Below are 111,083 nucleotides of genomic sequence, written 5' to 3'. Positions count from 1 at the left end.
ATCGCCACTTGCCCGCTGGCGTGGCTGATGAAGGCGAGACCGAAGACCATGGCCCAGCCGTAGGCCGTCGCGGGCATGAGATGGCCTTCGACGAAGAAGCCGAACGGAAACAGGCAGACGGCGGCCGACGCCGTGCTCCACAGCATGATGCGAACCGTATCGAAGCGCGTGCGCAGCCTGCCGATGGCGAGGATATAAAGCGCATAGGCGACCGCAGCGAGAACGGCGCCGCCATCGCCGCGCAGATCGCCCTGGCCGAGTGCGGCCGGACCGCCCTTGAGAATGACGACACCGGCGATCGCCAGCACCAGCCCGACCACGAATACGCGCGTGACGGCGGCACCCATGAAGAGCACGCCGATGATGGTGACGAAGACCGGCGCGAGGTTGGCCAGCAGCGTCGCATTGGCGACGGATGTGATCGTGATCGACAGGTGCCAGGTGATGAGGTCGACGGCCAGAATGACGCCGGGCAGGATGAGCAGGCCGCGATCCGCCCAGGTCTCGGGCTTCGGACCAGTCGCACCGCCCTTGATCAGCGAGAAGATGTAGATCGGGAAGAAAGCCAGCGCCACGCGCCAGAAGCCGGTTGCCATCGGCCCCACTTCCGACAGCCGCACGAAGATCGGCGAACCGCCGATCGCGGCACCGCCGAGGATCAATGCGGCAAGCGCGAAGCGATGCGAAGGAGCGGACTGCGGGAGGGCGGAGGATACTTGCGACATGGCGTACCGTGCTTGCGGCGTCGGGTGCGATCGAGCGGCGCCATCATGCAGCGCAAGTAGCAGAAGCGGTGGCCTGAGAATAGCCCGGGAACGACAGGCTCGGTCGATATCGGCGCCGGCGTCGCTCGCGCTACGCCAGCACCAGCATAAAGGGTCAGCCGGAGATGATCGTCGAGAATTCCGGATTGCCGCGGATCGTGTTGCTCACCGTGCAGATCTCGTCTTCGGCGGCGTGGGCGATCTTCTGGCGGGTTTCCTCGTCGATGTCGCCCTTGATGGAGAAGACGATGTTGAAGGTCTTCACCCGCGACAGGCCTTCGGTGGCCTTCTCGCCGGTGACGTCGGCCTTGAGCTCGGTGATGCGATCGAGAACGCCGAGCTGGCTTGCCGCCATGCGGGCGCTCAGGACCAGGCAGGCCGAGAGGGAGGAATAGAGAAGGTCCAGCGGGTTGAAACCCGGCTGCGACGGGCTGGTGACGATGTCGATCTCACCGCCGGTGGCGGAGGTGACATGCGGGAAGCCGGTGCGGCCGAGAACGGCGCTGGCGCCAACGGGACGAGTGCGAACCTTTAGGTCTGCCATGAGTTATTCCTCGGAGGTGATTCGTGCCTGTAGATAGGAGCTTCGATTGGCCGGCGCAACGCGCTTTTCGCCGCTGATGCAATCGCAATCCACAAAGGCGCGACGTGCTGCAACCAAGGAAGGAAATCGGCATGAAATACCGATTCGGCACACCCTGAGAGACGAAAGGTCAAGCTGAGTTAGACATCCCTATTTCTAGGGATAGCCCGGCATCCGCCTCGCAATGCAATATGATGTCGCACTAAAACAGAAATGACTATCGGAGTGATCCATGCGAGAACTTGAGACAGTTGCTGTTGCACCCAACGTCGTCTTCGAAAGCGCGCCGTTCGGTTACGTCCGCAAGGTCTATGTCGATGACGAAGCCTGTTGGGGCCTGTTCGACCAGGATGGCGATGTGATCTTCGTCGGCGATGCGCCGATCGACTGCCATTCCTATGCAGCCAAGGAGCATATCCGCGTTCAGGTCGTTCACTGATCCGCCTTCCACGGCGCCCGTCCCCAAGAACGAGCGCCGAGAAGGAATGCGGTGGGCTTCAGCGATAGGACGGCGTTGATGGCGTCATGGCCACCTGTTCGCCGGAGAAGATGACGAAGGCGAACAACAGGACGCCGATGAATGTGATGATCGAGGCGATTGCCACGACGGGTTCCATCGCCATGTTGCCGAGCAACATCAGATAGAGGCTAGGAACCATGAGCGTGACGCCCGCGGTATAGATGCCGTACTGGATCATCGCGATGCGGCGTTCGGCCTTGCGCGGGTTAAGCGCGTAATAGCCCCCGAAGAGCGCCATCGTCACCCAACCCAATAGATTACAGTGTGCATGAGCGCCGATCACGCTGTGATCCTGCGAGATTGCCATGTTCAGCCCCATTCCGATACCAAGGATCAGGAACAGAATGGCCGTCTTGAAATATAGATGCGAGATGCGTGGCATGTGAATCTCCCCTCTTTTCGGCAAGGGTAATATTACCACTGCAGATGCGAGTTGAGAACGACGCCCTTATCAGTAGGTTGCGACATGCGCGGCGAGACAACTTGCGTCGTTTCTCAGAGAAATCGGGTGTGTCACGAATTTCCGCCCAGATTGCCGGATATCGTCATGAATACTTCATTAAAGCCTGTGGAATAGCATGGCGCGTGCGAATGAGTTGCGGAGAAGTGAGATGCGGGAGATCTACAGGCCGTTTGTCACCAGTGACGATCCCGATCGGGATGTGCGCTGCCAGGATGCGATGCAGTTCGCGTTCGAGGATCTGACACGCGCCTGTGTCGCTTCCGGCTGGAGCGAGCGCGAAAGCATGGAGGCGATCATCAGCCTCGCGGAAGAGCGCCTGCGCGTGCTAGGCGCCAATGACGACGCCAAACAGCTTCTCGATGTTCTGAAAAAGATGATCCAGCAGCCGGCGGCCTGAGGGCTTTCGCCACATCCCCAGTTGTAAGGCCCAATTGTCAGGCGGATTTCGCCAGCGGCACGTCGACGCTGTCGGCCAGGATTTGCGCCTGGGCGACCGACAGGTTATGCGACGCCATCAGGAGCAGGCATAGCGCCACGGCGCGCGGCACATCCTGCTCTCCCGTCGCCCAGCGGCGGCTGGTGATCTGATCGACTCCAAAGAGATTTTCCACTCCAGCAGTGGTCAATCCCAGGACCGCCAGAGCGGCTCTGTATTCCAAAGCTTTCATGTTTGCTGTTCCCGGCGCGCTTTATGCGCACTTATCTTTCGGAGTGGCCCACTTTAGTTTCGGTTTATTTTGAAGGGTCTCCGCAAGCGACATTTTCCAGTCTGAAAACGACAGTCACAGCAGTGTCACGGCGCCAGAGTCTTTCTGGACAAACTCTAGTGAACCGACGGCTCGTCCGCATCATCGAGGAATGTGCGGATGCCATCGCGCTCGACCGTGGCCAGAAACTCGTCGAAAGCATCGCGATCGGTCTCGAAGCCCTCTTCCCACTCGATCAGGTCGTCGTCTTGCGTCACGACTTCCATCTTCCAGTCGCCATTGGTGCCGGCGGGGCGGAAAATGTCGACCAGAACGGTCACGCCATCATCGGTAAACTCGCCGGCGAGTTCGGAATGCTCGAGCTTTGGTTCTTTCGTCTTGGCCATGTCACTCTCTGCTGGTCCTGCGTGATGGACCGCTGTAGCAGCCCTGTCGTTTGCCGCCAAATCAAAAAGATGGATTGAGCCGAGCGCGGCAACGATCGCCGCCGAGGGATGCGGCCGCGCCGCGCCTGAGCCGTTTCTTTATCGTTGCTTGGATTTTTACATGCCGCCCAGCGGACTGAAATCAATATCAGCGGCGAGAAACTCGCTAAAATCCGTCAGATCCAATAGGCACTTTGTTAACCAGCGCAGCTATACTTTGGCACCCATAGGATGCGTAATATCACATCCAACAAATCAATATAAATCTAAAGTTTCATTTCTGAGTTTCTCATGACGTCTATTGTCACGAATATATCCGCGAATAACGCGCTGCAGACGCTCCGTTCGATAAACTCGAACCTCGGCGAGACCCAGAAGCAAGTATCAACGGGACTGCGCGTCGGCAAAGCTGCCGACAACGCGGCCTATTGGTCAATCGCCACGACGATGCGCTCGGACAACAAGTCCATTTCGGCGGTTCAGGACGCGCTGGGGCTGAGCGGCGCCATTCTCGACACGACCTACGAGGCAATTGCCTCCTCGATCGATGTGATGTCGGAGATGAAGGCGAAGCTGGTCACGGCTTTCGAAAATGGCGTCGACAAGACGAAGGTCAACGAAGAGATCATGCAGCTGAAGGGTCAGTTGACCACGACGCTCGGCGCGGCATCGTTCAACGGCCAGAACTGGCTCTCGTGGAACAGCGGCGTCGATTCCGCCGACAAGCAGATCGTCACCTCCTTCATTCGAAACAATGACGGCACCGTCAAGCTCGGCACGCTGAGCTATGCGATCAATACGCCGCCACCCCAGACCGACACCAACGTTCAATACTTCGTCGACAATGGCGGATCCGGCGAATACGGGATCCTGTCGACCGAAGCTTTCGCCATACAGGCAGGGTCGGCCAAGAACTACGTGGTCCTCAAGGGCGCCACCGCGCCCTCGACAGCGACCGACCTCGCGATCGACAATTCGACGACCTCGGCGGAACTCGACGACATGCTCTCGACGCTCGAAGGCATGACCAAGCAGATGACGAAGGTCGCCTCCGATATCGGTTCGCTCAGCCGGACCGTGGATCAGCAGAGCGACTTCGCCTCGAAGCTCAGCGATTCGATCGACAGTGGTATAGGCCGCCTCGTGGATGCCGATATGGAAGAACAATCCTCCAGGCTCTCGGCGCTGCAGACACAGCAGCAGCTGGCCATTCAGTCACTCTCGATCGCCAACTCCTCGCCGCGCAACATCCTCAGCCTGTTCCAAGGCTAAAAGGCCACGCCGCAGCCTGTTTGAACTTGCAACGGCACTCGCTCACACGCGGGTGTCGTTCGACGCGTTTCGTACGTCTGGCATGGGCTGAGGCAGAGATTTAATTCAAAGGAAAAGAGTGGTGCCCAGACGCGGATTTGAACCACGGACACGCGGATTTTCAATCCGCTGCTCTACCAACTGAGCTATCTGGGCATTCCTGCTTCAGCACACCTCTCGTTTCCGAGAGCTGCGGGGGCTTGGTTTTCCCCGGAAGCGAGCGGGGTTATAACATCTTGTTCGGCCATGGCAAGCGCCAAATGAGAGTTTTTTGACAGGCCTGTGAATTTTCCGAATTATTGAACAAATTGAACGGCTTCCCGAGCGGAAAACACGATCAGTTCTCGTCGGGGTACTCAGCCTTCGTCTCATCCTCGGCAACGGGGATGGCGTATGAGCCGGTCAGCCAGCGCGAAAGATCGACTTCGCGGCAACGGTTCGAGCAGAAAGGATAGTGCTCGCGCTGCGAGGGCGTGCCGCACTCCGGGCACGGGTGCGCCTTGCGCAGCGGTTCGATCTTGGCGCTCTGTCTGGTTTCATCGGGCATGGTCATTCCTTCGGGTTTTCGGCCCGCCGGCTTCAAGCCTCGGGCCACCGGCTGTGGACGTCGAAGCCCTCGCCGGTCAGAAGCAAAATGGTCTCGTATAGCGGCAGGCCGACGACGTTGGTGTAGGAGCCGACCATCTTCTGCACGAAGGTGCCGGCGAGCCCCTGGATGCCGTAGGCACCCGCCTTGCCGCGCCACTGGCCTGAGGCCAGGTAGTTTTCGACCTCGAAACCGGACAAACGCTTGAAGCGCACCTTGGTTTCCACGATCTTCTGGCGGATCTTGCGATCGGGCGTCACCAGGCAGACGCCGGTATAGACCCAATGGCTGCGGCCGGAGAGCAGGTAGAGCGAGGCCGAGGCCTCGTCGGCGAACTCGGCCTTGCCGAGAATGCGGCGGCCGACGGCGACGACGGTATCGGCGGCCAGGATGTAGCTGCCCTTCCAGGTCATGTCGCCCTTGATGGCGGCGAGCGCTGCTTCGGCCTTTTCCGTCGACAGGCGGCGCGCCAGCGAGCGCGGGTGCTCCGACTTCTTCGGCGTCTCGTCGATATCCATCGGCATCAGGCGCGAGGGCTCGATCCCTGCCTGGTTGAGCAGGTCAACACGGCGGGGGGAACCCGAAGCCAGAATGAGCTTGTATTTGAGCGCCATGGAACCTCGACTACCGGGCAGACGGAAGCGAAAGCCCTAGGGCTTTCGGATCAAGCTTACTTGAAGCGGTAGGTGATACGGCCCTTGGTCAGGTCGTATGGCGTCATTTCCACAAGAACCTTGTCGCCGGCGAGAACGCGGATACGGTTCTTGCGCATGCGGCCAGCGGTGTGGGCGATGATCTCGTGCTCGTTTTCGAGCTTCACGCGGAACGTCGCATTCGGCAAAAGTTCCGTGACGATACCCGGGAACTCGAGGACTTCTTCTTTAGGCATATAGGTGTTTTCTTCCTGTCGGTTGAGATGGCGGCATTGGCCAAGATTGGGGCCGCCTCAAAATTTGGGCGGAAACTACACAATCAACGGGGGTTTGTGAACCAAATTGATCGCGTTTCCTTTATTTGTTTCATGCGGACTGCGCGGCGATACCACTTCGGTCTAATAGACGGTTCTGGATAAGCTCGGCGAGATGATTGCGCACCTCGCGATAGCTCTCCAGAATCTGCTCCCGCGTGCCCTGCGCGACTGTTGGGTCCATGGTCGGCCAGTAGACCACCTCGACGGCGCTCGCGCGCGTCAGTTCGAGCGCTGCGTGGTGGGCTTGCGGCGAGAGCGTAATGATCACATCGAAATAATCGTCTTCGAGATCTTCCAGCGTGTGCGGCAGATGCCGACCGAGCGACAGTCCGATCTCATCGAGCACCACATCGACGAAGGGATCGCGTTCGCCGGCGCGCACGCCGGCAGATCTTATATAGGTATTTGACGGCAGCAAACTACGGGCAATCGCTTCTGCGATCGGCGAGCGGATGGCGTTCATGCCGCACATGAACAAGATCGCGCCCGGCCTGATGCTTGCGCTTGTCGGTTCAAGCTCGCTCATCCCGGTCATCCGCGCCAGTAGAGAACGCAGACCAGCGTGAACAGGCGGCGCGCGGTGTCGAAATCCACCTCGATCTTGCCGTCCAATCGGTTCTGCAGCGTCTGCGAACCTTCGTTATGGATGCCGCGCCGCCCCATGTCGATTGCCTCGATGCGGCTTGGAGAGGCGGAACGGATCGCCTCGTAATAGCTCTCGCAGATCATGAAGTAATCCTTCACGATGCGGCGGAACGGGGTGAGCGACAGGATGTGCGTGGCGACCGCCTCGCCACCTTCGGTCGTGATGGCAAAGACCAGCTTGGTATCAACAAGCGAGATATTCAGCCGGTACGGGCCGCCGGCGTGGCCGACGGGCGTAAATGTGTTCTCCTCGATGAGATCGAAGATGGCGACGGCGCGCTCGTGCTCGACATCGGGCGTCGATCGGCCGATGGTGTCGTCCAGGACGACGTCGCAAAGCCGGAAGTCGCCCGCAGCCATCACTTACCGTTCCAGGTTGAGGCGGATCGCAACCGACCGCGCGTGGGCGTCGAGGCCTTCCGATACGGCAAGCGCAATGGCGGCCGGACCCAGCGTGCGCAGCTGTTCGGAACCGAGGCGCAGGATCGAAGTGCGCTTGACGAAGTCAAGCACCGAGAGGCCGGACGAGAACCGCGCGGAGCGGGCGGTCGGCAGCACGTGGTTGGAACCGCCGACATAATCGCCGATCACTTCAGGCGTATGCGCGCCGATGAAGATGGCGCCGGCATTGCGGATCTTGTCGACCAGCGCATCCGGATCGGCGACGGCGATTTCCAGATGCTCGGCGGCGATGCGGTTTGCAAGCGGGATGGCGTCGCTGATCTCTTTGACGAGGATGACGGCGCCGAAATCGCGCCAGCTGGCGGCAGCCGTTTCGGCGCGGTTCAGCGTCTTCAGCTGGCGTTCGACGGCGGCTTCAACCGCCTTGCCGAAGGCCGCGTCGTCGGTGATCAGGATCGATTGCGCGCTGACATCATGCTCTGCCTGGGCGAGAAGATCGGCTGCGATCCAATCCGGATTATTGTCCTTGTCGGCGATGACGAGGACTTCAGAGGGGCCGGCGATCATGTCGATGCCGACAGTGCCGAAGACGTGGCGCTTGGCGGCGGCGACATAGGCGTTGCCGGGGCCGGTGATCTTGTCGACCGGCGCGATGCTATCGGTGCCATAGGCGAGCGCCGCCACGGCCTGGGCTCCGCCGATGCGATAGATCTCGGTCACGCCGGCAAGCTTCGCTGCGGCGAGCACGGCGGGGTTGACCTTGCCGCCCGTTGCGGGGACGACGATGACAACGCGATCGACACCGGCAACCTTGGCCGGAATGGCGTTCATCAGCACCGAGCTTGGATAGCTCGCCGTGCCGCCCGGAACGTAAAGCCCGACTGCCTCGATCGCCGTCCAGCGCGAGCCGAGCGTCACGCCCATGGCATCTTCGTAGATATCGTCCTTGGGAAGCTGGCGGGCGTGGTGGGATTCGATGCGGACGGCTGCGACCTTGAGCGCGCCCAGCACTTCGGCGGGCACGGCCTCTACGGCCGCGTCGATTTCCGCTTCGGTGACGCGCATCGGCGTCTCGGCGAAGTCGATGCCCTCGAACTTCCGCGAATACTCGGCGAGCGCCGCATCGCCACGGGCGCGGACATCATCAATGATGGCGCGAACGGTGGTGTTTACGTCCTCGGACATTTCGCGCTTGGTCGTCAGAAACGCCGCGAAACGCTGCCCGAAATCGTCCGATGCCTGATCCAACCAGATTGCCACGCGTCAATTCCTCTCGGTATGCTTCGATAAATGCGTATTCAGGCGCCGGGATGGCGCGGCTTGGAAGCGGTTTCCCATGCGCCGCCGATATCCGCAAGCTGAACCTCGATGCATTCGACATCGAGCGCGATGGTGGCGCCGGCGGCGAGATCGATCTGGATGGTGCCCTCGGGCCCTTCGCCTTTCTGTTCGAAGCGAATGGCGAGCAGCGACAGGACATCCTCACGGTTCTTCTGATTGATGCCGACGGAGCGGACAGAGAGCACACGCTTGAAGACGATGGCGGCGCGGCGGCGCTCGAAGCCCTTGCGCTTGGCGCCGGCTTCTTCCCAGACGAAACGATTGGCGGCGATGGAAAACTGCTGGTCGCGCGGCGACCAGGAAAGATCGGCGACCTTGAAGACGCTATCCTGCGTATGCGCGGAGACGACGGCAAGGTCTTCGCTATCCAGCGCAACAAGCTTCAGGTCGGTCATTCAGGCAGCACCCCTTTGTCTCCGATATCGCCGGGATGGCGATATCCGGCGCCGCAGAATGGCGTTGCCGTCGGACAAGGGACATAAGGCGCTAAGGCCCATTGCGCAACGGGGACAAAGGGCGAATGACCGCCCTTTGTCCCGTTACGTCTACAGTTGCGCTTATTCGCTGACGCGTTCGACGATCGCGCCGCAGCGTGTGAGCTTTTCTTCCAGGCGCTCGAAGCCGCGATCGAGGTGATAGACGCGCGACACCATGGTCTCGCCTTCGGCCGCAAGGCCGGCGATGACGAGCGACACGGAAGCGCGCAGATCGGTCGCCATGACCGGCGCGCCCTTCAGACGCGGCACGCCCTCGATCTTCGCCGTCTGGCCCGAGAGCGAGATCTTGGCGCCAAGGCGGGCAAGTTCCTGCACGTGCATGAAGCGGTTTTCGAAGATGGTCTCGGTAACATGCGACACGCCGGTGGAGCGGGTCATCAGCGCCATGAACTGCGCCTGCAGGTCGGTCGGGAAGCCCGGGAAGGGATCGGTGACGATATCGACCGGGCGGATGCCGGCGCCATTGCGGCGGACGCGCATGCCGTTGTTGGTGGCCGAGATTTCAGCACCAGCGCGGCGAAGCGTCTCGAGCGCGGTGTCGAGCAGCGCCACATCGGTGTTTTCAAGCACGACATCGCCGCCGGCCATGGCAACGGCCATGGCGTAGGTGCCGGTCTCGATGCGATCCGGCAGAACGCGGTGGCGCGCGCCCGAGAGCGAGGTGACGCCTTCGATGGTGATGGTTGACGTGCCGGCGCCGGAGATCTTGGCGCCCATGGCGATCAGGCAGTTGGCGAGGTCGACGACCTCAGGCTCGCGGGCGGCATTGCCGATGACGGTGGTGCCGCGGGCAAGCGTGGCGGCCATCATCATGACGTGGGTCGCGCCGACGGAGACCTTCGGGAAGGTGTACTTGGCGCCGATCAGGCCGCCCTTGGGGGCGGTGGCGTTGACATAGCCGCTGTCGATATCGAGCGTCGCGCCAAGCGCCGTCAGGCCGTCGAGGAAGAGATCGACCGGGCGCGTGCCGATGGCGCAACCGCCGGGCAGCGAAACGCGGCACTGGCCTTCACGCGCCAAAAGCGGGCCGATGACCCAGAAGGAAGCGCGCATCTTAGAGACCAACTCGTAGGGAGCGGTCGTGTCGACAATGGTGCGGCAGGTGAAGTGGATCGTGCGCGAGTAGCTGTCTTCCTGGCGCTCGCGGCGGCCATTGACCGAAACGTCGACGCCATGATTGCCGAGGATGCGCAGCAACTGTTCGACATCGGCCAGGTGCGGCACATTTTCGAGCGTCAGCGTATCGCTGGTCAAAAGCGAGGCGATCATCAGCGGCAGGGCGGCATTCTTGGCGCCGGAAATGGGAATGATGCCGTTAAGCTCATTACCGCCGACAATTCTGATACGATCCATAAGCGCTTACGGGCCACGCCCGCCTTTCTGAAACTCTGTCTTTTAAAAGGATGCGGGTCTTTAGACGAAATCCGCGAAGGCTTCAATTCGAAGCGGACGGAACATTACGATTCGTCCATTTTTGCGGCAGGCAGTCCATTTGTCTCGTCGGCCTGGCCGGAACGGCGCGCACGCGTCTGCTGTTTGCGGCGGGAAAGATTTTCCCGCAATTTTTCCGCGGCCCGATCGCGGCGCAATTTGGCCTGCTGTTCGATCGCGTCTTTGCGGCCCTTGCGGGCATTTTCAGTGTCTTCGGTCATGTTTCATGGCTTACCCGAATTCGCGGCAATCCAAAAGTGGCGACGTGAAACTGACATAAGTTTGAAATTGCGTCTTGCGCTCGTCCCGAAGCTGTGGCAATAGCCGCCCCGTTCACGCAACGCAGCCGCTTCGGTTGCCAGCGTCTGGTCCTCGCTGCCGTAGCTCAGTGGTAGAGCACACCCTTGGTAAGGGTGAGGTCGGTGGTTCAATCCCACTCGGCAGCACCAGTTTTCTCCCCGGTAAATAAACAATCCTGCATCACACGTCTGATCGACGAATGCTTATGCCTGTTCAGCAAAAAGGGCCGAACAAGCCGGCCCCTTTTTGATTACGGATGTCCACCCACCTTAGTTGTCGTATTCTCGGCAAGCATCGCTGATGGAGGCGCCGCTTTCGCCGCCGCGGGTGTCGACGCCCGAGTTGGCGCGAGGCATGGATGGGCAGTCGAGCGTCTTTGGCTGAGCCGTGATCGACTGAGTGGTCGTCGGGTCGACTGGCGTGACTGTTACCGGGTGGGTGCCGTTGTCGCTGCTCGTGTAATCGCTGGAAAATGTTCCGGCGCTTGAGCCGGTCGAGCCGCCATTGGTGGGGCCGATCGAATCTGGGTTGGACTGCGCGAAAGCGGATGTGGCCAACCCCGCGGCGAAAATGGCCGCTGTGATGACAGACGTTCGCATGGGAATTTCCTCTTCCTCGTCGGTTTTCACTATCGGGTTACGTGTGGACAACCCGTCCGCGATGCGTTTGTTCCGCGATTTGCGGCAATCGTGAATTGTGGTCGCGCGTCCCACTGCGACATTCGGCTCGGATATCCCGGTTTGCGAAAGAGCGGCCGACTGGTTAAGACGTGGCGATAACGGCTTCGCCGGCCGAGACCATGAGTGAGCCGGGCGAGCCCGCAGGAGACGACCATGAGCACCGACGACAACGACCAGCAGAACGGCAAGGGCACGAAGGCGATCATTCTGATCGCCATGGTTCTGGCTGCCATCACCGCCGTTTTCGGCGCGCTCGCCGTCTATAAAGCCGTATTCGTCTACACCATCGCGCCATAAAAGCTTGCCGTCTGCCGGGATGACCCGGACATGAACACGCCTCTCAGCTCACATTCATGCTGCGCTTATTATTCGTATTGAACAAATTCTCGATACGAACGTTTCGTCAACGCTGTTATGAATGGAGACTAGCATGAAGAAGCTTATTATCGCTGCCGCCGTGGCCATCGCATCGCTCAGCGCAACCGCAATGCCATCCCTTGCCGATAGCGTGACGGTGAGAATCGGTCAGCCCGGCTATCACGGCTACCACGATCGCTACAACCACCGCCCCTATTACGGCCATTCCAACCGCCACCATCCCGTGCGCTATGATTGCCGCATGAAGACCGTGAAGTACCACAGCCACGGCCGGATCGTGACCAAGACCACCCGCGTCTGCAGCTAAACGCCCACGTTTGGTGATTGTTTCAAGCACTCGGTCGCATGGCCGGGTGCTTGTCTTTACATACGTCTTTGGTTCGTTACGCCGAACGCGTATGTCTTTTCCCATTTGCGGGTTTGTGAATTATCGCTAAAATGCTCTCGCACACTGCTTTGCGGGAGGAGCAGGCAGAACGCTGCAGAGTATCTGGCGTGAGCAATGGAGGAGTGCGCAGATGGCAAGCGAAAAGTGGAATGATCCTATTCAGGTCGGCTTCGAAACCACCGGTGCGCGGACGATATCCGGCCCGTTCGACGCGCTGACATGCCTGACCGAGCTCTGGCCCAACGTTCGCGGCCTGCGCTACCTGAAGGCCCGCAGCACATGCCGAGCCGCGCTTGACGGTCGCAAGAGCGTGGAAGAAGCTCGCGCGGAGTTCGTCGCGGCGGCAGAGGAAGCAAGGCTGCACGTCCACTAGAAGTACCGACGCGGGCCAGAACAGTCCACAAGTGGTTCGAAATAAAGCAGAGTTGATTTTTGCTTAACCCTTGCCGGAGCTTGTCGGGGGTAGCCGGACGAAGCCGGTTGTCTTGGGCGCGCAACGCTCACTAGAACACTGGCAGCCATCATGATGATGGTCAGAGGCTCGTCACCCTCTGTGCCAAAAGCGCAGGCGGGCCTCGTATATTCCTCTCAAAACAATCAGTTACACAAAGCAACCGAGCGCCGCCGTGACGCGATCGTTAAAGACCGCGCATCAACGCGGCGCGCCTACGGCAGGCTGGTTAATTGAGCGTTAGCTGATATCAGCATCCGGTATCGGCGCTTGCCACTTCCACATAGCCCACGCCGATGATCGTGCCGTCATTGGCGCGAATGAAGGATGGAACGTAGTGCGCGCCCGAGGGTACGCAGGCGGTCGCATCGCCATACTGGGCGAGCACGACGTCATCGCGCTGAAGCGCCGAATAGTTGCTGTCGATCTCGAGCGAAGCGGCGGCCGGCAATGCAAATGCGCCAGTCATCAGCGCTAAGGCGGGCATCCCAAGTCGAAGAAAGCGCGTCATGCCATTCTCCCATGTTTGATTATCCCAGTAACGGAACAGCCGTTAGTTTAGTTCCGCGAAACCGCCGCCACTTTCAAATGCGTTAACGTTTTTCTACTTCCATCCTACAGTATTGACCGAAACAGCGCACCGGCGACAAAAGGAGAGCATCAGCGGCGCAGCATCCGGCTCTGCACGTTGCCCTGTCCCACGACGTCCTCGGCGATCATCATCGCGCGAACGATGTCACCCGCACTGTGCGCAAAGCCCTCGAGCACGGCGTATTGGCCGAGCATGGTGACGGTGATCTCGGTGCAATCGAGGTCCGGATCTGCGCTCAGTGCGCTTTCGACTGCAGCCCGCATAGACGACTGGCTGTGGCCTCGTTCACACTGATCCTCGTGCCCCGTCAAAATCTGGAACAGTTGTACCATCTTCGCCTCCAAGCGAATTGTTCTGCTGCTTAACGCTGCAGCGCCGCATTTCGTTGCAGTGCGGGCGCTATCGTTGGAGTATTTTCGAGAAGAAAATCCAAATACCTCTTGGCGCTTCAAGCGAAGCGAGCCATATCAACAGCATAGACATGTGGGGTGATCGCGATGAAGCGCGTGATATCGGCCGTTGCGGCGACATTCGTTATGGCTGGTCTTCTGGCTGGCTGCACCACCAGCGAGACGGCGGAGGTGAAGCCCGTGCCCGGAAGCATCACCTATGGCGGGCAGCCGCGCACGAAGCTGACCAAGTCCCCACCGGGCAGCGTCGTCCATAATTCGTTCTATGATTCGACCGGAACGAAGCAGCTGGAAACCTATATCCTGCAGCCCGACAGGACGTTGAAGCTGACCCGGCGCGAGGCCATCCCCGACTTCCCGATGTAAGCACGGCTAAAGCGCAAGCGGCGGTTCGGCCGGCCGCAGGAACCGGTCGATCGCGGCGGGTTCCACCGCTTCGATCGTTGAAGGCATCCATTTCGGCTTGCGGTCCTTGTCGATAACGGCGGCTCGGATGCCCTCGTAGAAGTCGGGGCTTTGCAGGATGCCCAGGCAGGCGCTGAACTCGCGGCGCAGGCACTCGCCGAGGCTGCGGCTCTGCTTGCCCTCATGCAGCAGGCGCAGCGTCAACGCCAGGCTGGTTGGCGAGCGCAGCTGGATGGCGCGCAGTGTTTCTGCAGCGAAATCCGATGGCTCCGCTTTCAACGCCGCGATGATGTCGCCGACCGTGCCGAAGCGGAAGGTGCGTTCGATCAGGCTGCTATTGAGCCTCAGCGGCCCCTTGCCCGGATCGGTCGACAGGTTCTTCAGGACGACGTCGACATCGCGCGAGCTTGCGCCACGTGACAGGCCGGCCAGCGTGTCGACAAGCTCCGGCAGCTGGAACGACGCGACCTGGACGTCGGCGAGCCCGGCATGGATCACGTCGGCCGCGCCGACCTCAAGGCCAGTCAGCCCCATCCAGACGCCGACTTCGCCGAGGGCATGCGGCAGCAGCCATGTGGCGCCGACATCGGGGAAATAGCCGATCCCCGTCTCGGGCATGGCAAAGCGGGTGCGTTCGGTGACCACGCGGTGGCGGCCATGCGAGGAGAGACCGACGCCGCCGCCCATGGTGATGCCGTCCATCAGCGCGACATAGGGCTTTGGATAGGCGGCGATGCGGTGATTGAGGTGGAACTCCTGGCGCCAGAAATCTTCCGCCAGCGATGTACCGGCGTGGCCGCTCTCGTGCAGCGCGCGGATATCGCCGCCGGCGCAGAAGCCACGCTCGCCCTCGCCCATGATGATCACGGTCGCCACATCGGCATCGGCCGCGAATTCGCTGAGCGCCGCGTCGATCGAGCGGACCATGTCGAGGGTCAGGCTGTTCAGCGCTCTCGGCCTGTTGAGGCGGATGATGCCGGCGGAACCCTGTCGCTCGGCAATAACCTCGCGCTGATCGACTTTGTCGTGCATCCGGGCCTCCTTGCGGCGTGAGCCGCGATCGATGCGGCCGCGCCAAATTGCGATTCCAACTTCATGCCATCAGCGAATTGCGCTGCTTGTACACAAACTTATCGCGCTCGGCCGGATAGTCGATGGTTCGCATGCGAGGAAGATGCTCACGACCTCGTTCGGTCGCAAGACTGCAACAGTTTCGGCGCTTAGAGCCTTTCCTGGTTAGATTGAAGCATTCTGTTGGCTCAAACGGAGTCGGATGGTCGTCCGGCAGGCGCGCGTCGTAGCCAACGCATACGGCCAAGCCGGCCGGACGATCAGGCGGCCCGTTTCAGCCAACCCCGCTGGTTTGCTTTGCAAACCGGCTAGGGCCGGGCATCTTTCCGCCAGGATCAAAGGCGATTGGCTCGACCGTACCTGGGGTATGCCCTTCGCCAATCGCCTTTGCCCTGACGAAAACCTGCTCCGGCAGAATGCTTCAAGCTAACCAGGAAAGGCTCTAGAAGGAGGCGGCGGCGAGCACGCGGTGCAGGCCCTGCAGGTCCTCGACGTTGCGGTTCATGAGAGACAGTTCCCAATCGAGCGCGCTGCGGACGATCGTCTCGAGCGAATCGTATCGCGGGGTCCAGCCGAGCACGCGGTTCGCCAGGGTGGCATCGGCGACGACGCTTGCGGAATCGCCCGGGCGTCGTGGGGCCATGTGGATCTTGAAGGCGTGGCCGTGCAGCCGTGTGACCATGTTCAGCACGTCGAGCACCGAATAACCGGCGCCGTAGCCGCAATTGGCAACCAGCGAGCCGCGCTCGCTGCGCAGGTGCTGCAGGGCTCTGAGGTGCGCCTCGGCCAGATCGCTCACGTGGATGTAGTCGCGAACGCCGGTGCCGTCATGCGTCGGATAATCGAGGCCATAGACGCTGACGCTGTCGCGGCGGCCGAGGGCGGCCTCGCAGGCGACCTTGATCAGATGCGTCGCGCCCGAAGTGGACTGCCCGGCGCGGCCGAGCGGGTCGGCGCCTGCCACGTTGAAATAGCGGAGAGCCACATAGTTGAAATCATAGGCGGCGGCGGCATCGCGCAGCATGAACTCGGTCATCAGCTTCGATTGGCCGTAGGGGTTTTCCGGGTTCAGCGATGCGTCTTCCTTGACCGGGTCCGACGTCTTCTGCGGACCATAGACGGCGGCGGTGGAGGAGAAGACGAAGTGGCGGATGCCGGCGCTGACCGCGGCACTCATCAGCGCGCGGGTCTTGCCGGAGTTGTTGTCGTAATAGGACAGTGGGTCGGCAACCGAGGCCGGCACGACGGCGGAGCCGGCGAAATGGATGATCGCCTCGATGTCGTTTTCGATGAAGATGGTCTTGAGCAATTCGGTATCGGCGACGTCGCCGAGATAGAAGCGCGCTTCCGGCGCCACGGCCCAGCGGAAGCCCGTGGAGAGGCGATCGAGCACGACAACCTGCTCGCCCGCATCCAGCAATGTCCAGACCATATGACTGCCGATATAGCCGGCGCCACCCGTCACCAGAATTGCCATGTCCCGCACTCCCGTTTCATCTCACGGGGGCATCTGACCCGGCTTTCCTTTCCGAAATTCGAATAAACGGCCCCGGCGGGGCGTGTGCCGGGGCGAAGTTTGCCGGTGTGGTTAGGGGCTGATTTGCGGGTTTGCTAGAATTTTATCGATGTGGCCATTTCGGCCCCATTGAGGGTTCAAACACCCGGTTAGACCGTATGTTCGCGGGGTGAGTGTGGCCCGCCCCCGCGGTAAGCTGAATTCGGGGGTTGCTCTGGATTGGCCGGAGCCTTGCCCCATGCTTAGCGAGGGCGAACCATGAAAGAAGATAGCGTATTCTTCATTGGCCTGGATACATCCAAGTCGAAGATTTCAGTTGCGGTTGCCGATGGAGCGCGCAACGGCGAGGTGCGGTTTTTTGGCGACATCTCCTCGGAACCGGCGTCTGTGACGTCGATGGTCAACAGACTTTCAAAGCGTGGAGGGAAGCTTCACTTTTGCTACGAAGCAGGTCCGACCGGTTACGGCCTTTACCGTCAGATTATCGAACTGGGACACGACTGCGTGGTGGTGGCACCATCGCTCGTGCCCAGGCGTGCGGGCGACCGGGTGAAGACAAACCGCCGGGATGCCGTAAGCCTGGCGCGGCTGCACCGGGCGGGCGAACTGACCTCGGTCTGGGTTCCGGACGAAGGTCATGAGGCGATCCGCGACCTGGTACGAGCCCGCGAAGCTGCCAACGACGCGCTGAAACAGGCGCGTCAGCAACTTCAATCTTTCTTGTTGCGTCACGGCCGCATCTATACCGGACGCAAGCCATGGACGCGCGCCCATGTACGGTGGCTGGCGTGCCAGGGATTTGATCACCCCGCCCACCAAATCCTGTTGGCAGAATATTGCCAGGCCATCGAGGATGCCGGCGTGCGTCTGGACAGGCTAACGAAGTTGGTGGCGGAGACCGCAGCTTCCTGGTCGATGGCGCCGGTTGTGGCCGCCTATCAAGCGATGCGCGGCGTCGCGTTCATGACGGCGGTCACCTTTGTCGTCGAAATCGGCGACGTCAGGCGCTTTGATAATCCCCGTCAGTTGATGGCATATCTTGGCCTCGTGCCGTCGGAGAGCTCGACGGGCGAACGGGTCAAGCGTGGTGGGATTACCAAGGCGGGTAACACAAGGGCTCGAAGAGTTCTCATTGAAGGGGCTTGGACATATCGCTTCCCTGCACGGGTAAGCCCGACGATCCAGGCACGGCTGGAGGGACTGCCAAGGACAGTTCGCGAGATTGCCTGGAAAGGCCAAATACGGCTTTGCGCGCGCTATCGAAAACTAATCGCGGCAGGCAAGCCGAAGGTCGTCGCGGTCACCGCCATTGCGCGAGAAATGGCCGCGTTCCTGTGGGCGATTGGGCAGGAGGTCGCTCCTGCAACAAAGGTTTAAAGCGCCGACCGTCGGCGGAAAATTATCGAGAAACTCAATCATCTGTCTGATGTGCAAAGTTGGAGGCAGGGCTCCGGTGGGGAACCCTCGCGGACTCTATGTGGCGGATACATCCATGCCCGAGATTAGACAGAGGCAGCCCCAGACGAACACACGGAAATGCGGTACCCAACCCGCGTATAAGAGTATGCCAGCCGTCGTCTAAATGCCCTGTCTCCTGCTTTGTGCATCAGCTTTACGCATGACCTCCTCGTCAAAGGCGAAAGAAAAAACGCGCCTAACGAGCTTGCAAATGAACATAAGAGAGTCCGGCCCGGGGAGCCAGGAAGCCCTGTTCGACGGCGAGCGCGATCAGCCGTTCGGTAAGGTCTCCGAGCGTGCCTGAGGCGATTGCGATCGGCTCCATGCGCCTGACGACATCCGGCTCGGTGACGCCGGCCGTATGCCAGGTGCCGCCGCCGGTGAAGAAATTGTGGAGCAGCGGCTGGAAGCGGTCCATGGCATTGGCGAAGCGGGCGTCGCTGGTGCGCTTCTCCTCGAACTCATCCCAGAGCGCGCGGAACTCGACTGCCTGATCGGCGGGAAGCAGGGCGAAGATGCGGTCTGCGGCGCGCAGTTCGCGCTCGGCCTGGCTGGTGCGGGCAACCGCGTCATAGGCGAAGGTGTCGCCGGCATCGATCTCGACGATGTCGTGGATCAGCAGCATCTTCAAGACGCGCAGCAGGTCGATCGGCTCGCTCGAATGTTCGGCAAGCACCGCCGCCATCAGCGCAATCTGCCAGGTGTGCTCGGCGTCGGTCTCGACACGTGAGCGATCGAGCAGCGACGTGCGGCGCAGGATCGTCTTCAGCTTCTCGACCTCGAGAATGAAGGCCAACTGCTCCATAAGGCGGCGATTGCCGAGAAAGCCTTCCAGATGGTCGGCGGTGATCTTTTCGGACATGCGGTTGCTCCCGGTTCAGAGCTTCAGGATATAGTCGCAGAGCCTGTCGGCCGCGGTCTGGATCTGGGCGGGATCGCGCAGGAAGCAGGCGCGCATGAAGAGCTCGCCGCCGGGACCGAAGGCAGTTCCAGGCGCCAGGCCGACGCCGGTCTTGTCGACGATATCGATCGCGGCCTTGCGGCTGTCCGTGACGCCGTCGATCTTCAGGAAGGCATAGAGCGCGCCATCGGGCTTCAGCGTCTGAACCCGGTTGGTCGCAATCAGCGCGTCGCAGAGGATGTCGCGCGAGCGCCTTGCCTTGTCGATATTGGCCTGCACGAAAGCATCGCCCTCGTTCAAGGCCGCGACCGCGCCACGCTGCATGAACTGGGCGACACCAGATGTCGAATACTGGATCAGGTTCTCAAGCACCTGCCCGGTCTCCGGCGGCGCCACGATCCAGCCGACGCGCCAGCCGGTCATCGACCAGTTCTTCGAGAAGGAATTGACGAACATGACCTTGTCGCCCGCTTCCATGACATCCAGGAACGAGGCGGCGCGGTCGCCGGCGAAATAGTAGCGGGCATAGATTTCGTCCGCCATGATCCAGAGACCATGCTTGCGGGCAAGGCCGAGGATGGCGGCCAGATCCTCACGTGTCGCGGTCCAGCCGGTCGGGTTCGAGGGCGTGTTGATGAAGAGCGCCTTGGTCTTCGGCGTGATCGCGGCAGCAATACGGTCGAGGTCGACGGCCCACTTGCCGCCTTCGAAGTCGAGCTGCACGCCGACGGAACGGGCGCCGGCAATTTCGAGCGCGGCGGCGATATTCGGCCAGGCGGGCGTCAGATAGACCAACTCGTCGCCGGGCGAGGTCATCGCCTGCACGGCGATCTGGATCGCCTGCATGCCGGAGCCGGTGACGAAGAAATGCTCGACGGGTAGGTTTATGCCGAAGTGGCGGGCGTAATAATCGGAGAGCGCCTGGCGCAGTTCGGGAATGCCGCGCTGATAGGTGTAGAAGGTCTCGCCGGCCGAAAGCGCCGTCATCGCCGCCTGATTGACGAAATCGGGGGTGGGAAGATCGCCTTCACCGACCCAAAGCGGCAAGAGGCCATCGCGGCCACGGGCATAATTGACGACTTCGACGATCCCGCTTTCAGGCGCCTGGATGGCGCGCGGGCTGAGGCTATTGACGATCGACATGCATCACTCCGGTTTTCGCCTACATAAAACAAATGCGCGAGCGAATCCCATGACAATCGGTGATGGCCGATCGATTTCCGTGATGGGTGAGCCCTGCCTCATCCGGCAGGGCTCTTAAGCCATCAGACCGTCGGGCGCTTGGCCAGCAGGTCGCGGATTTCGGTGAGGAGGGCGACGTCGGCCGGCGGCGGCGGCGCTTCTTCCGGAGCAACCTTCTTCTGGCGCTCGACCTGCTTCTGCAGCGTGTTCACGCCCTTGACCATCAGGAAGATGATCCAAGCAAGAATCAGGAAGTTGATCAGAACGGTGATGAAGCTGCCGTAAGCGAGCACGGCGCCCTGTGCGCGGGCAGCGGCCAGCGTCGGCGCGTTGACGTTGGACGAGAGGCCGATGAAGTAGTTGGAGAAATCGAAGCCGCCGAAGATGGCGCCGACGATCGGCATGATGACGTCGTCGACCAAGGATTTGACGATGCCGCCGAACGCACCGCCGATGATGACACCGACGGCAAGGTCCATGACGTTGCCGCGGGCAATAAACGCTTTGAACTCGTTGAGCATGCGATCTGTCTCCCTCTGATGCAGTTTGATTGCAGGCTGTTGTTTTTATTAGCTACATCTTCGTTGCGATTATTCAATTACAAATTACGAATTATTCAAATGCTCCACCCGTCTTTGACTTAAGACCTAGACGGCGGGAATTTTCAAAGGCCCCGATTTGCCGTAGGCTTCGAGCTCCGGGAGGACCGGCGCATGGGACGCCGGCGGAGGAGAAATGCTGCCAGGCTGGGTCATACTCGCATCGGCGTTCGGCTATCTGTTACTGCTGTTTGCCGTGGCAAGCCATGGCGACCGGCAGCGCAGACGCTTCGGCGCGCCCGACAGCGGGCGGCCTGTGGTCTATGCGCTGAGCCTTGCGATCTACTGCACGTCCTGGACCTATTTCGGCGGCGTCGGCCTTGCCTCGCAGCGCGGGCTGGAATTCACCGGCATCTATATCGGCCCGATCCTGGTCTTCACGCTGGGCATGCCGGTGCTGCGGCGGATCATCGATCTCGCCAAGACGGAGAAGCTCACCTCCGTCGCCGACTTCATTTCGGCGCGCTACGGCAAGAACTCGGCGGTGGGCACGATCGTGGCGCTGATCTCGCTGGTCGGCGCCATCCCCTATATCGCGCTGCAGCTGAAATCGGTGTCGAGCACTGTGACGGCGATGCTCAATCCGTCGGATTACGGCATCGGGAGCGGCAATCTCTATTTCCTCGACCTGCCGCTTCTGGTGACGCTGGTGCTTGCCTGCTTCGCCATCATGTTCGGCACCCGCCACACGGATGCGACCGAGCATCAGGATGGGCTGATCCTCGCGGTGGCGATGGAATCGGTGGTGAAGCTGTTTGCGTTTCTGACGGCAGGCGTCTGCGTCGTCTGGTTCCTGTTCGACGGGCCGGCCGATCTGTGGCGGAAGGCGTCGGAGAACGAGCTGGTGCTGTCGGCGCTGCATTACCAGACGCCGATCAGCCGCTGGCTGACGCTGACCGTGCTTTCGGCCTTCGCGATCGTCATGCTGCCGCGGCAGTTTCATGTGACCGTGGTCGAGAACCGGACGGCGAAGGAGCTGCGGCTGGCGGGGTTCCTGTTCCCGCTCTACCTCATCGCCATCAATCTCTTCGTGCTGCCGATGGCGATTGCCGGCCTGCTGACCTTCGGCGGCAGCGGCAATGCCGATCTCTACATGCTGTCGCTGCCGATCGTCGGGCAGATGCCCGTGATGTCGCTGATCACCTTCATCGGCGGTTTTTCGGCGGCGACTGCGATGGTGATCGTCGCCTCGGTGGCGCTGTCGATCATGGTCTCCAACGATATCGTCATGCCGATCTTCCTGCGTCGACGGCTTGCCGGGCGCGGCGGCCAGCGCGACGATTTCGCCAAGACGCTGCTCAACATCCGCCGCAGCGCCATCTTCGCCGTGCTGTTGCTTGGCTATGCCTATTACCGCTCGACGGATAGCACCACGGGCCTGGCCTCGATCGGCCTGCTATCGTTCGCCGCCATCGCGCAGATGGTGCCGTCGCTGCTTGGCGGACTGATCTGGCGGCGGGCGAATGCGCGCGGTGCGATCCTCGGCCTCTCTTCCGGCTTCGTGATCTGGATCTACCTGCTGTTTCTGCCCTCGCTTGGCGGGCCGGATTATTCGGCGGTGGCGAGCGCCGTCTTGGGCTTCGTGTTTCCAGGGGTCACCGTCTTTACCGACAATGCTGACCCGCTGGTCAACGCCACAGTGATGAGCCTGCTCGTCAACACCGGTTTCTTCGTGATCGGCTCGATGACGCGCAATGCGCGGCCGCTCGAGCGCATCCAGGCCGGCATCTTCGTCAAGCGGCAGTCGCGCTCGCAATTTGCCACGCGCGGCTGGAAAACGCGGATCAGCGTCGGCGACCTGAAGGCGACGATCTCGCGCTATCTCGGCGACGAGCGGATGGAGCGATCGTTCCAGACCTACCAGCAGAACTCCGGCCGCAAGCTGGAGGACGACCAGCCGGCCGACATGGCACTCATCCATTTCACCGAGCAGCTGCTCGGCAGCGCCATCGGCTCGTCTTCGGCGCGGCTGGTGCTATCGCTCATCCTGCAGAAGGTGGAGGATGCCTCGGCCGACACCGCCTGGCTGCTCGACCAGGCGAGCGAGGCGCTGCAATATAACCAGGACATGCTGCAGACGGCGCTATCGCAGATGGACCAGGGCATCGCCGTGTTCGACAGCTCGAACCACCTGACGATCTGGAACCGGCGCTTCCGGCAGCTGCTGGATCTGCCCGAAACATCGGGACAGGTCGGGTTTCCGCTTGCCGATATCGTCGCCATTCTCAGCCAGCGCGGCGATATTCCGGTTTCCGAGGTCAGCCAGACGGTCCGGCACTTTCTCACGCTGGACAAGCCCTTCGCGCTGGTGCTCGGGCGCGGGGAACGCATCATTGAGGTGCGATCCAACGCCATGCCGGACAAGGGGATCGTCGCGACCTTTACCGATATCACCCAGCGCGTGGCCGCCGACCAGGCGCTGAAGCAGGCCAACGAGACGCTCGAGCAGCGCGTGGCGGAGCGCACGGCCGAGCTTACCCGCGTCAACCACGAACTCGGCGAAGCGCGCGCCTCGGCCGACGAGGCAAATCTTGGCAAGACGCGCTTCTTCGCCGCCGCAGGACACGACATCCTGCAGCCGCTCAACGCCGCCAGGCTCTATTCATCGGCGCTGGTCGAGCGGATGGGGCAATCGGAGAGCAGCGCCATCGTGCGCAACATCGATTCGGCGCTGGAATCGGTGGAAAGCATTTTGGGCGCCGTGCTCGATATCTCGCGGCTCGACACCGGAGCGATGCGCCCTCGCCTCGCCTCGGTTCCGCTTGCCGATCTGCTGGAGCGCATCCAGACTGACTTCGCGCCGATCGCGCGCGAGAAGAGGCTGAAGCTGGTGGTGATGCCGACATCTCTGCGCGTGCGGTCCGACCCCAATCTGCTGCGCCGGCTGGTGCAGAACCTGGTGTCGAACGCGATCAAATATACGCTGACGGGCAAGGTGCTGGTGGGTGCGCGCCGGCGCGGCAACCAGGTGGTCATCCAGGTGATGGATTCGGGCATCGGCATTCCGCCGTCGAAATTCCGCACCGTGTTCAAGGAGTTCGCGCGGCTGGACGAAGGCGCCAAGACCGCATCGGGCCTTGGGCTCGGGCTATCGATCGTCGATCGCATCGCGCGCGTGCTCAGCCACCCGGTGGAGCTGCATTCGACGCATGGCAAGGGCACCGATTTCCGCATCGTCATGCCGCGCGATATCTCGCCGGTGGCCGAAGCGCCGATGACGACTGCGCCCGCCGAGCGCTCGGCGCAAAACCTCAAGGGGCTGAAGGTGCTCTGCATCGACAACGAGCCGCATATCCTCGAGGGCATGCAGCTGCTGCTGAGCGGATGGGGTTGCGCGGTGCAATTGGCGGATTCTCTTGCCGGTGTCGCGGCGCTCGATGCGCGGGAGGGTGCGCCCGATCTCGTCATCGCCGATTACCATCTGGGGGACGGGACCGGCGTGGCCGCGATCCTCTCCGTCCGCGAGCGCTTCGCCACCTATGTTCCCGGCCTCGTCATCACCGCCGACCGGACGCTGGAGGTGCGCGCCGATACCGAGCGGCACGGGATCGGCATCCAGCACAAGCCGGTGCGCCCGGCCGCGCTGCGCGCTTATATCACCCAGATATCGGCGCAGAAGCGGGCAGCGGCGGCCGAGTAGGCGCGCCTGTCAGAACGTTCGTGACGAGGTTGCGCACGCGCTCGATCGAGGGTTGGTCGCCAAAGAGGATGCGGTAGATGATGGGGGCGACGACGCCATCCATGACCGCATCGATATCGGGAAACGCCTCGCCACGGGCATGTGCGCGCTGCGCGATCAACGCGATCTGTTCGCGGGTGAACGCATCGCACTTGCAGGCGTTGGCATTGTCCTGGGCGGCCAACACGTCGCGCATCATGTCGCGGCCGATGCCCGAGGACATCTCCTCGCAATATTGCTCCGTCCATGCCTCCAAATCGCCTCGTGCGCTGCCGGTGTCGATCGGCAGCATGTCCGGGCGAAGGCGCTCGACGGCGACATCGGCGAGCAATTCCTGCAGCTCGCCCCAGCGGCGGTAGATCGTCGACGGCGTGACGCCTGCCTCGGCCGCAATCAGGGGAATGGTGACGTCGGCGCGGTCCATCGTCTTCAGAAGCGCCCGGACGGCATTGTGGACGGAGGCCTGAACGCGGGCGCTGCGACCACCGGGGCGGAGATTGTCTTTTGCTGGCATTGGTTATCCGACCTTCGGCCTCCCGAGCGCGCCATGGTTCAAAAACTTTGAGCGATCCATTAACGCAAATTATTTGCTTTTAGCGCGCACCCGCCCCACATCGGACTAACGCAACGACTTAGCTTTAAGGAGCTTATATATGCCCGCGCCCGGCAAATCCATAGAGACGAAGTCAAACCCCATTCGTTTTCACGCGGTGACGCTCGCCACCTTCTTCGGTGCCTCGGCCGCGCCTACGCCGCTTTACCGGATCTACCAGGAGAACTTCGCCGTTTCTCCCGTGCTGATCACGGTCATCTTCGCGGTCTATGCCTTCGCGCTGCTGCTGGCCTTGTTGATCGCCGGCTCGATCTCCGACCATCTCGGCCGCAAGCCGGTGATCTTTTCAGCGCTGGTGCTCGAGATCATCGCCATGGCGCTGTTTGCCGCCGCCAGCGGACCGGCCTGGCTGATCGCGGCGCGGATCATGCAGGGACTGGCGACCGGGATCGCCGGCGCTTCGATCGGCGCGGCACTCGTCGATGTCGACAAGGCCAAGGGGCAGCTGGTGAATTCGATCGCGCCGCTATCCGGCATGGCGATCGGCGCTTTCGGAACCAGCGCGCTGATCCAATATGGGCCGTTTCCGCTACATCTGGTCTACGCGATCCTGCTCGTCGCCTTTGTCATCCAGGCCGGCGCGATCTGGGCAACCGGCAAGACGGCATCCACCCGCCCGGGTGTCTGGGCTTCGCTGAAGCCGCGCGTTGCCATCCCGCCGCAGGTCAGGCGGCCGCTGGCGCTCGTCACGCCGATCAACATCGCCAACTGGACGCTTGGAGGCTTCTATCTCTCGCTCGTGCCGTCTCTGGTGGTGAGCACGACCGGCAGCCATGCGCCGCTGACGGGCGGCTCGGTGGTGACGGCGCTGATGGTGTCGGGGGCGGTCGCCGTCTATCTGAGGCGCGCCAGATCGGCCAACGGCAACCTCGCCTTCGGCACGATGGCGACAACGCTCGGCGTACTCACCGTGGTTGCGGGCGTGCACCTTGCCAGCGTCCCGCTGCTGCTTCTCGGGACGTTGCTGACCGGTGTCGGCTTCGGCACGAATTTCCTGGGCGCGATGGGCACGATCATGCCGCTTGCCAAGCCGGACGAGCGCGCCGAACTGCTATCGGCCTTCTACATCCAGAGCTATCTGGCCTTCAGCCTGCCCGCCATTCTCGCCGGGTTCCTGGCGAAGTCGCTTGGCTACCAGCTGACCACGGATATCTATGCGACAGCGATCATTCTGGTCACCTGGATCGGCTTTCTCGGCCTGCGGGCGGATCGCGCGAAGGCGCAGCGGATCGCCGCCTGAACCAGAAAGGCGGGCAACAAAAAAGGCCGGGCGAACCCGGCCTTTCGTTCGTCCCGGCGAACCGGAGACGATGTATTCGAAAACTTAAGCAGCCTGCAGACGGTCTGCGGACATCTTGCCCGAACGCTTGTCGGCAACGAGCTCGTAAGACAGCTTCTGGCCGTCCTTGAGTTCGCGCATGCCGGCGCGCTCAACAGCAGAGATGTGAACGAAAACGTCGGCAGAACCGTCGTCCGGCTGAATGAAGCCGTAGCCCTTGGTTGCGTTGAACCACTTAACAGTACCTGTGCTCATGACGATATCCTTTTATAAATCGTACATAGATGGTGCACACCGAACAAAGCCAGCATGCGATGGAAACCGATTTTGGAGGAAGTTCGCGAGCAACAGCACGAGCGGCCGTAACAAAGTTCATCTAGCAAGATCGATGCGAGGCTTTTACGTGGTAATTGTGTCTCTGGCAAGGCAACTTTAGCGACCAGAGATGCCCGGATCGATGAATTCATCGATGAATTCTGGGGGCGACCGGGCGGGCTTAAAAGCCAGCCCGATCATACGCATGGAAAGGCCGGTCAGGCCGCAGCTTTTGCGCCGGCATAAGGGTCGAATCGGCCGTAGAACGTCTCACCCTTGGCCGCCATGTCCTTCAGCAGCGCGGTCGGCGCGAAGTGCTGTCCGTAAGAGGCGGCTAACCTCTCGCAGAGCGCCACGAAATTCTTCGGCCCCATGCCGTCGATGTAGGAGAGCACGCCGCCGGTATAGGGCGCGAAGCCGAAGCCGAGGATGGAGCCGACATCGGCCTCACGCGGATCGGTGACGATGCCTTCTTCAATGGTGCGCGCGGCCTCGAGCGCGATGGTGACGAGGAAGCGCTGTTTCAGCACCTCGACATCGATCTCGTCGGCCTTCTTCTGCGGATAGAAGGTCTTCAGCTCCGGCCACAGCGACTTCTTGGCGGGCTTTGCGGGATAATCGTAGAAGCCCTTGCCGTTCTTGCGGCCGCGGCGATCGAGTTCGTCGACCATCTTGTTGATCAGCGCAAGGTGCCTCGGGTCGACGGCTGCTTCGCCGAGATCGGCGACGGTCGCCTTCAGGATCTTCTGGCTGAGATCGATCGCCACCTCGTCGTTGAGCGACAGCGGGCCAACCGGCATGCCGGCCATCTTGGCGGCGTTTTCGATCATCGCCGGCGGCACGCCTTCAATCAGCATGTCATAGGCTTCGTGGATGTAGCGGAAGACGCAGCGGTTGACGAAGAAGCCGCGCGTGTCGTTGACCACGATCGGCGTCTTCTTGATGGCGGCGACGTAGTCCAGTGCTACGGCCAGCGCCTTGTCGCCGGTCTCTTTGCCGAGGATGACTTCGGTCAGCATCATCTTTTCGACCGGCGAGAAGAAATGCACGCCGATGAAATCGACCGGTCGCTTCGAGTTTTTCGCGAGGCCCGAGATCGGCAAGGTCGAGGTGTTGGAGGCGAAGATCGCACCTTCGGGCAGCACGGCTTCGACAGCCTCGATCACGGCCTTCTTGACGTCGCGATCCTCGAAGACGGCCTCGATAACGAGATTGACGTCGGCGAGATCGGCATAATCGGCAGACGGCGTGATGCGGGCGAGAAGCGCCGCGCCCTCATCCTGCGTCAGGCGGCCCTTACCGACTGAGTCCTTCACCAGGCCCTCGGAGACGGACTTGCCCTTGGTCGCGGCTTCCATGTCGCGATCGATGAGGGTGACGGGAATGCCGGCGGCGGCGGTCACGTAGGCGATCGACGCCCCCATGAAACCGGCGCCGACGACACCCACCTTCTTCAGCTCCGTCTTTGCGATGCCGGCGGGGCGGCGGGCCCCTTTGCCAAGCTCCTGCATGGAGATGAAGAGGGAACGGATCATCGAGAATGCTTCGGTGGTCTGCAGCACCTGAGTGAAATAACGCTGCTCGATCTTCAGTGCCGTATCGAAGGGAACCTGCAGGCCCTCGTAGACGGATTTCAGGATCGCGAGCGCGCCGGGATAGTTGCCCGCCGTTTCGCGACGCAGGATCGCCGGTGCGGCCGGCCAGAGCTGGGCCGCCGCCGGCGTCCAGATGCCGCCGCCGGGGGCCTTGAAGCCCTTTTCATCCCAGGGAGCGATCGGTTTCAGGCCGTCCTTGATCATCTGCTTGGCAGCGGGGATCAGCTGATCCGGCTCGACCACCTGATGGATCAGGTTCATCGCCTTGGCGCGCGAAGCCGTCAGCGACTGGCCCGTCGTCATCATCTGCAGAGCCGACTGGGCATCCGCCAGACGCGCGACGCGCTGCGTGCCGCCGGCGCCCGGGAAGATGCCGACCTTGACCTCGGGCAGCGCGATCTTGACCGACTTGGCATTGGAGGCGACGCGGCCGTGGCAGGCAAGCGACATCTCCAGCGCGCCGCCCATGCAGGTACCGTTGATGGCCGAGACCCAAGGCTTGCCACAGGTTTCCAGCTTGCGAAACAGGCCGGTCATGCGGCCGACGAGATCGAAGAGTTTTTGCGCGGCGGTCGACGGATCCTTGACCTTCTCCTCGTTGTAGAAGGTGAACATCGCCTTGATCATCGAGAGATCAGCGCCGCCGGAGAAGCTCGACTTGCCCGAGGTGATGACCACGCCCTTGACGGCGCTGTCTGCCACCGTCTGGTCGATGATCGCATTCAGTTCGTCCATCACCTCGGAGGTGAAGACGTTCATCGACTTGCCGGGCATGTCCCAGGTGACGAGGGCAATGCCATCGGCGTCGGTCTCGACGGTGAAATTGGTGTAGGTGGTCATGATGGGATTCCTCTTCCCGTGGAATTCTCTGTTGTGCCAGACCGCCCCCTCACCCGGCCTGCGCTACGCTCGGCCACCCTCTCCCCGAGGGGAGAGGAGGATCGGCCACGTTGCGGCTCACTCCCTTCTCCCCCACGGGGAGAAGGTGCCGGCAGGCGGATGAGGGGGCTACACCCTCTCGATCACAGTCGCAGTGCCCATGCCGGCGCCGATGCAGAGCGTCACCAGCGCGGTGTTGAGATCGCGGCGTTCCAGCTCGTCCAGCACAGTGCCGAGGATCATCGCGCCGGTGGCGCCGAGCGGGTGGCCCATGGCAATCGCGCCGCCGTTGACGTTGATCTTGTCGTGGTTAATGTCGAAGGCCTGCATGTAGCGCAGCACGACGGCGGCGAAGGCTTCGTTGAGTTCGAAGAGATCGATATCGGCGAGCGTCATGCCTGATCGCTTCAAGAGCTTTTCGGTGACGTCAACCGGGCCGGTCAGCATCAGCGCCGGGTCGGAGCCGATGTTGGCGAAGGCCTTGATGCGGCCGCGCGGCTTCAGCCCCATGCTCTCGCCACCGGCCTTGGAGCCGAGCAGCACGGCGGCAGCGCCATCGACGATGCCGGACGAATTGCCGGCATGGTGGACATAGTTGATCCGCTCGATCTCCGGATGCGCCTGGATGCCGACGGCCTCGAAGCCGCCCATCTCGCCGGGCATCTGGAAGGACGGGTTCAGCGATGCCAGCGCCTGCATGTCGGTGCCGGGGCGCATGTGCTCGTCGCGGTCGAGGATCACAAGACCGTTCTGGTCCTTCACCGGGATGACGGAGTTCTTGAAGTAGCCCTTATCCCAGGAATTGGCGGCGCGCTTCTGGCTTTCGACGGCATAGGCGTCGACGTCGTCGCGGCTAAAGCCGTATTTGGTGGCGATGAGATCGGCCGAGACGCCCTGCGGCATGAAATAAGCAGGGAAGTTGACCGACGGATCCATGAACCATGCGCCGCCGGACATGCCGAGACCGACGCGCGACATGCTCTCGACACCGCCGGCGATGACGATGTCATCGGCGCCTTGCGCGATCTTGGCGGCGGCGAAATTGACGGCGTCGAGGCCGGACGCGCAGAAACGGGAGATCTGCATGCCCGGCGCCTTGATGGAATAGCCCGCCTCGAAGGCCGCACCGCGCGGGATGACCGCGCCGGCTTCCATGACGGGATCGACGCAGCCCATGATGATGTCATCGACCGTTTCGGTGTTCAGCCCGTTGCGGTCGCGCAGCGCTTCCAGCGTTTTCGCCGCCAGGCGCACCGACGGCACCTCGTGCAGCGAGCCATCCTTCTTGCCGCGGCCGCGCGGCGTGCGGACGTGATCGTAAATGAAAACTTCGGTCATCCTGTCTCGTCTCCCTGGCGGCTGTTAGGCCGTGAATTGTGTGTCCTCTTCTCCCCAACGGGGAGAAGTGCCGGAGCGTCAGCGAGGCGATGAGGGGGGTCTCCGGCGAAGCCGGAGCCAGAAACAAGTCGCGCCTGCGGCGCGCCCCCTCATCCGGCCCTACGGGCCACCTTCTCCCCGTTGGGGCGAAGGGAACCTCAAAACGCCTCGGCGCTCAATGCCATCATCGTTTCCGCGCCGGTTTCGATGCGCGCCTTGCGCAGCGTCGTTTCCGGCATGATCCGCTCCATGAAGAAGCGGGCGGTGATCAGCTTGTTGCGCAGGAAAGCCTCGCGATCGGTCTCTCCCGCGGCCAGTCCGTCATTGGCGGCCTTGGCCATCTTCGCCCACATATAGCCGAGAATGACGAGGCCGAAGAGATGCATGTAGTCGGTCGAGCCGGCGCCGGCATTGTCGGGCTTTGCCATCGCATGCTGCATGAACCACATGGTCGACGCCTGCACGTCGTTCAAGCCCTTCTTCAGGTTCTTGGTGAAGAAGGACATCTGCTCGTCGCTGCGGTTTTCCTCGCAGAAATCGCCGATCTCCTTGAACAGCGCCATGACCGCCCGGCCACCGTTCTGGCCGAGCTTGCGGCCGACGAGGTCGAGCGCCTGGATGCCGTTGGCGCCTTCGTAGATCATGGCGATACGGGCATCGCGGACATACTGGCTCATGCCCTGCTCTTCGATATAGCCGTGGCCGCCGAAGACCTGCTGGGCCATGACGGCATGGTCGAAGCCCTTGTCGGTCATCACACCCTTCAGGATCGGGGTGACGAGGCCGAGGATATCGTCGGCCGTCTGCCGTTCCTTCTCATCCGTCGCACGGTGGGCGATGTCGGATTTCAGCGCGGTCCAGAGCAGGAAGGCGCGACCGGCTTCGTTGAACGAGCGGATGGTCATCAGCGCGCGGCGGACATCGGGATGAACGATGATCGGATCTGCCTTCTTGTCCGGCGCTTTCGCGCCAGAGAGAGCCCGACCCTGAATGCGTTCGCGGGCATATTCGGCGGCGTTCTGATAGGCGATCTCGGCGATCGCCAGCCCCTGCAGGCCGACGCTGAGGCGAGCCTCGTTCATCATCACGAACATGGCCGCGAGGCCCTTGTTCTCGGCGCCGATCAGGAAGCCGGTCGCCTCGTCGTAGTTCATCACGCAGGTGGCATTGCCGTGGATGCCCATCTTGTGCTCGAGCGCGCCGCAGGAAACGCCGTTGCGCTCTCCGGCCGCGCCATCAGCGCCGACCATGAACTTGGGCACGATGAAGAGCGAGATGCCCTTGGTGCCCTCGGGCGCGCCTTCGATGCGGGCGAGAACGAGGTGGACGATGTTGCCGGACATGTCGTGTTCGCCGGCGGAAATGAAGATCTTCTGGCCGGAAATCTTGTAGCTGCCATCGGCCTGCGGGACAGCCTTGGTGCGCAGCAGACCGAGATCGGTGCCGCAATGGGGCTCGGTCAGGTTCATGGTGCCGGACCATTCGCCGGAGACCATCTTCGGCAGATAAGTCTTTTTCTGCTCGTCGGAGCCATGAACGATGATGGCGGCGATGGCGCCCTGGGTCAGGCCCGGATACATCATCAGCGACATGTTGGCGGCAGACGTGTATTCGCCAACGGCGGCGTGCAGCGTGTAGGGCAGTCCCTGACCGCCGAATTCCTCCGGCACGGCAAGCCCCGTCCAGCCGCCCTCGCAATAAGCGTCATAGGCCTGCTTGAAACCCTTCGGCGTCGAAACCGAGCCGTCTTCCTTGCGCGTGCAGCCTTCCTGGTCGCCGGAATAGTTGAGCGGGAAAAGCACCTCCTCGGCGACCTTGGCGGATTCGCCCAAGATCGCCTCGATCATGTCAGGGGTGGCGTCGGCGAAGCCCGGCAGGTTGTTGTAGCGCTCCAGACCCAGCACATCGTTCAGCACGAAAAGCGTGTCGTTTACCGGGGCCTTATAGACTGGCATCGTTCGAATTCCTCCAATTCGTCAGCCGGGCGGACCGGCCTGTGCATGTGTCTTACAAAATATTGACGTTTGCGTAAACGTCAAATTTTATTGCATCGCAAATTTGTGAGCCAAGAGGGCCGCGTACGAGGCCTGCGCGCCACGGGAACCGCTGCAGGAACACACTGTAAGGGTGCTATCTTTCGCACACAGCTGTGTGTACATGTCTAAAATCTGATCCAAACGGATGCCGTATGACCTCCACAGCCGCCTTCTTCCGCTCCAGCCTGATCATGCTTGCCGTGGGTGTCCTCATCCTGTTCGGCATCGTCGGCTCGTCGCTCTGGCTTGTCCAGGCGAACCGCGAATATTCCGACGAGACGGCATCGCTGCGCCGCGTGCGCAGCGCCATCGTCGGCGTTCTGACAACCGTGCAGGACGCGGAAACCGGCCAGCGCGGCTATCTGCTGGCGAACGATATCGCCTATCTCGCGCCCTATACATCCGCGCTGGAAAACCTGCCGAAGCGCCGACAAGTCCTGCTCGACAACGTCAAATCGCTGCCGAGCTACGCGATGCAGCTCGATGCGCTGAACGCGGCGATCGACGGAAAGATGAACGAGCTCGCCAAGACGGTCGCGTTGACGCGCGAGGGCAAGACGGGCGAAGCGGTGGCGATCGTTCGCGACGATGCCGGCCTCGTCTACATGGACAAGATCCGCGCGATCATCGGCGACTTCCTCGATCAGACCGACAACCGCCTGCGGGTTCTGGTGGAAAAGCAGCTTTCAGCGGCCAGCACGCTGCAATTGGTGACGATTGGCGGCGCGCTGGCGATCCTCGTTGTGCTGGGCGGGGCGATCCTGATCATCGTGCAGCACGTGCGCGACCTTTCGCTCGCCACCAAGGAGGTCGAGGTGCTCAATGTCGGGCTTGAGGCGCGCGTCAACGAGCGCACCGAAGACCTGATGCGCGCCAACCAGGAAATCCAGCGCTTCGCCTATATCGTTACCCATGATCTGAGGGCGCCACTGGTCAACATCATGGGCTTCCTGAGCGAGCTCGACACGGCGATGAAGTCGGTCTCGACCTACGTGCTCGCGGACAACAAGACGCTGAGCGAGCAGGATATCCAGGATGCGCGGCTGGCGGTCGAGGAAGACTTGCCGGAAGCGCTCGGCTTCATCCGCTCGTCGACCCGCAAGATGGACGCGCTGATTAACGCGATCCTGAAGATCTCCCGCGACGGACGCCGCAAGCTGCAGCCTGAGAGAATCGACCTGAAGGCGATGATCGACACCGTTGCCGCCAACGTTCACCACCAGCTCGTGGAGACGGGCGGGACGACAGAAACCCGCGTTCGCATCGGCGCCATCGTCAACGACCGCTTCTCGCTCGACCAGATCTTCGGCAACCTCTTCGACAATGCGGTGAAGTATCAAATGCCGGGACGGCCGCTTAAAATCGATGTCGACGCCTATCCCGACGGGCCCGGGCGTGTCAGGATTGACGTCAAGGACAATGGCCGCGGCATCGCCAGCAACGATCTCGAACGGGTTTTCGAGCTGTTTCGCCGGGCCGGCGAGCAGGATCAGCGCGGCGAAGGCATCGGCCTTGCCCATGTGCGTTCGTTAATCCGAAATTTGGGCGGAGACATTACGGTCCAATCCGAACTGGGACAGGGCAGTACGTTCATTCTGACGCTACCCGCGGACCTCACCAAAATCGTACGGAGTATGGAACTATGAAAGCGACCGGTCAGGAAGTCACGATCGTGATGATCGAGGATGACGAGGGCCATGCCCGTCTCATCGAAAAGAACGTGCGCCGCGCCGGCGTCAACAACGAGATCGTGCCGTTCACGCTCGGCAAGGGCGCGCTCGACTATATTCTCGGGCCGGATCGCGACGGGCTGGTCAGCAAGGATCGCTATCTGCTGATCCTGCTCGATCTCAACCTGCCTGATATGTCCGGTCTCGACATTCTGGAAAAGATCAAGACCAACGAACACACGCGCCGCATGCCCGTCGTCGTCCTGACCACGACCGACGACGAGCGCGAGATCCAGAAGTGCTACGATCTGGGCGCCAACGTCTATATTACCAAGCCGGTGGACTATGACGGCTTCTCCACGGCGATCCGCAATCTCGGCCTGTTCTTCTCCGTCATCCAAGTCCCCTAACGAGTAGCCAAAATCTGTGCGCATCCTTTATGTCGATGATGATCCGGCCCTAGCCCGCCTCGCAACGCGGGTGCTTGCGCGCAGTGATTTCACGGTTGTCCATGCTCCGTCCATCGAGATCGGACTTGAGCTTTTCGCGGCCGAGACCTTCGAGGCCGTGGTTCTCGACCATTATTTCGAGAACCAGACGGGCCTGAATTTTCTCGAGGCGATCGCCGAGATCGGCAAGCCTACGCCGGTGCTATACGTCACCGGATCGAGCGACGCCGACGTCGCCATCCGGGCGCTGAAGGGCGGGGCTGCGGATTACGTCGTGAAGACGGCGACGGACGATTTCTTCCCGCTTCTGATCAGCGCGCTCAACCAGGCGATGGAAAACTCACGACTGCGCAGCGAGAAAGAGGAGGCCGACCGGCAGCTCGTCGTCGCCAAGGAACGCGCCGAACTGCTGCTTGCGGAGATGAACCACCGCATTGCCAACAGCCTGTCGCTGGTTTCGGCGATGATCCGCATGCAGATGCAGATCGCCGGCAGCGAAGAGACGAAGACAGCGCTCAACGAGACACAGAACCGCATCACGGCGATCGCCGGCGTGCATCGCAGCCTCTACACCTCGGAGATCATCGGCGAGGTCGAGCTCGACGTCTATCTCGGGCCGCTGCTGGCCGAACTGCATGGCAGCAGCACGATCGCGCGCGGCATCACGCTGAAATCGCAGCTGTGTCGGATATCAACCACCGCCGACAAGGCGGTTGCGCTGGGTGTCATCCTGATCGAGCTCGTCACCAACGCGACGAAATACGCCTATACGGCTGGCACCGGCGAGGTGCGCGTCGTGCTTGAAGCCACCGACGATGGCTTCGCGGTGCTTTCGGTCGAGGACGACGGGATCGGCTATGACCGCAACGTCGGCCCGAAGGGAACAGGCCTCGGGACACGGCTGATCAACGCCATGGGCACGACGCTCGGCGCCGAGATCAGCTACGGACGCGACGGTAAGGCTGCAGGCACCTATGTCGCCGTGCGCTGGCAGCAGTAAGACATTCCACTCCTGAAACAGTCTGCGGCCTGCCGTCCGAGCGGCACGCCGCAGGTATCATTTGCTTCCTGCCGAAGACGCGCTAAACTTCGTTGGCTAACCGACGAAAAAGCTTAGGAGGAGCGATTTCATGAGACGGATGTGGCCCGAAGAGTTCAACTTCGTTCTGGACAACGCAGAAGAAGTAACACTCGATCTTCCCGCGATAGAACATGAGGACGGCTCGCGCAGCGAGGCAATCAGCCGGCAGGCGTTGAAAGTCCGCATTCCGATGGAGGATTACGAGCGCATCTGGCCGCTGGCGGAAGCGCGCTACCGGCTCGACGGCCGAAACCTCGGCAAAGCGGTGACGCTGATCACCACCAATCCGCATTATCACGCCTGGCACCCTGCCGATGGCGGCACGGTCGACAACGTCACCGAGGGCGGACGCCACTTCACCACCAAATATGTCGTCGTGCACTTCCTGCTCGACGATGTGAGGGAAACGGCGGCGGCCTGAGCCGCCACCCTTCCCACTCGCGGCGATCAGGCCGCGTCCAGAGCCTGGGTCAGATCGGCAATGAGATCGTCTGGATGCTCAATGCCGATCGACAGGCGGATGGTGGAATCCAGAACGCCGATCCTTTGACGCACATCGGCCGGAACGCCGGAGTGCGTCATCGTCGCCGGATGGCTGGCGAGCGATTCCGTACCACCTAGGCTCACAGCGAGCTTGAAGATCTGCAGCGCGTTGAGGAACTTGAACGAGGCCGGCTGACCGCCTTCGATATCGAAGGAGAAGGTCGATCCGGCACCAGTGCACTGCGCGGCAAAGGTGCGGCCGAGCGGCGATGAAGGCTCGTGGTACGGAAGATAGTGGATCTTCTTCACCTTCGGATGCGCGCGCAGGAAGTCGGCCACCGCGAGCGCGTTGTTGTTGGCGCGCTCCATGCGGATCTGCAGCGTCTCCAGCGAGCGGCCTAGCATCCAGCAGGAATGCGGATCGAGCTGCGTGCCGATCGCGCCTCTCAGCGCCTTGACCTGCTTCATCACTGCCTTGCTGCCCAACGCCGCGCCTGCGATCAGGTCAGAGTGCCCGCCCACATATTTGGTCAGCGAATAGAGCGAGATGTCGGCGCCATGCTCGATCGGGCGCTGGAAGACGGGACCGAGCAGCGTGTTGTCGCAGGCGACGATCGGCGTGTGGCCCTGCTTCCTACCGATCTCATCGGCAATCCGGCGCATCATCGCGACATCGACGAGGCTGTTGGTCGGGTTGGCCGGGGTTTCCACGAGGATCATCGACACCCGGCCTTTGGCCATCGCCTGTTCGGCGGCGGTGCGCACAGAGCTCTCGTCGACACCGTCCGCAAAACCGACGGCCGCGACGCCGAGATTGAGGAAGGTCTTGGCAAGCAGGGTTTCCGTGCCGCCATAAAGCGGCTGCGAGTGCAGGACCGCATCACCGGGACGCACGAAGGCGAGCAGCGTCGTAGCGATGGCCGACATGCCCGACGAGAACAGCGCGCAGCTTTCCGTGCGTTCGTAGACGGCGAGGCGATCCTCGACGATCTCGCTATTGGGGTGATTGAAGCGCGAATAGACGAGGCCGGCGCCCTGCCCTGCCGGCGGCTCGCGGCGGCCGGAGACATAATCGAAGAAATCGCGGCCATCCTCGGCGGACTTGAACACGAAGGTCGAGGTCAGGAACACCGGCGGCTTGACCGCGCCCTCCGACAGTTCGGGATCGTAGCCATAGTTCAGCATCTGCGTTTCCGGATGCAGGGCGTGATTGCCGATATGGGTCTTGGAGGGATGCGGCGCGGTCATGGTCGTCTCCTGCTTCAAAGATGGATTGATGACGGCAAATTATATCGAAAGGCGCTTGGTGTTATTGCTATTTGGAGCGCGGCTGCGATGTTGGAAGCAACATCATGCGAGAGCGGGGGAGATTTCGTGCAGAAAGTTGCGGATGAGATGGACCGGCGGATTCTGAAGGAGCTGGCCGGCGACGCGCGGCTTGCCAACAACGAACTCGCCGAGCGCGTCGGCCTCTCCGCTTCCGCCTGCCTGCGTCGCCTGCGGCGGCTGGAGGAGGCCGAGATCATCCAGGGATACACCGCGCTGATCGATCCCGCCGTCAACGGCTGGACGATGACGGCGCTCGCTTCGATCCGCCTCAGCCGGCAGCACGAGGACGAGATCCAGATGTTCGAGAATGCCGTGCGGGAGTGGGACGAGGTGCTGGAATGTCATCTCGTCACCGGATCACGCGACTATGTGCTGAAGGTGATGAGCTCCGGTCTCGACGATTACGAGCGCTTCATCAAGGAGAAGATCGCTCGGCTGAAATGCGTCGACACGATCGAGACGAGCTTCGTGATGAACACAATCAAGGCGCGCCGGATCTAGCGTTTCGCGTCCTCCTGTCCGTCGGCAGGCGCCTCGCTTCAACGGCGGTATCCGCTTGCACCCGCTTGTACATTAGAAGGCCGATTTCGGCACGAAATGCGCCTCGACAGCCACAAAAGTTAAAAAATCGCCACACCGGTTAACGGGTTGTTTACCACGTTCCGTGAAAGGTGACGTTTGAGCATTGGTGTCCTGCATTCCTTCTTTCAAGTCTCGCGTTTTATGGGATGCGCGCCACACGTACAGCTTGAGGAAAGCCTAATTAATTATCCTCTCATGGACGATGCTCTCTGATCCGCATTCGTTGCGGCTCTGACGGAAAAGCCAATGATCGGCCCTGACGAGGGTGCGAACAGATAAGCGAGCAAGAAGATGAACGGATCGCGATCACATTCTCCCCGGCCTTCCGACAGGGCGTCGCTTGACGCGCTGAACCGCACGATCGAGGGATTGGAAGCACGGATCGAAGGCCTGATCGGCAGCGGGGTGCGCGAGCAGCGCAATCGCCAGCCGGCGCCCGAACGCGAACCCGCCCCCGCCACTTACACACCGCGAGCGCCCTACGCCGCCGCCGAGCCGCGTCCTGATCCGCTCGCCGAGATCCGCCAGCGCCAGCGCATGCTCGACGCAAGCCGCGAGCGCGCCGCCCGCGAGACCACCCCTTACGCACCCCGCGAGCAGGCGACGGCCTATGCGGCCCAGCCGGCTCCGGCACACACGCCAGCGCCGCAGCCGCGCGCGGCCGTTCAGCAGCCGCAGGCGCGTGGGCCCGAAGACACGATGACGGAAATCGCCCAGGCGCTCGTCAGCCTGCGGCAGGATCTGAAGCGCGACATCTCCGAGAGCGTCGCCCGCGAAATGGACGCACTGCGCGGCGAACTGCGCGAGATCAAGGCAACCGCCGCCGATCGTCCCTTCGCCGAAGACATTCATGCCGACATGAGCCGGCTTGCCGACAGCATCAACCATCTCGCGGCTCGCTCCGAAACGTCCGAGGCCCATGGTCTGCGCGGTGAGTTCGAAGATCTGCGCTCGCTGATGGACGGGCTGGCGCGCGAGGATTCGCTGCGCCACATGGACCAGCGCTGGGACGGCTTCGAAAACCAGCTGCACGCGCTCGACACATCCGGCCTGCAGGAAGAGCTGGTGGCGCTTGCCTACCGCCTCGACGATATCAAGCGCCATATCGGCGGCATGGGTGAAAGCCCGGCCGTCAAGGCGCTCGAAGACAAGCTCATCTCCATCGCAACGGCGATGGAGCAGTTTGGCAGCATGATCCAGCCGCATGATCGGGCAATGTCCGAGCAGTTCGCGTCGATGGACAGCCGTCTCGACGAAATCAGCCGCGCGATCGCCGCGACGGGCCGCGCCGCGACATCGGGCGACCCGGCTGCCATGCACCGCCTCGAGGGACGGTTGAGCGGCCTTGCCGACCAGATCGAGCTGATGGGCCAGAGCGTGGCAAGCCGCGCCAACCCGGCCGACGGTCTCGCCGAACGTCTGGAAGCGCTAACGGCTCGCGTCGAGGAAGTCGCCAATGCCGAGGCCACGTCGCGCCTCGACGAGCGGCTCGAACATCTGGCCTTCCTGCTCGAAAAGAGCCAGCGGGCCACACCGCAGCCGGAACTGACCGGCGCGCTCGCCGATATCTCGCGCAAGATCGACGCGCTCGAGAATGGCGCCGTCAATGACGCGCTGGCGCAGCGCCTCGATTATCTCGCTCGCCGCATCGACGAGATGGAATTCCAGCCGCAGCAGGCAATCCACACCCCGGTCGACGACGCAGCCTTCTTGCGCATCGAGGACCGACTGAGCGATATCGCCGCCCGTCTCGACGAGAGCTCGGCGGCACCGGCGACCGACGCCAACGCGCTGCGCAATCTGGAAGACCAGATCGCCAATCTTTCCGCGCTGATGAGCGAGCCGCGCCCGAGCACCGAGATCGCCATCGATTTCGACCGCCGCATGGGCGCGATCGAAGATTACATGGCGACCAGCGACGAATATATCGTCGAAGCCGCCCGCCAGGCCGCCGAAGCGGTCGTCGAGGCCTATTCGCGCAACGGCGCCCTGCAGGGCGGTGGTGCCGGCGTCGACATGTCGGCGCTCAATGCGCTTGCTGCCGATCTCCGCCATCTCGAGGATCTGAGCCGCAGCGGCGAGGAGCGCACGCACAAGACCTTCCAGGCGCTGCACGAGACGCTGGTGCATATCGCCGACCGGCTCGACGACATGGAAAGCCGCACGGCCCGTCCGCCGGCACGGATGCCGGCCGCCGATGTCGATTTCAACGTCGATCCTTACGCGATGGCTGATGCCGGCGCCGAGGAAGCCGAGAAGCCCGCCGTGTTCGGCACGCGCGTACCGGAAGCCGTGCGCAAGGCCGAGCCTGCGCCTGAGCCGGCCGCACCGGCAATCGCCGCATCCGAGACCAGCGCCATTGCCATCGAGGCCGCCAGCAAGCGTGCCGCGGCCGCCGCAAAGGGAAGCCTGCTCGTCAGCCTCGGCAAGCGCCTGCTGCCGTCGAAGAAGGCCAAGACCGGCGAACGCGCCGTCATCGACCCGTCGCCCTCGATCGATCCTGTCGACGTGATGCCGCCGGAAGCCGCCAACGAGCCCTTGGAGCCGGGCTCCGGTGCGCCTGATGTCAAGAAGATCCTGGAACGCGTCCGCGCCAGCCAGAATGCCGCCCGCACCAATCCGAAGCCGGCAAGCGATACGGATCGCGCCGACTATATCGCGGCTGCCCGCCGCGCGGCACAGGCCGCGGCTCTCGAAGTCGATCCCAGCGGCAAGGCCGGATCGGTGAAGGGCGAGAAGAAGGCGAAGATCAAGGACCCGGCCAAGGACTCAGGCAAGGGCAGCGCATTCTCGCGCTTCCGCCGTCCGATCCTGCTTGCCGTCGGCGCCGTGCTTTTGGCGATCATGGCGTTTCCGTTGGCCCGCACGCTGACCTCGGGCGCGCCCGCGCCGACCGCCGAGGTGGCCACGATCACCGACGGGCAGAACGCAACGCTGCCCGCAGACAGCGAGACCGCGCCCGACACGTCCGCACCGGTAGCGGCTGCGCCTGAGGCACCCGCTGTCGCGACGCCGGCCCCGCCCGTGGCGGCCAATGTCGCACCAGCGCCAACCGAGCCGGCAGCTCCTGAGCGGCTGACCGAAGCCGCACCGCTTGGCGGCAACGGCGCGCTCGCACCTTCGGGCGCACCGCAGGATACGTCCGCCTTCACCGCCAACAACGCGGCTCCGGCGGCAACCGAGACGGCTCCGGCCGCAGCCGAGATCGCCGTTCCCGACACGATCCAGCCGAAGTCGCTTGCGGATGCCGCGAAGTCCGGCGATGCGTTGGCGCTGTTTGAAATCGGCGCGCGCTACAGCGATGGCCGTGCCGGCGTGACCGCCGACCCGAACCAGGCGCTCAACTGGTACCAGATGGCCGCCGACAAGGGCTTCGCGCCGGCGCAGTACCGCCTCGGCAGCATGTATGAGAAGGGCACCGGCGTTGCCCGCGACGCCAACAAGGCCAAGCAGTTCTACGAGCAGGCCGCGAACCAGGGCAACGCGAACGCGATGCACAATCTCGCCGTGCTCTACGCCTCCGGCGCGCTGGGCCAGCAGGATTATTCGGCCGCCGCCAACTGGTTCACCAAGGCCGCCAATCTCGGCATCACCGACAGCCAGTTCAACCTGGCAATCCTGTGCGCCCGTGGCAACGGCGTGCCGCAGGACCTGACCGAATCCTACAAGTGGTTCGCGATCGCGGCCAAGGGCGGCGACAAGGACGCTTCGCAGAAGCGCGACGAAGTCGCCAATGCCATGAAGCCGGATCAGCTGGAAAAGGCCCGCGCCAAGGCGGATCTCTGGAAGGCCGAGCCGCTCGACAACAAGTCGAACGGCATCGAGGTTCCGGATGAATGGGCCGGCACCGCCACCAAGACCTCCAGCGTCGACATGAAGCGGGCGATCCGCAACATCCAGGCGATCCTGAACAATAACGGTTTCGACGCCGGCCAGCCGGATGGCGAACTGGGCACCAAGACGGTTGCCGCGATCAAGAGCTTCCAGAAGTCGATCGGCCAGGAGCCGAGCGGCAAGATCAACGACGCGACGGTCAAGGCGCTGCTGGAACGCAACAAGGCTCCATCGACCAAGGCTTGATCGAGCGAAGTCTCACACAAAATCCCCCGCAAACCCACGTTTGCGGGGGATTTTTGTTTGATGCGTGCCAGCGCCCTCGCCCGAAGCGCGGTCAGTCCGGCATGATCAGCGAGCGGTGCGCGGCAACGCCGGCCATGACGCCCGCAGCCGACGCCATGGTCGCATTGGCCATCGCGACGGCGGCATCGCCGGCGGCGTAGACGCCCTTGACCGTGGTCTGCTGAAAATTGTCGACACAGATGAAGGGGCCGGTGGGACCGGCCTCCAGCGCGCAGCCGAGCTGTTCGGCAAGCGGGCTCGTCAGATGCGTCTTCGGCGCGACGAACAGGCCGCCGAGCGGAATGACACGGCCATCCTTGAGACGAACGGCTTCCAGTTCCGTGCCCTCTCCCAGCAATTCGACGACCGGGCTGCGGACAATCACGACGCCGCGGGCATCGAGCAAGGCCGCCTGCTCGGGATCGGGCTCCCATTGCCCTTGTGTGAAATAGGTGGTCGGACCCCAATCCGGAATCATCTGCGCCTGATGCACCGACATCGGATTGCCGGCGAGCACGCCGAGCGGCCGGTCGGCGACTTCGTAGCCATGGCAATAGGGGCAATGGATCACCGTCTTGCCCCAGCGCTGCTGCAGCCCCTCGATATCGGGCAGCTCGTCGCGGACACCGGTGGCGAGTACGATGCGGGTGGCGCGTTGCGTGGTGCCGTCGGCGAGCGTGAGGGCAAAGAGGTCGCCTTCCCTGCCGATCTCGGTTGCTTCGCCCTGCAGCTGCGTCACCGTCTTGTAAAGGCCGAGCTGGCGGGATGCCTCGGCGATGATCGCCGCCGGCGCCTTGCCGTCTTGGCCGAGGAAGCCGTGAGAGGCTTCCGCGAAACGGTTGCGCGGCTTGCGCCCATCGATCACCAGCACCTTTCGGCGCGCGCGGGCAAGCTGCATGGCCGCGGACTGGCCGGCGAAGCTGCCGCCGACAATAATCACATCGTAAGTCATGACGTTCTCCTATCTCTCGCATCTTCATATGTTACATGAAAGCCTGCCGTCAAGACACGTAACCTATCTTGTTACAGATGAGCTCTGGCGCTAGATTGCTTGCAACAGGAGTAAGCGAATGAGACGCGACAGCCGCCTTTCGCGCATGTTGCACGTGCTGATCCATATGGACCGGCACTACAAGCGCGCGACATCGGAAACGATATCGAAAATGCTCGGCACCAATGCCGTGGTCGTGAGGCGCACCATGGCGGGGCTGCGCGACTTTGGCTATGTCCGCTCGGAACAAGGGCATGGCGGCGGCTGGGAATTGGCGCGCGGACTCGACCAGATCACGCTCCTCGACATCTACGAGGCGATCGGCAAGCCACCGCTCTTTGCGATCGGCCCTTCGGTTGATCAACCGGAGTGCCTCGTGGAACAGGCCGTCGATGCGAAGCTCGGCGACGCGCTGAAGGAGGCCGAAGCGCTTCTCCTCGAACGCTTCCGCACGGTCACCATCGCCGACATCGCGGCCGATTTCGACCGGCGCATGCCTGAAGGGCGATGCAACATCCACGGCGACATTCACGCGGAACAATCGGCATCCAGTTGAATTTACGTGAAAGGCGCGGATCTTTTGCCGAAGCTGGCCGACAGCACTTGATCCGTTGCCGACCGATCATTTAAGCCTTGGCTACGCCGGGGAGGCGTTCGCGCAGGGATTGTCGCATCATGGAAATATTCACATCCGCCGGCTTGCTGGCGCTTCTGCAGGTCATCATCATCGATCTGGTTCTGGCCGGCGACAATGCCGTCGTCATCGGTCTGGCGGCCGCGGGCCTTGCCCCCGATCAGCGCAAGAAGGCCATTCTGGTCGGCATTCTGGCCGCCACCGTGCTGCGCATCGCGCTCGCCAGCGTCACCGTGCAATTGCTCGAGATCATCGGCCTGCTGCTGGCAGGTGGTATCCTGCTGCTTTGGGTCTGCTGGAAGATGTGGCGGGAAATCCGCGCAAATAATGCCCAGGCCGGCGAAGGCGAGCATGCCGAAGGCTCACAGGTTCCTCGCAAGACCTTTTTCCAGGCGGCCACGCAGATCGTCATCGCCGACGTGTCGATGTCGCTCGACAACGTGCTTGCCGTGGCGGGTGCTGCTCGCGAGCATCCGACCGTGCTCGTCATCGGCCTGATTCTCTCGATCGCGATGATGGGTATCGCCGCGAACTTCATCGCGCGCCTGCTCAACCGCTATCACTGGATCGCCTATATCGGCCTGGCGATCATCGTCTATGTCGCCCTGCACATGATCTATCGCGGCGGCCTGGAAGTCTGGCCGCATGTCGCGGCGGCAACTGCCGGCTGACCTCGAATGGACGGCCCCGTCAGGGGCCGTTGACCAGCTTCAGGATGAGCGCCTGCACATTGCCGCCGTCGCTCATCTCCACCCGGTCGAAATCGCGACCGCGCTGGCGCTGCCTGCCGGATATCTCGCCGAGGCGCTCGGTGAGATTGGCGCGGATCTTGCGGCAATCGGGATCATCCGGCGCGGAAAAGCCAAGGCTCAGCGTCTCGATCTCATGCACCATGTCGATGATGGTGTCGCCATGCACCCGCTCATGCTTGCGGATCGCCTCGATGAAGCTGTTCCAGCTGGCTTGCACCGAAGGCGAGAGCTTGGCGGACGGTTTGGGCAGCGTGTAGATGATCGTCAGCTTCGGCTTGGCAACCGTGAGAATACAGGCATTATCCGGCTGCCGCTCGTATTTGCGTGTCCATGTCAGCTTGAACGTGGTGTGGGCAATCACTCGTGACTGGCCGCCGACCTCGGGGCCGCGCTCGCCGATCGAGCCGTAGAGTTCAGCGCCCGTCGTGCCTGATATCGCGTAGTTGCGCACCTCTTCGGTCGGCTTCCACTGCGCGAGCGCCATAACAGGCATCGACGCGATCAGCGCACCCAGCGTCAACATTCGAATGGCTGATCCCACATCGTTCCCCGTGCTTTGTTCCGCGCGGCCAATCTAGGGAGCTGTCACTTGCCGTTCAATCAGGCCAGCGGGTGTTCGGCCGCTTCCGCGCACGAGTGTGCCGCGATTGTCACAAAACCTGAAAAAAGCCTGATTAATCAGAATTCTTCGCGTATTGAGGAGACGCGGTGTCGCTGATCGAAAGCCTATCGCAACGATTTCAAGCTACGGTGTCTCCTATTCGCCTAAAGTATGGGGCGCATAAAACGTGGGGAACGCAACGGCCCGTCGGGTCGTCCGCAAATCGGGGTCGGCTGTGACAATCTATCTGCCCATCGCAGAATTGTCGGTGAACATTTTCATCATCCTCGGCATGGGTGCGGCCGTCGGCTTCCTGTCCGGCATGTTCGGCGTGGGCGGCGGCTTTCTGATCACGCCGCTTCTCATCTTCTACAACATCCCGCCCGTCGTCGCTGTCGCCACCGGCGCCAACCAGGTCGTCGCCTCGTCGATCTCGGGCGCGCTGACCCACTTCAGGCGCGGGACGCTGGATGTGAAGCTTGGTTCGGTGCTTCTGGCGGGCGGCCTCGCGGGGGCCACCGTCGGCATCTGGGTGTTTTCGCTGCTGCGCCGGCTCGGCCAGCTCGATCTGATCATCTCCCTGATGTACGTGCTTTTCCTCGGCACGGTCGGCGGGCTGATGCTGCTTGAAAGCGTCAACGCGATGCGCCGGGCATCGAAGAACATTCCGGCCGCACCACGCCGGCCGGGGCACCACCACTGGGTTCACCGCCTGCCGCTGAAGATGCGGTTCAAGAAATCGAAGATCTTCCTCAGCGTCATCCCGATCGTGGCACTCGGCTTCGGCATCGGCATCCTGACGTCTGTCATGGGCGTCGGCGGTGGCTTCATCATGGTGCCGGCGATGATCTATCTGCTGCGCATTCCGACCAACGTCGTCGTCGGGACGTCGCTGTTCCAGATCATCTTCGTGACCGCCTATACGACTGTTGTGCAGGCCGCAACCAACTTCTCGGTCGACATCGTGCTGGCCTTCATCCTGATGATCGCGGGCGTCATCGGCGCGCAATATGGCGTTCGCGTCGGGCAGAAGCTGCGCGGCGAGCAGTTGCGCGCGCTGCTTGGGCTGCTCGTTCTCGCCGTCGGCCTTCGCCTTGCCGTGGCGCTGGTGGTCACGCCGAGCGATATCTATTCGGTCGTGATGGGTGCAAACTGATGCGTCACCTGCTCAGGACCCTGCTCGTCTCCTTCATGCTGCTGCCGACGGCGGCCGGCGCGCAGACGCTGCTGCCCGGCCAGGCGCCGCAGCCCGTTGCCGAGGGGCTGGAGATCGGAACCTCCACCAGCGAGATCGCGATCACCTCCGACTTTCACGGCGCGGATCTGACGATCTTCGGGGCCGTGACCAACACCGACAGCCTGCTGCTCGCGATCGGCCAATATGATGTGGTTGTGGTGCTGGAAGGCCCGCGCGACAATGCCACCGTGCGCAAGAAGGAGCGTGTGTTCGGGATTTGGGTCAACACGCATTCGATGACCTTCGAGACTGTGCCGCATTCCTATTCGATGTCGAGCTCGCGCATGCTCGACGATGTGACGACACCGCTTGATCTCACCGATCGCGGCATCGGCATCGACCATATTCCGCTGACGCCGATGGGCTTTCTCGGCAATGCCAGCAATGTCGGCGAGTTCCGTGACGCCTATCGCCGGCTGCAGGAGCGCAGCGGCCTTTATGTCCGCGATCCGAGCGGCGTGCGGTTCGTCAGCTCCAACCTGTTCAAGGCCAGCCTGCGGCTGCCCGCCAACATTCCGAACGGCGTGCATACGGTTCGCGCCTATCTGTTCAAAAGCGGCAAGTTTGTCACCGAGAAATCCGCCCCCTTGCGGGTGATCAAGACCGGCATAGAGCAAACGATCACCGATGCGGCGCACGAGCAGCCGATCATCTACGGCCTGTTTGCCGTGTTCCTGGCCGTCGTGACCGGCTGGGGCGCCAGCGTGGTGTTCCGCAAGGAGTGATCGATCGCCACCTCGGCCGGATGGCCCTGCCCCGGTCTCGCCACGAGATGATCACGGCATCGTCATTGTCTAAAAACCGACCATTAACGTTTACCAGTTAGTAATCTCTCCGACGTCGAGAGGTTTAGTCATGCGTATCCGTGCTCTCCTTGCCGTCGTGGTTCTGGCTGTTCTTGCCGGCTGCGCGACTGCTCCCAAACAGACCCGAAACATCTGCGCGGTGTTCGACCAGCGCGACGGGATGTTCACCAGCTGGCAACGCTCGGCGGAGAAGGCCGAGAAGAAATATGGCGTGCCGGTGCCGATCCTGATGGCGACGATGTATACGGAATCGGGCTTCCAGCCGAATGCGCGGCCGCCCCGCACCAAGCTGTTCGGCTTCATTCCGTGGAAGCGGCAATCGACGGCCTATGGCTATTCGCAGGCGCTTAACGGCACTTGGGACCACTACCAATCGGCAACCGGAAACTGGAGCGCGCGGCGCACCAACTTCTCCGACGCGATCGATTTCATCGGCTGGTATCACTGGCAGAACAGCCAGACGACGGGCATTCAGCTCAACGACGCCTACAGCCTCTACCTCGCCTATTATTCCGGTCCGAAGGGCTATATGCGCGGCGACTGGCGCTCGAATGCGCAGCTGCAGAAAACGGCGCAGCGGTTTGCGGGCATGGCCGCGACCTATCAGCGGCAGCTGCAGGGTGGCTGCAGCTGACTTGAACGACGACGGGCCGGCGGTATCGCCGCCAGCCCGGTCTAGCATTCATGATGAGATCAGGCGGCCTTCGCCGGCTTGTCGATCGGGTGCTGGGCGCGGAAGCCGACAGCCAGGCGGTTCCAGACATTGATGGCGCCGATCGCAACCGTGATGTTCATCATCTCGGCTTCGCTGAAATGCGCCTTGAGTGCTTCATAGTCGGCATCGGGCGCGCCCGTCTGGGCGACCTTGGTGACAGCATCGACCCAGCCGAGCAACGCGCGTTCGCGTTCGTCATAGACCGGCGATTCATGCCAGACGCACATGAGGTTGATCCACTGCTCGCTCAGGCCGTCATGGCGGGCTTCCTTGACGTGCATGTCGACGCAATAGGCGCAGCCATTGATCTGCGACGCGCGCAGCTTGATCAGGTGGATGAAGCGGCGCTCGAGGCCGGACTTCTGGACGTAATCCTCAAGCGCGAGCACGGCCTTGTAGGCATCAGGTGCGGCCTTGGCGAAATTGAAACGCGGTTGCATGGCACTTTCTCCTTTGATGGCTCAGCGAGCCGTTCGACGTTCATGCAGTTCCAGGAACGCGCAGCTTCTGGCTGCGATCGTCCCGTCGTCGATCTCCGCCAGTTCGGCGCCGAGATCGGCAATGGTGGTCTTGGCAAGCTCGGCGCGATAGACGCGCTCGGCCTTCAGCATCGCCGCCGAGATGTTGCACGGCTTCAAAAAGAAACGATCCGGCGCCGGGTTCGGCCCGCGCTGGCGGATCTCGTTGCAGCGAAAGGCGGGCGCAGGTCCCTCGACAGCCAGCACGATGTCGAGCAGCGTGATCTTTTCAGCGGGCCTTGCGAGGCGATAGCCACCTTTCGGGCCGGGCACGGTGTGAAGGATGCCGGCGCCCGACAGCGCCTGCAGATGCTTCAGAAGATAGCTCGTCGAGACCCCGTGAAACTCCGCGAGCGCTGCGGCCGAAAGCACCCCACCCTCGGACAGGCCCGAGAGCATTGCCACGCTGTGAATGGCCTGTTCGACACCGTCTCCGAGTTTCACGCGTTCAACTCCTCAATTCATGGATAAAATATATCCATGATTATGCCGACTGTCAATCTTCTTTCCGAGGCGCCGCAATTGCGCCCGATGCGGTAGACTTTCGGCTTATTCAGCAAAGGCTTGTGAAGCGATTGGGATCAGCTAAGGTTGCAGTGTCAAAACACTCCAAAAGGGAACATCGATGAAAAAGACGATCTTGCTGACGGCCGCGGCGCTTCTGACCACGGCGCATCTTGCCTCCGCCGAAGACACCATCCGGATCGCCACCGAGGGCGCCTACCCTCCCTTCAACTACGTGGAATCGGACGGCAGCCTGAAGGGGCTCGATGTCGATATGGCCAAGGCGCTGTGCGAGGAAATGAAGGCCAAGTGCACGATCGTCGCCCAGGATTGGGACGGCATCATTCCCGGTCTGCTGGCCAAGAAATACGACGCGATCATCGCCTCTATGAGCATCACCGAGGAGCGCAAGCAGCAGATCGACTTCACCAACAAATACTACACGACGCCGCTTGCCGTCGCCGTGCCCAAGGACAGCCCGATCAAGGGCGTTACTGTCGAGGACATGAAGGGCAAGGTGGTCGGCGCGCAGGCATCGACGACGCAGGCCAATTATACCAGCGACGTCTACGCCAAGGGCGGCGCCGAGGCGAAGCTCTATCCGACGCAGGACGAGGCCGTCGCCGACCTACAGAACGGCCGCACCGACGCCGTGGTCTCCGACAAGTTCGTGGTCGTCGACTGGCTGAACAAGGCCGGCAAGGATTGCTGCAAGCTGCTCGGCGATATCCCGGGAAGCGAGACGCAAGCCGGCATCGGCATCCGCAAGGGCGAGACGGAGCTGAAGGAGCGCTTCAACAAGGCGATCGACGCGCTCGTTGCCAACGGCACCTACCAGAAGATCACCAAGCAGTATTTCCCCTTCGACATCTATTGATCGCTTTGTGATTAAAGTGCGGAGCCGTATCGACTTCGCACTTTTCGCTGGCGCGGTTTGAACTACATTCAGGCGGTGGACCAGATCGATAGCGAGCGCCTGATATCCCTGCCTGCCCCCTTTACCCGCTGGTTCGCGGAGAAGGGCTGGCAGCCGCGCAGGCATCAGCTGGAGCTTCTCGCCCGCGCCGAGGCCGGCGAAAGCACATTGTTGATTGCGCCCACCGGGGCCGGCAAGACGCTCGCCGGCTTTCTGCCATCGCTCACCGATCTCACCCGTCGCGGCAAGATACCGCCCGGCTCTGCCTTCACCGGCATTCACACGCTCTACGTCTCGCCGCTGAAGGCGCTCGCGGTCGATATTGAGCGCAATCTGATGAAGCCGGTGCTGGAGATGGGACTGCCCGTCACCGTCGAGAACCGTACGGGCGACACCCCCGTTTCGAAGCGGCAGCGCCAGAAGCTCAGCCCGCCCGATATCCTCTTGACGACGCCGGAGCAGGTGGCGCTTTTGCTTGCCAATGCCGAGGCCGAACGCTTCTTCAAGGACCTCAGATACATCATCTTCGACGAACTGCATTCGCTGGTCACCTCGAAGCGCGGGCATATGCTGTCGCTGGGGCTGGCGCGGCTGCGGCGGCTTGCGCCGAAGCTGCAGACGATCGGGCTTTCGGCGACCGTTGCCGAGCCACTGGAGCTGCAGAAGTGGCTGGTGGCGCAGCCGGAAGGTGGGGAGCGCCATGCGGGCATCGTCACGGTGGAAGGCGGGGCCAAGCCCGATATCTCGATCCTTTCCACGGAAGAGCGCATTCCCTGGTCCGGTCATTCGGCGAAATATGCGATCCCCGATGTCTACAAGCAGCTGCTCGAGCACCAGACGACGCTGCTCTTCGTCAATACCCGCAGCCAGGCGGAGATGCTGTTTCAGGAGCTCTGGACCGCCAACGACGACAATCTGCCGATCGCGCTGCATCATGGCTCGCTCGATGTCGGGCAGCGCCGCAAGGTGGAGGCGGCGATGGCGGCGAACCGGCTGCGCGCCGTGGTCGCCACCTCGACGCTCGACCTCGGCATCGACTGGGGCGATGTCGATCTCGTCATCCATGTCGGCGCGCCAAAGGGCGCCTCGCGGCTGGCGCAGCGCATCGGCCGCGCCAACCACCGGATGGACGAGCCCTCCAAGGCGATCCTCGTTCCCGCCAATCGCTTCGAGGTGATGGAGTGCCAGGCGGCACTCGACGCCAACTATATCGGCGCGCAGGACACGCCGCCTATTGGGCGCGGCGCGCTTGATGTGCTCGCCCAGCATGTGCTCGGCATGGCCTGCGCCGAGCCGTTCGACATGCTGGAGCTCTATGACGAGATCATCAGCGCCTCGCCCTATGCGGATCTTTCCTGGGAGACCTTCGAGCGGATCGTCGATTTCGTCGCCACCGGCGGCTACGCGCTGCGCACCTATGAGCGCTATGCCCGTATCCGCAAGACGAAGGAGGGGCGCTGGCGCGTTTCCAATCCGCAGGTGGCGCAGCAATACCGGCTGAACCTCGGCACCATCGTCGAGAGCCCGATGCTGAACCTGAAGATGGTGAAGCGCGGCGAAGGCGGCCGTATCGGGCGCGGCGGGGCGACGCTCGGCAAGATGGAGGAGTATTTCTTCGAGCAGCTTTCGCCCGGCGACACCTTCATCTTCTCCGGCAAGGTGCTGCGCTTCGAGGGTATCCGCGAGAACGAGGCGCTGGCGAGCCAGGCCTATTCCAACGATCCGAAAATTCCATCCTACGCCGGCGGCAAGTTTCCGCTCTCCACCTATCTCGCCGATCAGGTGCGCTCGATGCTCGACGATCCCGACCGCTGGCACCGGCTGCCGGATCAGGTGCGCGACTGGCTGGCGATCCAGCAGGAGAAGTCGATCCTGCCGAAGCGCGACGAGCTGCTGATCGAGACCTTCCCGCGCGGCAGCCGCTGCTACATGGTGGCCTATCCCTTCGAGGGGCGGCTGGCGCATCAGACGCTCGGCATGCTTTTGACCCGCCGGCTGGAACGATCAGGCGCCAAACCGCTCGGCTTCGTCGCCACGGACTATTCGCTCGGCATATGGGGGCTGGAGGACATGGGCCGGATGATCTCGACCGGCAGGCTCAGCCTCTCCGACCTCTTCGACGAGGACATGCTGGGAGACGATCTCGAAAGCTGGCTCGACGAATCCTTCCTTTTGAAGCGCACCTTCCGCAATTGCGCCGTGATTGCAGGCTTGATCGAGCGCCGGCACCCGGGCAAGGAAAAGAGCGGCCGGCAGGTGACGGTGTCCGCCGATCTGATCTACGACGTGCTCAGGACCCATGAGCCCGACCACATCCTGCTGCAGGCGACGCGGCAGGATGCGGCGACCGGGCTTTTGGACATCGGCCGTCTTGGCGATATGCTGAAGCGAATCAAGGGGCACATTACCCACCGCCCGCTGGAGCACATCTCGCCGCTCGCCGTGCCTGTGATGCTGGAGATCGGCAAGGAGCATGTGCATGGCGAGGCGCAGGATGTTCTGCTGGCGGAAGCCGCGGACGATCTGATTGCCGAGGCTTTGGAGTAAAGTCCCCTCCCCACAAGGGGGAGGGACTTACCCGTCGCACCGCCGAGGTCACGGTAATGGCAGAGCGGCGCCACACGTTTTCTCTCCCCTTGTGGGAGAGATGCCCGGCAGGGCAGAGAGGGCCTTTTGGCCGTCCTCCCCGCCTAGATACTGGAAAGAAACGAACTGATGAACCGGCTGGCGCTGGCGCGGGAACTGAACGGGATTGCGGCGATGCCGGGCGTGGAAACGTCCGTGCATGGGGTCGCGGCCGTGTGCGATCCGCTTGGCGGGCTCTATCTTCCTGATACCGGCGTTCTCGTCGTTTCCGACCTGCATCTTGAGAAAGGTGCCGCCTTTGCCCGGCGCGGCATGATGCTGCCGCCTTATGACACGCTGGCGACGCTGACGGTGCTCTCCGCCGTCATTACCCGCTACGATCCGAAGCTGGTGATCTCCCTCGGCGACAATTTTCACGATCGCATCGGCTCGGCGCATATGCCGGAGACATTCCGCACGCTGATTTCGGATATGGCGCGCGGGCGCGAGTGGATCTGGATCAACGGCAACCATGACCCTGACGGCACCGTCGATCTGCCCGGTGCCTGCGCCGATGAGTTGACTTACGGCGGACTCACCTTCCGACACGAGCCGAAGGACGGGTTGCAGAGCGGCGAGATCGCGGGGCACCTGCATCCTTCCGCCACCGTGCGCCGGCGCGAGAAATCCATACGCCGGCCGTGTTTTGCCACCGATGGCGCAAGGCTGCTGATGCCGGCTTTCGGCGTGATGAGCGGGGGGCTCGATCTACGCCACAAGGCGATGAAGGGACTGTTCGACCAGCCGTCGCTGATCGCGCACCTGCTCGGGCGCGACCGGATCTATTCGGTCCGGTTCGGCAATCTGCTTGGCTAGCGCTTAGAGCGCGACGTAGCGGTCGGCGCGGTGGTTGATCGTCAGGAAGAGATTGAGCACCACGGCGCCGAGCACGGAATAGAACACGACCGACGGCGTGGTGACGAAGAAGGCGGCCGCCAGCACGCAGAGATCGACGGCCATCTGCACGAGACCGGCGCGGATGCCGAAGCGCTCCTGCATGTAGATGCCGAGAATGCCGACGCCGCCGAGGCTGGCGCGGTGGCGATAGAGCGCCAATAGGCCGAAGCCGAGGAGAAGGCCGCCCAGAAGGGCTGCCCAGGCCGGATGGATCGTCGCGATGCTCATCACATTCGGCTGCAGGCTGGTCAGCAGCGCGGTCAGGCCGATGGCGATGAAGGTCTTGATGGTGAAGGACACACCGAGGCGCTTCCACGAGAGATAGAAGAACGGCAGGTTGAGCAGGAAGAAGGCGAGGCCGAAATTGATCCCGAAGGCATAGTGCACGAGGAAGGCGATGCCCGCCGTGCTGCCGGTGAGCAAGCCGGCGCTTGCCAGCACATAAAGGCCAAGGGCGGCGACGAGGCTGCCGGAGAAAATGCCCTGCACGTCTTCGACGGGGGTGTGGCGCGTGGCGCTCGTGTTCCAGAAGCCAAGGGCATTGATGAGCTGAGTCATGTCGCTAATCTCCAACGGCAGACGAGTTCAAGAACGCCCGGACAGGTCCCAGGCGGCAGGGGATGTGAATGATTGGTCGCCGGGCGGCATTCGCGCTCTTCGGCTTCTGAGCGGAATTATCCGGTTCATTCGCCACGTTTTCAAGCGAAATACGTAAGCAATGCTGACCTATTCAAACTTCGCAAGATTAGTTCCGTCAGGCGGTCTTGCGTGCAAGGAACAGAATGCCGGGAATGATATTGGCGCCATCTTTGCGAATGGTGGTGCGGCTCATCGCGATCACCTCGAAGCCGTGGCGGTCGCAGAGCGAGCGGATGTAGCCTTCCGAGTGGGCGTAGCGCAGCGAATGGGCGAGATGAACGCCCTCCTCGTCCTCCGTTTCCTCGATGGAAAAACCGAAATCGGCGCCATCGACACAAAGCGCCGCCACCGACGCAAAGGCGATCTCGAGATTGCCGAGATAGATCAGCACATCGGCGGCCGTGACGAGATCGGCACGATGTACACCGCTATCCGCAAGCAGGCCGGATTGGTCTGCTGGCAGAGACAGGTCGGCCTGGGCGAGATGGTCGTAGACCTGCTTTTCCTCAGCCTTCGCCAGCATGTTCTGCGAGAGATCGAAGCCTTCCAGCCGATCGACCATGGCGCGGATTTGCGGCCCCATCAGCCCGGTGCCGCAGCCGAGATCGGCGGCCAGCGCGTAATGCCTGCCGGTCGCCGCGATCATGCGGGCGAGCTTTGCCGGCACGTCATAGCCGAGCTTGTCCACCAGCGAGGTCTCGAAGCGGGCGGCGTAATCGTCGAACAGGCGCTCGACATAGATGCTCGGCGGCTGATCGGGCACGGCGATATCGCCCAGGAAGGCGAGCTTCAGCGTGGCGCCGAAGATATCGTCTTCGGTGAGCGCGCGGGTTCGCCTGTAGGCCTCGATCGCGCCGGCGACATTGCCTGATTTTTCGCGGTAGGTGGCGAGCCAGTACCAGCCGGCCGCCCAATCCGGCACCAGCTCCAGCGCCTGCTCCATCAGCTCGGCGGCGGCATCCGGCTCGCCGCCCTTGTCCAGCATCCTGGCATAGTCGGCACGGCGGTCGGCGATGGCATCGCCTGATGTCTGGAGATGGGGCGGCATGATGGTGACCTGTTGCGCGGCCCGCATTTGGCGATGGCCACAAAAAAACTCAAGTCCTATTTCAGAGGCGGGTGCCGCAGCCCTGAAAAAGCTTGCGGGCAACGATTCGCGCCCGTATCTCAGGGGTGAACAGGAGATGATGCATGTCCGATCAGGTGAACAAGTTTCTGGGCGACTCGCTCGGCCGTACATTGATCAAGCTTTTGGTGGTGTCGCTGATCGTCGGCTTCATCATGGCCGTCTTCGGGCTGGCACCGCTGGATTTCATCTACGGCATCCGCAATTTCATCCTTGAGGTCTGGCATCGCGGCTTCTCCGCGCTCGGCCGCGTCGGCGACTATCTGATGCTCGGCGCCACCATCGTCATTCCGATCTTCCTCATCATCCGTCTCTTCAGCTATCGCCGGTAACATGACCTCCATCGATCTCTCTCGGCGCAGCCTGCTGCGCTTTTCCGCGCTTGCGCTTGCAGCCGGCGTCGCCAGCTGCGCCACCGGGCCGAAAGAGCCCTCGACGCCCTCCAACGGCGAGGACCAGACGGCCGCCTCGCTGCCGCTCGTCAACCAGCTGCGCGCCAAGAACGGCCTGCCTCCATTGACGGTGGATCCGGCCGCGACGGCGGCCGCCCTCTTCCAGGCCAAGCGCATGGCAGCGGCCGGCAAGATGAAGCACGTGATGGGCATAGCCGACGGTTTTGGTCCGCGCGTGAAGGCAAGCGGCGTGCAGCTGCCGGCGGCGGAAAACATCGCGACCGGGCAGCAGACGGTTCCGGCCGTCGTCACCGCCTGGATCAACTCGCCGCATCATCTGGAAAACATGCTCGGCCGCTACAGCGGTCTCGGTGTCGCGGTTGCCTATAATCCCGCTTCCCGCAACGTGCCCTATTGGGCCATGGTGCTTTCCAACTGAGGTGATTCCGCCTCTTTGCCGGGAGGCGGGTTTTGGACGCAGGCGTAAACAGCAGCGATAGCCGCAACGGCCTCGCCTTCGAGGTCACGCACCGGATGGTGCTGTCTATCGCCATTCCGATGACGCTCGGCTTCATCACCACGCCGCTGCTCGGCCTCGTCGGCACCGGCGTCGTCGGCCACATGAGCGATCCCGATGCGCTCGCGGGCCTGGCGATCGGGGCGATGCTCTTCGATCTCATTCTCGGCAGCTTCAACTTCCTGCGCGCCTCGACCACCGGGCTGACGGCGCAGGCCTATGGGCGGCGCGACCGGCATGCCGAGCAGGGCGTTTTCTGGCGGGCTATCATTTCGGCGCTCGGCTGCGGCGTGGCGCTGCTCTGTCTGTCACCGCTGCTTCTGGCGGCGGGTCTGACGCTGATGGGGCCGGAGAATGCGGTCGCGCAGGCGACCAGCACCTATTTTTCCATCCGCATTCTCGCCGGGCCGGCAGCGCTCGCCAATTACGCGATCCTCGGCTTCGTGCTCGGGCGTGGACAGGGAAGCATCGGCCTCCTGCTGCAGACGATCATCAACGGCATCAACATCGTGCTGGCGATCGCGCTTGGTCTCTGGCTCGACTGGGGGATCGCAGGTGTCGCCTGGGCGACGACCGTCGGCGAGACGATCGGGGCGCTCGCCGGCCTGTTCATCGTGCTCCGGGGCTTCGACCGCGCTGACCGGCCGACGCGCGGCGAGATCTTTGCGCGGAAGCCTCTGGCGGAACTCTTCACGCTCAATCGCGATATCCTGATCCGCACCTTCGTGCTGCTTGGTGCCTTCGCCCTGATGACGCGGATCGGCACCGGCTTCGGCGCCGTGACGCTGGCGGCCAACGCCGTGTTGATGAACTTCCTGATGCTGTCGAGCTTCTATCTCGACGGGCTGGCCAACGCCGCCGAGCAGATCACCGGCCGCGCCGTCGGGGCGCGCTATCGCCCGGCCTTCGATCGTGGTTTGAAGCTGACGACGATCTGGTCGTTCGGGCTCGCCGGCATCATCTCGCTGTTTTTCCTGGTGGCCGGAGAGCGGCTGATCGCGGCGCTGACGACGTCATCTGACGTGCGTGAGGCCGCAAGCCTCTATCTCCCCTGGGCGGCGATTACGGGACTGACGGGTGCGCTCGCCTTTCTGATGGACGGCGTCTTCATCGGCGCGACGTGGTCGAGCGACATGCGCAACCGCATGCTGATGTCGTTCGTCGTCTATCTCGCGGCGCTCGCGGTCTTCGTGCCGGCCTTCGCCAACCACGGCCTGTGGCTGGCGATCAACCTGTTCCTGCTTTCGCGCGGCGTGTTCCTGGTGCTCAGAGTCAAGCAGAGGGCCGATCAGACGTTCCGCCCGGCCCAGTAATCCATCTTGCTGTCACGCAGCTCGCGGATGGAAGCGACCTTCTCGCGATCCATCAGCTTCGACAGGCCACGCACGATATCGCCCGCCAGGCCGGGGCCTTCATAGACCATGCAGGAATAGAGCTGCACCAGATCGGCGCCCGCCTTGATCTTCTCCAGCGCGGTCTCGGCTGACGAGACACCGCCGGCGCCGATGATCGGCAGGTCGGGGCCGACGCGCTTGCGCATCTTCGCCAGCACCACGGTCGACTTTTCGAAGAGCGGCTTGCCGGAAAGACCGCCCTGCTCTTTCGCCTGGCGCTGATCCTTCAGGCCATTTCGTGAGAGGGTGGTGTTGGAAACGATCAGGCCATCAAGCGCATGCGAGAGCGCTTCGGCGGCGATGTCGTCGATGCCCTCTTCCGCCAGATCCGGTGCGACCTTGAGGAAGACGGGGATCTTGCGGCCGGATTTTTCGGCTTCCTCGTCGCGCGCGGCAAGCACGGCCGACAGCAGCGCCGACAGGCTCTCGCGCGCCTGCAGATCGCGCAGACCCGGCGTGTTGGGAGAGGAGATATTGGCGGTGAAGTAGCCTGCCAGCGAATAGAAGCGACGGATGCCCTTCACATAGTCGTCGATGCGATCGGCGCTATCCTTGTTGGCACCGATATTGATGCCGATGATGCCCTTGCTCCTGACGGATGACAGGCGCGCGAAGGCCGCGTCGTGGCCCTCATTGTTGAAGCCTAGGCGGTTGATCACGCCTTCGTCCTCGACCAGGCGGAAGATGCGCGGGCGCGGATTGCCGGATTGCGGCTTGGGCGTGACCGTGCCGATCTCGGTGAAACCGAAGCCGATCTTCAGCAGCGCTTCCGGAACTTCGGCATTCTTGTCATAGCCGGCGGCCATGCCGATCGGATTGGCGAACTCAAGCCCGGCGACCGTCTGGCGCAGGCGCGCATCTGCAGGTGCGGCGCAGGCCGGCACGAGGCCGGACTTCAGCGCCGCGATCGACATGCCGTGCGCCGTTTCGGGATCGAAGAGGAAGAGACCCTTGCGGGCGGCGTGCTTGAAGAGATCGATCATGGCAGAAGGTCCGGAAAGATGTGTTTGCCTTCGGCATCGAGCGGCAATGGCTTTTCCCAGAGCACGGCCGAAAGCGGGAGGTCCGCATAGAGATGCGGAAAGAGATCGCCGCCGCGCGACGGTTCGAAAATCAGCTTGTCACCAAGGGCTGAAGCATCGACGGCGACAAGCAGCAGGCCGGCCTGGCCGGCGAAGTGCAAGGCCGCGGTCTGCACGGCTTGGCTTGCCGTCGAGAAGTGGATGAAGCCGTCCTTGAGATCGATGGCGGCGCCGCGGAAAACGCCGGCCGCCCGGGCGTCCTGCCAGAGCGTTTCCGTCACGATCTTGTAAAGCGTGGGTGTCAGGGTCATGATGGCCTCATGAATGGCTGGTCTTTCCCGGGCTTTGCCGCAGTTGAGCGGCGATGTCCACGCGCTCACCGCAAAAAATGCGGTGGCCATCGAGATTTCCGGAGGAAACCATGAAAAATATCACGCTCAGCCTCGTCGCCATCCTCATTCCGCTTGCAGCCTCCGCCGCGGAGCCGGACGCAAGCCGGTTCCAACTGGAGCGCAGCGGCGACCATCTCGTGCGACTCGATCGCCAGACCGGGGCCATGTCGCTCTGCGAAGAGAAGGACGGAGCGCTCGTCTGCCGCATGGCCGCCGACGAACGCGCGGCTTACGAAAGCGAACTCGACCGGCTGTCGGACCGGGTGACCGCGCTCGAGAACAAGAGCATCGTCAACAAGGCATTGCCATCGGACGCCGAGATCGACCGCTCGATCGGCATCATGGAGCGCTGGATGCGCAGCTTCATGGGGATCGTCAAGGAATTCCAGAGCGAGGACCAGGGCAACGCCCTTCCGCAAAAGACATGATTTGCTATAGTCTGCTTTAGCAGGGAGGCATGAACCGTGGAGGAAGGCGGTGCATGGACTTCATGATCGGGCTCTTGGGAGGGAGTTTTCGATGCATGAGCAGACAATCATTATTGCCGATGACCATCCGCTGTTTCGCGATGCGCTTCGCCAGGCCGTGACCGGGATGGAGGGGCATCCCGATATCGTCGAGGCTGGCGATTTCGCCGCCGCGCGAAAGTCGGTCGGCGAGCATCCTGATGCCGATCTCATGCTGCTCGACCTCGCCATGCCGGGGGTGAGCGGCTTTTCGGGCCTGATGGCGTTGCGGTCGGAATTTGCAGGCCTGCCGATCGTCATCGTTTCGGCATCCGACGATGCGACGACGATCCGCCGCTCGCTTGAGCTCGGCGCTTCCGGCTTCATCTCGAAATCCGCCGGGATCGACGATATCAGGCACGGCATACAGACCGTGCTTGCAGGCGACATCGCAACGCCTGACAGCTATCGCGACGGGCAGGAACAGGACCCCGATGTGGCCGATATCATCCACCGGCTGCACACGCTGACGCCGCAGCAGAGCCGGGTGCTGACGATGCTGGCCGAGGGCCTGCTCAACAAGCAGATCGCCTATGAACTCGGCGTCTCCGAGGCGACGATCAAGGCGCATGTTTCTGCCATTCTGCTCAAACTCAATGTCGACAGCCGCACCCAGGCGGTGATCCAGCTCGGCAAGATCAACATGGCGATGGTTGCCTGACGGGAGAGAGGATTTTATTCCTCTTGTCTCTTTACTCCTGCCCGCCTTGCGGTTAATCTTTCAGCCGATTAAGGAGCGCCGTTGCGCGCACGGGATCAGGCGACATGCTGTCACACGAGCAGATCTGGGGAGCGCTCGACAGGCTTGCCGAACGGCACGACCTGACACCCTCGGGGCTTGCCCGCCGCGCCGGCCTCGACCCGACCTCGTTCAACAAATCCAAACGCCTTTCCGCCGATGGGCGCTTGCGCTGGCCATCGACGGAATCGATCGCCAAGGTTCTCGAAGCGACGCGGTCGAGCATGGAGGAGTTTTTATCCTTCATGCGGCCGCAGGGCAGTTTCTCGACGCTGCCGGATGGTGCGTTTCCGCCGCAGGGGAGCTCCATACCACTGCTCGGCTTCGCGCAGGCGGGCGCTGGCGGCTTTTTCGATGATGGCGGCTTTCCGGCCGGACAGGGCTGGGATGTGGTGGAATTTCCGGCCGCACCGTCTCAGAAGGCCGGCGTCTATGCGCTTGAGGTTCAGGGCGAAAGCATGATGCCGCTCTATCGCGACGGCGACGTCCTGATCGTCGAGCCGGGCGCGCAGGTTCGCCGCAACGACCGCGTCGTGGTGAAGACACGCGAGGGCGAGGTGATGGCCAAGGTGCTGATGCGCCAGAGCCCGCGCTCGATCGAACTCATGTCGCTCAATCCCGAGCACCCGAACCGCACGATCGAACTCACCGACGTGGATTGGATCGCCCGGATCATCTGGGCCAGCCAGTAGGAAAATCTTCCATGAAGCCTGCGGCACTTCTGACAGCGACTGCGGGAATAGCGATCGTCATCGGCCTGATCGCCGCCGGCGAGCATCGGTTGAGCGCTGCGTCTGATGCGGGCGAGATCGCTGCATCGGCGCAAGGCGCGGCCGAGCAGCAAACGCCCTCGCCCGCGCAGCCTAAGACGAACCCGGATGCCAGCATGATGGCCCGGCCGGTGGATGACGCCAGCCAGTTCTACCCGGCCTCCGTCGATGGCAAACCCTTGGAGCGCGAACAGGCGCCGGAGCCCGAGAAAAAGCCTGTCGTGGTGACCGAGAGAGGGATCGACCTGCCGCGCCCGGTGGCCGAAAGCGCCGGCGTGCTCGGTTTCGGCGAAAGGCGGCTGCAACTGGCAGGGCTGACGCCGACGCCGGTCGACAAGAGCTGCGCCGGTGCCGGGGGCACGGAATGGCCATGCGGCATGCTGGCGAAGACCAATTTCCGGCTTTTCCTGCGGCTTCGCACCGTCAACTGCGATCTCAGCGATGCCAATTGGAGCGGCACCGCGACAGCGAGTTGCAAAATCGGTGCGCAGGACCTTTCCGAGTGGCTGGTCGAGAATGGCTGGGCAGAGGCAGCGGCGGGCTCGGCCTTCGCGGATGCCGGGGCCCAGGCCAAGCGAGATGGAAACGGTATCTACGGACAGGATCCTCGCCAGGCCGGCGCGATGGATGCACCCGACCTGACGCAGCCTGAAGATATGAGCGATCCCTTGTAATGGGCGCGGCCAGTTCCTAAACTCTGCTGACATCGCAGAGGAACCATGCAGACATGAACAAGCCGCTTTCCGCCCACGACGCGTTGATCTACGTGATGGTCATGGCATCCGCCGTCGACAGCACGATGAATGATCGGGAGCTGGAACGTATCGGACAGCTGATCGGGTTCCTGCCGGTGTTTCGCGGCTTCGACGACGACAAGCTGATCTCGGTTGCCCGCGACTGCGCGGCACTTCTGTCCGGTCCCGAAGGGCTCGATGTCGTTCTCGAGACGGTCAAAGACACGTTGTCGCCGAAGCTTTACGACACGGCCTATGCGCTGGCAGTCGAAGTCGCGTCGGCCGATCTTTCGGTGAAGGCGGAGGAACTGCGACTGCTCAGCCTGCTGCGCGACCGGCTCGGCCTCGACAAGCTCACCTGCGCCGCGATCGAGCGCAGCGCCATTGCCCGTTTTCGCAAGGCTTAATCCGCCTAGTAAAGCCCATAGGGGAAATAGCGCAGGTAGATTTCCTGAAGGCGGCCGCTGCGCGAAAGGGCGGCCAGCGCGTGGTCGAAGGCCGAGCGCAGGACCTCGTCTTTTTGCCGCAGCATGATCGTCATGCCCTCGCCCAGAAACTCTTCCGACATATAGGGACCGTCGAACAGGGCGCAGCATTTCTCCGACGCCTGCGACGACACCCAGAAGGAGAGCTGCAGCGAATCGGCGAAGACGGCGTCGACCTTGCCATCCTTCAATGCTGCCAGCAGCGCTTCCTTGCTGTCGAACGGCACCGCCTTGACCCTGGGGAAATAGGCGGCGAGCATGGCGGCGTGCGCGGTTTCCTTGACGACGCCGACGGAGCGATCGGCAAGGCTTGCGGCATTCTCGCCCTTGATCGGCGCCTTCAGATTGCGGGCAAAGCGGGCGGGCAGCATCAGATAAGGGCGCGAGAAGGAAAACTGCCGGCGCAGTTCGCTGCCGACGGCCAGTCCCGCGATCACGGCATCGCCCTGCGAGGCGGCCAGCGCATCCTTGAGATCGGCGAAGGGCAAGGCCTGGATCTGGCACTTGTCCGATATCTCAAGCTCGGCGCAGATCTCGCGGGCGAGATCGACGTTGAAGCCCGAGAGCTTGCCGTTCCGATCCATGAAATTGAAGGGCGGAAAATCGACCGAGGTCAGGAAGCGCAGGCGCACGAGGCTCGTCAGATCGGGCTTGGCGAGGCGCTCACGGCTGTCGAACAGCAAGGGCAAGGAGGGCGCTGCCTGCTGTGCCGCAGCCGAAAGAGGTAGCCAAAATGCAAGCAGAAACAGCCAGAGGCTGCAAAACCCCTTAGGATTGAGAGATGCCAGCTTAAATCGCACCATTATGATCTGCCCCGGGGACTGCACTGCCAATTCAAGGACGGTGTATCAGAGTCATGCGTATCGGGGAATATGCGCCGGGCGGGATCAGCACCCGTAACGCGACGCTTCAGGAGCGACCGAAACCTCCGATCTTGCCGGCCGTGCCGGCGGGCGTGGTCAATGATGCGCAACAGATCGAGATCGAAGCGCTGCTCCGCCTCGGCATCGGCAAGCCGACGATCGCGCGCGCGGCGGCCATGGCCCGCCATAATGGCACGTCGATCGAGCGCGAACTGCTGGCCAACCGATGGGTGGACGCCGAGAGCTATTATGCCGGTCTTGCCCGCGCGCTTCGCGTGCCGTTCCTCTCGCAGCTCGATCCGGCCCTGATCCATGACGACCAGGCGCTCGACACGCAGCTGGCGGACACGCGATCCGTGCGGCTGAACTACGCCGACAAGGCGATGATCGCCATCATTCCCGAGGCCGGCCGCCTGCTGGCGCTGGCACGGACGATCGAGGGGCGGCCGGGGCTTGCCGAGCGGATCATCATCACCACGCCCACCGCGATGCGCGACGCCATCTGGCGCGTCGGCGCCAAGCGGCGGGTGAAAGAGAGCATCGGGACGCTGTTCGAGGACAAGGGCCGGTTCAGCGCCCGCATCGTGCTCTCGGGCAAACAGGGCTTCATTGCCGGCGCGGCACTTTGCGCGCTTATTTTCGCGGCGTTTTCCGATCTGCCGCTGATCGCGATCGTTCATCTCGCTCTGTCGCTCATCTACATGGCGGCGATCCTGCTCAGGGCCTGCGCGCTCAGCCACCGTCGCGGCCCGCAGCCAACGCCGCAACCGACGAAGCGGCTGCCCGTCTATTCCGTGTTCGTCGCGCTCTACAAGGAGGCGGAGGTGGCCGGCCAGCTTGTCGCGGCGCTGAAGCAACTCAACTGGCCGATCGCCAAGCTCGACATCAAGTTGATATGCGAGGCCGACGACCACGCGACGATCGCGGCACTTGAGAAGCAGGATCTCGGCCCGCAGTTCGAAATCGTCGCGGTGCCCGTCTCCCACCCGAGAACGAAACCGAAGGCGCTGAACTATGCGTTGAGCGCCGCGCGCGGCGAGTTCCTCGTGATCTACGACGCCGAGGACAGGCCGCATCCGGACCAGCTGCGCGCGGCCTATGCGAGCTTCTGCGCCAGCCGCGATGACGTCGTCTGCCTGCAGGCGCCGCTGATCATCTCCAATGTCGGCAGCTCATGGATCAGCGCCGCCTTCGCGCTCGAATATGCGGCGCTGTTTCGGCTGTTGCTGCCGATGCTGGCAAAGCACCGGTTGCCGATGCCGCTCGGCGGCACCTCCAACCATCTGCGCGTCGCCGATCTCAAGGCGTGCGGCGGGTGGGATCCCTATAACGTCACCGAGGATGCCGATCTCGGCCTGCGGCTCTACAGGCTCGGCTATCGCTGCGGCGTGATCGACTGCCCGACCTACGAGGACGCGCCGACGAGGCGCGACGTCTGGCTGAACCAGCGCACACGGTGGTTCAAGGGCTGGCTGCAAACGTGGCTGGTGATGATGCGCGCGCCCGGCAAGCTGGTGCGCGAGATGGGGATCTGGCCGTTCCTCGTTTTTCAGATATTGATCGGCGGCATGCTCGTGGCCTCGCTGGCGCATCCGTGGATGGTCATGTTGATCCTCACCACCGCCAGCTACATGATGCTGGGTTTCCCAGCGCCCGGCACCGGCGAGGCACTGCTCTTTCTGATCGATGTCGCTAACATGCTGGGAAGCTACGTCATCCTGCTGGTGCTTGGCCGGCGCGCCATGCTGCGCGACGAGAAGCGAAAGGTCGGCTGGCGATGGGTCGCCCTGCCCCTCTACTGGATGCTGATCTCGGGCGCCGCGTGGCGCGCGGTCTTCCAGCTGCATTTCAAGCCGTTCTTCTGGGACAAGACCCCGCACCTGCCAACGGCCTCCGCGCAACCGATGCGCGCGGGCTCCGTCCCTTCGCAATGAGCCGGTTCATTTAAATTCTGTGGCCCCCGGGATGCGTTAGTTTCGTCTTAAGCAATATGGATTCTAGTCGCGTTCGACGACACCGGTTCCTGACCGAATGCATGATGCGCCTGTCGAGCCTTAGCGGGCATCTCCCACGGCGCCACAAGCGCCAGCTCTGCCTTCGAAAACGCCTGTCCTTGAAAACGATCGTATCCGGCCATCCCCCTGGCCGCAGCCCATGGGCCCATTCATGCTGAAAAACTTCAAAATCCGCACCAAGATCATCTCGGTCGTTGCGCTTCTCGGCGTCATCGCGATCGGTGGTCTTGTCTATGTCGTCGAGGAATTCCGCGGCGCCGATGCCGCCTACAGCGCCTTCATCGACCACGAAGCGCTTGCGGCAATGCAGGCCTCGCGTGCCAGCGCGTCTGCCACCGCAGCCGTTCTGCAGGCAACCGTCGTCTCCGACCTCACCCCCGGCACGCCCGACTTCGACGCCGCGATCGCCGCGCCCAGCAAGATGCCGCAAGCGCGCGAGCGCCTGCAGCAGGCAGCCGACCTCGTGCCGAACCGAAAGCCCGCGATCGACGAGATCATCGCCGGCATCGACGAGATGGACGCGCTCTCGAAAAAGGTGATCGACCAGGCCAAGGCCGGCGACCGCACGAGCGCGCGCGCCACGGCAGCCGAGCTCAACGCAAAGCTTTCGATCGTCACGCCGAAGATGATCGCCAACAATGATGCGCTGATGGTGCAGCTCAACGATGGCGGCGACGCGCTTTCGGCCACGGTCAACAGCCGTATCCTCTACTGTTTCGTGCTGATCGGGCTCGCCGTGCTTGCCGCGATCGGCCTCAGCATCTGGATCGCGCAGGCCGGCATTGCGGCACCGATGGCCCGGCTTCGCCAGCGCATGACGCGGCTTGCCGAGGGCGAGACGGCAAGCGCCGTCGACGGCATGGACCGGCACGACGAAGTGGGCGAGATGGCGGCCGCCGTCTCCATCTTCCGCGACAACGCCATCGAGCGCATGCGTCTCGAGCGCGAGGCGGAGCGCAACCGCAATCTCACCGACAGCGAGCGGCGCGAAATCGAAGCGCAGCGCGCCACCGAGGCGGCCGATCTCTCGCGCACCGTCAGCGCACTCGGCGACGGCCTGCGCAAGCTTGCGGCCGGCGACCTGATCTCACAGATCAACACGCCGTTCGAAGGCAGTCTGGACAGCCTGCGCCAGGATTTCAACAACTCGATCTTCAAGCTCAACGAAACGATGCAGACCGTGGGCGACAACGCCCGCGCGATTACGGCCGGCGCCGGCGAGATTCGCTCCTCGGCCGACCAGCTTTCGCGGCGCACCGAGCAGCAGGCAGCCTCCGTCGAGGAAACAGCGGCCGCGCTGGAAGAGATCACCACCACGGTAAAGGACGCCGCGCGCCGGGCGGAAGAAGCGCGCGCGCTGGTGTCGAAAACCCGCCACAGCGCCGAGCGCTCCGGCGAAGTCGTGCGCAAGGCGGTCAATGCCATGCAGCAGATCGAACAGTCCTCGGCCTCGATCGGCAACATCATCGGCGTGATCGACGACATCGCCTTCCAGACCAATCTTCTCGCGCTGAACGCGGGCGTGGAAGCAGCACGCGCCGGCGAAGCGGGCAAGGGTTTCGCAGTCGTGGCGCAGGAAGTGCGCGAACTCGCGCAACGCTCCGCCAACGCCGCACGCGAAATCCAGTCGCTGATCCTCACTTCGGGCAACCAGGTGAAATCGGGCGTGTCGCTGGTCGGCGAAACCGGCAAGGCGCTCGAAGAGATCGTCCACGAGGTGCAGGAGATCAACCAGCACGTCAACGCGATCGCCGAAGCCGCACGCGAGCAATCGATCGGGCTGCAGGAGATCAACACGGCGGTCAACACGATGGACCAGGGCACGCAGCAGAACGCCGCGATGGTGGAAGAAAGCACCGCCGCCAGCCATAAGCTCGCCACAGAGGCGGCTGCGCTCAACACCCTGCTCGACCAGTTCAAGCTGACCGGCACCGGCGGCGGCACCGTGGCGTTCACGCCACGGGTGGTTCCAGACGCCAACGAGCCCCTAGCGCCACGCGCTGCCAAGCCTGTGCTGACCCGCAAGGCGCCGGTGCGGATCGCCACCTCGGGTGTGACGCGACCGACCTCCTCGCCGGCGCTGGCGCTCGGGCAGAAGCTCGCCAACGCCTTCGGCGGCACGTCGTCCGCCGACAAGAAGGATGACGACTGGACGGAATTCTGAGCCGCGACAAGCGCTCTCGCAAACATGAAATGGGCGGCTCAAGGCCGCCCATTTTCATTTCGGCAAATGCCGACTTTATCCGCTATGTGATCGATCTCTTAGACGAGACCGAGCGAAATTTCTTCAACCTTGCGGCCACGACCATAATCGCGCTCGTAGGAAGAGCGGCGGTCGCTGCGCTTGTATGCGGCAACGTCGAGTTCCGGCATATGGTAGCCATCCGCGTAGGTGCCGGTGTCATCGGCATCGACGACATCGCGCTTTGCGGTGAAAATCTTCAAGAGCATTTCGCTATTCCTCTTCGTGTGCGCCAGTAACGGCCAGAGCGCCGTCCAAGTTCCATGTACCGGAGAATAGTTAAAAATTAACCACGTTCATTAGGGATTCGTCAAGTACGCGGAAAGCGTTAGGGTATGGGGTAACGCCGATGGTCGCGCTGCGATCGACTATGGCGTTAAGCACCAACGACGACACCCGATCAATGCAGATGCTGGTAAAGGTCAATTGACGGTATACTCCTGCCATCGCACCATATGAATCGGTACATGCGACATAAAATTCGCGATGTCTCGGCGTCCAAAATAGGTCGGCCTACCTCGACTGTCCTGAGCAAGCAAGACGACTGGAACGCCGAATATAGGAGTGAAGGTCCGCACGGCTCGTGCCGCCTCGTTCTGATTGTGAACGATGTGTGGCTTTACTACGACCACTGCAAACGTCTGCCCCCGCTCGCGGATGATTGCACCTTGAATGCGCATCTGTAGCTCCTTTCGAACGTTGGAAGAAGATCGGGCCAATAGCTTGGCCCGATCTCCGTGTCGGCGCCATCACTTCTTATTTGGGCGCTGAGTAAGAGCCGATGCCGCTGCTGTTTTGGCGGCAGGACTGGAGTTGGGATTGCGGAGTACCTTAGCTGCAGCTGATGCGGCTTTGGCGCTAGTGACTTCCTTATTTGCCATTTCGGGCTTCGCTTTCTTTAGTTGCGTTTCAACGACGGGAATCCCGATCCACATTTAACTTGACCGCAGAATCCAATCATGATTCGGTATGTTTCATAAGTTGGACGTTTCTCTTATGAAACACAATCCGTCTCACATGTGAAACGATAGTGCGACTCGGATGGCGCGTCAACAATGAATCTCGACTTGGGACCACTATGAGCTTAGCTATTGAAAAGCTGGGAGAAATGATTTCCACTCGCCGGGGCGCCGTCGGCGTCCGAGCCGCTGCCAACGAAATTGGCATCAGCCCGGCGACCCTTTCACGAATCGAAAACGGCAATGTTCCGGACCTTGCAACATTCGCAGCGATCTGCAGATGGCTGGGCGAAGACCCTGCAACATTTCTAGGGATGCAGCCCAGCAACGAAGAAGCTCAACCGGCAAGCGTTCATCTTCGTAAAAAGAAAACTCTGTCTATTGATACGGCCGTGGCGCTGGGAGGTATGATAGTTGCGGCCCAGCAGGCGTTGCGGGACCGCGAGAACCTTTAGCGAAATGCGCCATGGTTTTAAATCTCAAGCCGAGAGACTCTCGTTAGCTCACCGACAGAAATTGAAGCTGTCTGCTTTCGACCGAATCGACGCCAAACAATTCCTTGAGTCCCTTGGCTTCGTGGTTTGGTCACCACTTGAAGTTCCTGGAATAGCGGCTGATCACCTAAATCAATTGACGTCTATTGACCCAGATAGTTGGTCAGGCGTCACGATTCGAGAAGGTGGCGCGACCGCGGTTATTATAAACAACATTCATCCGCCTGCCAGGCAGGCGAATACCATGATGCATGAATGGGCACATATAGAACTGCGCCACAAGCCTAACAGGGTTGATCGTTCAGACGCCGGCTTGTTGTTGCTAAGCGACTATCCTGCAGAATTCGAGGATGAGGCCGACTGGCTTGCGGGAGCAATTCTTGCACCAAGAGACGGCCTGATGCGTTTTAGAACGAGCGGAATGACCCCAGACGAAATCGCCCTGCATTACGGAATCAGCATAGAGCTAACAAATTGGCGTTTGCGGATGACTGGTATCGAAAAGCAGATGTACGCGAGAAGGCAACTCGGAAGATAGTCTACTTATTGCGGCCTCGAGCCATACTTAGATAGCTGGAGCGGGTGAAGGGAATCGAACCCTCGTATTCAGCTTGGGAAGCTGCTGCTCTACCATTGAGCTACACCCGCGTTACGCGCAGATTTCCAACAGATGGCGGCTAGTGTCAAGCGGCCTTGAAGCACTTGCCGGTTATGTGGCTCAGATCCGGAAGTGCTTGGAGAGCTTGAGGCCTTGTGCCTGGTAGTTGGAGCCGAGGCCGGTGCCGTAGAGGCTTTCGGGGTGTTCCTGCATGTGCTCGTAGACCAGGCGGCCGACGATCTGGCCGTCTTCGAGGATGAAGGGCACCTCGTGGCTGCGGACTTCGAGGACGGCGCGGCTGCCGCGGCCGCCGGCGGGGGCGTGGCCGAAGCCGGGGTCGAAGAAGCCGGCGTAGTGGACGCGGAATTCGCCGACCAGCGGATCGAAGGGCGTCATCTCGGCGGCGTAATGCGGGGGCACGTGGACGGCCTCGCGCGAGACGAGGATGTAGAACTCATCCGGATCGAGGATCAGCTCGTTGCGACCGCGGCTGTAGATCGGCTCCCAGAAATCGAAGATATCGTGCTGGGCCTTCTTGTCGACATCGACGACCGCCGTGTGGTGCTTGCCGCGATAGCCGATCAGGCCGTCCTTGTCGCCGGCGAGATCGATCGACAGCGCAATGCCGCCGCCCGAGACGTTCGGCTTGGTGCTTGCGACGAGTGTCTCGGCATCGTGCAGCGCCAGCAGTTCCGGTTCGCCGAGCAGCGACTGGCCGATGCGGAAGCGGATCTGCGACAGGCGCGAGCCGCGACGCACGACGATCGGGAAGGTGCGCGGCGAGATTTCGAGATAGAGCGGGCCGGAATAGCCGGCCGGGATCTTGTCGAATTCCTGCGCGTAATCGGTGATCACGCGGGTGAAGATGTCGAGGCGGCCGGTCGAGCTTTTCGGATTGGCCGAGGCCGACATGTCGGCCGGCAGATCGAGGCGCTCCATCAGGGGCACGATGTAGACGCAGCCGGTTTCGAGCACCGCGCCTTCCGAAAGGTCGACGACATGCAGGCTCAATCGGTCGAGCTTGTCGGAGACGAGGCTGTTCGGACCCGGCATGAAGCTGGCGCGGACGCGGAAGGCCTTGGCGCCGAGGCGCAGATCAAGGCTCGCCGGCTGGATCTGGTCGCTGTCGAGCTCGCGCTCCGCGACGAGGCGCCCCGTCTCGAACAACGCGGCAATCGCGCGGTCTGCCAATATTCCTGTTTCGCGAGCCATCATGCCCCATCCATAATTTGCCGCAGACAAAACCAAAATCGAGGAATTGACGCAAGCGCGCAACAGCAGTATTGCAGCTTTATCCCGTGGTGATTTGGCCGGTCGGCTTGCAGCCACGTTAAACAAGTGGCTAAATAGACCGGGTTGAAACCGGTCTGCATTCGCGGCCGGTTTTTTTGTGTTTGAAAGTGGTGATGGCATGAGCAAGACTTGGCGCCCGGCAACCCAACTGGTCCACGGCGGAACGCTGCGCTCGCAGTATAGCGAGACATCCGAGGCGATCTATCTCACGCAAGGGTTTGTCTACGACAGCGCGGAAGCCGCAGAAGCGCGCTTCAAGGGCGAGACGGAGGGCTATATCTACGCCCGCTACGGCAGTCCGACCAACGACATGTTCGAAAAGCGCATGTGCGCGATGGAAGGCGCCGAAGAAGCCCGCGCCACCGCATCGGGCATGGCAGCCGTTGCCGCCGCCATCCTCTGCCAAGTGAAAGCCGGCGATCATATCGTGGCCGCCCGCGCGCTCTTCGGTTCCTGCCGCTGGGTGGTCGAGACGCTGGCGCCGAAATACGGCATCGAGTGTACGCTGGTCGATGGCCGCCATCTGGAAAATTGGGAAAAGGCGATCCGCCCGAATACCAAAGTGTTCTTCCTGGAAAGCCCGACCAACCCGACGCTCGAAGTGGTCGATATCGCAGGCGTTGCCAAGCTCGCCAACCAGGTCGGCGCCAAGGTCGTGGTCGACAACGTCTTCGCGACGCCGATCTTCCAGAAGCCGCTGGAACTCGGCGCCCATATCGTCGTCTATTCCGCGACCAAGCATATCGACGGCCAGGGCCGCAGCCTCGGTGGGGTGATCCTCTCGGATACGGAGTGGGTCAACGAACATCTGCAGGACTATTATCGCCATACCGGCCCGGCTATGTCGCCGTTCACGGCGTGGACGCTGCTGAAGGGTCTCGAGACGCTGCCGCTGCGCGTCAAGCAGCAGACCGAGAACGCCAGCAAGATCGCCGACTTCCTGGCCGAGCAGAAGCAGGTGGCCAAGGTGATCTATCCCGGCCGCAAGGACCATCCGCAGGCCGATATCGTCGCAAAGCAGATGAAGGGCGGCTCGACGCTGGTGGCGATCGAACTCAAGGGCGGCAAGGAAGCGGCGTTTGCCCTGCAGAACGCGCTTGAGATCGTGAAGATCTCCAACAATCTCGGCGACGCGAAGAGCCTGATCACGCATCCGGCGACGACCACGCACAAGAACCTGACGGATGAGGCGCGCGCGGAACTCGGCATCTCTCCGGGCACCGTGCGCCTGTCGGCCGGTATCGAGGATACCGACGACCTGATCGAGGATTTCGCGCAGGCACTCTCCAAGATCAAGGCCTGATCAAGAATAGCCGGCCGGGTCGATGTGATCCGGCCGGCATTTAAACGCGTATTTTTGCAATTTACTCGCGCTGAGCGGGAGTGGCATTAGTCTTAACGCGCGAATTTTTCGCGCTTACAGCCAATTGATTGCGGATTCCAGCCTGGTTTATTGACCTGCCGCACCTCTTATAAGATACCAGTAAGGTATTCTTATTATGGTGTAGGCATGTACCGCGCCCTGACACGAGATATTGAAGTGGTGGTCGAGCCCTTTTACCTGGAGGAGCAATCCGACCCGGACGACGACCGCTATGTGTGGGGCTACCGCATCGTCATCAGCAACAATTCCGACCTCACTGTACGCCTCGTCAACCGCTACTGGAACATTACCGACCAGAACGGCGTCGTCGACGAAGTGAGCGGCGCCGGCGTCGTCGGCGAGCAGCCGACGCTCAGCCCCGGCGATACCTACGAGTATTCGTCGGGCTGCCCGCTCGATACGCCATCGGGCCTGATGTTCGGCCACTACCAGATGGAAACCGATAAAGGCGAGGTCTTCCAGGTGGAAATCCCCGCCTTCTCGCTTGATTCACCCGGCCTGCTCAGAGTGCTGAACTAACCTTTTTTGTCGCATGTCGGTGCCGCAAAACCGCTGCACGGTCTTGCGCGACATGCTTCAGCTTATTCAGCCGCCTGCGCGAGCTCTTCGGCCTCGAAACGATAGGTCGTCGAGCAGAATTCGCAGGTGACCGCGATCTTGCCCTCTTCCTGGCTAGCTTCGATCTCCTCGGCGGAGAAGCCCTTGAGCACGCCCTTGATCTTCTCGCGCGAGCAGGAGCAGCGGTCGAACACTTCGCGCGGCTCATACACGCGCACGCCGCGCTCGTGGAAGAGCCGGAACAGCAGGCGCTCGACGCCGACCTGCGGATCGGTCAGCTCATCGGCGTCGATGGTCTCCACCAGCGAACGCGCCTCGGCCCAGGCATCGTCTTCCGCATGCTGGACGGTACCTTCGTCGCCATCGCCGCCGTGCAGGTCGGCCTGGCGCATGCGCTCGGGCGCTTCCGGCAGGAACTGGGCAACGAGGCCCCCTGCCCGCCAGCGATGACGCGGCTTGCCCGCTTCGTCGCGGTCGAGCAGTTCGGCGGCGGCAAGGCGCACGCGCGTCGGGATCTGCTCCGACTGACGGAAGTAGGTGCCGGCGATATCCTCCAGCGTGGCGCCGTCGAGCGCGACGATGCCCTGGTAAGGCTGACTGAACTTGCCATGGTCGATGGTGAACGCCAGCATGCCCTTGCCGAGCAGCTGCTCGGGCTCGGCGCGACCGGCGGCGACCGCCTCGTCCAGAAGCGTCTGGTCGAAGCGGGCATAGGCGCGCACGTTCTCAGGCGTCGAGAAGTCGGCGACAAGCAGATCGACCGGGCCGTCGCTCTTGGTCTGCACGGTGAACTTGCCTTCGAACTTCAGCGACGTGCCAAGCAGCACCGTCAGCGCGATGACTTCGGCCAGCAGGCGGGCGACGGGTGCGGGATAGTTGTGGCGATCGAGGATCGCATCCAGCATCGGGCCGAGCTGGACGGCGCGACCGCGCACATCCAGGCCTTCCACCTGAAACGGAACGACATGATCATCACCGGCGAAATCGAATTCGCCGAGGGTGGCTGCAGCTTCTGCCATGGTCTTCTCCTAGTCTGAGGGCAGCGGACGAGCCCGTCCATCCGCCAGCGCGGCCACGGGCCTGTCCGGCCCGATGTGGCCTCCAGTATGGTTCAGATCGCGCCCAGGCACCAAGCAAGAATCGACTTCTGCGCATGAAGACGGTTTTCCGCTTCATCGAAGACCACGGATTGCGGGCCGTCGATCACTTCGTCTGTAACTTCCTCACCACGATGGGCCGGCAGGCAATGCATGAACAATGCATCCTTGTCGGCCTGTGCCATCAAAGCCGAATTGACCTGATAAGGCTGGAAGACGTTGTGACCCCGGGCCCGATGTTCCTGATTCATGGAGACCCAGGTATCGGTCACCACGCAATCGGCGCCGGCGACCGCACGGTCTGCATCATGGCTCAGCATGATCTCGGCGCCCTCATTGCGGGCCCAGTTCAGATAGTGATCCTTCGGCTCGGAACCAAGGGGTACCGCCATGTTCATGCGATAACCGAAACGAGCAGCCCCTTCGACCAGCGAATGCAGCACGTTGTTGCCATCGCCCATCCAGGCGATCGTCTTGCCCTTGATGGGGCCGCGATGCTCTTCGAACGTCATGATATCGGCCATGATCTGGCACGGATGGGTGTCATCCGTCAGCGCGTTGATGACGGGAACGGTCGCGTGTTCGGCGAGCTCCAGCATGCGCGCATGGTCGGTCGTGCGGATCATGATCGCATCGACATAGCGCGACAGAACCTTGGCGGTATCGCCAATCGTTTCAGCGCGGCCGAGCTGCATTTCGGTGCCCGAGAGGAACAGCGTCTCGCCGCCGAGCTGGCGCATGCCGACGTCGAAGGAGACGCGGGTGCGGGTCGAGGGCTTTTCGAAGATCATCGCCAGCATCTTTCCTGCCAGCGGCTTGTCGCCCTGGCCGGCCTTGAAGGCCTGCTTACGGGTCTTGGCGTCGTCCATGATGACCCTGAGGTCGGAGGAGGTTACCGCGGAAAGATCGAGAAAGTGTTTTGGGGAAGCCATCTGTCTTTAACCTGTTGCGCCCGCCATCCGGCCGGGCATCCATCCATTCAAGCCGTCTTCTTTGCCTTGGCGCGCACGCTCTCGGCGGCACGCTCCAGGCGCGCGAGGCCTTCGCGGGCTTCATCGGCCGTGACGACAAGCGGGGGGAGCAAACGGATGACATTGTCGCCGGCCGGAATGGCCAGCAGGTTGGCAGCGCGGATGGCCTGCAGGAGCTCAGCCGACGGAACAGCCGCCTTGACGCCAAGCATCAGGCCTTCGCCCCTGACATCCTCGATCACATCGGGGAAACGATCCTTCAGCGATGCGAGACCCTGGCGGAAGACGAGTGCGACGTCGCTGACGTGCTGCAGGAAGCCTTCCTCGAGGATCACGTCGAGCACGGCATTGCCGACGGCCATGGCGAGCGGGTTGCCGCCATAGGTCGAGCCATGGGTGCCGGCCTTCATGCCGGAGGCAGCTTCAGCAGTTGCCAGGCAGGCGCCGAGTGGGAAACCACCGCCGATGCCCTTGGCGGCGGCGAGAATGTCCGGCGTTACGCCCAACCGCTCATAAGCAAAGAGCTTGCCTGTACGGCCGACGCCGGTCTGAACCTCGTCGAGGATCAGAAGCAGGCCGTTTTCATCGCAAAGCTGACGCAAAGCCTTCATGAACTCCACAGTCGCAGGGCGGATACCGCCCTCGCCCTGTACCGGTTCGATCAGGATACCGGCCGTGGCATCGGTGATGGCGGCGCGAACGGCCTCGATATCACCGAAGGGAACCTGGTCGAAACCGGGCGCCTTGGGGCCGAAGCCTTCCAGATACTTCTCCTGGCCGCCGGCGGCGATCGTCGCCAGCGTGCGACCGTGGAAGGCGCCTTCAAAGGTGATGATGTGGAAGCGCTCGGGATGACCCTTCGAATACTGGTAGCGACGCGCGGTCTTGATCGCGCATTCCAGCGCTTCGGCGCCGGAGTTGGTGAAGAACACCTTATCCGCGAAGGTTGCATCCGTCAGCCGCTTGGCGAGACGCTCCTGACCGGGGATCTCGTAAATGTTGGAAAGGTGCCAGACCTTATCGGCCTGATCCTTCAGTGCTCCGACGACATGCGGGTGGCTATGGCCGACAGAGGTCACGGCAACGCCCGCGCCGAAATCGAGATATCGCTCGCCAGTTTCGGTGATCAGCCACACGCCCTCTCCTCGCTCGAACCGCAGCGGGGCACGAGAGTAGGTATCATAAAGCGGCGCGGCTTCAGCCATGGCGCGATCTCCTGTCATTCGCTCAATAATCGCCCGGACTCCGGCTAAAAAGCGGGTGCCCGGAAATGAAAAATGCCGCCTTTCGGCGGCGAGGGGCACTATTGTCTTTTCGCAGTGCGATGTCAACAAAACTGAGCTTTTGTCGCATGCGTCAAGCAAGCATCAGGGCGCCGGCGAGCTATCAACAGCTAATGTTGCAGAAATGACTCTACCACCCAGCAAGTTGGGGAAAACCGAGAAATCGATTCGCCGCGATTCAACCGACTCTTGTCACGGAGTCGCCCTCACTCTAGGTTAAAACTCAATTACTAGACTGCATGCGGCGGAACTAGTCACCAAAATCGAGCAAGCGTTTCTTGGTCCGGACACGTCCGTGCCATGGGTGAGGGATTCTGCCTACACCAACGCAATAAGGCGGAGACAGGGCATGAACTGGACAGACGAGCGCGTTGAAAGACTGAAGAAGCTTTGGGCCGAAGGCCTGAGCGCCAGCCAGATTGCGGCACAACTTGGCGGTGTAAGCCGCAACGCCGTCATCGGCAAGGTCCACCGTCTGAACCTGCCTGGCCGCGCCAAGGCCGGCGGCACGACGACGGCGACCAGAGCACCGAAGCGCCCGGCGGTTTCGACGCCCCGCCCCGCCAGCAACTTCAATTCCGCACGCATCTCGCCAAGCCGCGCCGTTGCCCGCCCGCAGGGCGCAGTGGCTCTCAAGGAAGAGATGGATATCGATGCGATCGAGGAAGTCCGTTACCGTCCCGCTTCCAACGTTGTCGTTCCGATCTCGCGCCGCCTCGGCCTCACGGAACTGACCGAGCGTACGTGCAAGTGGCCGGTCGGCGATCCGCTGACGGATGACTTCCACTTCTGCGGCTGCGAATCCCCTGACAACTCGCCATACTGCACCTATCACCAGCGCATGGCCTACCAGCCGGTCAACGAGCGCCGCAAGGCAGCCAACCGGGTCGCATGACCCGGAAAGCCGGATAAGGAACAAAAGAAAACGGGCCCTTGCGGGCCCGTTTTTCGTTGGATCGGATGAAATGGAAGCGCCTTACGCTTCCATCGAATAGCCGGCGCCGCGAACGGTGCGGATGACATCTTGCATGTTCGAGAAGTTGAGCGCCTTGCGCAGGCGGCCGACGTGTACGTCGACGGTGCGTTCGTCGACATAGATGTCATGGCCCCAGACGCCATCGAGCAGCTGCGAGCGGGAGAAGACACGGCCGGGCGACGACATCAGGAATTCCAGAAGGCGGAATTCGGTCGGTCCCAGGCGGACTTCGCGGCTCTTGCGGTGAACGCGGTGGGTTTCGCGATCGAGCTCGATATCGCCGCACTTCAGCAGCGAGGAGAGCACTTCCGGCTTGGCGCGGCGCAGCATCGCCTTGACGCGGGCGACGAGCTCAGGCGTCGAGAACGGCTTGACGACATAGTCGTCGGCGCCGGTCGACAGGCCGCGAACACGTTCGCTTTCCTCGCCACGGGCGGTCAGCATGATGATCGGCAGGCGCTCGGTCTCCGGGCGCATGCGCAGGCGACGGCACAGCTCGATGCCGGAAACGCCGGGCAGCATCCAATCGAGGATCAACAGGTCGGGCGTGCGTTCCTGCAGCCGGATTTCGGCCTCGTCACCGCGAAGGATGGTATCGACTTCGAAGCCTTCGGCCTCGAGGTTATAGCGAAGAAGCACGCTCAGTGCTTCTTCGTCTTCAACGACTGCTACTCTTGGGATCATTCGTCTCGGTCTCCTGGGGGCGTGGGTCCGGAACGCTTATTCCGTGACCGCGCCGACGGTGTTGGCGGTGTCGTCCTTCGGACGCTCGCCTTCCGGCTGGGCGCCGGTAGCCATGTAGTAGATGGTCTCTGCGATGTTGGTGGCGTGGTCGCCGATGCGCTCGATGTTCTTGGCGCAGAAGAGAAGATGCGTGCAGCTGGTGATGTTGCGCGGATCTTCCATCATGTAGGTCAGCATCTCGCGGAACAGCGAGGTGTACATCGCGTCGATTTCCTCGTCGCGCTCGCGGATCGACTTGGCGCGGTCGGCAACGCGGCTGGTGTAGACGTCGAGAACTTCCTTGAGCTGGACAAGCGCCAGTTCGGAAAGATGCTCGAGGCCACGAGCGAGCTTGCGCGGAACGCCCGTGCTCTGGACAGCGATGACGCGCTTGGCAGTGTTCTTGCCGAGATCGCCGACGCGCTCGAGATCGGCCGCGATGCGGATCGAGCCCATGATTTCGCGAAGGTCGGCGGCCATCGGCTGGCGGCGGGCGATGGTGATGATCGCCTTTTCGCCGATCTCGCGCTCGGCGTGATCGAGGATCACGTCGTCGGAGATGACCTTCTGGGCGAGCGAAGTGTCGCCGTTGACGAGCGCGCGAACAGCGTCGCCGACCATCTGTTCCGCGAGGCCGCCCATTTCGGAGATGCGGCGCGTCAGGAACTTGAGATCATCGTCATAGGCGGAATAGATATGTGTCGATGCCATGGGGCTTATCCTTGAATGTCCTGAGGTTTACCGGTTTCGGAGATCAGCCGAAGCGGCCCATGATGTAATCCTGGGTGCGCGGATCATCCGGGTTGGTGAACATCTTGTCGGTATCGTTCTCCTCGACGAGGTTGCCGAGGTGGAACATGGCGGTGCGCTGCGAAACGCGTGCTGCCTGCTGCATCGAGTGCGTGACGATGACGATCGTGTAGGCTTCGCGCAGCTCGTGGATGAGCTCCTCGACCTTGGCGGTCGCGATCGGGTCAAGCGCTGAGCAGGGCTCGTCCATGAGGATGACTTCGGGGCTGACAGCAATCGCGCGGGCGATGCACAGACGCTGCTGCTGACCACCCGACAGGCCGGTGCCGCCTTCATGCACGCGGTCCTTGACCTCGTTCCACAGGCCGGCGCGCTGCAGGCTCTGCTCGACGATGACGTCCATGTCGGCCTTCGCCTTGGCGAGACCGTGGATGCGCGGGCCGTAGGCGACGTTTTCGTAGATCGACTTCGGGAACGGGTTCGGCTTCTGGAACACCATGCCAACGCGGGCGCGCAGCTCAACGACGTCGATATCCGGATCGTAGATATCATCGCCATCGAGCGTGATCTTGCCGGTAACGCGGCAGTTGTCGATCGTGTCGTTCATGCGGTTCAGGCTGCGCAGGAAGGTGGACTTGCCGCAGCCCGACGGACCGATGAGAGCCGTCACGGTGTTTTCGCGGATGTTCAGCTTCACGTCGAAAAGCGCACGCTTCTCGCCGTAGTAAACCGAGACGTCCTGGCCGATCATTTTATACGGAATGGTATTCATCTTCTGGTCTAGCGCCTTCTCAACTGCGGCTTCCGTCAACATGTTCATGATGTTTACTCCGTTTACCAGCGGCGCTCAAAGCGACGACGCAAGAGGATGGCTCCGAGGTTCATGACGATCAGGAACAGGAGCAGGACGATGATGGCGCCGGACGTGCGCTCGACAAAGGCGCGTTCGGCTTCGTTTGCCCACATGTAAACCTGCACCGGCAGAGCCGTGGAGGGATCCATCGGGGTGGCAGGCGCATTGGCGACGAAGGCGACCATGCCGATCAGGAGCAGCGGCGCGGTTTCACCGAGCGCGTGCGCCAGACCAATGATGGTGCCGGTCAGGATGCCAGGCATTGCCAGCGGCAGGACGTGGTGGAACACCATCTGCATCTTCGAAGCGCCGAGACCAAGAGCGGCTGCGCGGATCGAAGGGGGCACGGCGCGCAGTGCCGCGCGGGTGGCGATGATGATCGTCGGCAGCGTCATCAGCGTCAGCACCAGGCCACCGACCAGCGACGCGGAGCGCGGCAGGCCTGCGAAGTTGATGAAGACGGCGAGACCGAGCAGACCGTAGACGATCGACGGAACGGCCGCGAGGTTGTTGATGTTGACCTCGATCAGGTCGGTCAGCTTGTTCTTCGGCGCGAACTCTTCGAGGTAGATCGAAGCGGCGACACCGATCGGCAGCGACAGGGCAAGAACGATCAGCATCAGGTAGAGCGAGCCGATGAGGGCGACGCCGAGACCTGCGGCTTCCGGACGGCTGGAATTGCCGTTGACGAAGAGGCCGGTGTTGAACTCCTTGTGGAGCGTGCCGCTGGCGGCCATCTGCTGCATCCAGCCAACCTGGCGGTCGTTGACCTTGCGGTTCTTCTCGTCAACCGTCAGGTCGATCTGGCCCTTGTTGGCCGAGTCGACGTTGGCGTCGGCGAGAAGCGTGACGTTGACCGTCTTGCCGATGAGCGACGGATCGGCAACGACCATGTCGCGGAGCACGATCGGCGCGCCCTTGGAGATCATCGCGGTGGCGTCACGCGTTTCCGGACGGCTCTGGGCGTTGATGCCGAGCGTCTTGACCATGGCGTCGCGGATGAGCACCGGATAGTTGGCGGCGATCAGCACCGACGGGTCGGTGGCGCGCTTGTTGTTGGGGTCGAGCACCTTTTCGGAGAACTCGATCGGCAGGGTGATCGAGGTCTGCGCGAAGGCCGTGTAGCCCTGACGGATGACCGTCGTGAGCAGGATGGCCAGGAAGATCAGACCGAAGGAGATGGCAGCGATGCCATAAGCCTGGAAGCGGCGTTCGGCGGCGTAGCGACGCTTGATGCCGATGTCGCGGCGGGCCGGCGCCTTGGAGACGACGACGCCCTGTCCGGAGGAAACAACGTCCGTCATTCGTACTGCTCCCGGTATTTGCGCACAATGAAGAGCGCGTAGATGTTAAGGCAAAGCGTGATGAAGAACAGCGTGATGCCAAGCGCAAAGGCAACCAGCGTCTGCGGCGAGGTGAACTCAAGGTCACCCGTGAGCTGGTTGACGATCTTGACCGTCACCGTCGTCATCGGCTCGAATGGGTTGATCTGGATGCGGGCGGCAACACCGGCCGCAAGCACGACGATCATGGTCTCGCCGATGGCGCGCGAGGCGGTCATCAGCAGAGCGCCGACGATACCCGGCAGGGCAGCGGGGAGAACGACCTTCTTGATCGTTTCCGAACGCGTGGCGCCGAGGCCGAGCGAACCGTCACGCAGAGCGCGCGGCACGGCGGTGATGATATCGTCAGACAGCGAGGAAACGTATGGGATCAGCATGATGCCCATGACGATACCGGCGGTCAGAACGCTCTGTGCCTGGATGAAGTTGCTGTAGTCGCCGGTCAGAAGGCCATTCACCTGGGACGAGAGGTCGCGCAGGAAGGGGCCGACAGTGATGAGGGCGAAGAAGCCGTAGACGATGGTCGGGATGCCGGCCAGCACTTCGAGCAGCGGCTTGGCGATGCCGCGAACCTTGGGAGCCGCGTATTCCGCCATGTAGATGGCCGCGAAGAGACCGACCGGAACGGCGACCAGCATGGCGACGAAGCCGATGTAGAGCGTGCCGAGCAGCAGCGGGATGAGGCCGAACTGGCCGAAGGACGAGCTGCCGGCGCCGGCAAAGCGCGGATCCCAGACGGTGCCGAAGAAGAAGTCGGCGGCCGGAACTTCAGCGAAGAAGTGGGCGGCTTCCGTCAGCATCGACATGACGATGCCGACAGTGGTCAGGATGGCGATGGAGGATGCAAGCAGCAGACCCCAGAGCATGACGCGCTCGACGCGGTTGCGGGCCCGGAAACGGGGAGCGACTTCGCGCAAGGCATAGAAGCCACCGGCGACGCCGAGCGCCAGAACGACCAGCGTCATGATCAGGCGGCTGATGCCGCTTTCGGTGTTCAGCTTCTGCGCGCCTTCGATCATGTAAGGCTGCGGCACGCCGGCGAGCGGAACGCCCTTGGCGGCGAGCTTGGCCTGGAGACCGGCGGGATCGCCGACACCTGCGGCAACGTCTTCGCTCGCGAGCAGCGGCAGACCGCGGGCGATGGCGCTGACCATGCCGTAGTTCAGGTTCTGCTGAGCAGCCGGCTGAGCCTTGACGTCTTCAGGAAAACCGCCGCGGACGGAGGATTCAATAATGGAGGGGCTGATCGCAAGCCAGGCGCACAGAACGATGAGCGCAGGCAGGATAGCCCAGATTGCGGCATAGGCACCGTAGTAGCCAGGCCGGGAGTGCAGTGCCGAGGATTTACCTCCGGCAAGCGCCGTCGCGCGGCTGCGCGCTGCCACAAAGGCAACCGCGCCAAGCACAACGAGGCACAAGAGTAAGACGGATGTACTCATTCGTTAAGGTCCCCCAGGCCCTCGGCCCCCAAGAGCGAAACGGCGCTTCGGCCATCTCGGCTTCCAATCATGGAGTAGTTCAGCTTCACCGCTCCCATAGAGCGGACAAAGGCAATGCCGGCGCGACCCTTTGGATCGCGCCGGCAAAGTTTATTACATGGTCTTGCCGTCTTCGACCGACTTGCGGGTCGCTTCGCGCTCAGCGTCCGGAGCAGCAACCAGGCCGTACTCGACGAGCGGGCTGTCAGGGCCAACCATCTGGTCGGATACGAAGAAGTTTACGTATTCCTTCAGGCCCGGGATAACGCCCAGGTGAGCCTTCTTCACGTAGAAGAACAGCGGACGGGAAACCGGGTAGGTGCCGTCAGCGATCGTTTCCGGGCTCGGAACGATACCCTTGACGGTAGCGACCTTCAGCTTGTCAGCGTTGTTTTCGTAGAAGGAGAGGCCGAATACGCCAACACCGGTCTTGTTGGCAGCGATGCGTGCCAGCGTTTCCGGATAGTCGCCGTCGATGTCGACTGCAGCGCCGTCCTTACGAACTGCAACGCAAGCCTTGCTCTGAGCAGCCTTGTCAGCGATTTCCTTGGAGATCACTTCGAGAGCGCCGCTATCCTTGCAGCCAGCAGCGAGAACGTTCAGTTCGAACACTTCGCGGGTGCCGTGCTTTTCGCCGGGGATGTAGGCAGCGATATCAACAGCCGGGAGCTTCGAGTTGACTTCCGACCACTTCTTGTAGGGGTTTGCGACGAGCTTGCCGTCGACAACAACCTGAGCGGCGAGAGCCTTGTAGAGGTCGGCCGGCTCGTAAGCGACGTCAGGGTTGGACGAGTCGGTTGCGAAGACGATGCCGTCGTAGCCGATCTTGACTTCCTGGATGTCGGTAACGCCGGCAGCCTTGCAGGCTTCCAGTTCCTTGGCGTTGATCGGACGCGAAGCGTTGGCAACGTCGATCGTGTCAGGGCCTACGCCCTTGCAGAATTCCTTGAGGCCAGCGCCCGTACCACCGGATTCAACGACCGGCGTCTTGAAGTCCTTGAAGGTTTCGCCGAAGGTTTCGGCAACGATCTTGGCGTAAGGCAGAACGGTGGACGAACCACTGACCTGGACCTGGTCGCGAGCAACAGCCGCGCCTGCGAAAGCGGCGGAAGCAGCAAGTGCAGCGACCGTGAGTTTAAAAGCGTTCATAATAGTCTCCCGGGCTTATAGCTGTCTGGGTGGGGCCTGAACGGCCCTTTGACGGTGCCGTCTCTGTCAGCGGCACGCATTCTTTAGCCCCTGATGACAAGAGCTTTTATGTCAGTTCGGTGAAACATTTATGACAGTCTATGCAATTGAAATGCATAGACAAAATCAGACTTCTTAAAGACCGGGACGTCTTTTATGTCAAAATCGGACGGTAAAGCTCGTTCCCTTGCCGACCTCGGACTTGACGATCAGGCGGGCGCGGTGGCGCGTCAGGATGTGCTTGACGATGGCAAGGCCAAGGCCGGTGCCCTTCTTTGAGCGGCTATCCTCGATGTTGACGCGATAGAAACGCTCCGTCAGGCGCGGCACGTGTTCGGCCGGAATACCCGGGCCCTTGTCGACGATGGTGACCTCGACGGGTCCGCTGGGGCCATTTTTCAGGAAGACCTCGACGAGCTCTCCTTCCTGGCCATACTTGCAGGCGTTTTCGATCAGGTTTTCAAACACCTGCACAAGCTCGTCGCGATCGCCCGCCACCTCGGCTCGGCCTTCTGGCAGATGCAGCTGAATATCGACGCCGACATCATTGGCGAGCGGCAGAAGCGCATCCCGGACATGGCCGAGCAGAGGGACGAGATCCACCTTCTCATCCGGCGCGATATGCGACTTCAATTCCAGGCGTGACAGGGACAACAGGTCGTCGACCAAGCGGCTCATGCGCGTGGTCTGATCGAACATGATGCCAAGGAAGCGTTCCTGCGCCTTGAAATCGCTTTTCGCCGGCCCCTGGATGGTTTCGATGAAGCCGCGCAGCGAGGCGAGCGGCGTGCGCAGCTCGTGGCTGGCGTTGGCAACGAAATCGGAGCGCATGCGATCGATGCGGCGCACTTCCGATATGTCACGGAAGGACAGGACGAAAAGGCGCTCGCTTGCGCCATGGTTGGCACCGCCGACGGCGCCAAGCTCCACCGGCGAGCTGCGGACAATATAGACCCGCTCCGACGGCAGGCGCTCGGAGTGCTCGATCTGGTTCGGCGCGTTGGTGACGATGGTTTCGCGAACCATGTCGAGAATGCCGGGCGAGCGAAGGCGCGCGGAGATATGGGCGCCAATGACCATCTCTCCGAAGGCCTTTTCAGCGGCGCGGTTCTGGAACAGCACGGAGGCATCGCCGGCCAGCACCATGACGGGAATGTCGAGCGCCGAAAGCGTCGCCGACACCTCGGGTAGAAGGCTGCGCGCGGCGGGCTCCTCGACCTCGGACACCGGCGGGGCCGAGGCAACTTGCGGGCGCGGCTCAGACGAGCACATGATCGCAAGCAGCATGATTGCCAGCAGGCCAAGCACGCCCCAGCCGTTCATGCCCGCGGTTACCGCGATGAACGCAATCGCCAGCGCGACGAGAAGCACGAAGCTCTCCCGACGGAGCTTCGCCGTCAGTTTGGCCGTCCATGGCGTTTGCTGTTCCAAGTGCCCCTCGCGACGTCGATTCGTTCTTCGTTGGCTATCAAACTGCGCCTGATAGCGCTCTTTCATGACAGAAGTTTACCGATGCCGCCAGCAAACCGCCAATGCGCCCTGACTACGCACATAATTTTTACTGATGCCGAGAGGTTTGATTTTCAAAAGGAAATATGTTCGCCTTGGCGGCTACGCACATAATGAGGAGGATCGTCATGCCGGAAGATGTCGAAAGCAGAGCAGTCGAACTGGATATCAGGGGCAAGAAGCGCATTTTCGACGTGGACGATCCGGTGCTGCCCGACTGGGTGGACGAGGAAGCACTGAAATCAGGCGACTTCCCCTATAACAAGAAGCTCAAGGAAGAAGAGTATCTCGAAGAGCTCAAGGCGCTTCAGATTGAGCTGGTGAAGGTGCAGTTCTGGCTTCAGGCGACCGGCAAGCGGGTGATGGCGCTGTTCGAGGGCCGCGACGCGGCGGGCAAGGGTGGCGCGATCTCGGCCTCTTCCGCGCACATGAACCCTCGCCTTGCCCGCGTGGTGGCGCTAACCAAGCCGACGGACCGCGAGGCCGGACAATGGTATTTCCAGCGCTACATCGCGCAGTTTCCGACGGCCGGCGAGTTCGTGCTCTTCGACCGCTCCTGGTACAACCGCGCCGGCGTCGAGCCGATCATGGGTTTCTGCACGCCGAAGCAATATGAGGATTTTCTCGCGCAGGCGCCGCAGATCGAGAAGGTGATCAGCCACGAGGGCATCTTCTTTTTCAAGTTCTATCTGGATATCGGCCGCGAGATGCAGCTCAAGCGGTTTCATGACCGCCGCCATGATCCCCGGAAGGTATGGAAGCTGTCGTCGATGGATATCGCGGCGCTGACCAAATGGGACGACTACAGCGAAAAGCGCGACCGGATGCTGAAGGAAACGCACACGGAATTCGCGCCCTGGACCGTGGTTCACGCCAACGACAAGCGCCGCGCCCGCGTGAACCTCATCCGCCACATGCTGAAGACGATCGATTATGACGGCAAGGACAAGGACGCGATCGGCAAGCTCGACGACAAGATCATCGGCCAGGGGCCGAAGTTCCTGAAGTGACCGCGGCCAAGCGCACTAACTGAGCGGTTGCCCGACCGCCTTATTGGCCGGGCAGGATGCGCACGGCGTAGAGGTTGATGCCCCTCGCCTTGCCGTCCACGTCGCTGTTGATCAAAAGCGTGCCCGCCGAGGTCGGCGCGAGCGAGCGATCGAAGCGGACCTGCAGGAGAACATCCGACTTTTCGCGGTTGACCGTGAAGCGGTGGCGGGCGCAATCGCCGAGCGACTGGAAATCGCATTCGACGGTGATCTGCGTCGGCTCGTCAGAGGTCGATTGCAAAGTGACCGCGATCGTCGAGGACTTGCCGGCGAGCTGCTGCAGGATATCCGGCGGAACCGTAATGCCGACATTGCCGTCGGCGCCGGCGCTTTGCGAGGTCAGGCGCACGGCCGGGCCATCGTTTTCGGCAATGCTCTCGACGCGCGATTGCGCGCCCTTGACGATCTTGTTGGCATCCGACGGCTTGAAGATTTCAAGCCATGCGGCGGAGAAGGAATTCTGCGGATCGATAACCGGCGCCTGGCTGGCGTCGCTGTCGGCGGTGTGATTGTCACTCGCGCCGTTGAAATCCTCCGGTGCAGTGGTGGCGGGCGGATTGGCGACGCTGGTATCGCGCTCTGCCGCCGTCATCAGCAGGCCTGATGTGTGCGCCCACCAGGCGCCCATGCCGATGAAGGCGAGGAGGACGCACCAGACGAGCAGGCGCGAGAAGAACTTGCGCGGCTTACGGCGGGCGACGGCGCGCTCGGGCCGGAAATCCATGTTGGCCGGCTTCTTCTCGGCCACGAAGGGTTCGGGAGCCGCCGCCAGATGATCGGCATCGCCGGCATGCAGGCCGCCGAGACCGGAGTCCTCTTCGTAGCGATTGTCAGCGACCATAACGTCAGGCGCGGGCGCCCGCGTTTCGCCGCCGATCGTCGGGCTGTCGAAATCATCCGGAGCGCGAGGGGGTGGTGGTGGCGGGATATCGACCACTGGCGGCACCGGGACCTCAGGCGGCCCCTGGCGCGGATGAAGGCGTTGTCGCTCCTCCGCCTCGATCATGTGGATCGTCGTTTCCAGACGGTGGCGATGATGGGCGATCGCGTTGGTATCGGTGACGTCCTGCTTGCGCAGACCGGCTTCCAGCGCCTGGCGCGCGGATTGATAGATCTTGGCTCGGACTTCGGGATTGTCGCGATCGGCATTGTCTAGCGCCGTTCTGATAGCCGTTTCTAATCCGCTCACGTCCGGTCCTTCGTGCTGATGACAGGCGTCATATGCTTAACAATATGCAACTGCGGTAGCGGCTGATGCCGTAAACCGCAAGGCTTGGGCTGCCGACGGCGCCGCTTCATAGGGGATAATACCGAAAGGCAGGCCTTTTTATAGAGCAAGCGATGTTGGCGGAACCGCGACACGGTCTTTTCCTGGCGAAAACTCTCTGCTATCACATTGACGTTTTCGTAAACGTCAATTCTTCACGGTGACCCATGGCCCTGCCCTCGATCCTGACGCAAAACCTCAGACTGCCCGTGGTGGCCTCTCCGCTGTTCATCATTTCGCACCCGGCGCTGACGCTGGCGCAGTGCAAGGCCGGCGTGATCGGCGCATTCCCGGCGCTCAACGCGCGGCCGGAAAGTCAGCTCGACGAATGGCTTGCAATGATGACCGAGGATCTCGCAGCGCACGACGCCGCCAATCCGGACAGACCGGCCGCACCCTTTGCCGTCAACCAGATCGTCCACACGTCGAACAAGCGGCTCGAGCACGACCTGATGCTCTGCGTGAAATACAAGGTGCCGATCGTCATCTCCTCGCTCGGCGCCGTGCCCGAGGTGAATGCCGCCGTGCATTCCTATGGCGGCATCGTGTTGCATGACGTGATCAACAACCGCCACGCCAATTCGGCGATCCGCAAGGGCGCCGACGGGCTGATCGCGGTGGCGGCGGGTGCCGGTGGTCATGCCGGCACGTTGTCGCCGTTTGCGCTGGTGCAGGAAATCCGCGAATGGTTCGACGGCCCGCTTCTGCTTGCCGGCGCGATCGCCAATGGCGGCGCGGTCCTGGCCGCGCAGGCGATGGGCGCCGACATGGCCTATATCGGCAGCCCCTTTATCGCCACCGACGAGGCGCGCGCATCCGACGCCTACAAGCAGGCGATCGTCGACGGCGCATCGAGCGATATCGTCTATTCCAACTATTTCACCGGCGTCGCCGGCAACTACCTGAAACCGTCGGTCAAGGCCGTCGGCCTCGACCCCGACAACCTGCCGGTCGCCGACGCCTCGAAGATGGATTTCGAACAGGCCGTTGGCGGCGCCAAGGCGTGGAAGGACATCTGGGGCAGCGGCCAGGGCATCGGCGCCATCAAGGCCGTCGAACCCGTCGAGGCGCTCGTGGACCGCATGAAAAAGGAATATGACGCAGCACGCGACCGACTGGCGCTCCCCTCGCCGGCTTGAACGGCGCGGGGTATGTTTCCACAGCCGCGTTCTTTTTTACCAAAGACGTGACAGGGCGCTTGAAATCTTCCGACAATGCTTGTATCAGCGCCATGCAAATCGCGGGCCGAACACAAATCACCCGCCGGATTGCCGCTTTAGCTCAGGTGGTAGAGCACATCATTCGTAATGATGGGGTCGCAGGTTCGAGTCCTGCAAGCGGCACCAGTCTTTTCAAGCACTTAGAATCGAATAACCTGCCGTTCCGACGCAATCCTGCGAGGTCGGTTGCGCCCATTGCTTTCACCACAAATCTTCCTGCCGCGCGAAGCGATGCCCGCGCCATGGCGCGGGCTCGCGGCAACCGAAAGGTCCGAAATTACCGGAACAGGCTGATGATGCCGCTCGGGGCGGAGTTGGCGATCGACAGGGCCTGGATGGCGAGTTGCTGCTGGGTTTGCTGGGCGGCGAGCCTGGAGGATTCCTGCTCCATGTCGGCATCGACGAGACGGCCGATGCCGCTGTCGAGGCTGTCCATGAGCTTGCTGGCGAAAAGCGTCTGCCCTTCGATACGGCTCTGCAACGATCCGAGCGTGCTGGCGCTTTCGATCGATCTCTTCAGCATATATTCGACGCCGGTGAGATACTCATCGACACCAAAGGCGGAGCCGGTGACGTCGACCTCATCGAGGTCGAACTCGAGCGTCCACGGCGGATCGGACTGCACGTTGCCAACGCTGACACGGGCGGCGTGGTTGCCCGCCTCGGGGTAGATGCTTCGATCGGCCGAGAATGTGATGGTGTCGCCGGATGGCACGACCACCAGCTTGCTGCCCGCCGAGGCGAATGCAATGATGGTGGCGAGGTCCGTGGCATTGCCGACATAACCATCGCTCGTGCCGAGCGCCGCATCAACAGTCGCCCGGTCGATCGTGTAGGTCTGCATCGGGCTGGGACCAACCTGTACGTCGAAGGTGATCGACGCCTCCTCGGAAACGGTGAACGACCGGCCGAACGTCATGTGGGCCTCAGGATACATATTGTCGTGATTGGCAAGCGGCGCATTCTCCAGACCGAGCCCGAAGCCGGACGGGTAGACGCCGCCGAAATCCGATGCAACGCCCGTTATGTCAATGCTGGAGCCAGGATGACCAGAGGTCTCCAGCGAAGCGATCTCGAAACTCGCCGCCGTCAGCGAACCAGAGAAACGCGTCTCATTGGCTGTCGCGGGGACGCCGTTATCGGAGAAGACCTGGTTCAGCACCTTGCGCATGTCGGAAGCGTTGCGAATCTTGCCGTCGTTCGTGCCCAAGGCGACGTCGATCACGCTCTTGTCGATCCTGAGCGCGGTAAAGGTTTCGCCAGCGGAATAGTGTCCTGCATCGACCACCAGATCGAAGTCGATGTAGTCCGCCGAACCGAAGGTGGCGGGGCCGGTGAAATTGTGGTTCTCGTGGCCCTGATGGGCGTCGGAATTGATGTTGGTGCCGCGGAAGCCGCCGATATCGCCGACACCGCCCAACTCCTTCTGCAGGATACCGCCACCGCCGGTGTTCAGCATGCTGCTCAGCTTGAGATTCACGCTTTCCGTTTCCACCTTTACCGATCCGTCATCCGAGCGGACGAACGACGACATGACGGAGGCCGTGAGATCATCCGTGACCATGAGATGCGTCGGGGCGTCCGTGGTCAGCCAGTTGACTCCATTGAAGCTCGACGAAGCCACGATGCTTTCGGCCTGGAGATTGAGCTGCTTCAATTCATCCTGGACTTTAGCCTTGTCGACGCCGTCCTCGGTGGCGGCGACGAGCTTCGCCTTGAACTCGATCAGCACGTCGACGATCGAGTCAGTACCGGCATATGCGACATCGACCTTGGCGGACGCCATTCCCAGCGCATCCGAGACGGCGGAGACCGCCTTGCTGTCAGACCGCATCGTCGTGGCGATGGACCAGTAGGCGGCGTTGTCGGATGCCGTTTCCACGCGCAGGCCCGACGATATCCGGCCTTGGGTCTCCTGCAGTCCTGAGTTGAGAGAGCTAAGCGTCTGAAGTGCTGCAAGCGCCGAGGTGTTTGTCAAAAGGGACGTCATCGGAGATCCAGATAAATAAAACCTTGAATTAAAACGAAGAGCGTTTCGGCTGATTCTTGCAGCCTATGAGTGCTTAACTAAGAAAATCACGGTTAACAAAGTATGGATACGATTAGCTAAATCTGATGAAAATGGTACAACTCCGGAGTTGTTCTTGTGGCCGCCGCGAAAAAAGTCACAAAAGTCGCGCCATCAAGTAGTTTCCAAGTCGTTCTTCGAGGTTTTCGATCAGGAAACTCAGGAATTAGGCCCGGTCGAAAGAATTTCGACCGCACTCACGATTTGCCCTTGCGCGCGCACCGTAAAGTGATGCGCCAAACGGCCACATCCCCAGAATTCGCGATACCGCGACGCATTGATGTCGCATATGAGTGCGATCGTCCTGAAACGTGATGGCGGTCGCGTTTGGATTGGGCGGGCCGTGTCATGAGGGGTCTGAGGCACGGCCCGCAACGCAAACGGGGAGAGCGCACATGTGGGATATCCTAACGATCATAGGCATCTTTGGCCTGCTCTTTCTGGGGCGTGAGGCGCAGATCGTGTTCGCGAAGGCGCGCGCTTCCGGATGGAATGATTTTCCCCGGCGCTAAGCCGTTTGCGATCGAGCTTGCTTCGATCTGCCAATGATGCGCGGCGCAATAAACGGCGCCTGCTCCCATTGCCTGATGCCAGCCTGCGAACCTCATCCGAATGAGCGAAGTGCAAGGCGGCGCGCGAGGTGGTAGGTTGAGCTGTCTCGTTGGTATTGCGTTATCGATTGTATTGAGTTCGCGAGACGTGGCCCGCCTTGAGCGGGCTTTTTTTCGCCCATACGAGCCGCTCGGCATTACTTCGCTAAGGCTTCCCCGTCGGTCGGGCCCTGCGGCAGGGATTGCAGCAAGGTCTGGCGCGCGGAGCGCAGATGCACTCGGCAGGCGGCGTCGATCGCGGCGGGATCGCCTGCTTCAAGGGCGGCGATATAATCCAGATGTTCATGGATGGCGCGTTCGTTGCGCTGGCGGGCGAAGGCCTTGTTCCACTGGTAGTGATAATGGAAGACGATGGCGATGGCGTCGTAGAAATCGGCGATGAAACGGTTCTTCGCCGCACCGTGGATCAGCAGATGGAAGCGCTCGTCGAGGGCTGAGAATTCCTTGTAGCGACCGTCGAGATCATCGAGCAGGGCGTGGTGCTCGGCCTTGATCTCCGCAAGAGCGCGCCAGGCTTCGTTATCCTGAGGCAGCCGGCCGAATTCGGCGGCGGAGTGGAGCTCGAACATCTCGCGCACTTCGGCAAGTTCCAGCGCGAATTCGCGGGTAAAACCCTTCAATATCCAGTGGCTGTTCGGCCGCTTCTCGATCAACCCGAAGCGCGAGAAGCGGATCAAGAATTCGCGCACGCTTGTGGTGCCGGTGCCGATGTCGCGGGCGAGCTCCAGCTCGTTGATCTGCGTGCCGGGTGCTGCGTCATCGGAAAGAATGCGCTGCATGAAGCTGCGCTCGATGATGTTGTGCAGGGAATCCGTCTCTTCCGAGGGAAAGAGATCTGCCTGGGTCGGCGTACGCAGCACGACTTTCTGGCGCTTGTTCCAGCTGATGATCCCCTCTTCGTCCAGCCGGGTCAGGATGGCGCGGGCGGTGCTGCGGCTGATGCCGAGCTTGGCGGCGATGTCGGGCTCGGATGGCAGGGTCTCGTCGGCGCGCAGAGCCGCGACATAGCGATTATACGCTTCCTTGAAGACCGTGTTTTGCCGCGCCATGCACACCCCGCCTTGTTGCCCTGCAGCACACGGCGAAAGCCCGCGAATGGCGGGCGCCGGCGCGTGGCAGGAGCTTATCTCTCGGCGATCCTTATCTTATTTTGGATCGTCCGCGGCTGTTTGCCTCCCTCGTCCACAGGATCAATAATCCCGTTGACTTGAAAATGTTTATTGTAGATAAAAAACAAAAGCAATGCGCATTCGCCGATGCAGCGAGTGTTTCCCTAGGGAGAAGATCGTTGAAAAAAGACCCTTGGATCATCCTGTCATCAGGCGACAATGTCGCGGTTGCCACGGCCCCGATCGCCGCCGGCGAGATGGTGGCGGGGATAACAACGCTGGAGAAGATCGACCCCGGTCACAAAATTGCGCTGACAGACATCGCGCTCGGGCAGCCGGTGGTGAAGTACGGGCAGGCGATCGGGCGCACGACATCGGACGTCAAGGCCGGCCAGCATATCCATAGCCAGAACCTGCATTTCGAAAACGACCGCCTGGCCGCCACCGCCAATTCGGCGCCGGAAGAAGCAAGCGCTACTGACCGCGCGCGCACCTTCATGGGCTACAAGCGCGCCGACGGGCGCTCGGCGACACGCAACTATATCGGCATCATCGCCAGCGTGAACTGTTCCACCACGGTCTGTCGCGCCATCGCCGACCAGGCCAACCGCACCATCCTACCGCATTACGAGGGCATCGACGGTTTCGTTCCTATTGTCCACGACCAGGGTTGCGGCATGAGCTCGACAGGCGACGGCATGGCCGTTCTGCACCGGACACTTGCCGGCTATACCAGGCACGTGAATTTCGGCGGCGTGCTGATGATCGGGCTCGGTTGCGAGGTCAACCAGCTGACGCTCTACGGCCAGAGCGGCGCCGGCAATTCCAAGCGCCATTTCAACATTCAGGATGCCGGCGGATCGCGCCGCGCGGTCGAGCGGGCCATGGGCATGCTGAAGGAAATCGCCGACGATGTCGGGCGCGAGCGGCGCGTGCCGCTGCCGATCAGCGACATCATCATCGGTATGCAGTGCGGCGGTTCCGACGGCTTCTCGGGCATCACCGCCAACCCGGCGCTGGGTGTCGCGGCCGATCTTCTGGCTGCCGCCGGCGGCACGGCCATCCTGTCGGAGACCTCCGAGATCTACGGCGCCGAGCATTTGCTTCGCAGCCGCGCGGTGAGCGAAGAGGTCGCCCGCAAGCTCGACGAGAAGATCGTCTGGTGGGAGAAATATGTGGCGATGCACGGCGCCTCGCTCGACAACAACCCCTCCCCCGGCAACAAGCGCGGCGGTCTGACCACCATCCTGGAAAAGTCGCTCGGCGCTGTCGCCAAGGGCGGGCGTTCGCCGTTGACGGCGGTTTATGGCTATGCCGAACGGGTGACCGCGCCGGGGCTCGTCTTCATGGACACACCCGGCTATGACCCCGTTTCGGCCACCGGCCAGGTCGCTGGTGGAGCCAACATGATCGCCTTTACCACCGGCCGCGGCAGCTGCTTCGGCTGTCGCCCGGCACCATCCATCAAGCTCTCCAGCAATTCGGCGCTCTACGCCTCGATGGAAGAGGACATGGACATCGACTGCGGCACGATCGCCAGCGGCGACGCGACGATATCGGGCAAGGGTCGCGAGATCTTCGATCTGATCATCGATACGGCATCGGGCAAGAAGACCAAGAGCGAGGAGTTCGGCTACGGCGATAACGAATTCGTGCCTTGGCATCTCGGAGCAACGCTTTAATCAAGAATATCGACAGTCTTCAGGGAGGAATGATGAAGACGAGGAGGATCGGCCGGACCGAGCTTGAGGTGACCGAGGTGAGCTTCGGCGCCGCAGCCCTTGGCGGCCTCTACCGCGCTTGTCCGCGCGAACAGGCAATGCAAACGCTCGACGCGGCATGGGATAGCGGCATCCGCTATTTCGACGTGGCGCCCTGGTATGGCTTGGGGCTCGGCGAGCGGCATGTCGGCGATTTCCTGCGCGGCAAACCGGAAAGCGAATGGGTGCTCTCCACCAAGGTCGGGCGGCTGCTCAGGCCAGTGCCGACCGGCACCGTTCCCGACTACTCCTATGTCGATCCGCTCTCCTTCGATGCCGATTACGACTATTCCTATGACGGCATCATGCGCTCGGTCGAATTCAGCTACGCAAGGCTGGGACTGAACCGGATCGATATTCTCTATGTGCACGATATCGGCGGCTATACGCATGGCGCGGCGAAGAATGCCGTCTATCTCAAGCAGTTCCTCGATACAGGCATCAAGGCGCTGGAAGAACTGAAGGCATCGGGCGTGATCAAGGCCTTCGGGCTTGGCGTCAACGAGGTGCCCGTGTGCCTCGACGTGATACGCAATGCCGATATCGACTGCATCCTGATGGCCGGGCGCTACACGCTGCTCGACCGCTCGGCGGAAGCCGAACTCTTGCCGCTCTGCCGCAAGAAAGGGACGTCGCTTGTCGTCGGCGGTGTCTTCAACTCCGGCATTCTGGCGACGGGCGCGGTGGCGGGGTCGAATTTCGACTATATGCCGGCGACCGAAGAGGTGCTCGCCAAGGTGCGCGGCATGGAAGCGGTCGCAGCCAGGAACGGTGTATCGCTCGCCGCGCCGGCGCTGCAGTTCGCGCTGCGCGACCCGCTCGTGTCGTCGGTGCTGATCGGCACCGGCAAGGCATCCAGCGTGACGCGCAACATGGACCTCTTCTCACCGATTTTGCCGGAGACGATCTATCCGGAATTCGATAGCTTCACCCTCGTTGCGCCGCCACTCGGCGACGATGCTGTTCGCGTTTAAGGAAAAACAGAATGCTTAAAGGAATTCATCCCGTCCTCAGCCCCGATCTCTTGTGCGCCATCGCGCGCATGGGCCATGGAGACGAGATCGTCATCGCCGACGCCAACTTCCCGTCCTTCTCGATGGGCCCGGAAATGATCCGCGCCGATGGCGTCAGTGCCACGACCATGGCCGAAGCGATCCTGACGCATATGCCGCTCGATACGTTCGTGCCGGAATCGGCCTGGGTCATGGAAGTGGTGGGCGATCCGACTGCCGTGCCCGAAGTTTGCAAGGAATTTCAGACCATCGTTTCCAAGCGCGCAGGCGATTTCGGCATTTCGACGCTTGAGCGCTTCGCCTTCTACGAACGGTCGCGCAAGGCCGCCTATATCGTCGCGACCACCGAGTTTCGGCTCTACGGCAACATCATCCTGAAGAAGGGCGTGGTGCTGCCGGAAGAGGTATTCTGGGGATAAGGACAGAAACGGAATAAACGTTCCGTATTGACATTAACACGGAACCTATGTTTCATAAATCGAACTCGAAGCCTTTTTGGCCGGATGTCTTGGAGGGACGTCTGGCCTCGGAGGAAAAGGCAACGAGACTGGGAATGGGGAGTTGCCAGCGCCTTTGTGCCGGCGGCTCGATCGATAAGCGGGTGCAGGACTGGTCCGGAAAGAGCCAAAGGGCTTACCCGGCGCGGTCTTGCAAATAAGGCAGGCCTCGGCTAGCTTCAAACTCGTAAATGTTTTTTATCGATAAAAGTCTCTTGTTCGCGTTCGCGAGAGATTTCCTGGAGGAAGAACGCACTTGGAGGAGAACCAACATGCGCATGAAGTCCATTCTTTCGCGTCGCGCCTTTACCGCTCTCGCGGGCGCCGCCGTCATGGCAACAGCCGTGCCGATGCCGTCCTTTGCGGCAGACGTGACCATTCCGATTATCGTCAAGGATACCACGTCCTTCTACTGGCAGATCGTGCTGGCCGGCGCCCGCAAGGCAGGCCAGGATCTCGGCGTCAAGGTGCCGGAGCTCGGCGCACAGGCCGAGTCCGACGTGAACGGCCAGATCAGCATTCTCGAGAACGCAGTTGCCGGCAAGCCGGCCGCGATCGTCATCTCGCCGACCGAATTCAAGGCGCTCGGCAAGCCGATCGACGAAGCCGCCAAGTCCGTTCCGATCATCGGCATCGACTCCGGCGCGGATTCGAAGGCCTTCAAGTCGTTCCTCACCACCGATAACGTCCAGGGCGGCCGCATCGCAGCCGACGGCCTGGCCGCGGCGATCAAGGAAATGACCGGCAAGGAAGAAGGCGAAGTCGTCATCCTGACCAACCTGCCCGGCGTCGGCTCGCTCGAGCAGCGCCGCGAAGGCTTCCTCGATCAGCTGAAGACCAAGCATCCGGGCCTGAAGCTCATCGCCGACAAGTATGGTGACGGCCAGGCAACGACCGGCCTCAACATGATGACTGACCTGATCACCGCCAACCCGAACCTCGTGGGTGTGTTCGCCTCGAACCTCATCCTTGGCCAGGGCGTCGGCCAGGCAATCGCTGAAAACAAGCTCGGCGACAAGATCAAGGTCATCGCGTTTGACAGCGACGACAAGACGGTCGGCTTCCTCAAGGACGGCTCGATTGCCGGCCTCGTGGTGCAGGATCCCTATCGCATGGGCTATGACGGCGTGAAGACCGCGCTTGCCGTGTCCAAGGGCGAAAAGGTCGAGGCAAACGTCGATACCGGCGCCAACCTCGTCACCAAGGCCAACATGAGCGACCCGAAGATCGACGCGCTCCTGAACCCGAAGATCAAGTAACGACCTGACGAGCGCCGTGCGGGAGCGATCCCGCACGGCCCTTCTTCCCTTCGGCCGAACTCCTCAAGGGGAGCGGACGGCGAAGGACGACATGGGCAATTCGCGAGGAGGAGACGCAAATGAGCCTGGAAGAGGTCAGTCATCGCCACGATGACAGCGCCAAGCTGAAGGAGGCGAACCGCGTGCCCGCGGGTGCCCCGATCCTCGAACTCAAGGGATTGCAGAAGAATTACGGATATGTGCAGGCGCTGAAGCCGGCAACGGTCACCTTCCTTGCCGGCGAGATCCACGCGATCGTCGGCGAAAACGGCGCCGGCAAGTCGACGCTGATCAAGCTTCTGACCGGCGTCATCACCCGTACGGCCGGCGAAGTGCTCTGGTGCGGACACCCGGTCGCGCTTGCAACGCCCAACGAGGCGATCGCACGAGGGATCAACGCGGTGCACCAGGAAGTCGTGCTCTGCCCGCATCTCAGCGTGGCTGCCAATCTTTTCCTCGGCGACGAGGTCAATCAATTCGGCCTGATGCGCAAGCGCGAGATGGAGAAGATGGCGCAGGCCGTCCTCAACGATCTCGGCTTCGGCCTGCCTGCCGGCGTTCCGCTTAGCGATCTCACGATCGGCCAGCAGCAGCTCGTCGCGACCGCGCGCGCTGCCATGCGCGGCACGCAGTTCCTGATCTTCGACGAGCCGACCGCCTATCTGACACGCCAGGAATCCGCACAGCTCTTCAAGCTGATCCGCCGCCTGCAGAACGAAGGCGTGACGATCGTCTACATCAGCCACCGCATGGAAGAGGTCTTCGAGCTGGCGGACCGCGTCTCGGTTTTGCGCGACGGCACGCATGTCGGAACGCGCGATATCGGCGAAACCAATGAGAACGAGCTGATCGCGCTGATGATCAACCGCTCGATCGAGCAGATCTATCACAAGGAAGAGATCGCGATCGGCGAGACCATCGTCGATGTGCGCGGCTTGTCCGGGCCGGGCTTCGAGAACGTGTCGCTTTCGGTGAAGGCGGGGCAGATCGTCGGTCTATACGGCCTGATCGGCGCCGGGCGCAGCGAGTTCGCGCTCGGGCTCTACGGCCGCGAGAAGACCACGGCCGGCGAAATCCACTGGATGGGCAAGAAGGTCAACATCAAGGACGAGCGCACCGCGATGGAGCTCGGCATCGCCCTGGCGCCGGAAAGCCGCCGCGACCAGGGCCTCTGCCTCAACCTGCCGATCGGCCTCAACATCAACCTGCCGGTCTTCAAGCGGCTGAGCAAGGGACCTGTCATCAGCCACAGCGAGGAGACGCAGAACGCCGACCAGCAAATCCGCGACCTCGCGATCAAGACGCCGAGCCGGCGGGTACTGGTTTCGGCGATGTCTGGTGGCAACCAGCAGAAGGTCGTCATCGGCAAGTGGCTGAGCCATGGGGCGCGGCTCTTCATCTTCGACGAACCGACGGTCGGCGTCGATGTCGGCACGAAGGCGGAAATCTATCGGCTGTTCGCCAAGCTTCTGAAGCAGGGCGCGGGGATCATTCTGATCTCCTCCTACCTGCCCGAGGTCTACGAACTGGCGGACCGGCTGCATGTGTTCCGCAGTGGCCAGCTGGTGGCGAGCCACGACTTCCACGCCGCCACGCATGAAGAAGTGCTGAGCGAAGCGATCGGCGTCTAAGAGAACAAGAGGGAGAGAGAAAATGACCGTAACCCCCACCGAGATCGCCGCGCCGCCGCCGCGCCGCAAGGTCAACATCCTGTTCGGCCTGACCCTGATCGGTCTTCTGGCCTTCCTGTGGATCCTGCTCGGTGTCGTCACCGCCAGCTTCTGGACGCCGCTCAACATCTCCAACCTTCTGCGCCAAGGCGCGATGACGGCGATCCTGGCGCTTGGCCAGACCTTCGTGATCATCACCGCCGGCATCGACCTTTCCGTCGGCGCAATCGTCGGCTTCTGTACGGTTATTCTCGCCTGGCTGCTGCAGGCGGGCTTCCCCGTCTGGGCAGCGATCCTGATCACGCTTCTGATCGGCGTCGGCATCGGGGTGTTTCATGGCTTCGGCATCGTCAAGATGGGCCTGCCGCCCTTCATCATCACCCTGGCGACGCTGACATCACTGCGCGGTATCGGGCTTTTGATCACCAATGGCTCGACGATCAACATCGTCAACGAGCCCTTCACGAACTTCGCCCGCGCCGACTTCCTCGGTGTCCCGAGCCTATTCTGGATGGTCGTGCTGGTCGCGATCCCCTCCTACATCTTCCTGCATCTCAGCCGCTGGGGCCGCTATCTCTTCGCGGTCGGCTCCAACCGCGAGGCAGCACGTCTGTCAGGTGTCCGGGTCAACGGCATCATCTACATGGCCTACATCCTGTCGGCGACCTTCGCGGCCTTCGTCGGCGTCCTGCTCGCATCGCGTATCGCCATCGGCAACGCCACGCAGGCGGACGGTTGGGAACTGCAGGCGATCGCCTCGTCGGTCATCGGCGGCACCTCGCTGTTCGGCGCGGTGGGTTCCGTGCACGGTCCGCTGATCGGCGCCTTCATCCTGGCGACGATCAACAACGGCGCGAACCTGCTCAACGTCAACTCGTTCTGGCAGCGCATCATCACCGGCCTGCTGATCATCGTGATCGTCTACTTCGATCAGCTGCGCCGTCGCCGCAGCTCTTAAATGCCAATATGGGGAGCCGGCCAACGCCGTCGGCTCTCCTTTAATCGAATGCAGGAACCGTCATGAAAGCCGTGCTTTGCCAACAACCGGGTGTTCTCGAGATCGTTGAGCGCCCCTCTCCCGGCACGCCTGAAGCCGGCTGGGCGCGGCTCGCCGTCAGCCATGTCGGCATCTGCGGTACCGACTACCATATCTTCGAGGGCAAGCATCCGTTTCTCGAATATCCGCGGGTGATGGGCCACGAGATCTCCGCAACGGTGGTGGAAACCGGCGCAGGGGTCGAGATCGCGGTCGGCACGCCCGTCATCGTCAACCCGTATATCTCCTGCGGCCGATGCGTCGCCTGCCGCAAGGACAAGGCGAATTGCTGCACCGATATCAAGGTGCTCGGCGTCCACACGGATGGGGCATTCTGCGAGGAGATCACGGTTCCGGCGGGCAATCTCTATGCGGCGCAGGGGCTGAGCCTCGAAGCGGCGGCGACGGTGGAATTCCTGGCGATCGGGGCGCATGCCGTACGCCGCTCGCTTTCGCCCGCCGGCTCGCGCGCGCTCGTCATCGGCGCCGGCCCGATCGGCCTTGGGGCCGCGATCTTTTCGCGGATCGCCGGCCATGAGGTGACCTTGCTCGACACCAGCGCGGAGCGGCTGGAGATGGCCGCCGAGCGCTTCGGATTTACGTCAGGTATCGTCGCCAATGATGCGAGCCTCGACGCGGTGAAGGCGAAGACCGACGGGGATGGCTTCGACGTCGTTTTCGACGCGACCGGCTATGGCCCCTCGATGGAGAAGGCGTTCCAGTTCGTTGCGCATGGCGGCGCGCTGGTTCTGGTCAGCGTCGTGAAGGACGATATCCGCTTCTCTGACCCCGAGTTTCACAAGCGCGAGATGATGGTGATCGGCAGCCGCAATGCGACGCGGATCGACTTCGAACACGTGGCGGCCTCGATCGCCAATGGTCTCGTGCCGGTGGATCGGCTGATCACCCACCGCACGACGCTTGCCGATGCGCCGCGCGATCTGGCGCGCTGGGCGCATGAGAAGAGCGGCCTGATCAAGGCCGTGATCAAAGTCGGCTAAAGACTATCGATCGCCTCGCGCATCTGGCGCACGATGGACGCGTCCGTTCGGTTGGGCGACGCCGCCTCGAAGCCGAAGGCGACCGCGCGGGGATCGACGCTTGCAACGGGCGAGCTGCAGGAGCCGTGAATTTCGCGGGCACCGGTGGCGCGCAGGATCTGCGGCGCATTGGCGGGGCGCACGCCGCTGCCGGGCATGATCGAGATCCGCCCGGCTGCCTTCTTCGACAGCCGCGCCAATGTCTCCAGGCCATCGATGGCCTTGGGGATGCAGCCGGAGGTGAGGATGCGCTCGCAGCCGAGTTCGACGGCCTGCTCCAAGGCGGCATCGGGATCGGGAACGAGATCGAAGGCGCGATGCAGCGTCGAGCCGAGCCCTGCGGCGTGCGCCTTCAACCGGCGCAACAGCGGCATGTCGAGCGTGCCGTCCGCAAGGTTTGCCCCAATGACCACACCGGCGAGGCCGAAGGCGCGGACAGCATCGATATCCGCCATCATCGCCGCTTCATCGCCGCTGTCGAACACGAAAGGGCCGGCATGCGGGCGGATCATCGCGTAGACGGGGATGGGAGCGGCAGCTGCCGCTTTCATCATGCCGGCGACCGGCGTGAGCCCGCCAATCTCGAGCGCCGAGCACAATTCGATACGATCGGCACCACCTTCGATCGCCGCCGCCAGACCGCGCGGGCTGTCCACGCATACCTCAAGCAAGATTGTCACGCTTTCCTCCCTCGTCATCTAATGATCGTCCAAGCCTGAGCCTGCTCTTCCGGCTAGCATCGCGGAGTTAAATTTGCGAGCGGAGACCGGAAGGCAATCGATCATCGATCGATTGGACAGTGTCGTGAACAGTATTTTCGCAATCGCATCGATTTTTCAATCGTGCACACTATGTCAGTTACGCATTGGATCGGTCGCCGACAGTCCGCTGTCTTCGCCGGGGAGTTTCGAGCGGTTCGCCTTGCGCCAAGGCTTTCCGCGTCTTTGAAGGATTAAAGGGGATGGTCATGCTGAAAAGAATAGCCCTTGCCGTATCGCTCTGTGCCCTGACGGCAGGTGCGGTGCAGGCCGCGGATGTCGTGGTGTCGTCGAAGATCGACACGGAGGGCACGCTGCTCGGCAACGTGATCGCGCTGGCGCTCAACGCCAACGGCATCAAGACGAAGGACCGCATCGCGCTCGGCGCCACGCCCGTGCTGCGCAAGGCGATCACCGCAGGCGAGATCGACATCTATCCCGAATACACAGGCAATGCCGGCTTCTTCTTCAACAAGCCCGACGATGCGGCCTGGAAGAACATCCAGCAGGGCTATGACATGGCCAAGAAGCTGGATTACGACGCCAACAAGATCGTCTGGCTGACGCCCTCGCCCGCCAACAACACATGGGCGATCGCCGTGCGCAACGACGTTGCCGGGAAAAACAACCTGAAGAGCATGTCCGATTTCGGCAAGTGGGTCGCCGGTGGCGGCGAAGCGAAGCTCGTGGCCTCGGCCGAGTTCGTCAACACCGCCGGCGCGCTGCCGGCGTTCCAGACGACCTATGGCTTCACGCTGAAGCCGGAACAGGAGATCGTGCTCTCGGGCGGTGATACCGCCGCCACGATCAAGGCCGCCGCCGACCAGACGAACGGCGCCAATACCGCGATGGTGTACGGCACGGATGGCGCCATCGAGGCGGCCGAGCTCACCGTTCTCGAAGACGACAAGAGCGTGCAGCAGGTCTATGCGCCGACGCCGATCATCCGCGAGGAGGTGTTGAAGGCGAACCCGAAGATCGAAGAGATCCTGGCGCCGATCTTCAAGAGCCTGACGGCCGACGAGCTGCGCAAGCTGAACGGCAAGATCCAGGTCGATGGCGAGCCGGCGAAGAGCGTCGCCGAGGCCTATCTGAAGGAAAAAGGCTTCCTGAAGTAATCGCCGACGCTCCGTGTCCAGCAATGGATGCGGAGCCGTTTTCCTTCCAGGCTGGGATGGATCGATGGAAGAAACCTTAGCGGTCCGCAGACTGGACCGGCTCGGCGTCGTTCTCGTGGTCACGGGCGTCGCGGCGGCGGCATTGCTGCCATTCATCTATGTGAAGGCGAACCGGATCGCATCGGGCAAGCCGATGTTGCTGATGCAGCTTCTGGACCAGCCCTCCGTCATCATCCTCACCCTGCTTCTCGTTCTTTCGGCCTGCGCGGTGCTGTTTCTCGAAAACGCCTATGCACGGCTTGCGATCTCGACGCTCTGTCTGGCGGCATTGCTGGCGGCGATCGGCTTCGTGGCGACGTCGTTTACGCCAGAGGGCAGCACGGCGGCGCGCATGACGCCCGGCGGGGGCTTCTGGGTGCTGCTCGCGGTCACATCGCTGATCATATCGGATGCGCTGGTGAAGGTGCGGCTGAAGCCGTGGATGCGGGTCGCGGCGCTTGCTGCTTACGCCTGTCTGCTCGGTGTTTTTCTCTGGTCGGGGCTGCTCGACAGTCTCTCGATCATGCGCGAATTCGCCAATCGCGGCGACCAGTTCTGGGCCGAGGCATGGACGCATGTTGAGCTGGCCTTCGGCTCGCTGGCGATCTCGGTGGCGATCGGCCTGCCTGTGGGCATCGTCTGCTTCTGGGTACCCAAGCTTCGGGATGCGCTTTTGCAGGGGCTGAGCCTGATCCAGACGATCCCGAGCCTCGCGCTCTTCGGCCTGCTGATGCTGCCGCTCGGCTATCTCGCGGCGCACGTTCCCTTGGCGGCGGCGGTCGGGATCAGCGGCATCGGCGCGGCACCCGCGCTGATCGCGCTGGTGCTCTATTCGCTGCTGCCGATCGTGGCCAATACCGTCGTCGGTCTCGAGGGTGTCGACCCCGCCGTGCGCGACGCAGCCGCCGGCATGGGGCTGACGCGGCGCCAAATCCTCACCGGTATCGACCTGCCGCTGGCGCTGCCGGTCATCCTCACGGGCATTCGCATCGTGCTGGTGCAGGCGATCGGGCTGGTGACGGTCGCGGCGCTGATTGGCGGTGGCGGGTTCGGGGTCTTCATCTTCCAGGGGCTCGGCCAGACGGCCATGGACCTCGTTCTTCTCGGCGCCGTGCCGACCGTCATCTTCGCCTTCTCTTCGGCCGTCATTCTCGATGCGGTCGCCGACAGCATACGGGGACCCGCCGCATGAGCATGATCGACATCCGCAACGTCACCAAGCGCTACGGCGATACGACCGTGGTCGACAATGTGTCGATGGCAGTCGAGAAGGGAGAGATCACCGTCATCGTCGGAACCTCGGGCTCCGGCAAATCGACGCTGATCCGGATGATCAACCGGCTGGTGCCGATGACCTCGGGCGAAATCCGCGTCGGCGGGCGCAACGTGGCCGATGTGCAGGAGACAGAACTGCGCCGCAATATCGGCTACGTCATCCAAGGCAACGGGCTCTTTCCGCACCGCACGGTGGCGCAGAACATCGCGACGGTGCCGCAGCTGCTCGGCTGGGAGCGCGGCAGGATCGACGCCCGCGTCGACGAACTGCTCGGCCTCTTCAATCTCGACCCCAAATCCTTCGCCAGGAAGTATCCGCATCAACTTTCGGGCGGCGAGCAGCAGCGCGTCGGCGTTGCGCGGGCGCTGGCAGCGGGGCCGGAGGTGCTGATCATGGACGAACCCTTCGGCGCGCTCGATCCGGTCATTCGTGGCAAGGCGCAGGACGATCTTCTGGCGATCCAGAAGCAGTTCGGCACGACGATCATTCTCGTCACCCACGACATGGACGAGGCTTTTCACCTCGGCAACCGGATCGCGGTGATGCGCGGCGGCAGGCTGCTGCAATATTCGACGCCGGAAAAGATCATCACCGAGCCCGCCGACCCCTTCGTGCAGCAGTTGACAGGAACGACCGACCGCGCGCTGAAGCGCATGTCGCTGCTGCCGCTGACATCGGGCATGGCGCCTGCCAAGGCCGGGCTCGACCACGGCCTGCCGCAATCGCTCAGCCTGCGCGACGCGCTGGCCGAAATGATCTGGCAGGGGATCGACGAAGCCGCCGTCGAGAACGAGAAGAAGGCGGCGATCGGGTCGATCTCGATGTCGCACCTCCTGGAGCTGGGCCGCAAGGAATGAAGCTCCTCACCGCCAATCTCTTTCGCGTCGCGGCTTTGGCGCTGCTCCTGATCCTGTTGTTCCGGACGGAGTGGCTGTCCTTTCTGCTGACGCCGCTCACCAAAAACAACGCGCCGGCCGTCTACACGCAAAGCAGCCTGCCGCTTCTGGCGCTCGGGCATCTGCAATTGGTGCTGATCTCGATTGTCGGGAGCGCCGTGGTCGCCATTCTGGGCGGCGTTTTCGTGACGCGGCGCAGCGGCGCCGATTTCCTGCCGCTGTCGCGCGCCATCGCCAATGCCGGACAGACCTTTCCGCCGGTCGCTGTGCTGGCGCTGGCAGTGCCGGCCATGGGCTTCGGCGCCGGGCCGACGCTGGTGGCGCTGTTTCTCTATGGGCTGCTGCCGATCTTCGAAAACACCATCTCCGGCCTGCGCCAGGTCTCCCCCGCCGTGCTCGATGCCGCCGACGGCATGGGCATGAACCCGACACAGCGGCTGTTCCAGGTGGAGCTGCCGCTGGCGCTGCCGCTGATCATCGAGGGCGTGAAGGTGGCGACCGTGATCAATATCGGAACGGCCACCATCGGCTCGACGGTGGCGGCCAAGGGACTGGGCGAAGTGATCATCGCCGGGCTGATATCCGACAACACCGCCTTCATCCTGCAGGGCGGCCTGATCGTCGGGCTGATGGCGCTGTTGATCTATGACGCGGTGGGATTGGTGGAAAGCGCGATGACGCGAAGAATGGGCTTGCGCACCGCCTAAGGCAGCAGCTACCAAAGCGGCCTGATACGCACGATGGAGGCAGCCTTGGCCAAGATGATTCACTCGATGATCCGCGTTCTCGACGAAGCGCGCTCGGTCGAATTCTACGGCAAGGTCTTCGGGCTCGAGGTCGCCGACCGCATCGATTTCGACACCTTCACATTGATCTATCTTAGCAACCGCGAGACCGGCTTCGAGCTGGAACTGACCATCAACAAAGGCCGCGTTGAACCCTATAGTCTCGGCGACGGCTATGGGCATCTGGCGGTGTCGGTCGACGAGGTCGCCGTCGAGCACAAGCGGCTGGCGGAAGCCGGGCTTAATCCCGGCAAGCTCACGGAACTCAACCGCGACGGCAAGCTGCTTGCCCTGTTCTTCTTCATTACCGATCCCGACGGCTACAAGATCGAAGTCCTGCAGCGCCACGGCCGCTATCTCTAAGAGACCCAGATGATTTCCAAAACAGACCTGCATACCGGCTGGACACTCAACTGTAACGTTGCAGGAAAGCCTGATCTGCCTAAAACGGTGCCGGCGCATGTGCCCGGATGCGTGCATCTTGACCTACTGACGAGCCGGCTGATCCCCGACCCCTATGTCGATGTCAACGAGATCACCAATGACTGGATCGGCCGCGAGGACTGGACCTATCACTGCCGCTTCGACGCATCGCCCGACGCCGATCTCGTGCAGGAGCTTGTCTTCGACGGGCTGGATACGGTGGCGACGATCTCGCTCAATGGCGAAGAGATCGGCCAGACGTTCAACATGCACCGGACCTACCGCTTCGACGTCTCCGATCGCCTGAAGGCCGAGGATAACGAGCTGGTCGTGACCTTCCGCTCGGCTTACGCCTACGGCGCGGAGATGGAAGCGCATTACGGCTACCGGCCGAACAACTATCCCGGCCCCGGCAACCTGATGCGCAAGATGGCCTGCAATTTCGGCTGGGACTGGGGCCCGACGCTGGTGACGGCGGGGATCTGGAAGCCGGTGCGGCTGGAGCGCTGGGCGAAGGCGCGGCTGGCCGAAACGCTTGTGTCGGCGACGCTTGCCGGTGGAGACGGGCTGATGACGGTGCGGGCAAAGATCGCGCGCGCGGGTGACGCCGGCGACTGCCGCATCACGGCCAGCATCGGCGGCGTCACGCATAGCGAGATCGTCGCGGCCGGGACCGACGAGGTCAGTTTCCAGGTGCGCGTACCCTCGCCGCAAATCTGGTGGCCGCATCATCTCGGCGCGCAGCCGCTTTATCCGTTGCATGTCGAACTGCGCGACGGCGAGAGCGATGAGCTGCTCGACGACTATGTGAAGCAGATCGGCTTCCGATCGGTGCGGCTCGATACCTCCCCGGACCAACATGGATCGGCCTTCACCTTCGTGATCAACGACGTGCCGCTGTTTCTCTGCGGCGCCAACTGGATCCCCGACGATTGCTTCCCATCGCGGGTCACGGCCGAGCGCTATGCCTCGCGGATCGGCGAGGCGAAGGCCGCCAACATCAACCTTTTGCGGGTATGGGGCGGCGGCATCTTCGAGCGGGATGAATTCTACGAGGAATGCGACCGTGTGGGCATGCTGGTGTGGCAGGATTTCCTGTTTGCCTGCGCCTCCTATCCTGAGGAGGAGCCGCTGCGTGGCGAGGTCGAGGCGGAGGTGCGCGACAACGTCGCCCGGCTGATGCCGCATCCATCGCTGATCGTCTGGAACGGCAACAACGAGAATATCTGGGGCTTCGACGAGTGGGGCTGGCGGCCGATCATCAAGGACGGCGAGAGCTGGGGGCTCGGCTACTATCTCGATGTTCTTCCGAGGCTTTGCGCCGAACTCGATCCCGAGCGCCCCTACTATCCCGGCAGCCCCTATTCCGGCACGATGGAGATCGAGCCGAATGCGGATGCGCATGGATGCAAGCACATCTGGGATGTGTGGAACGACGTGGGCTACGAGGTCTACCGCAACTATATCCCGCGCTTCTGCTCGGAATTCGGCTGGCAGGCGCCGCCCAACTGGGCGACGATGGAAGAGAGCGTGCACGACGCGCCGCTGACGCCGATCTCCAACGGCGTCTTCCATCATCAGAAGGCGACGCAAGGCAATGACAAGCTGATCCGTGGCCTGGCCGGCCATCTGCCAGAGCCACGGACGATGAACGACTGGCACTTCGCCACGCAACTGAACCAGGCTCGCGCCATTCGCTTCGCCGTCGAGCACATGCGGTCGCACCGCGACATTTGCAAGGGCGCCGTCGTCTGGCAGTTCAACGACTGCTGGCCGGTGACCTCCTGGGCGGCGCTGGATTCGGCCGGGCGGCGAAAGCCGCTGTGGTACGCCATGCGCCAGGCTTTCGATCCGCGGCTTCTGACGATCCAGCCGCGCGACGGCGGGCTTGCGGCCGTTGCCGTCAACGAGCGGACGCTGTTCTGGCGGGCGAAGATTTCGGGCAAGCGGCTGAAGCTGGATGGGACCGTGCTTGCCGAGTTCGAATTCTGGCGGTTGCTTTGCGACCGGTTCGAGGCGAAGGCATTCACGCTGCCTCGGGATATCGCGACCGCCGACGATCCCAGCAACGAAGTGGTCGTTGTCGACATGCTGGACCGGCGGGCGTTTCACTATTTTGTCGAGGATATCGACCTCAAGCTGCCGAAGCCGGAGATGAAGATCGAGGTCAGCAAGCGGGAGGGCGGGTACGCGGTCGCGGTGACGGCCGTCAGCCTGCTGAAGGATCTCTGCCTGATGGCCGATCGCCTCGATCCGGATGCGGTGGTGGATACGATGCTGATCACGCTTTTGCCGGGCGAGACGCATGTGTTCGAAGTGGAGACGCAGGCGGCGATCGGTGTGGCCGATATCGTGGTGGGGAGGGTGCTGCGCTCGGCCAACGATCTCGTTTCAGCGGGTTGAGATAGGCCGGCGCAATTCATGCAAAAACCTCCGACTTTCGCCGGAGGTTTTTGTGGCCGTCGGTGGGTCCCGCACGCGGCGGGACCCTTCCGTTGCGGCCTCGCGGGAGACTTACATCCAGTAGGGCGGCACGCCGTAGTAGTCATAGACCCGGCGGCCGTTATCGTTGTACCAGGTGTCGTCATCATCCGCGTAGCTTGGCGCGCCTTCGATCTGTTCCTTGGTCAGGTCGATGCGGTAGCCATCCAGCTGAGTGTCGTAGGACAGCTTATCCCAGGGCAGCGGATAGTGATCGTGACCGATGCCCATGAAGCCGCCGAAGCTCAGCACGGCATAGGCGACGCGGCCATCCCTCTTGCCGAGGATCAGGCGCTCGATCGAGCCGATGTGCTTGCCATCCGCGCCATACACGCGGGTTCCTTCGACGCGGTCGCTGGCGATCAGCGAGTGCGTGTCCTTGACGTTCGGGTCACGGAGGGTCTTGTCGTTGTCCTGTTGCAGCATGTCTCTACTCCCTTTCGGTTGGTTTCTCGTGCCTGGCCTCTACTCCTCGTGCCTGGCGTATGAATTGAAAACGTCGCCCGATGCCCGTTGTTCCCGAATTTGATCCGCAATTTTGGCGGGCGCCGCAATATTGACGTTTACGTCAAGGTTATTGTAGCTTGATGCTGCTTGAACCATTCGAGCAATGACATAAGCTGCCGTATTGGAGGATGGAGGATCATCCAATGGTTTCGACGGGCGCCCCGCCGGCAGCGACAGGGAGAGAGACACGATGAACAGCATTTCCGCCCATCCTGGCGGTGAAAGGCACGACAAGCCGTGGCTTGCCACCTATCCGGCGATCGTACCTGCCGAGCTTCCGGCACTGGAATACGGATCACTGGCGGAGCTGCTTGAGAAATCCTGCGCGCGCTATGCCGACCGCATCGCCTTTTCCAGCATGGGCAAGACGCTCACCTACCGGCAGCTGGAAAGCCAGACGCGCAAGATCGCCGCATGGCTGCAGGCAAGCGGACTGCAGAAGGGCGATCGTGTCGCGGTGATGATGCCGAACGTGCTGCAGAACCCGATCGCCGTCTACGGCATCCTGCGCGCCGGGCTCGTGGTGGTGAACGTCAACCCGCTCTATACGCCGCGCGAACTGGAGCATCAGCTGCGCGATGCCGGCGCCAAGGCGATCTTCGTTCTGGAGAACTTCGCCCATACCGTTCAGCAGGTGCTTGGCCATACCGATGTGCGCCATGTAGTCGTCACGTCGCTCGGCGAAATGCTGGGCGCCAAGGGGCTGATTGTCAATCTGCTCGTGCGCAAGGTGAAGAAGCTCGTTCCCGCCTGGTCGATCCCCCGGCACAAGACGTTCAAGCAGGTGCTTGGCGAGGGCGACGGCGCAGCGCTGAAACCATCAGGTCTTGTCGGCAGCGACATCGCGTTCCTGCAATATACCGGCGGCACGACTGGCATCGCCAAGGGTGCGGTGCTCACGCACAAGAACCTCTTGTCGAACAAGCTGCAGCTGGAGCTCTGGCTGAAATCCGCCTTCGAGAAGCGCCAGCGGCCGGATGTGTTGAACTTTCTCTGCGCGCTGCCGCTCTACCATATCTTCGCGCTGACGGTGAACTCGCTGATGGGCATGTCGCTCGGCGCGCATAACATCCTCGTCGCCAATCCGCGCGACATCCCTGCCCTGGTGCGCGAATTCGCCAAGTCCAACGTCCACGTCTTCCCCGGGCTCAACACGCTGTTCAACGCGCTGATGAACAACCCTGAATTCGCCAAGGTCGATTTCTCTTCGCTGGTGATTTCGCTCGGCGGCGGCATGGCCGTGCAGCGGCCAGTTGCGGAGCGCTGGCTGACGATCACTGGCAATCACATCACCGAAGGGTATGGGCTTTCCGAGACATCGCCGGTCGCCACCGCCAACCGCTTCGATTCGCCTGAATTCACCGGCGCGATCGGCCTGCCGATCTCCTCCACCGATCTCGATATCCGCAACGAGGACGGCGCGTCGCTGCCGCTCGGCGAGGTCGGCGAGATCTGCATTCGCGGGCCGCAGGTAATGGCCGGATACTGGAACAAGCCGGATGAGACGGCGCGCGCCATGACCCCCGACGGCTATTTCCGCACCGGCGACATGGGCTTCATGGATGCCCGCGGCTACACCAAGATCGTCGACCGCAAGAAGGACATGATCCTCGTCTCCGGCTTCAACGTCTACCCGAACGAGATCGAGGAAGTGGCGGCGATGCACCCGGGCATCCTGGAAGCCGCAGCCGTCGGCGTGGCGGACGGGCACTCCGGCGAGGCGGTGAAGCTCTTCGTGGTGCGCAAGGATCCTGCTCTGACCGAGGCGGATGTGAAGGCGCATTGCGTGGCCAACCTTACCAACTACAAGCGGCCGCGCTTCATCGAGTTCCGCACCGAACTGCCGAAATCGCCGGTCGGCAAGATCCTGCGCAAGGATCTGCGCGCGTAATATTTTCACAATTGAGCACAACCCAAAACTGTGCTGCTATCCGCTTGTTTTGAGGCAGAAGCAGCACAGGTCGCGGCAATGCGGCCTATCGGCGAGGATGGGCCGCGCCGACTTCGGCAAGAGCCTTGCTATCAGAACGGGAGGTGATGATATGTGGTTTCGACCGCTTAGCGTCACGCTTACGGTGAGGAAAACCCGGACGAGCTGGTCACTCAGCGTCCGGGTCGCATTCCAAGCCAGATAAGCGCAGCAGGTGGAGTTACAGCTCCGCCTGCAACCTCTCCAATATAGCCCGACTGCGCTGGCGCATCAAGCGCGAC

General features: G+C 62.3%; 111 protein-coding genes, 4 tRNA genes and 1 riboswitch (1 of these 116 cut by a window edge). Of the genes, 57 read left to right on the top strand and 58 right to left on the bottom strand.

Going from position 1 to position 111,083, the window contains the following annotated elements; translation table 11 throughout:
• Both ACVTFQ_RS01140 and ACVTFQ_RS01135 read right to left on the bottom strand, forming a co-directional pair.
• Positions 1-725, bottom strand: partial view of a DMT family transporter gene (locus ACVTFQ_RS01140; RefSeq protein ID WP_111561688.1) — the 5' portion only. It extends 172 nt beyond the left edge of the window; 725 of the gene's 897 nt are visible here — the first part of the coding sequence; its start codon is at positions 723-725; the stop codon falls past the left edge of the window.
• Between the two features lie 154 nt (positions 726-879).
• A complete protein-coding gene (locus tag ACVTFQ_RS01135; protein WP_111561687.1) occupies positions 880-1,308 on the bottom strand; it encodes an OsmC family protein in 429 nt (142 codons plus the stop codon).
• A gap of 271 nt (positions 1,309-1,579) precedes the next feature.
• Between ACVTFQ_RS01135 and ACVTFQ_RS01130 the strand changes: the two genes are divergently transcribed.
• A complete protein-coding gene (locus ACVTFQ_RS01130) occupies positions 1,580-1,786 on the top strand; it encodes a hypothetical protein (protein ID WP_047507335.1) in 207 nt (68 codons plus the stop codon).
• Between the two features lie 58 nt (positions 1,787-1,844).
• Here the strand turns inward: ACVTFQ_RS01130 and ACVTFQ_RS01125 are convergent, their stop codons facing one another.
• Positions 1,845-2,249 carry a heme-copper oxidase family protein gene (locus tag ACVTFQ_RS01125; RefSeq protein ID WP_111561686.1) on the bottom strand — a complete coding sequence of 135 codons (405 nt, stop codon included), beginning with the start codon at positions 2,247-2,249 and terminating at the stop codon, positions 1,845-1,847.
• A 229-nt stretch (positions 2,250-2,478) separates the two neighbouring features.
• On the opposite strand from ACVTFQ_RS01125, the gene ACVTFQ_RS01120 reads away from it, so the two are divergent.
• Positions 2,479-2,727 carry a hypothetical protein gene (locus tag ACVTFQ_RS01120; RefSeq protein WP_018898384.1) on the top strand — a complete coding sequence of 83 codons (249 nt, stop codon included), beginning with the start codon at positions 2,479-2,481 and terminating at the stop codon, positions 2,725-2,727.
• Between the two features lie 37 nt (positions 2,728-2,764).
• On the opposite strand, the gene ACVTFQ_RS01115 is transcribed toward ACVTFQ_RS01120, so the two are convergent.
• Complete coding sequence (locus ACVTFQ_RS01115; RefSeq protein WP_111561685.1) at positions 2,765-2,998, bottom strand: hypothetical protein; 234 nt, start codon at positions 2,996-2,998, stop codon at positions 2,765-2,767.
• 155 nt (positions 2,999-3,153) lie between these two features.
• A complete protein-coding gene (locus ACVTFQ_RS01110; protein ID WP_047507331.1) occupies positions 3,154-3,423 on the bottom strand; it encodes a hypothetical protein in 270 nt (89 codons plus the stop codon).
• A 330-nt stretch (positions 3,424-3,753) separates the two neighbouring features.
• Between ACVTFQ_RS01110 and ACVTFQ_RS01105 the strand changes: the two genes are divergently transcribed.
• Positions 3,754-4,734, top strand: a complete 981-nt coding sequence (locus ACVTFQ_RS01105) for a flagellin N-terminal helical domain-containing protein (RefSeq protein ID WP_112435656.1) — start codon at positions 3,754-3,756, stop codon at positions 4,732-4,734.
• 119 nt (positions 4,735-4,853) lie between these two features.
• On the opposite strand, the gene ACVTFQ_RS01100 is transcribed toward ACVTFQ_RS01105, so the two are convergent.
• From ACVTFQ_RS01100 to ACVTFQ_RS01055, 10 genes are all read right to left on the bottom strand, one after another.
• Positions 4,854-4,929, bottom strand: a tRNA-Phe gene (locus ACVTFQ_RS01100).
• Between the two features lie 181 nt (positions 4,930-5,110).
• Complete coding sequence (yacG, locus tag ACVTFQ_RS01095) at positions 5,111-5,320, bottom strand: DNA gyrase inhibitor YacG (RefSeq protein ID WP_047507557.1); 210 nt, start codon at positions 5,318-5,320, stop codon at positions 5,111-5,113.
• Between the two features lie 32 nt (positions 5,321-5,352).
• Complete coding sequence (locus tag ACVTFQ_RS01090) at positions 5,353-5,973, bottom strand: Maf-like protein (protein WP_018898379.1); 621 nt, start codon at positions 5,971-5,973, stop codon at positions 5,353-5,355.
• Positions 5,974-6,029: 56 nt separating this feature from the next.
• Positions 6,030-6,248 (bottom strand): translation initiation factor IF-1, encoded by a 219-nt coding sequence (gene infA / locus ACVTFQ_RS01085; protein WP_003545338.1) that lies wholly within the window; start codon positions 6,246-6,248, stop codon positions 6,030-6,032.
• Positions 6,249-6,378: 130 nt separating this feature from the next.
• Positions 6,379-6,855 (bottom strand): arsenate-mycothiol transferase ArsC, encoded by a 477-nt coding sequence (locus ACVTFQ_RS01080; protein ID WP_047507317.1) that lies wholly within the window; start codon positions 6,853-6,855, stop codon positions 6,379-6,381.
• A 5-nt stretch (positions 6,856-6,860) separates the two neighbouring features.
• Positions 6,861-7,334: a UPF0262 family protein gene (locus tag ACVTFQ_RS01075; RefSeq protein ID WP_018898377.1), complete on the bottom strand. Its 474-nt coding sequence runs from the start codon at positions 7,332-7,334 to the stop codon at positions 6,861-6,863.
• A 3-nt stretch (positions 7,335-7,337) separates the two neighbouring features.
• The gene (hisD, locus tag ACVTFQ_RS01070; RefSeq protein ID WP_112435655.1) at positions 7,338-8,636 is read right to left on the bottom strand and encodes a histidinol dehydrogenase; all 1,299 of its coding nucleotides are present in this window, start codon (positions 8,634-8,636) and stop codon (positions 7,338-7,340) included.
• Positions 8,637-8,674: 38 nt separating this feature from the next.
• Positions 8,675-9,112 (bottom strand): DUF2948 family protein, encoded by a 438-nt coding sequence (locus ACVTFQ_RS01065; protein WP_111561682.1) that lies wholly within the window; start codon positions 9,110-9,112, stop codon positions 8,675-8,677.
• Between the two features lie 162 nt (positions 9,113-9,274).
• On the bottom strand, positions 9,275-10,567 hold the full coding sequence (gene murA / locus ACVTFQ_RS01060) for a UDP-N-acetylglucosamine 1-carboxyvinyltransferase (protein ID WP_047507310.1): 1,293 nt from the start codon (positions 10,565-10,567) through the stop codon (positions 9,275-9,277).
• A 104-nt stretch (positions 10,568-10,671) separates the two neighbouring features.
• Positions 10,672-10,866, bottom strand: coding sequence for a hypothetical protein (locus tag ACVTFQ_RS01055; RefSeq protein WP_018898373.1), 195 nt, complete (start codon positions 10,864-10,866; stop codon positions 10,672-10,674).
• Positions 10,867-11,019: 153 nt separating this feature from the next.
• Here ACVTFQ_RS01055 and ACVTFQ_RS01050 point away from each other — a divergent pair.
• Positions 11,020-11,094: transfer RNA gene (locus ACVTFQ_RS01050), tRNA-Thr, on the top strand.
• Between the two features lie 120 nt (positions 11,095-11,214).
• Here ACVTFQ_RS01050 and ACVTFQ_RS01045 read toward each other — a convergent pair.
• A complete protein-coding gene (locus ACVTFQ_RS01045) occupies positions 11,215-11,544 on the bottom strand; it encodes a hypothetical protein (protein ID WP_018898371.1) in 330 nt (109 codons plus the stop codon).
• Positions 11,545-11,778: 234 nt separating this feature from the next.
• Here ACVTFQ_RS01045 and ACVTFQ_RS01040 point away from each other — a divergent pair, with 234 nt between their 5' ends.
• The 3 genes from ACVTFQ_RS01040 to ACVTFQ_RS01030 all read left to right on the top strand — a co-directional run bounded on the left by ACVTFQ_RS01040 (position 11,779) and on the right by ACVTFQ_RS01030 (position 12,764).
• Positions 11,779-11,922, top strand: coding sequence for a hypothetical protein (locus ACVTFQ_RS01040; protein WP_156144778.1), 144 nt, complete (start codon positions 11,779-11,781; stop codon positions 11,920-11,922).
• Between the two features lie 133 nt (positions 11,923-12,055).
• Positions 12,056-12,310 (top strand): hypothetical protein, encoded by a 255-nt coding sequence (locus ACVTFQ_RS01035; RefSeq protein WP_111561681.1) that lies wholly within the window; start codon positions 12,056-12,058, stop codon positions 12,308-12,310.
• Positions 12,311-12,521: 211 nt separating this feature from the next.
• A complete protein-coding gene (locus ACVTFQ_RS01030; RefSeq protein WP_018898368.1) occupies positions 12,522-12,764 on the top strand; it encodes a DUF982 domain-containing protein in 243 nt (80 codons plus the stop codon).
• A gap of 328 nt (positions 12,765-13,092) precedes the next feature.
• Here ACVTFQ_RS01030 and ACVTFQ_RS01025 read toward each other — a convergent pair whose 3' ends face one another.
• Both ACVTFQ_RS01025 and ACVTFQ_RS01020 read right to left on the bottom strand, forming a co-directional pair.
• Positions 13,093-13,353 carry a hypothetical protein gene (locus tag ACVTFQ_RS01025; RefSeq protein WP_047507306.1) on the bottom strand — a complete coding sequence of 87 codons (261 nt, stop codon included), beginning with the start codon at positions 13,351-13,353 and terminating at the stop codon, positions 13,093-13,095.
• Between the two features lie 149 nt (positions 13,354-13,502).
• Positions 13,503-13,766 (bottom strand): BON domain-containing protein, encoded by a 264-nt coding sequence (locus ACVTFQ_RS01020; RefSeq protein WP_111561680.1) that lies wholly within the window; start codon positions 13,764-13,766, stop codon positions 13,503-13,505.
• Between the two features lie 165 nt (positions 13,767-13,931).
• On the opposite strand from ACVTFQ_RS01020, the gene ACVTFQ_RS01015 reads away from it, so the two are divergent.
• Entirely contained in the window at positions 13,932-14,210 is a 279-nt protein-coding gene (locus ACVTFQ_RS01015; protein WP_181459213.1) for a hypothetical protein, read from the top strand.
• Between the two features lie 6 nt (positions 14,211-14,216).
• Here the strand turns inward: ACVTFQ_RS01015 and ACVTFQ_RS01010 are convergent, their stop codons facing one another.
• Positions 14,217-15,281 (bottom strand): enoyl-CoA hydratase/isomerase family protein, encoded by a 1,065-nt coding sequence (locus ACVTFQ_RS01010; protein WP_111561679.1) that lies wholly within the window; start codon positions 15,279-15,281, stop codon positions 14,217-14,219.
• A gap of 481 nt (positions 15,282-15,762) precedes the next feature.
• Entirely contained in the window at positions 15,763-16,797 is a 1,035-nt protein-coding gene (gene galE / locus ACVTFQ_RS01005) for a UDP-glucose 4-epimerase GalE (protein WP_111561677.1), read from the bottom strand.
• 297 nt (positions 16,798-17,094) lie between these two features.
• Here galE and ACVTFQ_RS01000 point away from each other — a divergent pair, with 297 nt between their 5' ends.
• A complete protein-coding gene (locus ACVTFQ_RS01000; RefSeq protein ID WP_112989820.1) occupies positions 17,095-18,213 on the top strand; it encodes an IS110 family RNA-guided transposase in 1,119 nt (372 codons plus the stop codon).
• Positions 18,214-18,490: 277 nt separating this feature from the next.
• Here ACVTFQ_RS01000 and ACVTFQ_RS00995 read toward each other — a convergent pair whose 3' ends face one another.
• The 3 genes from ACVTFQ_RS00995 to mscL all read right to left on the bottom strand — a co-directional run bounded on the left by ACVTFQ_RS00995 (position 18,491) and on the right by mscL (position 20,898).
• Positions 18,491-19,156: an HD domain-containing protein gene (locus ACVTFQ_RS00995; protein WP_112989083.1), complete on the bottom strand. Its 666-nt coding sequence runs from the start codon at positions 19,154-19,156 to the stop codon at positions 18,491-18,493.
• Between the two features lie 15 nt (positions 19,157-19,171).
• On the bottom strand, positions 19,172-20,338 hold the full coding sequence (locus tag ACVTFQ_RS00990) for a pyridoxal phosphate-dependent aminotransferase (protein ID WP_111561676.1): 1,167 nt from the start codon (positions 20,336-20,338) through the stop codon (positions 19,172-19,174).
• A gap of 122 nt (positions 20,339-20,460) precedes the next feature.
• On the bottom strand, positions 20,461-20,898 hold the full coding sequence (gene mscL / locus ACVTFQ_RS00985) for a large conductance mechanosensitive channel protein MscL (protein WP_047507292.1): 438 nt from the start codon (positions 20,896-20,898) through the stop codon (positions 20,461-20,463).
• Between the two features lie 214 nt (positions 20,899-21,112).
• On the opposite strand from mscL, the gene ACVTFQ_RS00980 reads away from it, so the two are divergent.
• Positions 21,113-24,616, top strand: coding sequence for a PAS domain-containing hybrid sensor histidine kinase/response regulator (locus tag ACVTFQ_RS00980; protein ID WP_111561675.1), 3,504 nt, complete (start codon positions 21,113-21,115; stop codon positions 24,614-24,616).
• Here the strand turns inward: ACVTFQ_RS00980 and ACVTFQ_RS00975 are convergent.
• Positions 24,573-25,169, bottom strand: coding sequence for a TetR/AcrR family transcriptional regulator (locus tag ACVTFQ_RS00975; RefSeq protein ID WP_111561674.1), 597 nt, complete (start codon positions 25,167-25,169; stop codon positions 24,573-24,575). The two genes, ACVTFQ_RS00980 and ACVTFQ_RS00975, sit on opposite strands and share 44 nt — an antisense overlap.
• 139 nt (positions 25,170-25,308) lie before the next feature.
• Here ACVTFQ_RS00975 and ACVTFQ_RS00970 point away from each other — a divergent pair, with 139 nt between their 5' ends.
• Positions 25,309-26,508 (top strand): MFS transporter, encoded by a 1,200-nt coding sequence (locus tag ACVTFQ_RS00970; protein WP_111561673.1) that lies wholly within the window; start codon positions 25,309-25,311, stop codon positions 26,506-26,508.
• 84 nt (positions 26,509-26,592) lie between these two features.
• On the opposite strand, the gene ACVTFQ_RS00965 is transcribed toward ACVTFQ_RS00970, so the two are convergent.
• From ACVTFQ_RS00965 to ACVTFQ_RS00950, 4 genes are all read right to left on the bottom strand, one after another.
• A complete protein-coding gene (locus ACVTFQ_RS00965; protein WP_018898356.1) occupies positions 26,593-26,802 on the bottom strand; it encodes a cold-shock protein in 210 nt (69 codons plus the stop codon).
• A 278-nt stretch (positions 26,803-27,080) separates the two neighbouring features.
• Positions 27,081-29,297: an FAD-dependent oxidoreductase gene (locus tag ACVTFQ_RS00960; protein ID WP_111561672.1), complete on the bottom strand. Its 2,217-nt coding sequence runs from the start codon at positions 29,295-29,297 to the stop codon at positions 27,081-27,083.
• 168 nt (positions 29,298-29,465) lie between these two features.
• Entirely contained in the window at positions 29,466-30,674 is a 1,209-nt protein-coding gene (locus ACVTFQ_RS00955) for an acetyl-CoA C-acetyltransferase (protein WP_111561671.1), read from the bottom strand.
• 197 nt (positions 30,675-30,871) lie between these two features.
• Entirely contained in the window at positions 30,872-32,668 is a 1,797-nt protein-coding gene (locus ACVTFQ_RS00950) for an acyl-CoA dehydrogenase C-terminal domain-containing protein (protein WP_111561670.1), read from the bottom strand.
• Between the two features lie 233 nt (positions 32,669-32,901).
• On the opposite strand from ACVTFQ_RS00950, the gene ACVTFQ_RS00945 reads away from it, so the two are divergent.
• The 4 genes from ACVTFQ_RS00945 to ACVTFQ_RS00930 all read left to right on the top strand — a co-directional run bounded on the left by ACVTFQ_RS00945 (position 32,902) and on the right by ACVTFQ_RS00930 (position 36,370).
• A complete protein-coding gene (locus ACVTFQ_RS00945; protein ID WP_111561669.1) occupies positions 32,902-34,395 on the top strand; it encodes a sensor histidine kinase in 1,494 nt (497 codons plus the stop codon).
• Positions 34,392-34,829 (top strand): response regulator, encoded by a 438-nt coding sequence (locus tag ACVTFQ_RS00940; RefSeq protein ID WP_047507275.1) that lies wholly within the window; start codon positions 34,392-34,394, stop codon positions 34,827-34,829. Before ACVTFQ_RS00945 ends, ACVTFQ_RS00940 begins: the two co-directional genes overlap by 4 nt.
• 16 nt (positions 34,830-34,845) lie before the next feature.
• Positions 34,846-35,868 carry a sensor histidine kinase gene (locus tag ACVTFQ_RS00935; RefSeq protein ID WP_111561668.1) on the top strand — a complete coding sequence of 341 codons (1,023 nt, stop codon included), beginning with the start codon at positions 34,846-34,848 and terminating at the stop codon, positions 35,866-35,868.
• Between the two features lie 130 nt (positions 35,869-35,998).
• Positions 35,999-36,370, top strand: a complete 372-nt coding sequence (locus ACVTFQ_RS00930) for a hypothetical protein (protein WP_111561667.1) — start codon at positions 35,999-36,001, stop codon at positions 36,368-36,370.
• 26 nt (positions 36,371-36,396) lie between these two features.
• On the opposite strand, the gene ACVTFQ_RS00925 is transcribed toward ACVTFQ_RS00930, so the two are convergent.
• On the bottom strand, positions 36,397-37,680 hold the full coding sequence (locus tag ACVTFQ_RS00925; RefSeq protein ID WP_111561666.1) for a cystathionine gamma-synthase family protein: 1,284 nt from the start codon (positions 37,678-37,680) through the stop codon (positions 36,397-36,399).
• Between the two features lie 147 nt (positions 37,681-37,827).
• On the opposite strand from ACVTFQ_RS00925, the gene ACVTFQ_RS00920 reads away from it, so the two are divergent.
• Both ACVTFQ_RS00920 and ACVTFQ_RS00915 read left to right on the top strand, forming a co-directional pair.
• The gene (locus ACVTFQ_RS00920) at positions 37,828-38,262 is read left to right on the top strand and encodes an Lrp/AsnC family transcriptional regulator (RefSeq protein WP_018898347.1); all 435 of its coding nucleotides are present in this window, start codon (positions 37,828-37,830) and stop codon (positions 38,260-38,262) included.
• Between the two features lie 372 nt (positions 38,263-38,634).
• Positions 38,635-42,423 (top strand): peptidoglycan-binding protein, encoded by a 3,789-nt coding sequence (locus tag ACVTFQ_RS00915; RefSeq protein WP_112435654.1) that lies wholly within the window; start codon positions 38,635-38,637, stop codon positions 42,421-42,423.
• Positions 42,424-42,514: 91 nt separating this feature from the next.
• Here ACVTFQ_RS00915 and ACVTFQ_RS00910 read toward each other — a convergent pair whose 3' ends face one another.
• Positions 42,515-43,414 (bottom strand): NAD(P)/FAD-dependent oxidoreductase, encoded by a 900-nt coding sequence (locus tag ACVTFQ_RS00910; protein WP_111561664.1) that lies wholly within the window; start codon positions 43,412-43,414, stop codon positions 42,515-42,517.
• A gap of 118 nt (positions 43,415-43,532) precedes the next feature.
• On the opposite strand from ACVTFQ_RS00910, the gene ACVTFQ_RS00905 reads away from it, so the two are divergent.
• Positions 43,533-44,009 carry an RrF2 family transcriptional regulator gene (locus ACVTFQ_RS00905; protein ID WP_111561663.1) on the top strand — a complete coding sequence of 159 codons (477 nt, stop codon included), beginning with the start codon at positions 43,533-43,535 and terminating at the stop codon, positions 44,007-44,009.
• Positions 44,010-44,128: 119 nt separating this feature from the next.
• Positions 44,129-44,758: a TerC family protein gene (locus ACVTFQ_RS00900; protein ID WP_111561662.1), complete on the top strand. Its 630-nt coding sequence runs from the start codon at positions 44,129-44,131 to the stop codon at positions 44,756-44,758.
• A gap of 19 nt (positions 44,759-44,777) precedes the next feature.
• Here ACVTFQ_RS00900 and ACVTFQ_RS00895 read toward each other — a convergent pair whose 3' ends face one another.
• Positions 44,778-45,362 (bottom strand): DUF922 domain-containing Zn-dependent protease, encoded by a 585-nt coding sequence (locus ACVTFQ_RS00895; protein WP_181459212.1) that lies wholly within the window; start codon positions 45,360-45,362, stop codon positions 44,778-44,780.
• A gap of 313 nt (positions 45,363-45,675) precedes the next feature.
• Between ACVTFQ_RS00895 and ACVTFQ_RS00890 the strand changes: the two genes are divergently transcribed.
• From ACVTFQ_RS00890 to ACVTFQ_RS00880, 3 genes are all read left to right on the top strand, one after another.
• A complete protein-coding gene (locus tag ACVTFQ_RS00890) occupies positions 45,676-46,596 on the top strand; it encodes a sulfite exporter TauE/SafE family protein (protein ID WP_018898341.1) in 921 nt (306 codons plus the stop codon).
• Positions 46,596-47,402, top strand: a complete 807-nt coding sequence (locus ACVTFQ_RS00885; RefSeq protein ID WP_111561661.1) for a TIGR02186 family protein — start codon at positions 46,596-46,598, stop codon at positions 47,400-47,402. The genes ACVTFQ_RS00890 and ACVTFQ_RS00885 overlap by 1 nt, the downstream gene beginning before the upstream one ends.
• A 130-nt stretch (positions 47,403-47,532) precedes the next feature.
• Positions 47,533-48,117 carry a transglycosylase SLT domain-containing protein gene (locus ACVTFQ_RS00880; protein WP_111561660.1) on the top strand — a complete coding sequence of 195 codons (585 nt, stop codon included), beginning with the start codon at positions 47,533-47,535 and terminating at the stop codon, positions 48,115-48,117.
• 59 nt (positions 48,118-48,176) lie between these two features.
• On the opposite strand, the gene ACVTFQ_RS00875 is transcribed toward ACVTFQ_RS00880, so the two are convergent.
• Positions 48,177-48,638, bottom strand: coding sequence for a carboxymuconolactone decarboxylase family protein (locus ACVTFQ_RS00875; protein WP_018898338.1), 462 nt, complete (start codon positions 48,636-48,638; stop codon positions 48,177-48,179).
• 21 nt (positions 48,639-48,659) lie between these two features.
• Complete coding sequence (locus ACVTFQ_RS00870; RefSeq protein WP_111561659.1) at positions 48,660-49,160, bottom strand: RrF2 family transcriptional regulator; 501 nt, start codon at positions 49,158-49,160, stop codon at positions 48,660-48,662.
• 181 nt (positions 49,161-49,341) lie between these two features.
• On the opposite strand from ACVTFQ_RS00870, the gene ACVTFQ_RS00865 reads away from it, so the two are divergent.
• The 3 genes from ACVTFQ_RS00865 (at position 49,342) to pdeM (ending at position 53,577) form a co-directional block, all read left to right on the top strand.
• Positions 49,342-50,097, top strand: coding sequence for an ABC transporter substrate-binding protein (locus ACVTFQ_RS00865; RefSeq protein WP_112435653.1), 756 nt, complete (start codon positions 49,342-49,344; stop codon positions 50,095-50,097).
• 75 nt (positions 50,098-50,172) lie between these two features.
• Complete coding sequence (locus ACVTFQ_RS00860) at positions 50,173-52,683, top strand: ligase-associated DNA damage response DEXH box helicase (protein ID WP_111561931.1); 2,511 nt, start codon at positions 50,173-50,175, stop codon at positions 52,681-52,683.
• Between the two features lie 168 nt (positions 52,684-52,851).
• Entirely contained in the window at positions 52,852-53,577 is a 726-nt protein-coding gene (gene pdeM / locus ACVTFQ_RS00855) for a ligase-associated DNA damage response endonuclease PdeM (RefSeq protein ID WP_111561657.1), read from the top strand.
• A 3-nt stretch (positions 53,578-53,580) separates the two neighbouring features.
• Here the strand turns inward: pdeM and ACVTFQ_RS00850 are convergent, their stop codons facing one another.
• Positions 53,581-54,216 carry a YitT family protein gene (locus ACVTFQ_RS00850; RefSeq protein ID WP_111561656.1) on the bottom strand — a complete coding sequence of 212 codons (636 nt, stop codon included), beginning with the start codon at positions 54,214-54,216 and terminating at the stop codon, positions 53,581-53,583.
• A 196-nt stretch (positions 54,217-54,412) separates the two neighbouring features.
• A complete protein-coding gene (locus ACVTFQ_RS00845) occupies positions 54,413-55,345 on the bottom strand; it encodes a methyltransferase (RefSeq protein WP_111561930.1) in 933 nt (310 codons plus the stop codon).
• Positions 55,346-55,488: 143 nt separating this feature from the next.
• Between ACVTFQ_RS00845 and ACVTFQ_RS00840 the strand changes: the two genes are divergently transcribed.
• From ACVTFQ_RS00840 to ACVTFQ_RS00830, 3 genes are all read left to right on the top strand, one after another.
• Complete coding sequence (locus tag ACVTFQ_RS00840) at positions 55,489-55,755, top strand: DUF6460 domain-containing protein (RefSeq protein ID WP_018898330.1); 267 nt, start codon at positions 55,489-55,491, stop codon at positions 55,753-55,755.
• Position 55,756: 1 nt separating this feature from the next.
• The gene (locus ACVTFQ_RS00835) at positions 55,757-56,254 is read left to right on the top strand and encodes a CAP domain-containing protein (RefSeq protein ID WP_047507248.1); all 498 of its coding nucleotides are present in this window, start codon (positions 55,757-55,759) and stop codon (positions 56,252-56,254) included.
• Between the two features lie 95 nt (positions 56,255-56,349).
• Positions 56,350-57,645: an MATE family efflux transporter gene (locus ACVTFQ_RS00830; protein WP_052213959.1), complete on the top strand. Its 1,296-nt coding sequence runs from the start codon at positions 56,350-56,352 to the stop codon at positions 57,643-57,645.
• Here ACVTFQ_RS00830 and ACVTFQ_RS00825 read toward each other — a convergent pair.
• Entirely contained in the window at positions 57,621-58,709 is a 1,089-nt protein-coding gene (locus tag ACVTFQ_RS00825) for a quinone-dependent dihydroorotate dehydrogenase (RefSeq protein WP_111561655.1), read from the bottom strand. The genes ACVTFQ_RS00830 and ACVTFQ_RS00825 overlap by 25 nt on opposite strands.
• Entirely contained in the window at positions 58,706-59,059 is a 354-nt protein-coding gene (locus ACVTFQ_RS00820; protein WP_111561929.1) for a DUF952 domain-containing protein, read from the bottom strand. The genes ACVTFQ_RS00825 and ACVTFQ_RS00820 overlap by 4 nt, the downstream gene beginning before the upstream one ends.
• 110 nt (positions 59,060-59,169) lie before the next feature.
• Between ACVTFQ_RS00820 and ACVTFQ_RS00815 the strand changes: the two genes are divergently transcribed.
• The 5 genes from ACVTFQ_RS00815 to ACVTFQ_RS00795 all read left to right on the top strand — a co-directional run bounded on the left by ACVTFQ_RS00815 (position 59,170) and on the right by ACVTFQ_RS00795 (position 62,296).
• On the top strand, positions 59,170-59,568 hold the full coding sequence (locus ACVTFQ_RS00815) for a hypothetical protein (protein ID WP_111561654.1): 399 nt from the start codon (positions 59,170-59,172) through the stop codon (positions 59,566-59,568).
• A 91-nt stretch (positions 59,569-59,659) separates the two neighbouring features.
• Complete coding sequence (locus ACVTFQ_RS00810) at positions 59,660-60,307, top strand: response regulator (RefSeq protein WP_111561653.1); 648 nt, start codon at positions 59,660-59,662, stop codon at positions 60,305-60,307.
• Between the two features lie 104 nt (positions 60,308-60,411).
• The gene (locus tag ACVTFQ_RS00805; protein WP_018898323.1) at positions 60,412-61,077 is read left to right on the top strand and encodes a S24 family peptidase; all 666 of its coding nucleotides are present in this window, start codon (positions 60,412-60,414) and stop codon (positions 61,075-61,077) included.
• Between the two features lie 11 nt (positions 61,078-61,088).
• Positions 61,089-61,829, top strand: a complete 741-nt coding sequence (locus ACVTFQ_RS00800) for a thermonuclease family protein (protein WP_111561652.1) — start codon at positions 61,089-61,091, stop codon at positions 61,827-61,829.
• Positions 61,830-61,882: 53 nt separating this feature from the next.
• Positions 61,883-62,296: a tellurite resistance TerB family protein gene (locus tag ACVTFQ_RS00795; RefSeq protein ID WP_018898321.1), complete on the top strand. Its 414-nt coding sequence runs from the start codon at positions 61,883-61,885 to the stop codon at positions 62,294-62,296.
• 5 nt (positions 62,297-62,301) lie between these two features.
• On the opposite strand, the gene ACVTFQ_RS00790 is transcribed toward ACVTFQ_RS00795, so the two are convergent.
• Positions 62,302-63,177 (bottom strand): transporter substrate-binding domain-containing protein, encoded by an 876-nt coding sequence (locus ACVTFQ_RS00790; protein WP_112435652.1) that lies wholly within the window; start codon positions 63,175-63,177, stop codon positions 62,302-62,304.
• Positions 63,178-63,230: 53 nt separating this feature from the next.
• Between ACVTFQ_RS00790 and ACVTFQ_RS00785 the strand changes: the two genes are divergently transcribed.
• A complete protein-coding gene (locus ACVTFQ_RS00785; RefSeq protein ID WP_313760208.1) occupies positions 63,231-65,171 on the top strand; it encodes a glycosyltransferase family 2 protein in 1,941 nt (646 codons plus the stop codon).
• 232 nt (positions 65,172-65,403) lie between these two features.
• Positions 65,404-67,416: a methyl-accepting chemotaxis protein gene (locus ACVTFQ_RS00780; RefSeq protein ID WP_111561928.1), complete on the top strand. Its 2,013-nt coding sequence runs from the start codon at positions 65,404-65,406 to the stop codon at positions 67,414-67,416.
• Between the two features lie 98 nt (positions 67,417-67,514).
• Here ACVTFQ_RS00780 and ACVTFQ_RS00775 read toward each other — a convergent pair whose 3' ends face one another.
• Both ACVTFQ_RS00775 and ACVTFQ_RS00770 read right to left on the bottom strand, forming a co-directional pair.
• Positions 67,515-67,703, bottom strand: coding sequence for a hypothetical protein (locus ACVTFQ_RS00775; RefSeq protein WP_018898317.1), 189 nt, complete (start codon positions 67,701-67,703; stop codon positions 67,515-67,517).
• Between the two features lie 213 nt (positions 67,704-67,916).
• Entirely contained in the window at positions 67,917-68,174 is a 258-nt protein-coding gene (locus tag ACVTFQ_RS00770) for a hypothetical protein (RefSeq protein WP_111561649.1), read from the bottom strand.
• A 398-nt stretch (positions 68,175-68,572) separates the two neighbouring features.
• Here ACVTFQ_RS00770 and ACVTFQ_RS00765 point away from each other — a divergent pair, with 398 nt between their 5' ends.
• Together ACVTFQ_RS00765 and ACVTFQ_RS00760 are read left to right on the top strand one after the other, a co-directional pair.
• A complete protein-coding gene (locus ACVTFQ_RS00765) occupies positions 68,573-68,908 on the top strand; it encodes a helix-turn-helix domain-containing protein (protein WP_111561647.1) in 336 nt (111 codons plus the stop codon).
• Positions 68,909-68,912: 4 nt separating this feature from the next.
• On the top strand, positions 68,913-69,485 hold the full coding sequence (locus tag ACVTFQ_RS00760; RefSeq protein ID WP_111561646.1) for an ImmA/IrrE family metallo-endopeptidase: 573 nt from the start codon (positions 68,913-68,915) through the stop codon (positions 69,483-69,485).
• Between the two features lie 36 nt (positions 69,486-69,521).
• On the opposite strand, the gene ACVTFQ_RS00755 is transcribed toward ACVTFQ_RS00760, so the two are convergent.
• A tRNA-Gly gene (locus tag ACVTFQ_RS00755) sits at positions 69,522-69,595 on the bottom strand.
• Between the two features lie 70 nt (positions 69,596-69,665).
• Complete coding sequence (locus tag ACVTFQ_RS00750; protein WP_162718027.1) at positions 69,666-70,760, bottom strand: 2'-deoxycytidine 5'-triphosphate deaminase; 1,095 nt, start codon at positions 70,758-70,760, stop codon at positions 69,666-69,668.
• A gap of 73 nt (positions 70,761-70,833) precedes the next feature.
• A riboswitch (SAM riboswitch) is annotated at positions 70,834-70,912 on the top strand.
• 44 nt (positions 70,913-70,956) lie between these two features.
• On the opposite strand from ACVTFQ_RS00750, the gene ACVTFQ_RS00745 reads away from it, so the two are divergent.
• Together ACVTFQ_RS00745 and apaG are read left to right on the top strand one after the other, a co-directional pair.
• Complete coding sequence (locus ACVTFQ_RS00745) at positions 70,957-72,141, top strand: O-succinylhomoserine sulfhydrylase (RefSeq protein WP_111561645.1); 1,185 nt, start codon at positions 70,957-70,959, stop codon at positions 72,139-72,141.
• 207 nt (positions 72,142-72,348) lie between these two features.
• Positions 72,349-72,741 carry a Co2+/Mg2+ efflux protein ApaG gene (gene apaG / locus ACVTFQ_RS00740; protein WP_026282968.1) on the top strand — a complete coding sequence of 131 codons (393 nt, stop codon included), beginning with the start codon at positions 72,349-72,351 and terminating at the stop codon, positions 72,739-72,741.
• A 62-nt stretch (positions 72,742-72,803) separates the two neighbouring features.
• Here the strand turns inward: apaG and ACVTFQ_RS00735 are convergent, their stop codons facing one another.
• From ACVTFQ_RS00735 to ACVTFQ_RS00725, 3 genes are all read right to left on the bottom strand, one after another.
• On the bottom strand, positions 72,804-73,799 hold the full coding sequence (locus tag ACVTFQ_RS00735) for an Hsp33 family molecular chaperone (RefSeq protein WP_112435650.1): 996 nt from the start codon (positions 73,797-73,799) through the stop codon (positions 72,804-72,806).
• 92 nt (positions 73,800-73,891) lie between these two features.
• Positions 73,892-74,809, bottom strand: coding sequence for an ornithine carbamoyltransferase (gene argF, locus ACVTFQ_RS00730; protein WP_026282967.1), 918 nt, complete (start codon positions 74,807-74,809; stop codon positions 73,892-73,894).
• Positions 74,810-74,856: 47 nt separating this feature from the next.
• A complete protein-coding gene (locus ACVTFQ_RS00725) occupies positions 74,857-76,053 on the bottom strand; it encodes an aspartate aminotransferase family protein (protein WP_111561644.1) in 1,197 nt (398 codons plus the stop codon).
• A gap of 427 nt (positions 76,054-76,480) precedes the next feature.
• Between ACVTFQ_RS00725 and ACVTFQ_RS00720 the strand changes: the two genes are divergently transcribed.
• The gene (locus ACVTFQ_RS00720; protein ID WP_018898308.1) at positions 76,481-77,026 is read left to right on the top strand and encodes a GcrA family cell cycle regulator; all 546 of its coding nucleotides are present in this window, start codon (positions 76,481-76,483) and stop codon (positions 77,024-77,026) included.
• An 81-nt stretch (positions 77,027-77,107) separates the two neighbouring features.
• Here ACVTFQ_RS00720 and phoB read toward each other — a convergent pair whose 3' ends face one another.
• The 7 genes from phoB to phoR all read right to left on the bottom strand — a co-directional run bounded on the left by phoB (position 77,108) and on the right by phoR (position 84,873).
• Positions 77,108-77,791, bottom strand: coding sequence for a phosphate regulon transcriptional regulator PhoB (phoB, locus tag ACVTFQ_RS00715; protein ID WP_018898307.1), 684 nt, complete (start codon positions 77,789-77,791; stop codon positions 77,108-77,110).
• Positions 77,792-77,827: 36 nt separating this feature from the next.
• Positions 77,828-78,541, bottom strand: coding sequence for a phosphate signaling complex protein PhoU (gene phoU, locus ACVTFQ_RS00710; protein WP_018898306.1), 714 nt, complete (start codon positions 78,539-78,541; stop codon positions 77,828-77,830).
• A gap of 43 nt (positions 78,542-78,584) precedes the next feature.
• Positions 78,585-79,400: a phosphate ABC transporter ATP-binding protein PstB gene (gene pstB, locus ACVTFQ_RS00705; protein WP_018898305.1), complete on the bottom strand. Its 816-nt coding sequence runs from the start codon at positions 79,398-79,400 to the stop codon at positions 78,585-78,587.
• A 14-nt stretch (positions 79,401-79,414) separates the two neighbouring features.
• Positions 79,415-80,737: a phosphate ABC transporter permease PstA gene (gene pstA / locus ACVTFQ_RS00700; RefSeq protein WP_047507228.1), complete on the bottom strand. Its 1,323-nt coding sequence runs from the start codon at positions 80,735-80,737 to the stop codon at positions 79,415-79,417.
• Positions 80,734-82,215, bottom strand: coding sequence for a phosphate ABC transporter permease subunit PstC (pstC, locus tag ACVTFQ_RS00695; RefSeq protein ID WP_047507225.1), 1,482 nt, complete (start codon positions 82,213-82,215; stop codon positions 80,734-80,736). The genes pstA and pstC overlap by 4 nt, the downstream gene beginning before the upstream one ends.
• A 153-nt stretch (positions 82,216-82,368) precedes the next feature.
• On the bottom strand, positions 82,369-83,403 hold the full coding sequence (locus ACVTFQ_RS00690; RefSeq protein ID WP_111561643.1) for a substrate-binding domain-containing protein: 1,035 nt from the start codon (positions 83,401-83,403) through the stop codon (positions 82,369-82,371).
• A gap of 198 nt (positions 83,404-83,601) precedes the next feature.
• Positions 83,602-84,873 carry a phosphate regulon sensor histidine kinase PhoR gene (gene phoR, locus ACVTFQ_RS00685; protein WP_181459211.1) on the bottom strand — a complete coding sequence of 424 codons (1,272 nt, stop codon included), beginning with the start codon at positions 84,871-84,873 and terminating at the stop codon, positions 83,602-83,604.
• A 206-nt stretch (positions 84,874-85,079) separates the two neighbouring features.
• Here phoR and ppk2 point away from each other — a divergent pair, with 206 nt between their 5' ends.
• Positions 85,080-85,961, top strand: a complete 882-nt coding sequence (gene ppk2, locus ACVTFQ_RS00680; RefSeq protein ID WP_111561642.1) for a polyphosphate kinase 2 — start codon at positions 85,080-85,082, stop codon at positions 85,959-85,961.
• Positions 85,962-86,001: 40 nt separating this feature from the next.
• Here ppk2 and ACVTFQ_RS00675 read toward each other — a convergent pair whose 3' ends face one another.
• The gene (locus ACVTFQ_RS00675; protein ID WP_111561641.1) at positions 86,002-87,189 is read right to left on the bottom strand and encodes a hypothetical protein; all 1,188 of its coding nucleotides are present in this window, start codon (positions 87,187-87,189) and stop codon (positions 86,002-86,004) included.
• A 245-nt stretch (positions 87,190-87,434) separates the two neighbouring features.
• Between ACVTFQ_RS00675 and ACVTFQ_RS00670 the strand changes: the two genes are divergently transcribed.
• Positions 87,435-88,406, top strand: a complete 972-nt coding sequence (locus ACVTFQ_RS00670; RefSeq protein WP_111561640.1) for an NAD(P)H-dependent flavin oxidoreductase — start codon at positions 87,435-87,437, stop codon at positions 88,404-88,406.
• Between the two features lie 131 nt (positions 88,407-88,537).
• A tRNA-Thr gene (locus ACVTFQ_RS00665) sits at positions 88,538-88,613 on the top strand.
• Between the two features lie 151 nt (positions 88,614-88,764).
• Here ACVTFQ_RS00665 and ACVTFQ_RS00660 read toward each other — a convergent pair.
• Positions 88,765-90,477 (bottom strand): flagellin N-terminal helical domain-containing protein, encoded by a 1,713-nt coding sequence (locus tag ACVTFQ_RS00660; RefSeq protein ID WP_111561639.1) that lies wholly within the window; start codon positions 90,475-90,477, stop codon positions 88,765-88,767.
• Positions 90,478-91,303: 826 nt separating this feature from the next.
• Complete coding sequence (locus tag ACVTFQ_RS00655) at positions 91,304-92,215, bottom strand: GntR family transcriptional regulator (protein ID WP_111561638.1); 912 nt, start codon at positions 92,213-92,215, stop codon at positions 91,304-91,306.
• 239 nt (positions 92,216-92,454) lie between these two features.
• On the opposite strand from ACVTFQ_RS00655, the gene ACVTFQ_RS00650 reads away from it, so the two are divergent.
• The 7 genes from ACVTFQ_RS00650 to ACVTFQ_RS00620 all read left to right on the top strand — a co-directional run bounded on the left by ACVTFQ_RS00650 (position 92,455) and on the right by ACVTFQ_RS00620 (position 100,550).
• Positions 92,455-93,957: a UxaA family hydrolase gene (locus tag ACVTFQ_RS00650; protein ID WP_111561637.1), complete on the top strand. Its 1,503-nt coding sequence runs from the start codon at positions 92,455-92,457 to the stop codon at positions 93,955-93,957.
• Between the two features lie 32 nt (positions 93,958-93,989).
• Complete coding sequence (locus tag ACVTFQ_RS00645) at positions 93,990-95,009, top strand: aldo/keto reductase (protein ID WP_111561636.1); 1,020 nt, start codon at positions 93,990-93,992, stop codon at positions 95,007-95,009.
• 11 nt (positions 95,010-95,020) lie between these two features.
• The gene (locus ACVTFQ_RS00640) at positions 95,021-95,467 is read left to right on the top strand and encodes an RbsD/FucU family protein (RefSeq protein WP_018898291.1); all 447 of its coding nucleotides are present in this window, start codon (positions 95,021-95,023) and stop codon (positions 95,465-95,467) included.
• Between the two features lie 350 nt (positions 95,468-95,817).
• Positions 95,818-96,804 carry an ABC transporter substrate-binding protein gene (locus tag ACVTFQ_RS00635; RefSeq protein WP_047507194.1) on the top strand — a complete coding sequence of 329 codons (987 nt, stop codon included), beginning with the start codon at positions 95,818-95,820 and terminating at the stop codon, positions 96,802-96,804.
• Between the two features lie 119 nt (positions 96,805-96,923).
• A complete protein-coding gene (locus ACVTFQ_RS00630) occupies positions 96,924-98,474 on the top strand; it encodes a sugar ABC transporter ATP-binding protein (protein WP_111561635.1) in 1,551 nt (516 codons plus the stop codon).
• Positions 98,475-98,496: 22 nt separating this feature from the next.
• Entirely contained in the window at positions 98,497-99,471 is a 975-nt protein-coding gene (locus tag ACVTFQ_RS00625; protein ID WP_047507192.1) for an ABC transporter permease, read from the top strand.
• A 62-nt stretch (positions 99,472-99,533) separates the two neighbouring features.
• On the top strand, positions 99,534-100,550 hold the full coding sequence (locus ACVTFQ_RS00620) for a zinc-binding alcohol dehydrogenase family protein (RefSeq protein ID WP_111561634.1): 1,017 nt from the start codon (positions 99,534-99,536) through the stop codon (positions 100,548-100,550).
• Here the strand turns inward: ACVTFQ_RS00620 and ACVTFQ_RS00615 are convergent.
• A complete protein-coding gene (locus ACVTFQ_RS00615) occupies positions 100,547-101,269 on the bottom strand; it encodes a copper homeostasis protein CutC (RefSeq protein WP_111561925.1) in 723 nt (240 codons plus the stop codon). The genes ACVTFQ_RS00620 and ACVTFQ_RS00615 overlap by 4 nt on opposite strands.
• Before the next feature lie 287 nt (positions 101,270-101,556).
• Between ACVTFQ_RS00615 and osmF the strand changes: the two genes are divergently transcribed.
• The 6 genes from osmF to ACVTFQ_RS00585 all read left to right on the top strand — a co-directional run bounded on the left by osmF (position 101,557) and on the right by ACVTFQ_RS00585 (position 108,287).
• Positions 101,557-102,465, top strand: coding sequence for a glycine betaine ABC transporter substrate-binding protein OsmF (gene osmF, locus ACVTFQ_RS00610; RefSeq protein WP_047507534.1), 909 nt, complete (start codon positions 101,557-101,559; stop codon positions 102,463-102,465).
• Between the two features lie 64 nt (positions 102,466-102,529).
• A complete protein-coding gene (locus ACVTFQ_RS00605) occupies positions 102,530-103,696 on the top strand; it encodes an ABC transporter permease (RefSeq protein ID WP_111561633.1) in 1,167 nt (388 codons plus the stop codon).
• Complete coding sequence (locus ACVTFQ_RS00600; RefSeq protein WP_111561632.1) at positions 103,693-104,637, top strand: ABC transporter ATP-binding protein; 945 nt, start codon at positions 103,693-103,695, stop codon at positions 104,635-104,637. Before ACVTFQ_RS00605 ends, ACVTFQ_RS00600 begins: the two co-directional genes overlap by 4 nt.
• Positions 104,634-105,383 carry an ABC transporter permease gene (locus ACVTFQ_RS00595; RefSeq protein ID WP_018898282.1) on the top strand — a complete coding sequence of 250 codons (750 nt, stop codon included), beginning with the start codon at positions 104,634-104,636 and terminating at the stop codon, positions 105,381-105,383. Before ACVTFQ_RS00600 ends, ACVTFQ_RS00595 begins: the two co-directional genes overlap by 4 nt.
• 45 nt (positions 105,384-105,428) lie before the next feature.
• On the top strand, positions 105,429-105,824 hold the full coding sequence (locus ACVTFQ_RS00590; RefSeq protein WP_111561924.1) for a VOC family protein: 396 nt from the start codon (positions 105,429-105,431) through the stop codon (positions 105,822-105,824).
• 9 nt (positions 105,825-105,833) lie between these two features.
• The gene (locus tag ACVTFQ_RS00585) at positions 105,834-108,287 is read left to right on the top strand and encodes a glycoside hydrolase family 2 protein (protein ID WP_112436912.1); all 2,454 of its coding nucleotides are present in this window, start codon (positions 105,834-105,836) and stop codon (positions 108,285-108,287) included.
• 111 nt (positions 108,288-108,398) lie between these two features.
• Here the strand turns inward: ACVTFQ_RS00585 and ACVTFQ_RS00580 are convergent, their stop codons facing one another.
• Together ACVTFQ_RS00580 and ACVTFQ_RS00575 are read right to left on the bottom strand one after the other, a co-directional pair.
• Positions 108,399-108,791: a PRC-barrel domain-containing protein gene (locus ACVTFQ_RS00580; protein ID WP_018898279.1), complete on the bottom strand. Its 393-nt coding sequence runs from the start codon at positions 108,789-108,791 to the stop codon at positions 108,399-108,401.
• A 39-nt stretch (positions 108,792-108,830) separates the two neighbouring features.
• A complete protein-coding gene (locus ACVTFQ_RS00575; protein ID WP_146618471.1) occupies positions 108,831-109,073 on the bottom strand; it encodes a hypothetical protein in 243 nt (80 codons plus the stop codon).
• On the opposite strand from ACVTFQ_RS00575, the gene ACVTFQ_RS00570 reads away from it, so the two are divergent.
• Positions 109,063-110,763, top strand: coding sequence for a long-chain fatty acid--CoA ligase (locus tag ACVTFQ_RS00570; protein ID WP_111561630.1), 1,701 nt, complete (start codon positions 109,063-109,065; stop codon positions 110,761-110,763). The two genes, ACVTFQ_RS00575 and ACVTFQ_RS00570, sit on opposite strands and share 11 nt — an antisense overlap.
• Positions 110,764-111,083: the final 320 nt, after the last annotated feature.

It is taken from the genome of Rhizobium sp. O111 (genome assembly GCF_055616315.1).
This window is presented reverse-complemented; position numbering and strand designations above follow the sequence as displayed.

Coding starts and splice junctions, on each gene's coding strand:
- ACVTFQ_RS01135 (WP_111561687.1), bottom strand. CDS start 1,308: ATGGCAGACCTAAAGGTTCGCACTCGTCCCGTTGGCGCCAGCGCCGTT.
- ACVTFQ_RS01130 (WP_047507335.1), top strand. CDS start 1,580: ATGCGAGAACTTGAGACAGTTGCTGTTGCACCCAACGTCGTCTTCGAA.
- ACVTFQ_RS01125 (WP_111561686.1), bottom strand. CDS start 2,249: ATGCCACGCATCTCGCATCTATATTTCAAGACGGCCATTCTGTTCCTG.
- ACVTFQ_RS01120 (WP_018898384.1), top strand. CDS start 2,479: ATGCGGGAGATCTACAGGCCGTTTGTCACCAGTGACGATCCCGATCGG.
- ACVTFQ_RS01115 (WP_111561685.1), bottom strand. CDS start 2,998: ATGAAAGCTTTGGAATACAGAGCCGCTCTGGCGGTCCTGGGATTGACC.
- ACVTFQ_RS01110 (WP_047507331.1), bottom strand. CDS start 3,423: ATGGCCAAGACGAAAGAACCAAAGCTCGAGCATTCCGAACTCGCCGGC.
- ACVTFQ_RS01105 (WP_112435656.1), top strand. CDS start 3,754: ATGACGTCTATTGTCACGAATATATCCGCGAATAACGCGCTGCAGACG.
- yacG (WP_047507557.1), bottom strand. CDS start 5,320: ATGCCCGATGAAACCAGACAGAGCGCCAAGATCGAACCGCTGCGCAAG.
- ACVTFQ_RS01090 (WP_018898379.1), bottom strand. CDS start 5,973: ATGGCGCTCAAATACAAGCTCATTCTGGCTTCGGGTTCCCCCCGCCGT.
- infA (WP_003545338.1), bottom strand. CDS start 6,248: ATGCCTAAAGAAGAAGTCCTCGAGTTCCCGGGTATCGTCACGGAACTT.
- ACVTFQ_RS01080 (WP_047507317.1), bottom strand. CDS start 6,855: ATGAGCGAGCTTGAACCGACAAGCGCAAGCATCAGGCCGGGCGCGATC.
- ACVTFQ_RS01075 (WP_018898377.1), bottom strand. CDS start 7,334: ATGGCTGCGGGCGACTTCCGGCTTTGCGACGTCGTCCTGGACGACACC.
- ACVTFQ_RS01065 (WP_111561682.1), bottom strand. CDS start 9,112: ATGACCGACCTGAAGCTTGTTGCGCTGGATAGCGAAGACCTTGCCGTC.
- murA (WP_047507310.1), bottom strand. CDS start 10,567: ATGGATCGTATCAGAATTGTCGGCGGTAATGAGCTTAACGGCATCATT.
- ACVTFQ_RS01055 (WP_018898373.1), bottom strand. CDS start 10,866: ATGACCGAAGACACTGAAAATGCCCGCAAGGGCCGCAAAGACGCGATC.
- ACVTFQ_RS01045 (WP_018898371.1), bottom strand. CDS start 11,544: ATGCGAACGTCTGTCATCACAGCGGCCATTTTCGCCGCGGGGTTGGCC.
- ACVTFQ_RS01040 (WP_156144778.1), top strand. CDS start 11,779: ATGAGCACCGACGACAACGACCAGCAGAACGGCAAGGGCACGAAGGCG.
- ACVTFQ_RS01035 (WP_111561681.1), top strand. CDS start 12,056: ATGAAGAAGCTTATTATCGCTGCCGCCGTGGCCATCGCATCGCTCAGC.
- ACVTFQ_RS01030 (WP_018898368.1), top strand. CDS start 12,522: ATGGCAAGCGAAAAGTGGAATGATCCTATTCAGGTCGGCTTCGAAACC.
- ACVTFQ_RS01025 (WP_047507306.1), bottom strand. CDS start 13,353: ATGACGCGCTTTCTTCGACTTGGGATGCCCGCCTTAGCGCTGATGACT.
- ACVTFQ_RS01020 (WP_111561680.1), bottom strand. CDS start 13,766: ATGGTACAACTGTTCCAGATTTTGACGGGGCACGAGGATCAGTGTGAA.
- ACVTFQ_RS01015 (WP_181459213.1), top strand. CDS start 13,932: ATGAAGCGCGTGATATCGGCCGTTGCGGCGACATTCGTTATGGCTGGT.
- ACVTFQ_RS01010 (WP_111561679.1), bottom strand. CDS start 15,281: ATGCACGACAAAGTCGATCAGCGCGAGGTTATTGCCGAGCGACAGGGT.
- galE (WP_111561677.1), bottom strand. CDS start 16,797: ATGGCAATTCTGGTGACGGGTGGCGCCGGCTATATCGGCAGTCATATG.
- ACVTFQ_RS01000 (WP_112989820.1), top strand. CDS start 17,095: ATGAAAGAAGATAGCGTATTCTTCATTGGCCTGGATACATCCAAGTCG.
- ACVTFQ_RS00995 (WP_112989083.1), bottom strand. CDS start 19,156: ATGTCCGAAAAGATCACCGCCGACCATCTGGAAGGCTTTCTCGGCAAT.
- ACVTFQ_RS00990 (WP_111561676.1), bottom strand. CDS start 20,338: ATGTCGATCGTCAATAGCCTCAGCCCGCGCGCCATCCAGGCGCCTGAA.
- mscL (WP_047507292.1), bottom strand. CDS start 20,898: ATGCTCAACGAGTTCAAAGCGTTTATTGCCCGCGGCAACGTCATGGAC.
- ACVTFQ_RS00980 (WP_111561675.1), top strand. CDS start 21,113: ATGCTGCCAGGCTGGGTCATACTCGCATCGGCGTTCGGCTATCTGTTA.
- ACVTFQ_RS00975 (WP_111561674.1), bottom strand. CDS start 25,169: ATGCCAGCAAAAGACAATCTCCGCCCCGGTGGTCGCAGCGCCCGCGTT.
- ACVTFQ_RS00970 (WP_111561673.1), top strand. CDS start 25,309: ATGCCCGCGCCCGGCAAATCCATAGAGACGAAGTCAAACCCCATTCGT.
- ACVTFQ_RS00965 (WP_018898356.1), bottom strand. CDS start 26,802: ATGAGCACAGGTACTGTTAAGTGGTTCAACGCAACCAAGGGCTACGGC.
- ACVTFQ_RS00960 (WP_111561672.1), bottom strand. CDS start 29,297: ATGACCACCTACACCAATTTCACCGTCGAGACCGACGCCGATGGCATT.
- ACVTFQ_RS00955 (WP_111561671.1), bottom strand. CDS start 30,674: ATGACCGAAGTTTTCATTTACGATCACGTCCGCACGCCGCGCGGCCGC.
- ACVTFQ_RS00950 (WP_111561670.1), bottom strand. CDS start 32,668: ATGCCAGTCTATAAGGCCCCGGTAAACGACACGCTTTTCGTGCTGAAC.
- ACVTFQ_RS00945 (WP_111561669.1), top strand. CDS start 32,902: ATGACCTCCACAGCCGCCTTCTTCCGCTCCAGCCTGATCATGCTTGCC.
- ACVTFQ_RS00940 (WP_047507275.1), top strand. CDS start 34,392: ATGAAAGCGACCGGTCAGGAAGTCACGATCGTGATGATCGAGGATGAC.
- ACVTFQ_RS00930 (WP_111561667.1), top strand. CDS start 35,999: ATGAGACGGATGTGGCCCGAAGAGTTCAACTTCGTTCTGGACAACGCA.
- ACVTFQ_RS00925 (WP_111561666.1), bottom strand. CDS start 37,680: ATGACCGCGCCGCATCCCTCCAAGACCCATATCGGCAATCACGCCCTG.
- ACVTFQ_RS00920 (WP_018898347.1), top strand. CDS start 37,828: ATGGACCGGCGGATTCTGAAGGAGCTGGCCGGCGACGCGCGGCTTGCC.
- ACVTFQ_RS00915 (WP_112435654.1), top strand. CDS start 38,635: ATGAACGGATCGCGATCACATTCTCCCCGGCCTTCCGACAGGGCGTCG.
- ACVTFQ_RS00910 (WP_111561664.1), bottom strand. CDS start 43,414: ATGACTTACGATGTGATTATTGTCGGCGGCAGCTTCGCCGGCCAGTCC.
- ACVTFQ_RS00905 (WP_111561663.1), top strand. CDS start 43,533: ATGAGACGCGACAGCCGCCTTTCGCGCATGTTGCACGTGCTGATCCAT.
- ACVTFQ_RS00900 (WP_111561662.1), top strand. CDS start 44,129: ATGGAAATATTCACATCCGCCGGCTTGCTGGCGCTTCTGCAGGTCATC.
- ACVTFQ_RS00895 (WP_181459212.1), bottom strand. CDS start 45,362: ATGTTGACGCTGGGTGCGCTGATCGCGTCGATGCCTGTTATGGCGCTC.
- ACVTFQ_RS00885 (WP_111561661.1), top strand. CDS start 46,596: ATGCGTCACCTGCTCAGGACCCTGCTCGTCTCCTTCATGCTGCTGCCG.
- ACVTFQ_RS00880 (WP_111561660.1), top strand. CDS start 47,533: ATGCGTATCCGTGCTCTCCTTGCCGTCGTGGTTCTGGCTGTTCTTGCC.
- ACVTFQ_RS00875 (WP_018898338.1), bottom strand. CDS start 48,638: ATGCAACCGCGTTTCAATTTCGCCAAGGCCGCACCTGATGCCTACAAG.
- ACVTFQ_RS00865 (WP_112435653.1), top strand. CDS start 49,342: ATGAAAAAGACGATCTTGCTGACGGCCGCGGCGCTTCTGACCACGGCG.
- pdeM (WP_111561657.1), top strand. CDS start 52,852: ATGAACCGGCTGGCGCTGGCGCGGGAACTGAACGGGATTGCGGCGATG.
- ACVTFQ_RS00850 (WP_111561656.1), bottom strand. CDS start 54,216: ATGACTCAGCTCATCAATGCCCTTGGCTTCTGGAACACGAGCGCCACG.
- ACVTFQ_RS00845 (WP_111561930.1), bottom strand. CDS start 55,345: ATGCCGCCCCATCTCCAGACATCAGGCGATGCCATCGCCGACCGCCGT.
- ACVTFQ_RS00840 (WP_018898330.1), top strand. CDS start 55,489: ATGTCCGATCAGGTGAACAAGTTTCTGGGCGACTCGCTCGGCCGTACA.
- ACVTFQ_RS00835 (WP_047507248.1), top strand. CDS start 55,757: ATGACCTCCATCGATCTCTCTCGGCGCAGCCTGCTGCGCTTTTCCGCG.
- ACVTFQ_RS00830 (WP_052213959.1), top strand. CDS start 56,350: ATGGTGCTGTCTATCGCCATTCCGATGACGCTCGGCTTCATCACCACG.
- ACVTFQ_RS00825 (WP_111561655.1), bottom strand. CDS start 58,709: ATGATCGATCTCTTCAAGCACGCCGCCCGCAAGGGTCTCTTCCTCTTC.
- ACVTFQ_RS00820 (WP_111561929.1), bottom strand. CDS start 59,059: ATGACCCTGACACCCACGCTTTACAAGATCGTGACGGAAACGCTCTGG.
- ACVTFQ_RS00815 (WP_111561654.1), top strand. CDS start 59,170: ATGAAAAATATCACGCTCAGCCTCGTCGCCATCCTCATTCCGCTTGCA.
- ACVTFQ_RS00810 (WP_111561653.1), top strand. CDS start 59,660: ATGCATGAGCAGACAATCATTATTGCCGATGACCATCCGCTGTTTCGC.
- ACVTFQ_RS00805 (WP_018898323.1), top strand. CDS start 60,412: ATGCTGTCACACGAGCAGATCTGGGGAGCGCTCGACAGGCTTGCCGAA.
- ACVTFQ_RS00800 (WP_111561652.1), top strand. CDS start 61,089: ATGAAGCCTGCGGCACTTCTGACAGCGACTGCGGGAATAGCGATCGTC.
- ACVTFQ_RS00795 (WP_018898321.1), top strand. CDS start 61,883: ATGAACAAGCCGCTTTCCGCCCACGACGCGTTGATCTACGTGATGGTC.
- ACVTFQ_RS00790 (WP_112435652.1), bottom strand. CDS start 63,177: ATGGTGCGATTTAAGCTGGCATCTCTCAATCCTAAGGGGTTTTGCAGC.
- ACVTFQ_RS00785 (WP_313760208.1), top strand. CDS start 63,231: ATGCGTATCGGGGAATATGCGCCGGGCGGGATCAGCACCCGTAACGCG.
- ACVTFQ_RS00780 (WP_111561928.1), top strand. CDS start 65,404: ATGCTGAAAAACTTCAAAATCCGCACCAAGATCATCTCGGTCGTTGCG.
- ACVTFQ_RS00775 (WP_018898317.1), bottom strand. CDS start 67,703: ATGCTCTTGAAGATTTTCACCGCAAAGCGCGATGTCGTCGATGCCGAT.
- ACVTFQ_RS00770 (WP_111561649.1), bottom strand. CDS start 68,174: ATGCGCATTCAAGGTGCAATCATCCGCGAGCGGGGGCAGACGTTTGCA.
- ACVTFQ_RS00765 (WP_111561647.1), top strand. CDS start 68,573: ATGAGCTTAGCTATTGAAAAGCTGGGAGAAATGATTTCCACTCGCCGG.
- ACVTFQ_RS00760 (WP_111561646.1), top strand. CDS start 68,913: ATGCGCCATGGTTTTAAATCTCAAGCCGAGAGACTCTCGTTAGCTCAC.
- ACVTFQ_RS00750 (WP_162718027.1), bottom strand. CDS start 70,760: ATGATGGCTCGCGAAACAGGAATATTGGCAGACCGCGCGATTGCCGCG.
- ACVTFQ_RS00745 (WP_111561645.1), top strand. CDS start 70,957: ATGAGCAAGACTTGGCGCCCGGCAACCCAACTGGTCCACGGCGGAACG.
- apaG (WP_026282968.1), top strand. CDS start 72,349: ATGTACCGCGCCCTGACACGAGATATTGAAGTGGTGGTCGAGCCCTTT.
- ACVTFQ_RS00735 (WP_112435650.1), bottom strand. CDS start 73,799: ATGGCAGAAGCTGCAGCCACCCTCGGCGAATTCGATTTCGCCGGTGAT.
- argF (WP_026282967.1), bottom strand. CDS start 74,809: ATGGCTTCCCCAAAACACTTTCTCGATCTTTCCGCGGTAACCTCCTCC.
- ACVTFQ_RS00725 (WP_111561644.1), bottom strand. CDS start 76,053: ATGGCTGAAGCCGCGCCGCTTTATGATACCTACTCTCGTGCCCCGCTG.
- ACVTFQ_RS00720 (WP_018898308.1), top strand. CDS start 76,481: ATGAACTGGACAGACGAGCGCGTTGAAAGACTGAAGAAGCTTTGGGCC.
- phoB (WP_018898307.1), bottom strand. CDS start 77,791: ATGATCCCAAGAGTAGCAGTCGTTGAAGACGAAGAAGCACTGAGCGTG.
- phoU (WP_018898306.1), bottom strand. CDS start 78,541: ATGGCATCGACACATATCTATTCCGCCTATGACGATGATCTCAAGTTC.
- pstB (WP_018898305.1), bottom strand. CDS start 79,400: ATGAACATGTTGACGGAAGCCGCAGTTGAGAAGGCGCTAGACCAGAAG.
- pstA (WP_047507228.1), bottom strand. CDS start 80,737: ATGACGGACGTTGTTTCCTCCGGACAGGGCGTCGTCGTCTCCAAGGCG.
- pstC (WP_047507225.1), bottom strand. CDS start 82,215: ATGAGTACATCCGTCTTACTCTTGTGCCTCGTTGTGCTTGGCGCGGTT.
- ACVTFQ_RS00690 (WP_111561643.1), bottom strand. CDS start 83,403: ATGAACGCTTTTAAACTCACGGTCGCTGCACTTGCTGCTTCCGCCGCT.
- ppk2 (WP_111561642.1), top strand. CDS start 85,080: ATGCCGGAAGATGTCGAAAGCAGAGCAGTCGAACTGGATATCAGGGGC.
- ACVTFQ_RS00670 (WP_111561640.1), top strand. CDS start 87,435: ATGGCCCTGCCCTCGATCCTGACGCAAAACCTCAGACTGCCCGTGGTG.
- ACVTFQ_RS00660 (WP_111561639.1), bottom strand. CDS start 90,477: ATGACGTCCCTTTTGACAAACACCTCGGCGCTTGCAGCACTTCAGACG.
- ACVTFQ_RS00655 (WP_111561638.1), bottom strand. CDS start 92,215: ATGGCGCGGCAAAACACGGTCTTCAAGGAAGCGTATAATCGCTATGTC.
- ACVTFQ_RS00645 (WP_111561636.1), top strand. CDS start 93,990: ATGAAGACGAGGAGGATCGGCCGGACCGAGCTTGAGGTGACCGAGGTG.
- ACVTFQ_RS00640 (WP_018898291.1), top strand. CDS start 95,021: ATGCTTAAAGGAATTCATCCCGTCCTCAGCCCCGATCTCTTGTGCGCC.
- ACVTFQ_RS00635 (WP_047507194.1), top strand. CDS start 95,818: ATGCGCATGAAGTCCATTCTTTCGCGTCGCGCCTTTACCGCTCTCGCG.
- ACVTFQ_RS00630 (WP_111561635.1), top strand. CDS start 96,924: ATGAGCCTGGAAGAGGTCAGTCATCGCCACGATGACAGCGCCAAGCTG.
- ACVTFQ_RS00625 (WP_047507192.1), top strand. CDS start 98,497: ATGACCGTAACCCCCACCGAGATCGCCGCGCCGCCGCCGCGCCGCAAG.
- ACVTFQ_RS00620 (WP_111561634.1), top strand. CDS start 99,534: ATGAAAGCCGTGCTTTGCCAACAACCGGGTGTTCTCGAGATCGTTGAG.
- osmF (WP_047507534.1), top strand. CDS start 101,557: ATGCTGAAAAGAATAGCCCTTGCCGTATCGCTCTGTGCCCTGACGGCA.
- ACVTFQ_RS00605 (WP_111561633.1), top strand. CDS start 102,530: ATGGAAGAAACCTTAGCGGTCCGCAGACTGGACCGGCTCGGCGTCGTT.
- ACVTFQ_RS00600 (WP_111561632.1), top strand. CDS start 103,693: ATGAGCATGATCGACATCCGCAACGTCACCAAGCGCTACGGCGATACG.
- ACVTFQ_RS00595 (WP_018898282.1), top strand. CDS start 104,634: ATGAAGCTCCTCACCGCCAATCTCTTTCGCGTCGCGGCTTTGGCGCTG.
- ACVTFQ_RS00585 (WP_112436912.1), top strand. CDS start 105,834: ATGATTTCCAAAACAGACCTGCATACCGGCTGGACACTCAACTGTAAC.
- ACVTFQ_RS00580 (WP_018898279.1), bottom strand. CDS start 108,791: ATGCTGCAACAGGACAACGACAAGACCCTCCGTGACCCGAACGTCAAG.
- ACVTFQ_RS00570 (WP_111561630.1), top strand. CDS start 109,063: ATGAACAGCATTTCCGCCCATCCTGGCGGTGAAAGGCACGACAAGCCG.
- ACVTFQ_RS00575 (WP_146618471.1), bottom strand. CDS start 109,073: ATGCTGTTCATCGTGTCTCTCTCCCTGTCGCTGCCGGCGGGGCGCCCG.